This is a genomic window from Sphingopyxis lindanitolerans, assembly GCF_002993885.1.
GTDB lineage: Bacteria > Pseudomonadota > Alphaproteobacteria > Sphingomonadales > Sphingomonadaceae > Sphingopyxis > Sphingopyxis lindanitolerans.
Genome location: NZ_CM009578.1, coordinates 598140 through 711619, shown reverse-complemented (window position 1 = coordinate 711619; position 113480 = coordinate 598140). Strand labels below are relative to the sequence as shown.

Below are 113480 nucleotides of genomic sequence, written 5' to 3'. Positions count from 1 at the left end.
GGGGTCTGCCTCTATTTCGCGCGGCCGATCTTCGGCCTCCTTGTCCACCCGCTCGTTGCGGCGGGGCAGGGCAAGCTGATCTACACCCAGTTGTTCGAGGCTTTTTTCGTCGAAATCAAAGTTGCGCTGTTCGCCGCGATGATGATCGCTTTTCCGGTGATCGCGATCCAGCTTTGGAAATTCGTCGCGCCGGGCCTCTTTCGCCAGGAAAAGCGGGCATTGCTGCCCTTCCTTTTCGCGACCCCGGTGCTGTTCGCGATCGGCGCCTGCTTCGCCTATTTCATCACGATCCCGATCGCGCTCAAATTCCTGCTCGGTTATCAGGGTGAAATCGGCGGGGTGCAGCAGGAGGCGCTACCCTCCGTCGGCAATTATCTGAGCTTCATCATGCAGTTCATCATGGCGTTCGGTATCGCCTTCCTGCTGCCGATCCTGTTGATGCTGGTCGAGCGCGCCGGGCTCGTGACCCGCGCGCAGCTGATTTCGGCGCGGCGCTACATGATCGTCGCCGCTTTCGCGATCGCGGCGGTGTTCACGCCGCCCGATATACTGAGCCAACTCCTGCTCGCGATCCCGCTGGTCTTTCTTTACGAGATTTCGATCTTCGCGATCTGGTTCACGCAGCGCAAACGCAAAACAGGCGCCGAAGTGGCGCCTGTCGAGCCTCTCGAAGAGGCTTAGGGTAGCGGGCAACGCCCAATCAGTGGATGGCGTCGCTACCCGCCTGGCCGACCGATTCGATATCGCGGCCAGCCCCTTTCACCGTGTTGCAGGCAGCGACCAGAAAGCTGGCAAGCAAGGTGAGGAGGATTACACGGACACTCGTCATTTTATCACCTCTCAGGAAATCAGTGCAAAATGGCCCGGCACGCGTTCGAGGGGGGGGGAGGGAATGCGGGCCGGGCCAATATTGCTGAGCAGCGCTGCGGGGGGGCGATGCCGCTGCTCGGAAATGAAACGACCGGCGCGGTGGATAAGTTCCCGGAAAAAGGTGCGGCGCTGAAAATTTTTTTCGATTTGTTTGAATCACTTGGATTCCAGGGTCTTATTCACCCCATCGCGGTGAGGCCGCTCAGTACCGCGAGGCCGAGGAACGAGAAAAAGCCCATGATGTCGGTCAGCGTTGTCACGAAAACGGCCGACGAGACCGCAGGGTCGACGTCGAACCGATCGAGCGTCACCGGGACCAATATGCCGGCAAGCCCCGCGACCAGATTGTTGATCAGCATCGCCGATGCGATGACGGCGCCGAGCAGCGGATTGCCAAAGATCAACGACGTGCCGGTACCGATGAGCACGCCGAGCGACAGGCCGTTCACCGTCGCGATGCGGAATTCGCGGAAGATCATGCGCAACGTGTTCGACGCAGTCAGCTGATTGGTCGCGATCGCGCGCACGGTGACCGCGAGCGTCTGGGTTCCCGCATTGCCGCCCATGCCCGACACGATCGGCATCAGCACCGCCAGCAGCGCGAATTTGGCGATGGCGCCCTCGAAAAAGCCGACCACCGACGCCGCGAGCATCGCGGTACCCAGATTGACGACCAGCCAGCTCAGGCGGGTGCGGATCGTCATCGCGATCGGTTCGTTGATGTCGCCGTCGCCGGCGCCCGACAGGCGCAATATATCCTCGCCCGCCTCTTCCTGGATAATGTGGACGACGTCATCGACGGTGATCATGCCGACGAGGCGCCCGGCCTTGTCGACGACGGCGGCGGAGATCAGCGCATATTTCTGAAAGCGCAGCGCGACCTCTTCCTGGTCCATGTCGACCGGGATCAGCGTCTGTTCGCGCTTCATCGCGTCGCTGATCGCGACGCTGCGCGGCGCGCGCAATATCCAGCTGAGCTGGCAGGTGCCGACCGGGCGGTGCATCGGATCGACGATGAAGATTTCCCAGAAATCGGTCGCGAGGTCGATATCCTCGCGCAACCGATCGATGACGTCGCCGACCGTCACATGCTCCGGCACCGCCACATATTCGCGCTGCATCAAGCGCCCGGCGGTCTCTTCGGGATAGGATAGTGCGTCCTCGATCGCGGCGCGATCCTCGGGTTCCATCGCCTGGAGGACGGCCTGCTGCTCGTCCTCCTCCATATCCTCAATGATCGCAACCGCGTCGTCGGTGTCGAGTTCGGACGCGATTTCGGCGACCTGTTCGGGCGCGAGCAGGTCGATCAGCCGCTCGCGCACATGCTCGTTCATTTCCGCGAGCACGTCGGGCGACAGCATATCGCCGAGCACATGCGCGAGAAGCGGCCGATCCTCGTCGGATACCAGTTCGAAAAGGTCGGCGATATCGGCGGGATGGAGGCGGCCGACGCGCTCGCGCGCCGCCTCGACCTCGCCCGCCTCGGCAAGGTCGATCACGTCGCGGACGAAGGCGGGTTTCAGCCGGTCGTCCTCGTCAAGTTCCGTTTCGGCCTCTCGCTGCAAGGGAGCGCGGTCGATCTCGCGGTCGTCGGTGATAACCATGTCTTCGGGCGGCAGGGAATCTTCGCGTTTGTCCATCGCGCGGGTTCTCCCTGGAATATGCGGCGTCCGTGCCTCCCCCTAGTCCCGCCGCCCCCCGATGGCAACGCCGTGAGACGCTTTTGCGCAATTAGGGCGTGGCTTTGGCGCGCGGCGCGGCTATGGCGCTGGCAAATTCCAACGGCAGATTCCAAGCAAGGAGCCAATCATGTCCGACCAGACGCTTACCCTTTCGCTGTCGACCGGCGATGTCGTCATCCGCCTGCGCCCCGATCTGGCGCCGCTGCATGTCGAGCGCATCACCCAGCTTGCCGGCGAAGGCTTTTACGACGACGTCGTTTTCCACCGCGTAATCCCCGGTTTCATGGCGCAGGGCGGCGATCCCACGGGCACCGGCATGGGGGGCAGCAAGCTTCCTGACCTGCCGCAGGAGTTCAACGCCGAACCGCACGTCCGCGGCGTCTGCTCGATGGCGCGGTCGCAGAATCCGAACAGCGCGAACAGCCAGTTCTTCATCTGCTTCGACGATGCGCGCTTCCTCGACAACCAGTACACCGTCTGGGGCGAAGTGATCGAAGGCATGGACAATGTCGACGCGCTGCCCAAGGGCGAGCCGCCGCGCGAGCCCGGCAAAATCGTCAAGGCGACAGTGGCCTGAATCGACAGCGGCCCCCGCGAAAGCGGAGGCCGCGTCATTCGTCCCGGACGGGCCGATCAGTCCATTGCTTGCGATGCGCCCCGCCATTGATCGCGGGTGAGTTCCCAATAGAGTGACAGGCGCGTCGATCCGTCGGCCCTGACGCTTTGCCGCTCGCCCTTGGCGACGAAACCGGCCGCTTCGATCACGCGGGCGGATCGGACATTGTCCTGGGCGGCGGTGAGGCCGATCAGCCGCACCCCCAGATGGTCGAACATCCATCCAAAACTGCGCGCTGCGCCCGATTTCCCCCGGCCCTGGCCTTGCGTATCGGCGCGCTGCGCACCGGCAAGTTCGGCGGCCGAACGGTCGGGCCAGATGGTGAAATAGGAATAGCCCATCACCGTGCTCCGGTCATCGACCGTTACCGCCAATATCGCCTCGCCGCGCGCTTGCTTGTCCCGGGCATCCGAAATCCAGCCCGCGATCATGTCATGCGTAAACGGTCGGGGCAGGTCATAAATGGGGTCGGAGACCGCGGGGTCCCACAAAAGCGCGATCAGGCCCGCAATATGTTCGGGGCCGGCGAGACGATGCATCGGGCCGAGGAGCGAAAGGTCGGCGCCACGAACCGTGGCGCATATAGCCGCCGCCTCGCGCGGGGTCACATCGAGCCGTGTCGTGGGGGGTGCGCTCATCTTGTCGACACCTCATCTTCTCCTTGGCTATTTGTCCCCGTGGGCTGGCGTTCGATCTATCGCGATGGCGCGCGTTCGCGCAGCACCAGCGTCTGCGTCGCAACGCCGATCGGGCCGTGCGCGTCGTAGAGGCGCGTTAGCGCGGTGCCGACGCCGCCGCCATGCGCCTGGGTTTCAGCTAACAGCCCGATCCACTCGCCTTCGGCGGGACGGTGCAGGTGCAGGCTGAGATCGGCATTGGCGAAAAGATACTCTTCCGCCGACAGCACCCAGCTGACGCCGCTGCCGAAATCGGCGGCGGCGGCGGCGCGCATCGCGGGTGATGTGGGCTGGCCCGAAATCAGCGGGACCGCCAGCCGGAACCACACCGCCGCAGGCCCCGGCTGCGCGGCGTCGCCTTGCGCGATGCGATGCTCCATCGCGGTATAAAAAAAGGAATCGCTCCTCGGCATGCCGGGAATATGGAGGGGTTCGTTGCATTGCTCGGGCGGGGGCAACAGGCGGGAAGGCGACCAGCCGGGCAATTCGGGCGGCGGCGTAAAGGGCTGCCCGCGCACGAGCAGCGCATGCGCGCGCGCTACCAATAGCCCTCCTTCCGCGAACAGGTCGATCGTGATCCGCGTCGTCGAGCGTCCGGGATGGACGTCCTGGCGAACGGTGAGCGGCGAAACCGGAACCGGCTTGATCAATTCGACGCTGAGGCGCGACAACTGCCATTCGGTGTCGGACAGGGCGGCTTCGGCAAGATGCGCAAACAGGGCGGCGGGCGCGCCGCCATGCTGCGCGCCCGGATACCATGGACCGCGCGACAGGATCGTGGGGTGCCATTGGTCGTCCTGTTGGACAAACACCGCAGTCGGCAGGGTGGGTGTTTCGGACGGCGGATGGTGGGACATATCGGGTGGCCTCAATCGCCGACGAAGGCGTTCAGGCGTTCGCAGGCGGCGATCCAGTCTTCCTTGAAGGCTTGCACGACCTGCCCGGCCCCCATCGCTTCGTTCATCAGGCCGACCCCCTGGCCGACCCAATAGGTGGCGAGCGCCTTGGCACCTTCGTGGCCGCCTTCGGACAATTTGTCGATCTTGCGCAGCGCCGGCTCGCTGACCAGCGACTGGAGCGGCATCGGCAGCGGCCGGGGCGCGCCTTCGGCCTCCCATGCGTCGGTCCACGGCGAGCGGAGCTGGCGCGACGGCTTGCCGGTGCGGCTCTTCGATCGCACCGTGTCGCGCGCCGTGGCGGCGAGCATCTTTTCCTTCACGACCGGATTGGTCTCGGCCTCGGCGGTGGTCAGCCAGACCGACCCGGTCCACGCGCCGTGCGCGCCCATCGCCATCGCCGCCGCCATCTGCCGCCCGGTGACGATGCCGCCCGCGGCGAGGATCGGCGTGGTCGCGCCGACCGCCTCGACCGCCGCCGCGACCTCGGGCACCAGCACCATCGTCGCGACTTCGCCGCAATGACCGCCCGCTTCGCCGCCCGCGACGACGAGGATGTCGACTCCGGCGCGGACTTGCACTAGCGCATGGTCGCGGGTGCCGACGAGCGCGGCGACGGGCACATTGTGACGCTTGCCGAGTTCGAGCATCAGCGGCGGCGGCACGCCAAGCGCGTTGGCGATCAGCGCGATCGGGTGGCGGAACGCGACCTCGAGCAGCCGCGCCGCGCCGTCCTCGTGCATATTGTCGCCAAAGCTCTGGCGCGCCGCCATCGCGTCTTCGAGGCCCGCCGCATCGACGTCGAACTTGCCGAGCAAGTCGGCGGCGAAGCGGAGGTGCGATTCGGGGATTTTCGCGGCATTGGCCGTCGGCGCCTCGCCCTTGCCGGCGAAACTGTTGGGGACGATCAGGTCGACGCCATAGGGGCGCCCGCCGATATGCGCGTCGATCCACGCCAGCTCTTCCTCGAGCCGTTCGGGCGGCAGCGACGCGGCGCCGAACACGCCCATGCCGCCGGCTTTCGACACCGCGACGACGACGTCGCGGCAGTGCGAGAAGGCGAGCAGGGGAAATTCGATGCCGAGCATCGTGCAGATGGGGGATTGCATGAGGGCCTCTCCGAAGTTGGTTAAAGTGCCGCGTGGCGTATATGTCAGCGCCAGTTGACGTAAACGTCAAGTTGATTTGCGCGGCGCGGGCTTTATCGCGTTCGGCATGAGCGATTTTTCCCTTTCCGGTTTCGACCTCGACGCCTTTGTCCGCAGCACTTTGGCCGAGGATCTGGGGGCTGGCGGCGACATCACCTCGATGGCGACGATCCCCGCCGACGCGCGCTTCGACGGTGTCATGGACAGCCGCGACGCGATCACCGTCGCCGGATTGCCGATCGCCGAAGCTTTCTTTCGCGCGCTCGATCCTGTCATGGAGATCGAAATTCTGGTCGCCGAGGGCGCGCAGGTCGCGGCGGGAAGCGACCTGATGCGGCTGTCGGGCCGCGCGCGCGCGATGCTGACCGCCGAGCGATCGGCGCTGAACACGGTGCAACATCTGTCGGGAATCGCGACGATGACCCGCGAATATGTCGATGCGCTGGGCGAATCCGGGGGCGCCGGGCGCGCCACCTTGCTCGACACGCGCAAGACGATCCCCGGCCTGCGGGTGCTGGAGAAATATGCGACGCGGATGGGCGGCGCGACGAATCATCGCATGGGTTTGTGGGACGCGGCGATGATCAAGGACAATCATGTCGCGGTCGCCGGATCGGTCGAGGAAGCGGTGCGGCGCGCGGTCGCGGCGGGAATCGCGAACATCATCGTCGAGGTCGACCGCGTCGACCAGGTCGAGTCCGCGCTGAAGGCCGGGGCGACGCATCTGTTGCTCGACAATATGGCCCCCGACGATCTGCGCGCATCGGTAGCGATCGTTGGCGGCCGGGTGCCGACCGAGGCGTCGGGCGGCGTGCGGCTCGACACGATCGGCGCGATCGGCGCGACCGGCGTGACCTATGTGTCGGTCGGGCGGTTGACCCAGTCGGCGCCGGCGGCCGACATCGGGCTCGATTTTGCACTGGCTTAGGCGGCGATTGAGCATTTTGCTCGCGCTGCTGCTGACGCCATCAGCGGCGCACGCACAATCGCCCGCCTGCATTGCGCCCGATCGCGTCCCCGTGCCGCGCATCGAGCAGCCGCGACGCGGCGAGCCGGTGCGAAAGCCGCCGGTCGCGGGCTATCTGTTGAGCATGAGCTGGTCGCCGCAGCGCTGCGCGCAGGTTCGCAACCCGAAGGGCGCGCGCGACCGTTTCCAATGTTCGGGCGAGAGTGGCCGGTTCGGCTGGGTGCTCCATGGGCTGTGGCCCGAAGCTGCCGATCCGGGCTATCCGCAATGGTGCCGCCCCGCGAAGATCGTCCCGCAGCCGGTGCTGAAACAGCATATGTGCATGACGCCATCGGCGCAGTTGTTGCAGCATGAATGGGCGAAGCACGGCACCTGCATGAGCCCGCATCCCGCCGCCTATTTCCGCGCCGCCGCGATCCTGTTTCGCGCGGTGCGCTTTCCCGACATGGCGCGGCTGACGGCCGCGCCGCAGACCGCGGGCAGCATCCGGCGCGCCTTTGCGGTGGCCAATCCGGGGGTGAAGGAGACGATGATCGCGGTCGCCGCCGATCGCGACGGCTGGCTCGACGAAGTGCGCCTGTGCCTTGGCCCGCGGATGCGGCCGCAGCAATGTCGGCCGTTTCAAAAGGGGGTGGCCGATCGCCGCGGCGTGCGGGTGCGGCCGATGCCGCGCGATTAAACAAAATGTGGGTTTTCGTGCCGCGGCGGGACAGGCGCGGCGTTAACACTCTTTTAACCTTATCGACTCGTTAAGCGCGTCCTAGTTTCGGGTCATGGACTCGGACCGACAGATCGACATCCGCGAACGGCTGCGCGCGCACGCGGCGCGCCAATTGACCATCGCCCGGCTGAACGCGCCGGAGGATTGGCAGGGCGAGTTGGTGAGCGCGCTGCGGGCGCAGCGGGCGACTCCGTCGTTCTGGGCGCCGGGCAGCGACCTGCGGCTGTTCCTCGAAAGCTTTGCGATCTTCTTCGTCGCGACGATGATGTTCCTGATTTAACGCAAGGCCCTAATCGCAGGCCTTGTGGAGCTTCCACGCGAGGAAGGACGATATCAGGCACATCAGGGCGACCATCAGCAGCGTGTCGCCGATCGTCAGCCCGAGGCCGATCAGCACGCTGAGCAGCAGTGTTGCGGCGACCATGAAGCCCGAATTGACGATATTGTTCGCCGCGACGGTGCGCGCGGTCTGCGACTTGGCGACGGTGGTGGTCAGGAAGGCATAGAGCGGGACGACGAACATGCCGCCCGCGACCGCGATGCCGAACAGATCGATGATGATGCGATCGCCGGTGCTCAGCGACAGAAATTCGCGCCAGTCCATCAGCGTGCCATCGACATGCTGCCAACCGCTGACCGACCACCAGAGGTCGAGGACGAACAGCCCCATCACGATCACCGATCCGGGCGAGTAGCGCGCCGAGACATGGCCCTTGAGCAGCCGGTTGACGACGATCGACCCGATCGCGACGCCGATCGAGAAAATGGCGGTGAACATCGTCGCGACGGTGCTGTCGCCGCCGAGCGCGTTCTTGACCAGTGGCGGGAATTGCGCCGCCAATATGGCGCCGATCGCCCAGAAGAAGCTGATCGAGACGATCGCGAGAAACAGGCGCGGGATGTGCATCGTGCCGTTCACGATCTGCCACGACGACCGGAAAATATTATGGTCGATGACGAGCCCCTCGGCCTCCTTTTCCGGCGGTGCGGCGGGGACGAAGCTGGCGGCCAGGCGACCGATGACCGCCACCACGACGATTCCGGGGATCGCGATATGCGGCGGAGTCAGGCCGCCGACGATCGTGCCGCCGAGGATGGCGATATAGGTGCCCGCCTCGACCCAGCCGGTGCCGGCGAGGACTTCACCCTCCTCGAGATGCTGGGGCAGGATCGCATATTTGATTGGCCCGAAGAAGGTCGAGTGCATCCCCATCGAAAAGAGCGCGAGAAGCATCAGCGGGACATTGTGCAGCCAGATGCCCGAAGCGCCCACCATCATGATCAGGATTTCCGCGGTCTTGATGAGGCGGATCATCCGGGTCTTGTCGGTGCTGTCGGCGAGCTGCCCGGCGAGCGCCGAGAAGAGGAAGAAGGGCAGGATGAAAAGCCCGCCCGCGAGTGCGTTGAACCAGGCCTCTGTCTCCGGGTCCTTGTAGATGGTGAAGGTGACGAGGATTACCATCGCCATCTTGTAGAAATTGTCGTTGAAGGCGTTGAGAAATTGCGTTGCGAACAGGGGCAGGAACCGGCGTTGCTTCATCAGCGCAAAGGAACCGGTCATTGAAAATCCACTCTTGCAGCCCGACACCCGGACAACGCCCGCCCCGGATTATCCCCCCAAAGGCAATCTTGTTGTCGCCGGGGGGGCTTATCGGTTAGGGCTGGCACGGTCAAAGCCCATTTTGGAACGGACATCCGGACAGGGATCATGCTCAGCCTTCCCAACATCTTGACGTTGTCGCGCATATTGGCGGTTCCGATCCTGCTGTTCCTGCTGTGGCCGGGAGTGGTCGAGGGCGGGCATCAGCCGAAGCCGATCGATTATGGCTTTGCCTTCGGCCTTTATTGCCTGATGGGCCTGACCGATTATTTCGACGGCTATGTCGCCCGTTCGCGCGGGATCGTGTCGCGGCTGGGCGCCTTTCTCGACCCGATCGCCGACAAGATCATGATCGCGGCGGTCATCCTGCTCCTCGTCTTTACGCGCGATATCGAGGGCTATCACGTCGTCGCGGCGCTGATGATCCTGCTGCGCGAGATCATCGTGTCGGGCTTGCGCGAATTCCTGGCGACGTTGCAGGTGTCGATGCCGGTGACGCAGCTTGCGAAGTGGAAGACGACCTTTCAACTGATCGCCTTTGGCGCGCTGATCCTGGCGGGGGCCTTGCCCGAGATGGCGTGGATCAAGACCGTGGGGCTCGCGTCGCTGTGGGGCGCGGCGGTGCTGACGCTGATTACCGGCTGGGATTATCTGCGCGTCGGCCTCAAGCATATGGATTGAGTGGTGGGGCTGACCATCACCTATTTCGCCTGGGTGCGCGAACGGATGGGGACCGCCGAAGAAAAGGTCGATGTTCCGGTGGGCGTGACCGACGTCGGCGCGCTCGTCGCATGGCTGACCGCGCGCGACGCACGCGGGGCGCTGGCCTTTGCCGAGCCGCAGCGAATCCGGGTCGCGATCGACGGCGTGATGCTGGGGCTGGGCGCTCCGCTGGCGGGTGCGCGCGAAGTCGCGCTGTTCCCGCCAGTGACGGGCGGATGATCCGCGTTCTCGTCCAGCCGGACGTCCTCGACGTCGCCGCCGAGTTCGACTTGCACGACGCGGGCGGACCTGGCGCGAGCGCCAGCTTTATCGGACGGGTGCGCGGTGAGGGTGGGCTTGTCGAGTTGTTCCTCGAACATCATCCGGTGCTGACCGGGGCGGGGCTGGTCGATCTCGCTCATGCGGCGAGCGATCGGTGGGGGCTCGCCGCCGTGACGCTGATCCACCGCGTCGGCGCGATGGCGCCGGGCGAGACGATCGTGCTGGTGCTGGCGAGCAGCTCGCATCGCGGCGAGGCGCTGGCAGCGACCGAATATCTGATCGACCGGCTCAAGACTGATGTGATGTTGTGGAAGCGCGAGACCTTCGCCGACGGGCGGACCCAATGGGTCGAGCCGCGTGAGGGCGACGATGGCCGCGCGGAGCGGTGGGGGTAGGCTTCGTCATTGCGAGCGAAGCGAAGCAATCCCCAGCTATCAACCTTCCGCTATGCCGACAGCTGGAGATTGCTTCGTCGCTACGCTCCTCGCAATGACGAAGGTCTTCACTCCCCCTGATGCTTGCGAAAAATGTCGGCGAGCATCCTGAACTCCTCGGCGCGCGGGCTGCCCTTGCGCCAGACCAGCGCGATCGTGCGCCAGTCGTGATCCGAAGCGAGCGGGCGCGTGTCGATGTCGGTATGGTCGAGAATGCCCGCCGTGATCGCCATCTGCGGCAACATGGTGATGCCTAGGCCATTGTCGACCATCTGGACGAGCGTGTGGAGCGAAGTGCCCATCATCCGCGCGCCGGCGCGCAGTTCGGGGCGGTTGCACGCGGCGAGCGCATGGTCCTTCAGGCAATGCCCGTCCTCGAGCATCAGCATCTGCGCCGGGTCGAGCTGATCGGCGCTGACCATCGCCGGAAGTTCCTCCGCCCGGTCGCCGGGAAAGGCGACGAACAGCGCGTCATCGAACAAGGTTTCGCTCTCGACGTCGCCGCACGCATAGGGAAGCGCGAGGAGGACGCAGTCAACGGCGCCGTGATGGAGCGATTCGCACGCCTGCGCGCTCGGCTCTTCGCGAAGGAAAAGCTTGAGCGCCGGGCGCTCCTTGCGCAGCCGCGGGAGCAGGCTGGGGAGCAGGAAGGGCGCAATCGTCGGGATGACGCTCATGCGCAGGTCGCCGACCAGCGGCGCGGCGGCGGCGGCGGCCATGTCGGCCAGTTCCTCCGCCTCTCGCAGCACGCGGTGTGCCTTGGCGACGATCTTGTCGCCGAGCATGGTGAAGCGGACGACGCGGCGGGTGCGTTCGACCAGCGTCTGGCCGAGCAGCGTTTCAAGCTCGCGAATCCCCGCCGACAGCGTCGACTGGGTGACGTTGCAGGCATCGGCGGCGCGGCCGAAATGGCCGTGCTCGTGGAGCGCGACGAGATATTGCATCTGTTTGAGCGAGGGCAGGTAATTTTGCATTGATCGGATATAGCAATGATCTGGGCCATTTTGAACAAGCATATCGATCAATATTTACGGCCAATATGGCGGCGTTAGCTGTTGGCCATCGGCGGGCCATGATAGCAAGTCGGTTCGGCGGGAGGGGCTGATGACGGTTTCCAGATTCTTGATCGGCGGCGTGGCGAGCGCGCTTTTGCTCACCGGCGGGCTCTTCATGTGGAAGGGCTATAGCCAGATCGCCGACGAGGCGGTGCTGCCCGAACCGCCGCCGCGCTTGCCGGCAATCCCACAAGCGGGCGCCCAGGCGCCGAAGCGTGGGGCGCCGCCGCCCGCGCTCCCCGCCGCGAAGGAAGCGTCGCGCGAGGAGCGGCGCTTCAACCGTTTCGACCGCGACCGTAACGACCGGATCAGCCGCGTCGAACTGATGTCGTCGCGCACCGCGGCGTTCCGCAAGCTCGACAAGGACGGCAATAATCTGCTGACCTTCGAGGAATGGGCGGTGACGACGGGCGAACGCTTCGCCGGGGCCGACGGCGACCGATCGGGCGACCTGACGCGCACCGAATTTGCGACGACGGCGCCGAAACGGGCCGCGAAGCCGAAGTGTCGTTGCTGATAGCCAATCATCGTCGCCCCCGCGCAGGCGGGGGCGACGGTCAAATCGCCGCTTTCATCCACCCAGCCAGCGCCGTCCCGGCGCGCTGGGTATAGCCCAGTTTGCGGTCCTTTTTCCGCACCTCCTCGGCGAGTGGGGGGAAGAGGCCGAAATTGACGTTCATCGGCTGATAGCTCGCCGCATCGGCGCCGCCGGTGATGTGCCCGAGCAGCGCGCCGAGCGCGGTTTCGGGGGGCGGCGGGGGCAGGGTGCGGCCGCCGAGTTCGGCGGCGGCGAAGCGCGCGGCGATCAGGCCGATCGCGGCGCTTTCGACATAGCCTTCGCAGCCGGTGATCTGCCCCGCGAAGCGGATATGCGGCGCCGATTTGAGGCGAAGCTGGCCGTCGAGCAGTTCGGGCGAGCGGATGAAACTGTTGCGGTGAAGCCCGCCCAGCCGCGCGAATTCGGCCTTTTCCAGACCGGGGATGGTGCGGAACAGCTCGACCTGCGCGCCATGCTTGAGCTTGGTCTGGAAGCCGACCATGTTCCACAAAGTGCCGAGCGCATTGTCCTGGCGGAGCTGGACGACGGCATAGGGCCAGCGGCCGGTGCGCGGATTGTCGAGCCCGACGCCTTTCATCGGGCCAAAGCGCAATGTTTCGACCCCGCGTTCGGCCATCACCTCGATCGGCATGCAGCCTTCGAAATAGGGGGTGTCGGTCTCCCAATCCTTGAAATCGGTCTTGTCGCCGTCGATCAGCCCCTGGACGAAGGCGTGATATTGGTCCTTGTCCATCGGGCAGTTGATATAATCCTTGCCGTCGCCGATCGGCCCGACCTTGTCCCAGCGGCTCGCCATCCAGGCGACGTCCATGTCGATGCTGTCGCGGTAGACGATCGGCGCGATCGCATCGAAGAAAGCGAGCGCGTCCTTGCCGGTCGCGGCGCCGATGCTGGTCGCGAGGCCGGGCGCGGTGAGCGGGCCGGTCGCGACGATGGTCAGGCCGTCGTCGGGAAGCGTATCGACGCGCTCGCGGACGATGGCGATGTTGGGATGCGCCGACAGCGCGCGGGTGACGCCGCCCGAGAAGAGGTCGCGGTCGACCGCGAGCGCCGAGCCCGCGGGAACTTTCGTCGCATCGGCCTCGCGCATGATGATCGAGCCGAGACTGCGCATTTCGCGGTGGAGCAGACCGACGGCGTTGCTGTCGCCGTCGTCGCTGCGAAAGCTGTTCGAGCAGACCATCTCGGCGAGCGTGTCGCCCTGATGCGCCGGAGTCATGTCGCCGCCCCCGCGCATTTCGGACAGGCGCACGCGATAGCCCGCCTCGGCGAGTTGCCATGCCGCTTCGGAGCCCGCGAGGCCGCCGCCGATGATGTGAATGTCGTGGGTCATTTACCCTATCCGTTGACTTGCACTGGGTGCGCCGCGCACTAGTCCGGTTACGGACAAGATGCAAAGGGGCGGATGATGAACGAAGAGCAAGGTTGGGATCGCGCGCGCTGGCTGTGGCTCGCGGCGCTGGTCGGCGGGATCAGCTTTTTCGTCGCGGTTCATCAGCGCTGGGACGGCGCCGCCGTCGACCTGTGGAAGACATCGGGCGTCGCGTTGCTGGCGATCTGGGCCGCGGTCAACGCGCGGAACGCCGACGGACGGTTGATCGCCGCCGCGCTCGGTTTCGGGGCGCTCGGCGACTGGATGCTCGATGCGATCGGACTGCTGCAGGGTGCGGCCGCCTTTGCGATCGGACACGTGATCGCCATCACGCTTTATCTGCGCAATCGCCGACCTGTGCTGACGGGGTCGCAGCGCCTGCTCGTCCTTGCCGTCGTGCCGCTGGCGCTGGCGATCGCCTGGGCGCTGACCCGGCACGGCGAAGCCGGTCAGATGGGCGCGGCGGTCGGCTATACCGCGCTCGTCGCCGCCATGGCGGCGAGTGCCTGGGCGAGCCGCTTTCCGCGCTATCGCACCGGGATCGGCGCGATGTTGTTCCTCGCCAGCGACCTGTTCATTTTTGCGGGCGAGGGCGGCGCGCTGAGCAGGGACGTCACTTTGTGGTTCGTCTGGCCGCTCTATTTCGCGGGGCAGGCGCTGATCGCGTGGGGGGTGGTCGGCACGCTCGCCAAGGGAGCGCGCGACTGATCGAGCGGTTTTCGGTCGATAATTGACGCTTTGTGCCTCATAACCTCGTCATTCCCGCTTTCGCGGGAATGACGAAAAAGGGGGCGTCCGCCTCCACCTCAAAGCGATCGTCAGGCCTGACCCTCCCACGCCGCGATCGTCGTGCGGTGGAGCAGGCGGTCGTGGCCGTCGTAGCCGCCGGTCGCGCGGTGGAGCAGCGAGCGGTTGTCCCACATCACGAGCATGTCGGGCTCCCACGCATGGCTGTAGCGAAATTCCTCGCGCCCCTGCCATTGCAGCAGCTCGACGATCAGCGGCACGGCTTCGGCATCGTCCATCCCGTCGAAGCCGATGATATAGCCCGCGCAGCCGAACAGGCCTTGGCGCCCGGTTTCGGGGTGCGCGCGGATGAAGGGGTGACGCTGGGTCGCCAGCGCTTCGTCACCCGAGCGGATGTCCATGCTGCGGCCCTGGTCTTTGGCGCCGTACATGCCCGAGGGCGCATAACCGCCGCGGGCGCTGTGGATCGCCTGCAATCCCTCGACGCGCGCGCGAAGATCGGCGGGCATCGCGTCGAGCGCGGTGTGCTGGTTGGCAAATTCGGTGTTGCCGCCGACGGGCGGGATGGTGATGCCGAACAGGCAGGTTCCCGCGGGCGGATGCGCCTGAAAACTCCAGTCGCTGTGCCAATTTTCGGCGAACAAAGGCGCGGTTTCGTCGGCGCGGCGCTTGACCGCGATGACATGCTCGCGGCCGGGGATGGGCTTGATGAAGGGATCGTCGCCGAAGCCGCCGAACGCAGCGGTGAAGCGTTCGAGATCGTCGTCGCTCATCCGTTGATCGGGGAAGGCGAGGACATGATGGTCGAGCCACGCGGCGCGGATGTCGGCGATGGTGGCGGCATCGAGCGGCCGGGTCAGGTCGATGCCGGTGACGCGGGCGCCGCACGCCTGACCGCTGGGGGTGATGTGGAGCGTCATGGCGCGATGGTGCGACGATCGGGGCGGGAGGTCAATCGGGGTGGCCCGCGAGTAAGCTACAATGGAAATCCATCAGCTGGTCTTCATTCGTTTTCGAGCCGGTGCTAGGAAAGCCGACGGGGGATTCATGCGAATATTATTGCTTGGCGCTGGCGGATTTATTGGCCGTCATATTATGTCCGATTTGCTCGCTGCCGGACATGATGTTGTGGGGGTGATCCGGCCGAGGCAGGATTTGATCGTCGCGTTTCCGGCGGCCAGGTTTGCCGCGCTCGACCTCGCCCATATGCTTCGTGCCGAAGATTGGTCGGGCCATCTCGACGGAGTAGACGCTGTCGTCAACGCGGCAGGGGTGCTGCGTGGGCGGGACATGAATATGATCCATGTCGACATGCCGCAGGCGCTTTATGAAGCCGCCGCGAGGGCTGAAGTAAAGCGGGCCGTGCTGATCTCGGCCATCAGTGCGCGCCCGGATGTCGCGACGGATTATTCGCTGTCCAAACTTTCGGGCGAGGCGGTGCTTCGCTCCTCCGGCGTTGAGTGGGTCATTCTTCGGCCATCGCTCGTCTATGGCGATGGGAGTTACGGGGGAACATCGTTGATCCGAGGTATGGCGGGCCTGCCGCTGGCTGTGCCGTTGCCCGATTCGGGGGATTTCACATTTTCCCCGATCCACGTCCGGGATTTGGCCCGCGCGGTGCGGATCGCGTGCGAGGGCGGCATAGCGTCGTGCAAAACGCTCGAGCCGGCCGGGCCGGATACGATGAGCCTGAAGGATATACTTGCCCGGTATCGGGCGTGGCTGGGCTTTGGTTCTTCCCGCTTCGTGCATGTACCGATGCCGCTGATGCGATTGCTGGGATGGATCGGCGACAGGGCCGGCGACGGCCCCATCTCGACCAACAGCCTGGTTCAGATGGTGGCGGGCAATGCCGGAGATGGCGATGCCTTTGTAAAGGCCATCGGCTTTACACCGCGGAGCCTCGACGATGCGCTGCGCGACAGCCCGGCGCAGGTGCAGGATCGCTGGCACGCAAGGCTGTTCTTTCTCGTTCCCGTACTCAAGGCCGCGCTCCTTCTCATGTGGCTGATTTCGGCCTGGATGGGGCTGAGACATGGAGCGGAGCAGGCGAAGGCCTTTGCCGATGGCATCGGATTGTCTTCGGCTTGGGCGGATCCTCTACGGATCGGCAGCAGCCTGTTGGATATCGCGATCGCCGCGCATCTGCTGCTCGCGCGTTCGGCCATGCGGACAGCGCGCGTGCAATTGGCCGTAGTGCTTGGCTATACTGTCGTTATCGGCCTTGCGTTGCCGCTACAATGGCTTGATCCGCTGGGTTCGCTGATCAAAAACCTGCCGATCATGGTGGCCATCGCCATTTACGGCGTGATCGGGGACAAGCGTTGATGGACCCCTATCTGCTTTGGAAATGGCTGCACATCGTCAGCAGCACCGTATTATTCGGCTTCGGCGCAGGCACCGCCTGGTATTTCTGGAATGCCCATCTCACCGGCGACCCCGCGCTGATTTCGCGCGTCGGCAGGATGGTGGTCAGAGCAGATTGGATATTCACGGGAACAAGCGGAATCCTGCAGCCCGTCAGCGGGGTCGTATTAGTCCATCTTGCAGGCTTTTCTCTGTTCGAATCGTGGCTGGTGGCGGCTTATGCGCTCTATGCGATCGCATTTCTCTGCTGGGTGCCGGTGGTATGGCTCCAGATCAAGACGCAGCGCCTCGCGCAAACCGCCGCCGAAAACGGCACACTGCTCGACCAGGACTATCACCGCGCCATGCGGCTCTGGTTCGCGCTGGGCTGGCCCGCATTTCTGGGGCTGATGGCAGTGTTCTGGTTGATGGTGGCGAAACCCGTCCTCTGGTAACGTCTCTATGCCGCCAGCCGTCAATCCCGCTTTCGCAGTCCCACCACCGCGTGCATCGGCAGCTCGGCGTAGAGGTGGGGGAAGAGCGCGCCTTCGCGGGCTTCCTCCCACCGCACCGCGTCGCCGAACTGGGCGAGGTCGATTTCGGCGATCATCAGGTCGCCTTGTCCGGCGAAATGCTTTGCCAGCGTGGCTTCGAGCTGCTCGGCGGTCGACAGGTGGATATAGCCGTCGGCGATATCGACCGGGGCGCCGCGGAATACGCGCTCGCGCTCGAAATCGGCCCATTGCTGGTGCGTCAGCACCTTGAAGGCCGTCGCGGCGGTCATTCCGAAGGAGCCTCCGTCGCCGGGGTTTCGGCCGTGCCGTCGCCGTCTTCACCCTCTTCCTCGTCGCTGTCCTCGATCAGCGCCGCCGAGACGACATGCTCATTATTGGCGACGTCGAACAGGCGCACGCCCGCCGAGCCGCGGCCGATGACGCGCAAGCTGTCGAGGCCCATGCGGATGAGCTTCGCCTGGTCGGTGACCAGCATCAACTGGTGCGCCTGCGTCGCGGGGAAGCTGGCGACCACCAACCCGTTGCGGGCGATATTGTCGATGTTGGTGATCCCCTGGCCGCCGCGGCCGGTGCGGCGATATTCATAGGCCGACGACAGCTTGCCATAGCCGTTGGCGCAGACGGTCAGGATGAATTGTTCGCGGCCCGCAAGCTCGGCAAAGCGGTCGGCGTCCATCGCTGGCGTGCCTTCCTTTTCAGCCTTCCACGGGGCGAAGCGCAGATAATCCTCGCGCTCGTCCTGGTCGCGCATCCCGCCGCGATGGACGATCGACAGCGAAATCACTTCGTCGCCGCTGGCGAGCCGCATGCCGCGGACGCCGGTTGAATTGCGGCTCTGGAATTCGCGGACATCGTCGCCCGCAAAGCGGATCGCCTTGCCCTGGCGCGTCGCGAGCAGCACATCGTCGTTTTCGCCGAGCAGGGCGACGCCGATCAGCCGGTCGTCCTCATCCTCGCCTTCGAACTTCATGGCGATCTTGCCGTTCGAGGGCACGTTGGTGAAGGCGTCCATGCTGTTACGACGCACATGGCCCTTGGCGGTTGCGAACATGACGTGCAGCTTGCCCCATTCGCCCTCGTCCTCGGGCAGCGGCAGCACGGTCGAGATGGTTTCGCCCTGCGCCAGCGGCAGCAGGTTGATCATCGGACGGCCGCGCGTCGCGGGCCCGCCCTCGGGCAGGCGCCACACCTTCATGCGGTAGACCTTGCCCATAGTCGAGAAGAAGAGCACCGGCGTGTGGGTCGAGGTGACGAAGAGTTCGGTGACGACATCCTCGTCCTTCGTCGCCATGCCGGCGCGGCCCTTGCCGCCGCGGCGCTGGGCGCGGAAGGTGTCGAGCGGGGTGCGCTTGATATAGCCGTCGAGGGTGACGGTGACGACCATCTCCTCGCGCTCGATCAGATCCTCGTCGTCGATGCCGTCGGCGGCGGGCGCGAGCTGCGTCCGGCGCGGTTTGGCAAATTCGTCGCGGACCGCGATCAACTCTTCGCACATGACGGCAACGAGTTTGTCGCGGTTGGCGAGGATACTCAAAAGCTCCTCAATCTCGTCCGCCAGTTCTTTGAGTTCCTTGCCGATTTCGTCACGGCCGAGCGCGGTCAGACGATGCAGACGCAGGTCGAGGATCGCCTTCACCTGGACTTCGGACAGGCGATAGGTGGCGCTGTCGTCGACCTCTCCCTCGATCGCTTCGACGAGGCGGATATAGGGCGCGATGTCGCCGATCGGCCATTCGCGCGCCAGCAACGCATCGCGGGCCAGCGCGGGGCTGGCCGAACCGCGGATGATGCGGACGACTTCGTCGAGGTTGCTGACCGCGACGACGAGGCCGAGCAAGATGTGGGCGCGATCGCGCGCCTTTCCAAGCTCGAACTTGCAGCGGCGGGTGATCACCTCCTCGCGGAAGGTGATGAACGCCTCGAGGATCGTCTTCAGCCCCATCATTTCGGGGCGGCCGCCGCGGATCGCCAGCATGTTGGCGGGGAAGGAGGATTGCGCCGGGGTGTGGCGCCAGAGCTGGTTGAGAACCACTTCGGCCGTCGCATCGCGCTTTAGCTCGATGACGACGCGGACGCCCTCGCGGTTCGATTCGTCACGGATGTCGGCGACGCCTTCGATCCGCTTGTCGCGCGCAGCTTCGGCGATTTTTTCGACGAGACCCGATTTGCCGACCTGGAACGGGATCGCGGTGAGGACGATCGACTGGCGGTCGCCGCGGCTTTCCTCGATGACATAGGTCGACCGCATCATGATCGAGCCGCGGCCCGTGGCGTAGGCGAGGCGCGCGCCGCCCTGGCCCAGCATCATCGCACCGGTCGGGAAATCGGGCCCAGGAATGATCGCCATCAACTCGTCGAGCGTGATGGCGGGATTGTCGATCGTCGCGAGCGTCGCGTTGATCACTTCGCCGAGGTTATGCGGCGGGATGTTCGTCGCCATTCCGACCGCGATCCCGCCCGCGCCGTTGACGAGCAGATTGGGATAGCGCGCGGGGAGGACGGTCGGTTCGGACTCCGAGCCGTCGTAATTGGGCTGGAAATCGACGGTGTCCTTGTCGAGGTCGCCGAGCAACGTGTTCGCGACCTTGGCGAGGCGCGATTCGGTGTAGCGCATCGCCGCCGGCGGATCGGGGTCCATCGAGCCGAAATTGCCCTGGCCGTCGACGAGCGGGACGCTCATCGACCAGTCCTGCGTCATGCGGGCGAGCGCGTCATAGATCGAACTGTCGCCGTGCGGGTGATATTTACCCATTACGTCGCCGACGATGCGCGCCGACTTGCGATACGGCCGGCCGGCGACATAGCCGCTCTCGAACGCCGAATAGAGGATGCGGCGATGGACGGGTTTCAGGCCGTCGCGCACGTCGGGCAGCGCGCGGCTGACGATCACGCTCATCGCGTAATCGAGGTAGCTGGTCTTCATTTCATCGACGATGTTGATCGGCGAAACGCCGTCGGTGGGCGGCGGCAATTGCGGATTTTCTTCGGTCAAAGCCCGGCCTTTTTTCTGCTTATCGGGAGATGGGTTTTGCCTAGCCGATGGCGGGTCTAAAGGCCAGCGATTCGGGGCGTTTCGGGCAGAATTTTTGACGGAAGACGTCGGGTTGAGCCCCCGGCTCTCCGGGCTTCGTCACCCTGAACTTGTTTCAGGGTCCATGGCCCACTCTCGAAACCCGCGCGGCGCAGAAGGAGGGGCCGGGCCATGGATGCTGAAACGAGTTCAGCATGACGAACACGCAAGGGATGGAGCAGGCTGAAAGCCGGTGACTTTGCGTGCCTTTGCATGGCGTCATGACGCGCGACAAGCCGCTTGCCAATCGCGCCTCCGCCCGTAAAGCTGGCCGATGATGACCAACTGCCTGCCTGGGGGGCGCCGGTGGCCCTGATCGCGCTTGTCGGCGCGAGCGAAAACTTGCCCGACGGGTCGCTGCGCGCGCTCGTGTCGGTGGCGGGCGAGACGTTGATCGAGCGGCAGGCGGCGCGGCTCGCCGATGTCGGTGTGATCCATATCGCGGTCGCGGTCGCGGCGGTGCCCGCCGAACTGCTGAGCGTTTGCGACCGCATCCGCCGCCGCGGGCTGAAAGTGACGCCGGTGCGCGCCGCCGCCGACCTGGTCGCGCTGGTCGAGAGCGACGACCGCATCCTCCTCGTCGCCGATGGCCTGCGCGCCGGGGGCACGCATTATGCGGCGATCGCCAAGCCCGGATCGCCCGCGATCCTCGTCACCGGCGATACCGTGCTGACGCAAGGGTTCGAGCGGATCGACGCGACGCGGCGCTGGGGCGGGCTGGCGTCGATCTCGCAGCCGATGGCGGCCGAACTGGCGGCGATGCCCGGCGAATGGGACATGATGCTGACCTTGCTCCGCATGGCGGTGCAGGCGGGCGCGCGGCGGCTCTATTGCGAACCGGCGCTGTTCGAACAGGGCGAGATTGCGATCGTCGCCGACCGCAGGGCCGCGGCGCTGATCGAACAATCGAGCCTGCAACAGGTCGAATATGGCGGCATGGGGCTCGGCCGTTCGGCGATCATGATGCCGCTGGTGCGGCTGGTCGGACCCTTGCTCGTCCGCTCTCCCAAGACTGCGCGCTATCTTCCTTATATCACGGCGCTTTTGTGGGTCTGTGTGGCGCTTCTCGCCGCTGATGGCCTGGCCGCGGCGGGGGCGATCGTCGCGGTGTTTGGCGGTTTGGGGCTCGCCGCGATGCGCTTCCTTTCCGCCTTTCGTGCCGAAAGCGCGGCGCAGGACCGGACGCGCCACGTCATCCGCAGCTTCGGCTGGCTGCTGCTGGCGCTTTTTCCGTGGCTGCTGTCGCTCGGCGGGCCCGACCATCTGATGCCGCGCTTCTCCGAGGCCGCGCTCGCGCCCTGCCTGGCGGCGACGATCCTGCTTGCGCGCTGGCTTTATGAGGATTCGGGCGAAAAGCGCCGCTTCCACTGGCTGCTTCCCGACGCCGATCAGGCATGGATGATGCTGGTTCCGGCCTTGCTGTTCGACTTCGCGACGTTGATGTTCGCGGTGCTGCCGCTGCTGGCGCTGTTCCAGATCATGATCTGGCTCCGCCTCGCGCGGCGGCCGGAGGCTCGGTAGCTTTCCGGAAAGCGCTCCGAAACAAAGCGCTTCAAGGTTTAACGCCTATTAACGACAGGCTGCTATCGCGGGCGTGCATGGCCGAATCCCTTTCCTCGCCCGGCATCGAACTGCCGTCGCCGACGCTGTCGGCGCGCCTGCGCGAACTTGCCGGTTTCCTGGCGGCGCCGATGGCCGGCCGGCTGACCGAGGAGCAGCGCGCGCTGTCGCTGGGCATCGCGCGGCGGCTGGTCGCCGATGCCGCGCGCGCGCCGGGGGACGAGATCGACGTCGCATTGCTGTGGCACGACTGGCTCGACGGCGGACTGCCGACCGCGGCGCGGCTGGCGGCGGCCTGCTATGCGCGCGCCGAGGAGCATCGCTGGCGCGAGCATTCGGCGATGCGGACGATGCCGCCCGCGGCGGCGCCCGAGGAAGCCGCGGACCCCGAGGCGGTGGCGGCCACGGGCGACGTGCCGCCGAAGGTCGACCGCGCCTATCTGGCGCTCCAGATCGCCGACCGGCGGCGCTTCGACGCGCGCGGCCAGCCGCGCATCGCGCTTGCCGATGCCGATCGCGACCTGCTTCGCGCGCTGCTCGGCGACATCGCGGCGTGGCGCGTGGCTCAACCGGGGAAGGAAGGCGTGTCGGCCTTCGGTCCCGACGATTTCGTCCAGCGCGCGCTCGACCATCATCCGGCCACGCAGGGGATAGACCGCGCCGCGCTGGCCTATCATGCGTCGCTGGGCACCGCGTCGGAAGTCGCGGCAGCGGCGACGGCGGCGATCGCGGGGCATGACTGGCCCGCGCTGATCGCGCTCGCCGCGTGCGAACATCGGCGGCGCTATGCCGACATGGCGCTCGCGCTGCTCGGCGCCGCGCCGGCGGCCTTGCCGGCCCTGCTCGCGCCGCTGCGCCTCGACCGCGCGGCCCTGGCGCCGCTCGAAGCGTCGCTCGCCGCGCTTCCGGCGCGCGCCGACGGAGAGGGCAGCCCATGAGCGAGCGCGTCATTCGCGGACGGATTGACCGCGCCGGGGCACTGGTCAGCGCCGACGCCCCGCTGCTGCGCCTTCAGAAGCGCGCCGGCGCCGGGATCGGCAAGCCGCTCGCGCTGCCGCACCTTGCGCGGCTTGTCGCGCTGGCGCAGCGGCTGCAACGCGACATTTCGCGCCCGCTCTATACCGCCGACGATCATAGCGATATTCATGCGCTGGTCCGTGTCCTGCCCGATGGCGACGGCGCGAGCCTCGAAATCAGCGACTGGCGCGCCGGGGCGATGCCTATGCCGCAGGCGGCGACCGCCGATCCGGCCCCGTCGCCGCGCGGCTGGACGTGGGAGTGCGACCAGCAATTGCGGATGGTGGCGCTACGCGGCAGCGACGATGCGCCGCCGGTTCCCGACGATTGGGAAGGGCGATCGCTGTCCGAATTGTTCGAACTTCAGCCCGACGAGCAGGGGCGCTTTCCCGTGCTGCGCGCGCTGGCGAGCCAATCGCGCTTCGAAGGGCAGCGCGTGCGCGCCGACGGCCCCGCGGGACGAATCGCGATGGTGCTGGCCGCCGGGCCGATCTTCGATGCGACCGGGCGTTTCACCGGCTTTCGCGGCGAGGTCGAAGTCGAGCGCGAGGTCGCGGCAAGCGCCAGCGGCGCGACCGCCGCGCTCGCCGACCCCGCCTTCGGCTCGCTGCCGCTGTCGGACCCGCAATTCGGACGCCGGATCGACGGCGCGCTGCGCGGGCCGCTCAGCCGCATCATCGCGACCGCCGAGACGATCCACGGCCAGTTCGACGGGCCGATCCGCGCCGATTATGCGCGCTATGCCGGCGATATCGCGCACGCCGGGCGCCATCTGCTCGGGCTGGTCGACGATCTCGCCGATTTGCAGAATATCGAGCGTCCCGGGTTCAAGGCGGCGGCCGACGAAATCGACCTTGGCGACCTCGCGCGCCGCGCGGTCGGCCTGCTTGGCATGAAGGCCGAGGAAAAGACCATTCGCATCGACGCGCCGAAGGTCGATGACAAGATGCCCGCGACCGGCGAGTTCCGCCGCGTCTTGCAGGTGCTGCTCAATCTGCTCGGCAACGCGATCCGCTATTCGCCCGAAGAGTCGCAAATCTGGATTCGCGTCGATCGCGAGGGCGACCGCGCGATGCTCACCGTCGCCGACCAGGGGCAGGGACTTTCGGGCGAGCAGCAGGCGGTGGTATTCGAGAAATTCGAACGGCTCGGCCGCACCGACAGCGGCGGATCGGGGCTGGGCCTCTATATCGCGCGGCGGCTGGCGCGGGCGATGGACGGCGACCTGACGGTCGAAAGCGCGCCGGGGCAGGGCGCGCGGTTTACGCTGAGCCTGCCGGCGCGGGACGAGGCGTAGCCGTTTCTTTACGGTGGGTGCGGATGTCGCCCTACCTTGGATCCCGTCATCCCGGGCTTGACCCGGAATCCGCCCATTCCTTCAAGACAGGCGGGCCCCGGGTCAAGCCCGGGGTGACGATGATGGACAGGTCGCCTTCCGGTTGAAAACAGCAAAGAAAAAGGGGCCGCGGAACGGCCCCTTTCTCGTTTTCGATGCGATGTTTACCGCTGATCCACCGGCACGAACGGGCGGTGCGCCGGGCCGGTGTAGAGCTGGCGCGGACGGCCGATTTTCTGAGCGGGGTCGGAGATCATTTCGTTCCACTGCGCGACCCAGCCGACGGTGCGGGCGAGCGCGAACAGCACCGTGAACATCGTCGTCGGGAAACCGATCGCCGACAGGATGACGCCCGAATAGAAATCGACGTTCGGGAACAGCTTCTTCTCGATGAAATAGGGGTCGTTGAGCGCCATTTCCTCGAGCTGCAATGCGACTTCGAAGACCGGGTCGTTGACCTTGAGCGCGTCGAACACTTCGCGAACCGTTTTCTGCATCACGGTCGCGCGCGGGTCGTAGTTTTTATAGACGCGATGACCGAAGCCCATCAGGCGGAACGGATCGTCCTTGTCCTTGGCGCGGGCGAGATATTCGGGGATGCGTTCGGGGCGGCCGATTTCGCGCAGCATGTTGAGCGCCGCCTCGTTCGCGCCGCCGTGCGCCGGGCCCCACAGGCAGGCGATACCCGCCGCGATGCACGCAAAGGGATTCGCGCCCGACGAACCGGCCAGGCGGACGGTCGAGGTCGAGGCGTTCTGTTCGTGATCGGCGTGGAGGATGAAGATGCGATCGAGCGCCCGTTCGACGGCGGGAACGATTTCATATTCCTCGGCCGGGACGCCAAAGGTCATGCGCAGGAAATTGCCGGTGTAGGACAGGTCGTTGCGCGGATAGACGAAGGGCTGGCCGACCGAATATTTATACGCCATCGCCGCGATCGTCGGCATTTTCGCGATCAGCCGATGGCTCGCGATCATGCGCTGGTGCGGATCGTGAATCTCGGTCGAATCATGATAAAAGGCGCTGAGCGCGCCGACGATGCCGCACATCAGCGCCATCGGGTGCGCGTCGCGGCGGAAACCACGGAAAAAGGTCGATAATTGTTCGTGGACCATCGTGTGGCGGGTGATGGTGTGCGTGAACTTGCCCAGTTCGTCGCCGGTCGGCAGTTCGCCGTTGAGCAGCAGGTAGCAGGTTTCCATGAAGCTGGAATGTTCGGCGAGGTCGCCGATCGCATAGCCGCGATGGAGCAGTACGCCCTCGTCGCCGTCGATATAGGTGATCTGCGATTCACAGCTCGCGGTCGAGGTAAAGCCGGGATCGTAGGTGAAGGCGCCGGTCTGCGCATAGAATTTGCGGATATCGACGACATCGGGGCCGACCGTGCCCTTGAGCACCGGATTTTCGACGGTGGTGTCGCCCAGGGTGATTTTTGCGATATCGGTCATTTTTTTCCCCTGATGTTTAGGGCGGGAGGCGTTGCGGCTACGCCCCTGCCGGATAATTGTGCGCTGCGTCAAGTCGCGCCAGGCTCGCGTCGCGGCCGAGCAGCAGCAACACATCGAAAATTCCCGGCGATACCGTCCGTCCGGTCAGCGCGGCGCGCAGCGGCTGCGCGAGCTTGCCGAGCCCGATTCCGGCCGACTCGCTCGTCTCGCGAACCGCAGCCTCGATATCGCCCGCATTCCAGTCGTTCAGCCCGCGCAGCTTTTCGGTGATGCCGGCGAGCACTCCCTCCGGCGCGTCCTTTAGCACCTGTGCGGCCTTTTCGTCCACTGCCAGCGGCATGGCCGCGAAGAGGAACAGCGCGCCCTCGGCAATCTCGTCGAGCGTCTTGGCGCGCGGCTTGAGCGATTCCATCGCGCGGGCGAGGAGATCGCGGTCGGGAGCGTCCAGCGCACGGCCGACGCCCGTTTCGACGCGCGGCGCGACGAGATCGGCGAGGCGGGCGTTATCGGCTTCACGGATGTAATGGCCGTTGAGATTTTCGAGCTTCTTGAAATCGAAGCGCGACGGCGAGCGGCCGACATGGTCGAGGTCGAACCATATGACGGCCTGCTCGCGGCTGATGATTTCATCATCGCCATGCCCCCAGCCGAGGCGGAGAAGATAATTGTTCACCGCCTCGGGCAGATAGCCCATCTCGTCGCGATAGGCATCGACGCCGAGCGCGCCGTGACGCTTTGACAGCTTCGCACCGTCGGCGCCGTGGATCAGCGGGACATGCGCATAGACCGGCTCGCGCCAGTTCATCGACCGAAGGAGGGCAAGCTGGCGAAAGGCGTTGTTGAGATGATCGTCGCCGCGGATGACGTGGGTGACCCCCATGTCATTGTCGTCGACGACGACGCTGAGCATATAGGTCGGCGTGCCGTCGCTGCGCAGCAGGATGAAATCGTCGAGTTCGGCATTCTGGACCGTGACCTCGCCCTGGACGCGGTCGGAAATCGTGACTTCTCCTTCCTGCGGCGCGCGCAGGCGGATGACGTGGGGAAGCGCGGGATCGCCATCGTCGCGGTCGCGCCACGGGCTGCGGACGCGGAAGGGGACGCGCTTTTCCTGCGCCTCGGCGCGCATCGCGGCGAGTTCGTCCTGGGTCAGGTAGCAACGATAGGCCTCACCCCTTGCCAGGAGGTCGTGCGCGACCTCGGCATGGCGCGGCGCGCGGGCGAACTGGAACACCGTTTCGCCGTCCCAATCGAGGCCCAGCCATTTCATCCCGTCGAGAATGGCGTCGATCGCGGCGTCGGTGGAGCGGGCGCGGTCGGTATCCTCGATGCGGAGCAGGAATTGGCCGCCGTGATGGCGCGCGAACAGCCAGTTGAACAAGGCGGTGCGCGCGCCGCCGATGTGCAGATAGCCGGTCGGGGAGGGGGCGAAGCGCGTCACCACGGCTGTGCCGGTCGCTTCTGCCAATCTGGTCGGGTTTTCGGTTGCCACCATGGCCTCTTTCAAACAGGTTGCTGCCTTTGCAGAGGCAGGATCGGGGCAGCCCCTAGCATGGCGACAAGGCCGCTTCAAACGCCCATATGCGCGCGCGCCGCCAGCCGCCTGCGCCGGGTTTCGGAGCGGATCGAGGCATGGCTCGATGCCGAGCGCGAGCGGATCGGGCTCTGGCTTCCCGTCGCGCTCGGCGCGGGGATCGCCTTCTGGTTCGCCTTGCCGACGGTGATGCAGTGGATCGGGCTGCTTTTCCTGCTGGCCGCTGGGACGCTCGCGGGGGTGCTGGCCGGGTGGCAGCGACGGCTGGGCCGGATCGCGGCGATCGGCTGCGCGGCGATGGCGGCGGGGATCCTCCTGATCTGGATTCGCGCGCTGTGGCTTGCGGCGCCGGTGCTGGCGCAGCCCGCGGTGACGGCGTTTTCGGCGCAGATCGAAGCGGTCGAACCGCTGCCCGCACGCGGCCAGACGCGGCTGATCGCCCGTCCGTTGCGGCGATCCGATTTGCCGCCGCGGGTTCGGCTGACGATGCGCGATGGCGATAGCGGCGATATCGCGCCGGGCGATTTCGTCGGGCTGCGCGCCCGGCTGATGCCGCCGCCGACCGCGAGTCTGCCCGGCGGCTATGATTTCGCGCAGCGCGCCTGGTTCGACCGCATCGGCGCGGTCGGCACGGTGCTGGGCGACGTCGCCCGGCGGCCCGGCGCGAAGGGCGGCAGCCAGCCGCTGCGCGCGCGATTGAGCGCGCATATCCACGGCCAGGTGGCGGGGTCGCCGGGCGGGATCGCGGCGGCGCTGGTCACCGGCGACCGCGGCGCGATTTCGCCCGAGGATGACGAGGCGATGCGCCGCGCCGGGCTGGCGCACCTGCTGTCGATCAGCGGGCTGCACGTCACCGCGGTGATCGGCTTCGCGATGCTCGTCGCGATGCGGCTGTTCGCGCTCAGCCGGCGATTGGCGCTGGAAGGATATGTGCTGCCGATCGCGGCGGCGGCCGGGGCGCTCGCCGGGGCGGGCTATACCTGGCTGGCGGGGGCCGAGGTGCCGACGCTGCGGTCGTTGATCGCGGCGCTGCTCGTCCTCGTCGCTTTCCTGATGGGGCGCGAGGCGCTGACCTTGCGGCTGGTCGCGGCGGGGGCGCTGATCGTGTTGCTGTGGCGTCCCGAATCGCTCGCCGGGCCGAGCTTCCAGCTCAGTTTCGCGGCGGTGACCGCGATCGTTGCGCTGCACGAAAGCCCGACGATGCGGCGCTTCCTCGCGCGGCGCGACGAGGGTTTGCCGCGGCGATGGGGGCGGGGACTGGCCGGGCTGCTGATCACCGGGCTGGTCGTCGAGGTCGCGCTGGCGCCGATCGCGTTGTTCCATTTCCACAAGGCGGGGCTTTATGGCGCGCTTGCCAATGTCGTGGCGATCCCGCTCACGACCTTCGTCATCATGCCGATGGAAGCGGCGGGGCTGCTGTTCGACAGTATCGGCATTGGCGCGCCTTTCTGGTGGGTTGCCGACCATGCGCTGCGCCTGCTCATCGCGCTCGCGCATGCGGTGGCGGGCACGCCGGGGGCGGTCGCGACGCTGCCGATCTTTCCGCGCTGGGGCTTTGCGCTGACGGTCGGCGGCGGGCTGTGGATTCTCCTCTGGCGGACGCGCTGGCGCCGGGCCGGCGCGGTGCCGCTGGCGATCGGTATCGCGGCGCTGCTTGCGCAGCCGCGCCCCGACCTGCTGATCACCGGCGACGGGCGCAACATCGCGGCGGCGGCGCCCGGCGGCGGCTATGCGCTGCTGCGCGATCGCGCCGGCGATTTCGTGCGCGATACGATGCGCGAGGCGGCGGGGATCGACACCCCGCTCGGCGCGCTCGCCGATCTGGACCATGTCGAATGCAATGTGGATTTCTGCCGCTGGCGCCAGGGCGTTGACGGCGCGCAGCGCGTCATCCTGGCCTCGCGCGGCCGCGACCGGATCGAAGGGGCCGACATGGCGGCCGCCTGCGACGCCGCCGATGTCGTGATCAGCGACCGCTGGTTACCGCGCGAATGCGTCGGGCGCTGGCTGACGATCGGCCGCGACAGCCTGGCGGAAAGCGGCGGGCTGGCGATCTATCTGGCGGGCAGGCCGCGGGTCGTCGCCGTGCGCCGCGCGGGCGACGAGCATCCGTGGCGCCAGCCCGACCAGCTTAGTGGTAACGACGAAGCAGTCCCGACAAGCGCCCTTGCACCATGACGCGCGCGGCCTCGTAACGCTGCGGCTCATAGGCGCTGTTGGCCGGATCGAGCCGGATCATCTTGCCTTCACGGCGGAAATATTTGAGCGTCGCATCCTGCCCGTCGACCAGTGCGACGACGATATCGCCCTCGCGCGCGGTGTCGGCTTTCTGGATCAGCGCATAATCGCCGTCGAAGATGCCCGCCTCGACCATCGAATCGCCCGACACCTCGAGCGCATAATGTTCGCCCGCGCCGAGCAGCGCGGCGGGAACCGCGAGCTGGTTGTGATCCTCGAACGCTTCGATCGGCACGCCCGCGGCGATCTTGCCGTGCAGCGGCACCTCGATGATGTCGTTTGCGGCGATCGGGCGCAGCGCCGGGGCGGGCTTGCGCAGCGGGACGATATTGTCGCGATCGCCCGGCACCGGAGCCTTCACGCCCTCGGGCGTCTTCAGCACCTCAAGCGCGCGGGCGCGATTGGGGAGGCGGCGGAGAAAGCCCCTTTCTTCCAAGGCGCTTATCAGGCGATGAATGCCCGATTTCGACTTGAGGCCGAGCGCTTCCTTCATCTCCTCGAACGACGGCGAAATGCCGCTCGCGTCGAGGCGCTGCTGGATGAAGTGGAGCAGTTCATGCTGCTTCGCGGTCAACATCTGTCGTTCTCCATGATGTCAGTTCCGGACATAGGGAGAACGATAGTGGAACAAAGCGGAACTTGTCAAGCGATGTCGATATAGTCCGCGAGGTCGCCCGCGGCTTTGGCGGGCGCGCCGGTCTCGCGGAGCAGCAAGGCCTTCGCTTCGGCGAGCGGAACGGTGCGGCCGCTGTCCTGTTCGCCGAACGGCGCGAGGCAGCCGTCGTCGACCCGCGCGCGCAGATAATCGCGGCGGCTGCCGCCTGCGGCGAGCGGCGCAGCGAGCGGCGCGCGGCGGATGGCGGGCAGCGGGTCGCGCGCGCCCGCGAGATGGCGGACGAGCGGAAGCAGGAACAGGATCGCGGTGACGAAGGCGGAGGAGGGATTACCGGGCAGGCCGAGCAGGAGCGCGTCGCCGATCATTCCCGCGATCAGCGGCTTGCCCGGCTTCATCGCGACCTTCCAGAAATCGACGTGGCCGCCCGCATCTTCGAGCGCGCCGCGAACATGGTCGTGATCGCCGACCGAGGCGCCGCCGACGGTGACGATGACGTCGTGACGTCGCGCTAGATCCTTGAGAATACTGGAAATCATCGCCCGGTCGTCGCGCATGTGCAGCGGCAGGCCGACCTCCGCCGGTTCGCCCGCGAGCAGCGCCGCGAGCATCGGACCGTTGCTGTCGGGTATCTGTCCGGGGGCGAGCGCGCGGCCCGGCTGCACCAGTTCGTCGCCGGTGGTCATGACCGCGACGCGCGGCCGCCCGCCGACCGCAAGCTGCGCCGCGCCGCCCATGATCGCGGTCGCGATCGCGCCGGGCGTCAGCCGCGTTCCGGCGGCGAGCAGCCGGTCGCTCGCGGCGAAATCGCTCGCGCGGTCGCGGATGTTCGCGCCGCGCGCGGCGGGCGCGTCGCCGGTCAAGGCGAGGCTTGCCCCTTCGGCGGCGGTATTTTCCTGAATAAGCACCGTATCGGCGCCATCGGGGAGCAGCGCGCCGGTGAAGATGCGTACCGCTTCGCCCGGCGCGAGCGGCGCGGAGGGAACCGCGCCCGCCGCCACTTCGCCGCCGATCCGCCAGGGGCCGGGAAGATCGTCGAAGCGGATCGCATAGCCGTCCATCGCCGACAGCGGCGCGGCGGGCTGATCGCGCTGAGCGACGACATCTTGTGAAAGATAACGTCCAAGAGACTGCAAAAATGCTATATTCTCTGGCGGCAGCGGCGAGCGTAGTGCCAACAGACGCGCCTGGGCTTCCTCGACGCGAAGCAGGCCGTTCATGCCGCGCGCCAGTCGCCCGAGCGGCCGCCGCTTTTTTCGAGCAGGCGGATGTCGCCGAGGACCATCGCGCGGTCGAGCGCCTTTGCCATGTCGTAGAGGGTGAGCAGCGCGACCGAGGCGGCGGTCAGCGCCTCCATCTCGACTCCGGTCGGGCCGGTCGTTTCCGCCGCCGCGCGGACCGAAAGGCCGCCGGTTTCCCACGCGAACTCGACCGTGACGCTGGTGAGCGCGAGCGGGTGGCAGAGCGGGATCAGATCGGCGGTGCGCTTTGCGGCCATGATGCCAGCGATGCGCGCGGTCGACAATATGTCGCCCTTGGGGGCGTTGCCGGTGCGGATCGCATCGAGCGCCGCGGCCGACATGGCGATCCGTCCACCCGCGACGGCGCGGCGCCGGGTGGCGGGCTTGGCGCCGACATCGACCATATGGGCGGCGCCGCTGTCGTCGAGGTGAGTCGGTTTGCTGATCATCGGGCGAGCCAAGCAAGGCGGGGCGGCGAAGGCAAGGGGGATGATGGCGAATGACGGGGAGCGGCCGCTCTTCTCCCCTCCCGCTTGCGGGAGGGGTTGGGGGTGGGCAGCAACGTCGCAATGCCCCACCCCGCTGCGACTAACGAACAAAGTTCGTAAGTCTCGCTGCCCCTCCCGCACGCGGGAGGGGAAATCTGCGCCATCCTTCAATATCCGCTTCCCGCCCCAAAGCGGAAATGTCGCTTTACCCTAGCAGCAACGCTCGCGTCGCCGCCTCGACATCGGGCTGGCGCATCAGGCTTTCGCCGACGAGGAAGGCCTGGACGCCGCTCTGCGCCAGGCGTTGGCAGTCGCCGTGGGCGGCGATGCCGCTTTCGCCGACGAGGAGCGTGCCGGGCGGCACCAGCCTTGCCAGCCGCTCGGTGACGGCAAGGTCGGTCTCGAAGGTCTTGAGATCGCGGTTGTTGACCCCGATCAGGTGCGAGCGGAGCCGCGTCAGCGCGCGGTCGAGTTCGGGCTCGTCATGCACTTCGACGAGGACATCCATGCCGCGTTCGATCGCCGCATCCTCGATCTCGCGCATCGCGCCGTCGTCGAGCGCGGCGACGATGATCAGGATCGCGTCGGCGCCGATCGAGCGCGCCTCGGCGACCTGCCACGGGTCGATCATGAAATCCTTGCGGAGGACGGGAAGGTCGCACGCGGTGCGCGCCGCGATCAGAAATTCCTCATGCCCCTGAAAATAGGGCGCGTCGGTGAGCACCGAAAGGCACGCCGCGCCGCCCGCCGCATAGGCACGGGCGTGTTCGGCAGGATTAAAATCTTCTCTTATCAATCCTTTGGATGGCGATGCTTTCTTGATTTCTGCGATCAGGCCAAAGCCGCCCGCATCGATCTTTGTTTGGAGCGCCGCCTGAAAGCCGCGCGGCGCGCCGGCGTCGATGCGGTCGAGGTCGGCGATCGAATAGGCCTGGCGCCGCGCCGCGACTTCGGTCGCCTTGGTGGCGAGGATTTCGGTGAGCCTGTTCATTTATACGCGATCCAGCAGTTGAGCAGGGCGTTGGCGAGCCCCTTGTCGATCGCCTCGGCGGCGTTCTCGACGCCGTCGATCAGGGTTTCGGCGGCGCCTGCGACGACCAGCGCTTCGGCGGCATTATAGAGAACCGCGTCGCGATAGGCGCCATGGTCGCCCTGCAGCAGCGCACGGAGCGCCGCCGCGTTCGCGTGGGCGTCGCCGCCGCGGATGGCGGTGATCGGGTGGCTGGGGAGCCCGGCGTCGGCGGCGGTGCTGCGCTGCATCCGCACGCCCTCGCGGGTGATGACCGCGACCTCGTTGCCGCCCGCGAGCGACAGTTCGTCGAGCCCCTCGTCGCCCGAAATCACCCGCGAATGATCGGTGCCGAGCTGGTGCAGCGCTTCGGCATAGACGGCGACATAAGCGGGGCGCGCGATTCCGATCAACTGGCGCGAAACGCGCGCGGGATTGGCAAGCGGTCCCATCAGGTTGAAGATCGTGCGCTGGCCGATCTGCTTGCGGATCGGCTGGATACGCTTCATCGCGGGATGGTGATTGGCGGCAAAGAGAAAGCAGATGCCGAGGTCGGCGAGCTGCGCCTCGGCCATCGCCCCGGCACGCTCCATGTCGAGGCCGAGCGCTTCGAGCGTGTCGGCGGCGCCCGACTTCGACGAAGCCGCGCGATTTCCGTGCTTTGCGACTGGAACCTCGCACGCTGCGACAACGATGGCGACCGCGGTCGAGACGTTGAGCGTATGATGGCCGTCGCCGCCGGTGCCGCAGACGTCGATCGCGTTCGCGGGGGCGTTGATCGGGATCATCCGGTCGCGCATGGCCTGCGCCGCGGCGGCGATCTCGACCATCGTCTCGCCGCGATCCGACAGCGCGATCAGGAAGGCGGCGATATGGTCGTCGCTGGCGCCGCCGTCGAGGATCGCCTCGAACGCGGCGACCGCCTCGTCATGCCCCAGCAGCGTGGCGGGGTCGGGAAGCGCGCCGAAGCCGCTCATGCCGCGCGCCGCGCCGCGACCGGCAGCCCGGCCAGACGCAGGAAATTGGCGAGCATCGCGTGGCCGTGTTCGGTCGCGATGCTTTCGGGGTGGAACTGGACGCCGTGGATCGGCAACTCGACATGGCGGAACCCCATCACCGCGCCGTCGTCGCTGGTGGCGTTGATCGCGAGGGTCGGCGGAATATCGACGACCTCGAGGCTGTGATAGCGCGTCGCGGTGAGGGGCGAGGGCAGGTCCGCGAACAGGCCGGTGCCGTCATGGCAGACGGGCGACGTCTTGCCGTGCATCAGGTGGCCCCGCTGCACGATGCCGCCGAAATGCTGGCCGATCGCCTGGTGGCCGAGGCAGACGCCGAGCAGCGGCCGTTTCGCGTCGGCGCAGGCAGCGACGAGGTCGAGGCTGATTCCCGCCTCGTTCGGGGTGCAGGGTCCGGGTGAAATGAGGATCGCATCGGCGCCGCTCGCGAGCGCTTGCGATGCGGACAGCGCGTCGTTGCGTTCGACGCGCACTTCGGCCCCGAGCTCGATCAGATAATGAACGAGGTTGAAGGTGAAGCTGTCGTAATTGTCGATGACGAGGATCATGGCGGCGCCCTAACGGTTTTGCGACCGGCATGGAAGGGATAGAAGCGATAGGGCTGGCAAACCCAACGAAGGGAAGGGGCGCAAACGGCCTGGCTCTATTGCCCGTAACCCGGCGTTCCCGCGAGCCGCACCGCTTCGCGCGCCGCGGCGAACAGCGCGCCGGCCTTGGCTTCGCATTCGCGCTGTTCATAGGCGACCTGGCTGTCGGCGACGATGCCGGCGCCGGCCTGGACGTGCATTTCGCCGTCTTTGACGATCGCGGTGCGCAGCACGATGCAACTGTCCATATTGCCGTCGGGCGCGAAATAGCCGACGCCGCCCGCGTAGGGCCCGCGCGCGTCGGTTTCGAGTTCGGCGATGATCTGGCAGGCGCGAACCTTGGGCGCGCCGCTGACCGTGCCGGCCGGGAAGCCCGCGAACAGCGCATCGATCGCGTCCTTGCCGGGCGCGATGCGGCCGATGACGTTCGACACGATGTGCATGACATGGCTGTAGAATTCGACGGTGTAGCTGTCGGTGACGGCGACGGTGCCGCCGACCGCGGCGCGGCCGACGTCGTTGCGACCGAGGTCGAGCAGCATCAGATGTTCGGCGCGTTCCTTGGGATCGGCGAGTAAAGATTCGCGATTTTCGGCGTCCTCGGCGCCGGTGCGGCCGCGCGGGCGGGTGCCGGCGATGGGCCTGATCGTGATTTCGCCATCGCGCACGCGCACGAGGATTTCGGGCGACGAGCCGATGATCGCGAAGCCCGGCAGGTCGAGGAAATAGAGGAAGGGCGAGGGGTTGATCCGCCGCAGTGCGCGATAGAGATCGAAAGGCGGCAGGTCGAACGGGGTCGAAAAGCGCTGCGACAGCACGACCTGGAAGATGTCGCCCGCGGCGATATAGTCCTTCGCCGCCGCGACCATTTCGGCGAAGCGTTCGGGCGTCGTCGCCGCGTTCGCCGCGATATCGGCGGGGAGGGCTTCGGTGGCCGCGCGTTCGCCGTGCGCGCTGGCGGTCGACAGCCGCGCCGCGATGGCGTCGAGCCGGTCGTGCGCGGCGTCGATCATCCGATCGATCGGCGCGTCCGCATCGGGCCAGATCGGCGCGATCAGGAAGAGTTCGTCGGCGAGCCGGTCGAAGACGAGGATCGTCGTCGGGCGCACGAACACCATGTCGGGGAGGCCGAGCCCGGCGCCCGGCGCGCGCGCGATGCGTTCGACGAGGCCGATCGTTTCATAGGCGAAGAAGCCGACGAGCGTTGCCAGCGCCTTGGGCAGGCCGTCGGGCACGTCGAAGCGGCATTCGGCGACAAGGTCGCGCAGCGCCTGCAGCGCGCCGGTGGCGAGCGGCGCGAACGCTTCGCGGTCGCGGCGCCAGTCGCGGTTGATCCGCGCGGCGTTGCCGGTCACTTCGAATAGGAGGTCGGGATCGAGCCCGATCAGGCTGTAGCGCCCGCGCGTCTCGCCGCTTTCGACCGATTCGAGCACCCAGTCGCCGCGCCCCGGCTCGATCAGCTTGAGCGCGGCCGAGACCGGCGTCTCGATATCGGCGATCAGCCGCTGCCAGACGACCGCGCCGCGGCCGCCGGCCAGCGCCTCGAGCGCCGCCGCCCTGCCTTCTAGCGTCACTTATTCGCCGACCGGCGCGGTGCCGGTCAGTTCCTTGCGCAGCTTTTCGAGCAGATCCTTGTTGATCTTGACCCCGACGCGGCGCTTTGCCTCGGCGGCGAATTGTTCGACCAGTTCGTTGCCGAAAGCGGGGGCGAGCGGCTGGGCGATCGCATCGACGCGCGCGGGGTCGATCGCCTTGGGATCGGGGCGGTCGACCTGGGTCAGCGCGATCACCATCCAGCCGCGATTGCCGGGGATTTCGAGCGTCTTGACGCTGCCCTTCGCCATCGAGAAGAGCAGGGCGAGTTCGGGCGGCACCGGCTTGCCGTCCTGGCCGAGTTCGGCACGGCGACCGCCGATCGCCTGGACCCCGGCGTTGGGTCCGGCGGCCTTTGCCGCCTCGGCGAGACTCTTGCCGCCCTCGACCGCCTTGACGATCGCGCGCGCCTTGTCGCGGGCGATCTTCTGCCCCTCGGCAAAGCGCCATTCGCTGAGCAGGTTGCCGCGAATCTGCGCGAAGGGCGGCGGCGCCGCGGCGACGATCGACTTCACCGAATAGATGGCGAATTTTTCATTCTCGACCAGCGTCGCAAGTTCGGCCTCGCCTTCGCTGCTGTTTTGGAACGCGCCGCTGACCATCGGCGCGAATTCGGGCGCGAGCGCGAAGCCCGGCGTACCCGGCGCGCTGCCGTTGGGCAGAAGGGCGGGGGTTTCCTCGACCTTGAGCTTGCGGTCGGCGGCGATTTCTTCGACCGAGGCGCCGCCGTTCACGGCATCCTGGATCGCGTTGTAATAATCGACGATCGCTTCGTTCGCCTTGTTCTTGCCGAGTTCGGCGCGAATCTCCGGCGTCGCGGCGGCCAGGTCGCGGGCGGGCTTGAGCGTGATCGTCTCGACCCGCGCGACCACCCAGCCGAGGCCGGACTGCACCGGGCCGAGGAGGTCGCCGCGCTTGGCCGCGAACGCGGTCTTGGCGATCGCGTCGCTGGTCGTCGCGGTATAGGCCGACAGCGTCAGATCGCCGGTGGTCGAGGCCGAAAGGCCCGCCGCCTGCGCGGCGGCAGCGATCGAGGTGCCACCGCGAACCTTGGCCGCGATGCCGTTCGCGGTCGCCTGATCGGGGGCGATCACCTGTGCGAAGCGGCGCGTCTCGCTCGCCGCATATTGCGCGGCATTGTCCTTATAGGCCTTGGCGATTTCGGCATCGCTGACCGCCGGAACCGGCACCGCGCCGCGGTCGAACAGCGCATATTGCAGCACACGACGCTCGGGCACCGTAAATTTCGAGGCGTTCTGCTTGAGGAAGGTCTTGAGCGCGGCGTCGCCGGGATCGCCCGCCGGGGCAAAGGCGCTGGCCGGAATGAAGGTCGCCTGGCCCTGCCTTTGTTCGAGCAGCAGCGCCGCATAGGGGCGCGCGATGCCGGGCGACAGGCGCGGGATCGTGCCGATCGGCAGGCCGATCTGTTCGAGCAGCAACTGCTGCTTGAGTTCCTGGCGAAGCTGCGCCTCGGTCATGCCGTTCTGGCGCAGGAAATTCTCGAACGTCTTTTGGTCGAACTTGCCCGATACGCCCGAAAAGGCCGGGATGTCGGCGATGCGGCCATCGATCTGGCGCTTGCTGACGCTGAAACCGATCTTGGTCGCGAACTGGTCGAACGCCAGGCCATCGACAAGCTGGCCGAGCACCTGATCGAGCCCGCCGCCTTCGACAAAGCCCGCCATGGTCAGGCCCGGCTGCTGCTGGCGCGCCTGATTATATGACTGGCGCACCCGGTCGCGCAGCTCGCCGAGGCCGATTTCTTCGCTCCCGACCTTCGCGACATTGGCGCCGCCGAGCCCGCCGAACGAAGCGTTGCCGGTCACGTCGCCGAGCGCGAACAGGATGCCGATGAGGACGATGAAGGCGAGCGCAGTGAATTTGCCGATCGTCGAACTGAAGAGGTTGCGAAGGTTCGTGATCATGAAGCAGTCAGTCTTTCGGCAGGCGCGGACGTGCGCGGTCGCGCGCTGCTTTAGGCGGGACGGGAGAGCGCATCAAGGCGGGAAAATGCGAGCGTGTGTCACCGGCTTGCCTTCACGGCGCTCGCGCCGCTAGGGGAAGCGGATCGGATCGGCGAACGAGGAAATGGACAATGACGCGGCGCAAATATGTGGTCGGCAACTGGAAGATGAACGGGCTGACGGCCGCGCTGGATGAGGCGGGCGCGATCTTTGCCGCCGCCGAAGCGTATCCTTCGGTCGATGTCGCGCTCTGTCCGCCTTTCACGCTGGTGGGGGCGATGGCCGCCGCCGTGCCCGGCGCGGCGGTCGGCGGGCAGGATTGCCATGCCGCAGACTCAGGCGCCTTTACCGGATCGGTCGCGGCGCCGATGCTCGCCGACGCGGGCGCGACCCTTGTCATCGTCGGGCATAGCGAGCGGCGCGAGGGTTTCGGCGAAAGCGATGCCGACGTCCGCGCCAAGGCCGCGGCGGCGCTGGCGGCGGGATTGTCGGTGATCCTGTGTGTCGGCGAACCGCGCGCGGTGCGCGAATCGGGCGAGGCGATCGCTTATGTGTTGGCGCAGATTGCGGGATCGCTGCCCGATGATGCCGATCCGGCGCGGCTTGCGATCGCCTATGAACCGATCTGGGCGATCGGGACCGGGCTGGTGCCGACGGTCGCCGACGTCGCCGACATGCACGGCGCGATCCGCGCCAAGCTGGCCGAACAGGCGGGCGCGGCAGCGGCGCAGGCGATGCGCATCCTTTACGGCGGGTCGGTCAATGGCGACAATGCGGCCGAGTTGCTGGGCACGGGCGATGTCGACGGCGCGCTCGTCGGCGGCGCGAGCCTGACCGCAGGCAAATTCGGGCCGATCGTCGCGGCGGCGGGGGCTTTGTAATCCGTCGCCTGCGCGCGGGCGACGTGTCGGGTATAGCTTGAAGCGCGGCCGCTTCGTCTCTATGTGCGCCGCGGGCGTGGTCCGCATGGGGCCGCGCAAGGTCCGGGAAATATCGATGTCCAGTCTCTTCACCTTCCTGCTCGTCGTCCAGGCGCTGATCGCCGCGGTGATGATCGGCGTCATCCTGATGCAGAAGTCGGAAGGCGGCGGCCTGGGCATGGGCGGCAGCCCCGGCGGCCTGTTGTCGGCGCGCGGTGCGGCCGATTTCATGACCCGCGCGACGACGGTCCTGGCGACGTTGTTCGTCAGCCTGTCGATCGTCCTGGCGGCGCTCGCCTCTGTGGGTGGCGCCGGCGGCTCGACGATCGATACTTCGCTGTCGAAGACCGCGCAGCAGAGCGGCAGCGCGCCGACCCCGGCGCTGACCGGCGCGGCGCAGCAGGCCCCGGCCCAGAGCGCGCCCGCGTCGGACGATCCGCTGGCCGCGGCGGCGGCGGCGGCCAGCCAGAACGCGGCCCCGGCACTCGCCAAGAAATAAGACTCCAGACTATCCGGAGGGCCTTGGCTTTCCGGTTTCGCACCCGCGCGGCGGATTTATTTCCGCCGTTTGCGATTCGACGGCTTGCGCCGTCCCCCTCCTGCCCGGTAAGTCTTTCCTCCCATGGCGCGGTTCATTTTTATCACCGGCGGCGTGGTCTCCTCCCTTGGCAAAGGTTTGATGGCGGCTAGCCTCGCGGCTCTGTTGCAGGCGCGGGGTTACCGCGTTCGCATCCGGAAGTTCGATCCCTATCTGAATGTCGATCCGGGCACGATGTCGCCCTATCAGCATGGCGAGGTCTATGTGACCGACGACGGGGCCGAAACCGACCTCGACCTTGGCCATTACGAGCGCTTTACCGGCGTCGCGGCGCGGCAGAGCGACAATGTCACCTCGGGCCGTATCTATCAGCAGATCATCACCAAGGAACGCCGCGGCGACTATCTGGGTGCGACGGTGCAGGTGGTTCCGCACGTCACCGACGCGATCAAGGCCTTTGCGCGCGCCGAGACCGATGACCTTGATTTCGTGCTGTGCGAGATCGGCGGCACCGTCGGCGATATCGAATCGCTGCCCTTCATCGAGGCGATCCGTCAGCTTCGCAACGAAGAGGGGCGCGAGAACACGCTCTCGGTGCATGTCACTTTGGTGCCCTATATCGCCGCGGCGGGCGAGTTGAAGACCAAGCCGACCCAGCATAGCGTGCGCGAACTGGCCTCATTGGGTGTCCAGCCCGACGTCCTGCTTTGCCGCTGCGAAAAGCCGTTGCCCGACGGCGAGCGCGCGAAGATCGCGCAATTCTGCAACGTCCGCAAGGAAGCGGTGATCCCGGCGCTCGACGCCGATTCGATCTATTCGGTGCCGGTCCAATATCATGGCGAGGGGCTCGATTCGGAGGTGTTGCGCGCCTTTGGCATCCACGACGCGCCCGATCCCGACCTGACCGCCTGGTACGACATCATGGACCGCAAGCAGCACCCCGAGGGTGAGGTCACGATCGGCGTCGTCGGCAAATATGTCTCGCTGCCCGACGCCTATAAATCGCTCAACGAGGCGCTGGCGCATGGCGGCATGGCGAACCGGGTGAAGGTCAATGTCCGCTGGCTCGACGCCGAAATGTTCGAGGAAGGCGATCTGGCGGCCAAGCTGGAACCGATGCACGGCATCCTGGTTCCCGGCGGTTTCGGCGAACGCGGGTCCGAAGGCAAGATCGCCAGCGTCCGCTTTGCCCGCGAGCAGGGGGTGCCGTTCCTCGGCATCTGCCTCGGCATGCAGATGGCGTGCATCGAGGGGGCGCGGAACACGAGCGGGATCGAGAATGCGTCGAGCACCGAATTCGGCGCGACCGACGAGCCGGTCGTCGGCCTGATCACCGAATGGATGAGCGCCGAGGGCCTGCAACAGCGCGGCGCGAATACCGATCTGGGCGGCACGATGCGGCTGGGCGCCTATGACGCCAAGCTGTCGCCGAACAGCCATGTCGCGAGCATCTATGGCGCGACCGACATCAGCGAGCGTCACCGGCATCGTTACGAGGTTAACGGAGCGTATCGCGAAACGCTCGAAAAGGGCGGTCTGGTCTTTTCAGGCCTGTCGCCCGATGGCATGCTGCCCGAAATCGTCGAGCGGCCGGACCATCCGTGGTTCATCGGGGTGCAGTTTCACCCCGAGCTCAAATCCAAACCCTTTGATCCGCATCCGCTGTTCAAGGGATTCATCGAAGCCGCGGTGAAACAGAGCCGGCTCGTCTGACGAAGCGGGCGACCGGGCAAAAAGGGATGACAGGGGCATGGACCACGCGAAACTCGCCGCATTGCAAGGCCCCGACAGCATATTTTCCGGGCTGACCGTCGAGGATTGGGCCGAGATCGCCAGCCGGTCGGTGCAGGTCAGCTTTGCCAAGGGCAAGGAATTGCTCGTCCAGGGCGATCCCGGCGACATGATGCTGATCCTGACCGAAGGCACGGCGCGGGTGTCGATGCTGACCGCGGGCGGGCGCGAGATCGTCCTTGCCTATGCCGAGCCCGGCGCGGTGCTGGGCGAGATCGCGCTGCTCGATGGCGGTGAGCGCACCGCGTCGGTGACGGCGACCAGCGCGGGGAGCGCGCTTCAGCTTGGCCGCAACGCGCTGCGGGATTTCGCGGCGAGCCATCCCGAATTCACCTGGTCGCTGATGCAGCAGCTGGCGCGGCGGCTGCGCACCGCCGATCAGACGATCGAGAGCGACCGCGCCTATGCCTCCGGTCCGCGGCTCGCACGCTATCTCAAGCGACTGATCCGCAAGGACACGACCGAGACGACGCACCGCGTCGAGCTGAGCCAGACCGAACTCGGCAATTTCGCGGGGATGAGCCGCGAACATATCAACCGGCAATTGCGCAGCTGGGAGGAATCGGGGGTGATTTCGCTGGAACAGGGGCGGGTGAGGGTGCTCGATACCGCGCTGCTCGAGGATATCAGCGAAAGCGAAGGGTGAAATCTTCTCTCGTCATTGTTCCCGCTTTCGCGGGAACAATGACGAATGAGGCGCGCGCCGCAGCCGACGCTTCCGCCCGAATCACAACGCCCGGGCCTCGTTTCCGAAACCCGGGCGCCTGTGACGAACACTCGCCATCCCCCTTTGTTGCAGACCCGGCGAAAGGTCTGCACTCCCTGGAGCCGGGCCTTGGGGCCGCGTTGAACCAGAGAGTGTGCGCTAGGGCCAAGGGGGGGCTTTGTCACCCTCTGGCAAGCCATCGGCGCTCCTTTTGCGGCGCGGCTGTGGCGGATGGGCAACATATTATGCGAATCAGTCGCAACAGGCCGCGGCGTCGGCGACCATTGCCAGCACCGCCGCCGCTGCCTAAAGCGGGGCATGACCGCACCGCGTATCGCGCTTAAAAGGCCGCTCGCCCCATGATCCTGCGTGCGTATGAACGCGCCATCTTCAAACGCTATCTGCTCCCCCAGCGCGGCGAAGGTTTCATCTTCGTCGCCGCGGCGTTCAGCTTTACCGCGGTGATGCTCGGCGTTGCCGCGCTGGTGATCGTGATGAGCGTGATGAACGGCGTGCGGTCCGACCTGTTCGACAAGATCGTCGGGTTGAACGGCCATGCGGTGGTGCAGGGTTTCGGCGGCCGGATCGACGACTGGCAGGATGTGCTGAAACAGGCCAAGGCGACGCCGGGCGTGGTTTCGGCGACGCCGCTGATCGAACAGCCGCTGCTCGCCAGTTTCAGCGGGCGCGTCGAGGGCGTGCTGGTGCGCGGCATGACCGTTGCCGACATCCGCAAGAACGACGTGCTTGGCGGCAAGGTGTTGCAGGGCAGCCTCGATTCGCTGACGCCGGGTTCGGGCAATATCGCGCTCGGCAGCGAACTGGCGCGCAATCTGGGGGTCACCGCCGGGTCGATGGTGACGATCATCAACCCGCAGGGGCGCTCGACGCCCTTTGGCACGGTGCCGCGCGAAATCGCCTATCGCGTGTCGGCGATCTTCGAGATCGGCGTCTATGATTTCGACAAGGCCTATATCGTGATGCCAATGGAGGATGCGCAACTCCTGCTGCTCACCGGCGATCAGGTCGGAATGATCGAGGTCAAGGTGACCGACCCCGACAAGGTCGGCGCCATCTTGCAGCCGCTCGCCGAAAAGGTCGCGACGAAGGCCGTGATTTCCGACTGGCGATCGATGAACGCAAGCCTGTTCGAGGCGCTGTCGATCGAGCGCGTCGCGATGTTCATCATCCTGTCGCTGATCATCCTGGTCGCCGCGTTCAACATTATTTCGTCGCTGATCATGCTGGTGCGCGCCAAGACGCGCGACATGGCGATCCTGCGAACGATGGGGGCGTCGCGCGATTCGGTGATGCGCATCTTCATCGCGATCGGCCTGGCGATCGGCGTTTCGGGGACATTGGTGGGGATGGGGGTCGGGTTCGGGCTGCTCTTTTTCCGCCAGAATGTGCTGCGCGGGTTCGAGATTATTACCGGACAATCGCTGTGGGATCCGTCGATCCGCTTTCTGACCGAGCTGCCCTCGAAGCCCGACCCGTTCGAGATCATCGGGATTGCGGTGATGACGATCGTCTTCAGCTTTCTGGCGACGCTCTATCCCGCCTATAAGGCCGCGAATACCGATCCGGTGCAGGTGCTGCGCTATGAGTGACATCCTTCTCGAACTCGCCGGACTCCAGCGCAGCTTTACGCAGGGCGACGTGACCATCGACGTGCTGCGCGGCATCGACGCGCATCTGAAACGCGGCGAGATCGTCGCGCTGCTCGGCCCGTCGGGGTCGGGCAAGTCGACGATGCTGCAAGCCGTCGGTCTGCTCGAGGGCGGCTTTGGCGGCATCATCCGGATCGACGGCGAGGATGTGACCCGCTTCGATCAGGGCAAACGGACGAAGACGCGGCGCGAGAAGATCGGCTTCGTCTATCAGTTCCATCATCTGCTCCCCGATTTCACGGCGATCGAGAATGTCGTGCTGCCGCAGCTCATTCGCGGCGCGGGGCAGGCCGAGGCCGAGGAGCGCGCGGCTGACCTGCTTGGCCGGCTCGGGCTGGCCGAGCGGCTGCACCACAAGCCGAGCAAGCTGTCGGGCGGCGAGCAGCAGCGCGTCGCGGTGGCGCGCGCGCTCGCGAACCGGCCGCTGCTCGTACTGGCCGACGAGCCCACCGGCAACCTCGACGAAGCGACCGCCGACCGGGTGTTCGACCAGTTCGTCAAGCTGGTGCGCGACCATGGCTCGGCGGCACTGGTGGCGACGCACAACGAGCGGCTGGCGGCGAAGATGGACCGCGTGCTGCGCTTGCACGAAGGGCGGGTAGAGGCGTAGGTTATCCCTTGAAACCCCTCCCGCTTGCGGGAGGGGCAGCGAGACTTGGTCCGGCCCAGCCGGGCCTAGTCGCAGCGGGGTAGGCCAGCGACGGTTCGGTTCTGCCCACCCCGTTGCGAGTAGCGAGCAAGCTCGCAACTCTCACTGCCCCTCCCGCTTGCGGGAGGGGATGAAAAAAGGGGAAGCGCGACATGACACTTTACGATCTTTCGGCGAAGCTGCCCGGCGGCGGGGCGCAGCCGCTTGCCGATTATCGCGGCAAGGTGCTGCTGATCGTCAACACCGCGTCGAAATGCGGCTTCACCCCGCAATATGAAGGGCTGGAGGCGCTTCATCGCGACTATCAGGATCGCGGGTTCGAGGTGCTGGCGTTCCCGTGCAACCAGTTCGGGGCGCAGGAGCCGGGGGACGCCGCCGAAATCGCGAATTTCTGTTCGCTGACCTATGATGTGAGTTTTCCGGTGATGGCGAAGATCGACGTCAACGGGTCCGACGCCGACCCGATCTTCAAGCATCTGAAGGACGAGAAAACCGGCTTGCTGGGCAGCGGGATCAAGTGGAATTTCACGAAATTCCTGGTGGGCCGCGATGGCAAGGTGGTGTCGCGGCATGCGCCGACGACCAAGCCCGAGTTGCTCAGAAAAGAAATTGAGGAATTGCTGGGGTAGGTCGTCGCCCCCGCGAAGGCGGGGGCCGCAGCCCGCCTTGCGCTACGCCGCCAGCGACCCCGCCTTCGCGGCGGCGACGATTGTTAATCGGGCCTTCCCCGAATCGCGCCACCCGCCTAGCGTCGCTCGATGGCCTACAGCCCCTTTGTCCCCCTGCGCGTCTTTTCCAGCTACACCATGCTCGAAGGAGCGATCGAGCCCAAGGCGATTGCGAAAGCCGCGCGCGAGCGGGGGTTTCCGGCGATCGCGGTCGCCGATCGCAACGGGCTTTATGGCGTCATGGCGTTCGGCGAAGCGTGTCAGGCGGCGGGGGTGCAGCCGATCGTCGGCGCGCTGCTGAGCGTCGCGCGGCCGGGGCAGCGGCTCGCGAACGGCGCGCCGATGATCGACTGGCTCGCGCTCTATGCGCAGGACGATGCCGGCTATCATAATCTCTGTTCGCTCGTCTCGCACGCGCATCTGGGGCGGCCGGTCGAACAGGAGCCGCATGTCACGCTGGCCGACCTTGCGGGCAGGACCGATGGGCTGATCTGCCTGACCGGCGGCGGCGAAGGCGCGCTGGCGCGGCTGCTGGCGGGTGAGCAGAAGAGCGCGGCCGACGATTATGTCGAGCAACTCGAAGCGCTGTTCGGCGGGCGGCTTTATATCGAACTGTCGCGGCGCGGCGACGCGGCCGAAAAGGCGGCCGAGGCGGTGCTGATCGACCTGGCCTATGCGCGCGCGCTGCCGCTGGTGGCGACCAATCCCGCCAATTTCGTCGAGCCGCAATTCCACCCCGCGCACGATGCGATGCTGTGCATCGCGCAATCGGCCTATGTCGAAAGCGAGGACCGGCGGGTGTCGAGCCCCGAGGCTTGGCTGAAGCCCGCCGAGGCGATGGAAGATGCTTTCTCCGACCTGCCCGAGGCGATTCGCAACACGCTCGTCATCGCGCAGCGCTGCGCCTTCATGGCGCCGAAGCGCGCGCCGATCCTGCCCAGCCTTGCCGGCGACCGCGAAGGCGAAGCGGCGCAGCTTGCGCGCGACGCGCGCTCCGGGCTCGACGCGCGGCTGGCGATTTACCCCGAGCTGAGCGATGACGAGCGGCGGGCCTATGCCGAGCGGCTCGATTTCGAGGTCGGGGTCATCACCCAGATGGGCTTTCCCGGCTATTTCCTGATCGTTGCCGACTTCATCAAATGGGCGAAAGCGCACGATATTCCGGTCGGCCCGGGGCGCGGGTCGGGGGCAGGCAGCGTTGTTGCCTGGGCGCTGACGATCACCGATCTCGACCCGCTGAAATTGGGGCTGCTGTTCGAACGCTTCCTCAATCCCGAGCGCGTGTCGATGCCCGACTTCGACATCGATTTCTGCGAAACGCGGCGCGGCGAGGTGATCCGCTATGTGCAGGAAAAATACGGCCGCGATACCGTCGCGCAGATCATCACCTTCGGAAAGCTGAAGGCGCGCGCGGTCTTGAAGGATACCGGGCGCGTGCTCCAGATGAGTTACGGCCAGGTCGACCGGCTGGCGAAGCTGGTGCCGAACCACCCGACCGATCCGTGGACTCTCGAGCGCGCGTTGAACGGCGTGTCCGAACTGATGACCGAATATAAGCAGGACGACGGCGTGCGCCGCCTGTTCGACATGGCGCGGCAATTGGAAGGCCTGCCGCGGCATAGCTCGACCCACGCGGCGGGGGTGGTGATCGGCGACCGGCCGCTCGACCAGCTCGTCCCGCTCTATCGCGACCCGCGTTCGGACATGCCGGTGACGCAGTTCGACATGAAATATGTCGAGAGCGCGGGGCTGGTGAAATTCGACTTCCTTGGGCTCAAGACGCTGTCGGTGCTGAAGGAAGCGCGGCGCCTGCTCGCGCTGCGCGGGACCGACGTCGATCTCGATACCCTCGCGTGGGACGATCCGGCGGTTTACGAACTGCTCCAGCGCGGCGAGACGGTCGGGGTGTTCCAGCTCGAATCCGAAGGGATGCGGCGCACGCTGTCGGCGGTGAAGCCGACCAATTTCGGCGACATCATCGCGCTCGTCGCGCTCTATCGCCCAGGGCCGATGGACAATATCCCGCTGTTCGGCGCGCGCAAGAACGGGCGCGAGAAGATCGCCTATCCGCACCCGCTGCTCGAAGGCATTCTCGCCGAAACCTATGGCATCTTCGTCTATCAGGAACAGGTGATGCAGGCGGCGCAGATCCTGGCCGGCTACAGCCTCGGCGGCGCCGACCTGCTCCGCCGCGCGATGGGCAAGAAGGTCCAGGCCGAGATGGACGCGCAGCGCGACACCTTCGTCAAGGGGTGCGGCGAGCATAATGCGATCAACGCCAAGGCGGCGAACGAATTGTTCGACTTGATCGACAAGTTCGCGGGCTATGGCTTCAACAAGAGTCATGCTGCGGCCTATGCGCTGCTTTCCTATCAGACGGCGTGGCTGAAGGCGCATTATCCGCATGAATTTTTCGCGGCGTCGATGTCGTTCGACAGCCATCAGACCGACAAATTGTCGATCTTCATCGACGACATGCGCCGCCTCGACATCGCGGTCGCGCCGCCGTCGATCAACGAGAGCGAGGCCGATTTTTCGGTCGGGCGCATAGGGGGCGGACCGGGCGAGGACGGGCTGGCGGTGCGTTATGCGCTCGGCGCGCTGAAAGGTGTCGGCGAGAAAGCGATGGAAGCGCTGGTCGCCGAACGCCGCGCGAAAGGCGATTTCGCGAGCCTCGACGATTTCGCGAACCGCATCGACCCCAAGCAGCTCAACCGCCGCCAGATCGAGGCGCTCGCGGGGGGCGGCGCGTTCGACGGCGTCGAGCCCGACCGGCCGCGCGCCTTTGCCGGGGCCGAGGCGCTGCTCGCCTGCGCGAACAGTTCGGCGCATGAGCGCTCGACGGGGCAGGGCGGGCTGTTCGGGGGCGACGTGGCGATCGCGCCGGCGCTCCAGCTTCCCGCCGCCGAACCCTGGACGCTCGCCGAGCGGATGACGCGCGAAAAGGAAGCGTTCGGCTTTTATTTCTCGGCGCACCCGGTCGAGCAATATGAGGCGATCGTCGCGGCGCGCGGCGCGCGTTCCTACGGCGATATCTGTGAAAATGTCGAGATGACGCCGGGAACGCGTATCCCGATGGTGATGGCGGCGATGGTCGAAAGCGCGCGTGCGCGCGTGTCGCAGCGCGGCAACCGCTTCCTCAACCTGACGCTGTCCGATCGCAGCGGGCAGTTCCAGTCGAGCTGTTTCGACGAGGGGGCGGGGAAAATATTGGAAGCGCTGGCGGCCGAGGGCGGCTGTGCGATCCTGTCGGTCGAACTCGACCTGCTCGAAGGCGAGGAGACGCCGCGGGTGACGGTACGCGGTGCGCAGTCGCTCGTCGATATTGCCGCGACCGCCGCGCTGCAACTGACGTGCCGGGTCGAACGGGCCGACGCGGTGGCGGAGATCGCGCAATGGCTCGAGCGGCGTGACGATGCGCGCGGCAAGGTCGTCATCGTGACGCGCGATCCGCTGACCGACGAGGATATCCGCATCGAGGTCGGGCGGGGCTTCGCGCTCGGCCCCGACACCATCGCGCGCCTCGAAAGACTGGCGGGGGTCACCGAAGCCGCGCTCGCGCTGGTCGCGCCGCGCGATTTCAGGGTTCGTTCTTAAGTCTCTCTCGTTCCGGGGAGGGGGCAATTTGAGTTGCATCGCCGCCGCCATCGGCCCTATCCCTTGAGGGCAACGACAAGAGAGGGATGCCGGAAAAATGGGAATGCAGGGCCAGCCACTGCTCGTCACCAGCCTGATCGATCACGCCGCGCACGAACATGCCGCGCGCGAAATCGTCTCGCGCTGGGCCGACGGCAGCGTGACGCGAACGACATGGGGCGAGGTGGGCAAGGATGCGCGCCGCTTTGCCGCCGCGCTAGTCGGGCTGGGGATGACGAAGGGCGACCGCATCGCGACGCTGGCGATGAACCACGCCCACCATCTGGTGAGCTGGTACGGCAGCGCCGGGATGGGCGGGGTGCTTCACACGGTGAACCCGCGACTGTTCGACGAGCAACTCGTCTATATCATCAACCATGCCGAGGACCGCGTGCTGTTCTTTGACGCGGCTTTCCTGCCGATCGTCGAGCGGCTGCGCCCCGAACTCAAAAGCGTCGAGCATTTCATCCTGTTCGACGCCCCCGCGCAGGACGGCTATCTGTCCTATCGCGACCTGATCGCTGCCGAGGATGGCCGCTTCGCCTGGGTTCCGCTCGACGAGCGCGATCCGGTCGGGCTTTGCTATACCAGCGGCACGACGGGCAACCCCAAGGGCGTGATCTATGAGCATCGCTCGAACGTCCTCCACGCGATCACCGAGATTCAGCCCGACGCGTTCAATCTGGCGAACCGCAGCGTCGTCCTGCCGATCGTGCCGATGTTCCACGCGAACAGCTGGGGCGTCCCCTTCGCCACGGCGACGGTAGGCGCGAAGATGGTTTTTTCGGCGACCAATGACGCGCAGGTCCTGTGCGACCTGATGCGCGACGAGGGGGTGACGCACAGCGCAGGCGTGCCGACCGTGTGGCTCGCGATGTTCGCGCATATGGATGCGACGGGCATCGGCTATGGCGCGCTCCAGCACGTCACCATCGGCGGATCGGCGGCGCCGCGCGCGATGGTCGAACGCTTTCTGAAGGCGGGTGTCTATGTCGGCCATGCGTGGGGCATGACCGAAACCAGCCCGATCGGGACGATGGGCCGCCGCCCGTGGAACTGGGACGAACTGAGCTTCGACGAACAGGTCGACATCATCTGTCGTCAGGGCTGTCCGCCGTTCGGGGTCGAACTGCGCATCGTCGATGACGAGGACCGCGAATTGCCGCGCGACGGCGTGACGAGCGGGCGGCTGCAATGCCGCGGACCGTGGATCATCCAGCGCTATTTCAAGGCCGACGCCGACGCCACCGACGCCGACGGCTGGTTCGACACCGGCGACGTGTCGGTGATCCACCCCGACGGCGTCATGCAGATCACCGACCGCGCCAAGGATGTCATCAAGTCGGGCGGCGAGTGGATTTCGTCGATCGAGCTGGAAAATGCCGCGGTCGGCGCGCCGGGCGTGCAGGAAGCGGCGGCGGTCGGCGTCTTCCACCCGAAATGGGACGAAAGGCCGATCCTGCTGATCGTTCGCAAGCCGGGCGCCGATGTCAGCGAGGCGAGCATCCTCGACTATCTGCGCGACAAGGTCGCCAAATGGTGGCTGCCCGACGAGATCATCTTCGTCGACGAATTGCCGCACACCGCGACGGGCAAGATTTTGAAGCGCCAGATCAGGGATGATTACAAGGATTACCGGCTGCGGTCGCTGGTGGAGGCTTAACGTCATTGCGAGGAGTGTAGCGACGAAGCAATCTCCCGCTATCGTCCTGTATGAACGTGAGCTGGAGGTTGCTTCGCTTCGCTCGCAATGACGGCTTTGGTTCGGCGGCCAGTCAGAACAATTCCATCTGCCCGTCCCGCTCGGGCGGCCGGAACAGGTCGCAGCGGAGCGGGGGAAAGCGGCGGTCCATGCCGTGCGCGCGCGCGGCGCGCTGGACGCGCTGGCGGATGAGCTGCGGCCAGATGCCTTGTCCTTTCATCCGGGTGAAGAATCCGGGGTCGTTGTCCCGCCCGCCGCGAATGTCCTGCACCATGTGCATCACCTTGTCGGCGCGGTCGGGGTAATGCGTCGCCAGCCAGGCACGAAAGAGCGGCGCGACCTCGTGCGGCAGGCGCATCACGATATAGGAGGCGCGGACCGCGCCGGCTTCGGCGGCGGCGGCCATGATCGCCTCAATCTCGTGATCGGTGATCGCGGGGATGATCGGCGAGATATTGACCTGCGTCGGCACACCGGCATCGATGAGCCTGCGGATCGCGGCGAGACGGCGGCGCGGATGCGGCGCGCGGGGTTCGAGGGTGCGCGCGACCTGCGGGTCGAGTGTCGTCACCGAAATCGCGACCCCGACCAGATCGTCGCGCGCCATGGCGGCGAGCAGGTCGATGTCGCGGAGCAGGCGGTCGGACTTGGTGGTGATGAGCAGCGGATGCTTCGTTTCGGCGAGTATTTCGATGATCGCGCGGGTGATCCCCCATTCGCGCTCGATCGGCTGATAGCCGTCGGTGTTGGTGCCGATCGCGATCGGCGCGACCCTGTAATTGCGCTTGGCGAGTTCCTGTCGCAGCAGTTTCGCGGCGTCGGGCTTGGCGAATAATTTGCTCTCGAAATCGAGCCCCGGCGACAGGTCGTGATAGGCATGGGTCGGCCGCGCGAAGCAATAGATGCAGCCATGCTCGCAGCCGCGATAGGGGTTGATCGAGCGGTCGAAGCCGATGTCGGGCGAATTGTTGCGCGCGATGATGGTCTTTGGGTGCTCGACCGTGACCGTCGTCCGTAGCGGCGGCGGTGCGCCGTCGATATCCTCCACCGCGTCGAGCCAGTCGCCGTCGGGCGCGCGGTCGAGCGAGCCGGTGCGGGTCGGACGCAGGTTGGTCGGGGCGCCACGGCCCGATATCGGGGGGAGGGGTTTGGACGATTCCATCGGGCGAGGATATTCCGCCGATGAGAACAAATAAAGAACAAATAACCGTCGCCCCCGCCTGCGCGGGGGCGACGGTTATGCTATTCCGTCAGCCGGGGCATCAGTTCGACGAAGTTGCACGGCTTGTGGCGGCTGTCGAGCTGGGTGGCCAATATGCCCTCCCAGGCGTCGGTCACCGCGCCGGTCGAACCGGGGAGCGCGAAGATGTAGGTGCCGCGCGCGACCACGGCGCAGGCGCGCGACTGGATTGTCGACGTGCCGATCGTCTGATAGCTGAGCCAGCGGAACAGCTCGCCGAAGCCGGGGATGTCCTTGCCGTCGAGACGGCGCAGCGCCTCGGGCGTCACGTCGCGGCCGGTGACGCCGGTGCCGCCGGTGGTGATGATGACATCGACCTCGGGGTCGTCGATCCAATTGTGGAGGCGCGAGACGATCAGGTCGCTTTCGTCGCGGATGATCGCGCGCGTGGCGAGGATATGCCCGGCCTCGGTCAGCAGCGCCGTCAGCTTGTCGCCTGACCGGTCGTCCGCCGCGCCGCGGCTGTCGGAAATCGTCAGGACGGCGATGCGAACCGGTTTGAAAGCGAGGCTTTCGTCAATCGGCATTGGCGAGGCCGCCGGCCCAGCTCAGCCGGGTGCGATCCTTGCCGTCGGGAAAGCGCGGCCATTTGCCCTGCGCGAGCGCCGCGCGGCTGACCGACGGCTTGCCCTGCTGCGCTTCGTACATCCAATAGTTGCGAAGGACGATGCCGACATAGCCGCGCGTTTCCCAATAGGGGATCGATTCGATGTAGAGCAGCGGGTCGCCATTGTCGCGAACCTCGCTCGCCCAGCGCGCGATGGGCGCGGGGCCGGCGTTATAGGCGGCGATCACCTTGGGCAGCAGGCCGCCGGTCGAGCCGTCCTTGCTGAGATATTCGAGGTAGCGCTGGCCGAAATCCATGTTGACCGCGGGCGATTTGAGATCGCCCGGCGCGCGGGAGTCGCCGTCCCAGCGTGCCAGGTCCGACGCGGTGCCGGGACGCACCTGCATCAGCCCCATCGCGCCCGCCGGACTCACGACCGCACGCTGGAACCGCGATTCCTGAAGCGTGTGGGCAAAGACGAGCGCGGGGTCGACCCGCCAACCGCCATTGGGTTGCCACTTGGGCTGCGGATAACGCGCCGCGGTCGCAAGCTTGCGGCCCTGCGGCGTGTTGTGCGCGAGATAAAGCTGGGTTTCGGGCAGGCTGAGCGCCTGCGCCATGCCCGCGAGCTGGGCGTGCTGGTTCGGATTGCCGATGCGGGCCTGATGTTTCAGCAATTCGCCGGCATAGCCGTCCTCGTCGATCTCGGCGAAGGCCATCGCGGCACGGACGTTGGGCAGATCCTCGAGCGCGCGCCAGGCGCTGCGATCGGGGCGGACATTCTCGCGCTGGCTGCCGGTCTCGATGCCGAGCGTTTCGGCGGCGAGCAGGCCATAGAGGGTTTCCTCATTGGCGGCGGCGGCGCGCAGGCGCGGTTCTACCGACTGCGGCTGGCCCGACGCGATCGCGGCGCGCGACGCCCAATAATAGGCTGCGGCGCGAAGCTCGCTGTCGGGCGCGTCGCGCGCGACGCGGTCGAAGGCGGTGAGCGCGGTGGGATAATCGCGCAGGCGCCACGCGGCGAGGCCCTGCACCCAGGCGGCCTGCGTCGCCCAGCCGCCGCGGTCTTCGGTGCAGGCCCGCGACAGGCGCAGCGCGTTCGCGTCGTCATTTTCGATATAATAGGACCAGGCGATCTTTTGCCGCCATTCGTCGCGCGCCTCTGCCGTCAGCTTGTCGGCGACCGCCATATAGAGCGTTTCGGCGCCCGCCGGGTCGTCATTCTTGATCCGGTCGGGGATCGAGCGCGCGAGGCCCGCGGCAAAGGGGTCGCTGACGCTGTCGGCGCCGACGCGGCGCGGCGCGGTGCCCGACCAACTCAGGCGGTTCTGATCGGGGAGCGTCGGAATATCGGTCGCACCGCGTTTGGTGGCGAGGCGGCCGAGTTGCTCGGCCTGCGGCAGCTGCGGCGAGCGCGCCAGAATCGGCATGATGTCGGCGACCTCGGCGCGCGGGCTGTTCGCGGCGGTGAGCAGTTCGGCGCGCAGGAAATCGCCCAGCGGCCCATTGTCGTCGCCGAGCAGGGTTTTCGCTTCGGCCCAGCGCTGGCCGCGGATCGCGGCGAGCACCTGCGTATAGAGCTGCTTCTGCTTCGACGAGAGAATTTCGGGCACCGTCTGCGGCGCGGCGAGGAGGTCGGGCGTGCCGGTATCGGCGGCGAGCGCAGGCGACGCCGCCGCGGCGGCCAAGGCCAGAAGCGCGCCCGAAAGCAGGTTCGCGGTCATGTTTCTCATCTTAGTCAACGTCCCTGGCTGAACTTAGTCAACGTCCCTGGCTGAACAGTTTCAGGCTGTCCCAGGCGGCCGCCTTTTGCGCGGGCCGGGCAAGCAGCATCGCGGGGTGCGCGACTGCCACGGCCTCCATCTTGCCGCCATCTTGGTTAATATCGAGTAACCTTCCGCGCGCATCGGGCAGCGAGATATTCGCCGCCATCCGCACGATGTCGCCGCCGATCAAAAGCAGCCGCGCCGGTTTCGCGAGGCCGAGGTGATGCCAGAGCAGCCGGTCGAGTTCGCCCCTGTCCCGGTCGTCGCAGCGTCCCCCAGGCGGGCGCGTGACGGCAAGGCTGGCGAGGTAGCAATCGCCGCGCGTCATCCCGATCGCGCGCAGCATCGCATCGAGGAGCGGCCCCGCCGGACCGGCGAAGAGCGCCCCGTCGCGCTGGTCATCGACCTCGGGCCAGGCGGTGAGCAGCATCAGCGGCGCTTCGGTCTGTCCCTGGGGGAGCACGCGGCGCGCGTCCCACTGGCTGCCCGGAACCTCGGCGCTTTCGGCGAGCCATGCCTGGAAGGCGCTCCACTCGTCCGGAAACACCACCGGACCCTCGGCGTCGGCTTCGGCCGGGGCTTCGCGGCGCTGGAGAGCGGCGGGGAGCGAGGGTGTTTCGGGTTCGGCGACCGGCGCGGATTTCGGTTTTGCGGCGACGTCGTTGGCGACGGGCGCGTCGAGCCAGCCCGCCGGCGCTTCGCCGACGAGCGAGTCCACCCCGACCAGCGACCACCAGTCGCGATAGCTTTCGGCCAATAAAACAGAATTGCGCCCACCCATGTGATTTGTTGAAACAGCCTGTTGACGGACACGTCAATTGGCGGGCATCGCAATTCGTGACAGAATGAGCGCGGATCGCGATGAATGATCCCGCGCAGGGACGGCAGAAAGGTTATTGCGGTGAGCGAACGGGAATCGATGCCCTATGACGTCGTGATCGTCGGCGCGGGGCCTGCGGGGCTTTCGGCGGCGATCCGGCTGAAGCAGCGGGCGAACGAAGCAGGCAGCGAATTGTCGGTGTGCATCCTGGAAAAGGGGTCCGAGGTCGGCGCGCATATCCTGTCGGGGGCGGTGATCGACCCGAAATCGCTCGACGAACTGCTTCCCGACTGGCGGGACCAGGGCTGCCCGCTCGCCGAGGTGCCGGTGAACGACAACCAGCATTGGGTGCTGACCAAGACGAAGAAATTCGGTCTCCCCGAATTCATTTCGCCGGGGTTCATGCACAACAAGGGCACCTATACGGGCAGCCTCGGCAATCTTTGCCGCTGGCTCGCCGAACAGGCCGAGGGGCTGGGGGTCGAAATCTTCCCGGGCTTTGCGGCGGCGGAAATTCTCTTTAACGAGGATGGCTCGGTCAAGGGCGTCGCGACCGGCGACATGGGGGTCGCGCGCGACGGCAGCCACAAGCCCGATTATGCGCCGGGGCTCGAACTCCACGCGAAATATACTTTCTTTGCCGAGGGCGTGCGCGGGCATTTGACCAAGATGCTCAAGCCGCAATTCGCGCTCGACGCCGATTGCGAACCGCAGGTTTACGGCCTCGGCGTCAAGGAATTGTGGGACATCGATCCCGAAAGCCATGCGCCCGGCCGCGTCATCCACACGCAGGGCTGGCCGCTCGATGCGAACGCCAATGGCGGCGGCTTCCTCTATCATCAGGCGAACGGACAGGTCGCGCTCGGCTTCGTGACCTGGCTCAACTATCGCAACCCGCACATCTCTCCGTTCCAGGAGATGCAGAAGTGGAAGACGCATCCCGAGATCGCGAAGATATTGAAGGGCGGCAAGCGCGTCTCCTATGGCGCGCGCGCGATCAGCGACGGCGGCTGGCAGTCGGTGCCGAAGCTCGCCTTTCCGGGCGGGGCGCTGATCGGCGATACCGCGGGTTTCCTCAACGTGCCGCGCATCAAGGGCACCCATACCGCGATGAAGTCAGGCATGATGGCGGCCGAGGCGGCGTTCGCCGCGGTGACCGCGGGGCGCGAAGCTGACGTTCTCACCGCCTATCAGGACGCCTATGATGAAAGCTGGGTGAAGAAGGAACTTGGCGTCGTTCGCAACGTGCTGCCGCTGGTCGAGAAATTCGGCGACCTCGCCGGAACGATCCTGTCGGGCATGACGATGTGGCTCGAAACGATGGGTCTTCGCGTGCCTTTCACGATGAAGCATCATCCCGATAACACGACGCTTTACCGTGCCGACATGATGCCGAAGCCCGACTATCCGAAGGCCGACGGCGTGCTGACCTTTGACCGCCTGTCCTCGGTGTTCGTGTCGAACACCAACCATGAGGAGGATCAGCCGGTCCATCTGCAACTCAAGGATCCGTCGATCCCCATCGAATATAATCTGCCGATGTACGACGAACCCGCGCAGCGTTACTGCCCCGCGGGGGTGTATGAGGTCGTCGGGCAGGACGAGGGCAATCCGCGGTTCGTGATCAACGCGCAGAATTGCGTTCACTGCAAGACCTGCGACATCAAGGATCCGACCCAGAATATCAACTGGGTCACTCCCGAAGGCGGCGGAGGCCCCAATTACCCCAATATGTAAGTCCGTTCGCCTGATCCTGGCCGCCGGCGCGCTTGTCGCCGCCGGTCCCGCGCAGGCGGCCGTCGACGATGGCGCCACGCTGGCGGCGCTGGCGGATGCGCGGCTGGCCGAGGATGCGAGCGATCCGGCGGCGGCGCTGGCGGCCCTGACCCGCGTCGCGAGCGTAGCACCCGACTTGCCCGGCCTGCGCGGCCGGATGCTCGAACAGGCGATCCAGGCGGACGACCTGCCCGCCGCACGCAGCGCCGCGCTGCGGCTGTGGCAGGGCGGCAACCGGCGGCTCGACGCCCAACTCGTGCTCGTCGTCGATGCGATGCGGCGCTCCGACTGGAAAGGCGCGCGCGATTATCTGAACGGCCGATCCGACAAGGTCGACAGCAGCGCGATCGCCAAGCTGATCGTTCCGGCCTTCCATAGCTGGATCGACGTCGGCGCCCGCGAAAAGGCGCCCGAGCGGCATCTGCTCGCTTCGGCCGGGAAAGGACGCCCCGAACCCGCGCTGGCGCTGGAAGCGGCGCTGGTCGAGGCTGCGGCGAACCGCCCCGCCGATGCCGCCACTCTGGCCGCCGAAACCGTTCCGACCGACCGCATGAGCCAGCTCGTCGCGCTGCGCCTTGCCGCGACGCTTGCCGCGGCGGGCGACGCCGCGGCCGCCGATGCGCTGCGGGGGCGGATCGCGCTGGCCGCGGGCGGGCGCGAGGATCCGATGCTGCTGCTTCCCGAGCAGCCGGTATCGACGGCGCGCGGCGGGATGGCGCACTGGCTCGCGCTGCTCGGCGACAGCTTTGCGCGGGTGCCGGGAGGCAACGTCAAGCTGTCGCTGCTGTTCGGACGCGCCGCCTGGTGGCTCGACGACCGCGACTGGGCGGTGCGCTCGGCGCTCGCCGAATCGCTCGACCGCAACGGCCAGCAAGGCGATGCAGCGGCGCTGCTGACCAGCGGCCGCGCGGACATTCCGCCGGTCCTCCAGATGCGCCGCGCCGAATTGATGGCCGATGCGGGCGACCTTGCCGGCGCGACGGCGCTGGCCGAAGCCGCCGCAAAGGCGACCCCGGCGCGCTCCATGCTCGTCCGCTTCGCCGATATCGCGCGGCGCGCCGACGACCGCGAGGCGGCGGCGCGTGCCTATGCCGCCCTCGAGGCGACGCTCGGCGACGGGCCCGACGATCGCGCGCTTCGCGGCACATTGCTGATCGCCCGCGCCGAACTGCGCTTGCAGGCCGATGATTGGGACGGCGCATCGGCGCTGATCGAGCAGGCGGTCGCGCTGCGCCCCGATGATGCGGCGGTGCTCAATTTCGCGGGCTATTCGGCGATCGAGCGGCGCAAGAATGTCGACCAGGCGCTCGCCCGGATCGAGGCGGCGTGGCGGGCCGAGCCGCAGAATGCCGCGATCACCGATTCGCTCGGCTGGGCCTATTTCCTCACCGGCCGCACCGCCGACGCGGTGCCCTTGCTCGAAAAGGCGCAGGCGAGCGCGCCCGGAAACGCGGTGATCGTCGAACATCTGGGCGACGCCTATTGGCAGGCGGGGCGCAGGTTCCAGGCGCGTTATACGTGGCGTGCGGCGGCGCTGGTTGCCGATGCCGACATGGGCGCGCGCCTCGCGGCCAAGCTGCGCGACGGGCTGACCGCCGCGACGACGGCGCCGTGATGACGCCCCCCGATACGATGACGATGCGCGAAACAGGCTGGGCCAAGATTAACCTGGCGCTGCATATCCGCGCGCGGCGCGACGATGGCTATCATGAGATCGAGACGCTGTTCGCTTTCGTCGATGCGGGCGACGCGCTCGTCGCCGATGTGGCGGACGCCGACCGCCTGACCCTCGACGGCGAATTCGCCGCCGGGCTGTGCGATGGCGCCGACAATCTGGTACTGCGTGTGCTGACGCTGATGCGCGAACGCCATGGCGCCGACCGCGTGCCGCCGCTGGCGATCGGCCTGACCAAGAATTTGCCCGTGGCGGCGGGGATCGGCGGCGGGTCGGCCGATGCCGCGGCGATGGCGCGGCTGGTGCGGCGGCATTTCCTGCCCGAGATCGGCGACGCCGCGCTGCCGCGCCTCGTCGCCCCGCTCGGCGCCGATATCGCGGCCTGCGTGGCGAGCGCCACCTGCCTTGGCACCGGTGTCGGCACGCAATTAAGCGCGGTGCCCGAACTGGCGCTCGGCGGGACGCCGGTGCTGCTCGTCAACCCGCGCCAGCCGGTCGCGACCGGCCCGGTGTTCGCCGCGTGGGACGGCGTCGATCGCGGGCCTTTGTTCACCGGCGCGGATCTGCGCGCGCAGCTTTTCGCGTCGCGCAACGATCTGCAACGCCCGGCGATCGCCGGCTGCCCCGCGATCGTCGATGTGCTGACCGAGTTGGGTGCGCTGAAACCCTGGCTTGCGCGCATGTCGGGATCGGGGGCGACCTGCTTTGCGCTGTTCGACGCCGCCGGAGAGCGCGATGCGGCGGCGGCACGGCTGGCGGCGCGCCATCCGTATTGGTGGCAGCTCGCGGGGGCGTTGCGGTGAGCGAGGCGTGGCGGCAATTGGGGACGCCGCGGGCAGGCGGCCTTCTGTTGATCGGCGATCATGCGTCGGCGCAGGTGCCGGACGACATCGACCTCGGCATCGACCCGGCGCTGCTCGCCAACCATATCGCGATCGACCTCGGGGTCGCCGAGGTGGCGGCGCTGCTGGTCGAGGCGGGCGCGGTTGACGCCGCAATCCTCGGCGGTGTGTCGCGGCTGGTCGCCGATTGCAACCGCGACGAGGAGGCGCCGGGCGCGATCCCGATCGCCAGCGACGGCCACGCCATTCCGGGGAACGCGCTGGATCATGCCGGACGCGAAGCCCGGCTGGCGCGTTTTTTTCGTCCCTATCACGCCCATATCGCCGCGACGATCGCGCGCCATCCGCCGGCGATGATCCTGTCGCTGCACAGCTTCACCCCCGTGCTGGCGAGCGACCCCGAACAGGCACGGCCGTGGCACGTCGGGGTGCTCTATAATGAGGACGACCGGCTGGCGGGCGCCGCGATCGCGGCGTTGCGCGGCGAGGGGCTGACCGTCGGCGACCAGCTTCCCTATTCGGGCAAGTTGCTCAATGCGACGATGAATCGGCATGCCGAGGCGAACGGTGTGCCCTATGTGGGGATCGAGATGCGGCAGGATCTGGTCGGCAATGCGGCGGGGCAGGCGCTGTTCGCCGAGCGATTGGCGCGGATGTGCAAGAATGTGACATTGAATCTGCCCCGATAGGCGTATAGAGGCGCTTCCGTACGCTATTTCATGAAATAATATTATCAGGAACTCTCCCAATGCCTTCTTATCGTTCCCGCACCACCACCCACGGCCGCAACATGGCGGGCGCGCGCGGGCTTTGGCGCGCGACGGGGATGAAGGATGGCGATTTCGGCAAGCCGATCATCGCGGTCGTCAACAGCTTCACCCAGTTCGTTCCCGGCCACGTCCACCTGAAAGACCTCGGCCAGATGGTCGCGCGCGAGATCGAAGCATCGGGCGGGGTCGCCAAGGAATTCAACACGATCGCGGTCGATGACGGCATCGCGATGGGGCATGACGGCATGCTCTACAGCCTGCCGAGCCGCGACCTGATCGCCGATAGCGTCGAATATATGGTCAACGCGCACTGCGCCGACGCGATGGTGTGCATTTCCAACTGCGACAAGATCACGCCGGGCATGCTGATGGCGGCGCTGCGCATCAATATCCCGGTGGTGTTCGTGTCGGGCGGGCCGATGGAGGCGGGCAAGGTCGTGCTGAACGGCAAGGAAGTCGCGCTCGACCTGGTCGATGCGATGGTCGCCGCCGCCGACGAGACATACAGCGATGCGGACGTGACCGCGATCGAACAGGCGGCGTGCCCGACCTGCGGGAGTTGTTCGGGCATGTTCACCGCCAATTCGATGAACTGCCTGACCGAAGCGCTGGGACTGTCGCTGCCGGGCAATGGTTCGACGCTGGCGACCCACGCCGACCGCAAGGCGCTGTTCCTGCGCGCCGGACGGATCATCGTCGAAATGTGCAAGCGCCATTATGAGGAAGGCGACGACAGCGTGCTGCCGCGCAAGATCGCGACCTTTGAAGCGTTCGAAAATGCGATGAGCCTCGACATCGCGATGGGCGGATCGACGAACACGGTGCTTCATCTGCTTGCGGCCGCCTTTGAAGCGGGGGTCGATTTCACCATGGCCGACATCGACCGGCTGTCGCGGCGCGTGCCATGCCTGTCGAAGGTCGCTCCGGCGAAGAGCGACGTCCATATGGAGGACGTCCACCGCGCGGGCGGGATCATGGCGATTTTGGGCCAGCTCGAGCGCGCGGGGTTGCTCCACGCGCATCTGCCGACGGTGCACAGCGCGACGCTGGGCGATGCGCTGAACAAATGGGATATCTCGCGGACCAATGATCCCGAGGTGCAGAAATTCTTCATGGCGGCCCCTGGGGGCGTGCCGACGCAGGTCGCGTTCAGCCAGGACCGGCGTTGGGCCTCGCTCGACCTCGACCGCGAGGGCGGGGTGATCCGCTCCGCCGACCATGCGTTCAGCAAGGACGGCGGGCTCGCGGTGCTGTCGGGCAATATCGCGCTCGACGGCTGCATCGTGAAGACCGCCGGGGTCGATGAATCGATCCTGACGTTCGCTGGCCCCGCCAAAGTCTATGAAAGCCAGGACGCGGCGGTCGCCGGCATTTTGACCGGCCAGGTCGAGGCGGGCGACGTCGTCGTCATCCGCTACGAAGGACCAAAGGGCGGACCGGGGATGCAGGAAATGCTCTATCCGACCAGCTACCTCAAATCGAAGGGGCTGGGCGCCGCCTGCGCGCTGATCACCGACGGGCGTTTTTCGGGCGGCACATCGGGCCTGTCGATCGGTCATGTCTCGCCCGAAGCCGCCGAGGGCGGAATGATCGGTCTGGTCGAAAATGGCGATTTGATCGAGATCGATATTCCGGGGCGCGGCATCAAGCTGGTGCTGTCCGACGCCGAGCTGGCGGCGCGGCGCGCGGCGATGGAGGCAAAGGGCGCCGATGCGTGGCAACCCGCCAAGCCACGCCCGCGTAAGGTTTCGGTAGCCCTTCAGGCCTATGCTGCGATGACGACCAGCGCCGCGCGCGGTGCGGTGCGCGACCTGTCGCAGCTGAAGGGCAAGGGATGAAGAAACTGGGGGGCGTCGTAGCGGCCTTGCTCGTTGCGGGCTGCAACGGCAGCGGCGACAAGAGCGAAAGCGCTGGAGTCGACAGCGAGCGTATCGATTGCGCGCTCGAAGGCGCGAAGGCGTTCGACCGCGATTGCACGGTCAGCGAAATGCGCGGCGCCGATGGGACAACGCTTGTCGTCGGCAGGCCCGACGTCGGCTATCGCCGCCTCCAGATCACGACCGACGGGCGCGGGGTGGTGTCGGCCGACGGCGCCGAACCCGCGAACGTGACGATTGTCGGCGAGGGCATGATCGAGGTCGCGATCGGCGCCGACCGCTATCGCCTGCCTGCGAATACGGGCGGGGCGAAATAGTCAGTTCGTCATTGCGAGCGAAGCGAAGCAATCCGGAGGTGCGTAGGATTTTGCGGGTTCCTATTACACCGTCCCTTATAGTGCTCCCCCGCGAAGGCGGGGGTCCATCTTCTGCCGGCGGCATGTCGAACCGACCGGAGATGGGCCCCCGCCTTCGCGGGGGTACACGGCTATTTATGAAATCGAGGCGACCTACGCCGTGCGTTAAATCTGCATCGCCTCAAGTCCGTTCGTGTCGAGCCCTTCGACTGCCTTGGCAGGCGCTCAGGATAGGCTTCGGCCTTTGGCCGAAGTCGAGACACCCATCGGCGCAGCGCAAGGTCGATGGGTGTCTCGACTTCGCTCGACACGAACGGGAAGGTGGATCAGATATAAGGCTCGCTGCTCTAATTTGAATCCCAAGAGGCCCTGAACCGCTCTGGATTGCTTCGCTTCGCTCGCAATGACGATTCCCTTGCAGGGCATGATGTCCTAGAGCCGGTTCATGCCCATCCCCGCCGATGCCCCGATCCTGACCAGTGCGGCGATGCGCGTCGCCGAGGCGGCGTGCGCTGCGGCAGGAACGTCGCTGTCCGAGCTGATGGAGCGTGCGGGCGCGGCGGTTGCCGATACCGCGTGGCGGATGGCGGCGGGGGCGCCAATCCTGATTCTTTGCGGGCCGGGAAATAATGGCGGCGACGGTTATGTCGCGGCGCGGTTGCTCGGCGAGCGCGGCGCGGCGGTGCGGGTGGCGGCGCTCGCGCCGCCCGCGACCGATCTGGCCAAAGCGGCGCGCGCAGCATGGACTGGAGCGGTCGAGGCGATCGTCGACGGCTTGCCGCCCGCGCCGCTCATCGTCGACGCCTTGTTCGGCGTGGGATTGACGCGGCCGCTTGCTGACGATCTGGCACGGCGGCTGCGCGGCTTTGCCGACAAGCGGATCCTGGCCGTCGATGTGCCGAGCGGCGTCGATGCCGACGGCCAGCACGGTTGGGAACCGCCGCTTCCCGCCGATGTCACGCTCGCCCTGGGCGCACTCAAGCCCGCGCACGTCCTGCTTCCCACCGCAAGGCGCTGTGGCACCGTCCTGCTCGCACCGATCGGGATCGCCGCCGACCGGACGATGTGCAGCCTGCCGAGGCAGGCCGCTCGGTCGCCCGATGCGGGTTCGCACAAATATAATCGCGGGATGCTGCTGGTCCGTGCCGGGCCGATGGCGGGAGCGGCGGCGCTGGCGGCCGCGGCGGGGCTGCGCGCGGGGGCGGGCTATGCCGTGCTGAGCGGCGCGGACGAGGCCCCTTTCGCGGCGATCATCGCCGAGGATGGCGCGAGTTATGCGGCGCGCCTGGATGACAAGCGGCTCGGTGCGGTGGTGATCGGACCGGGCTATCCGGCGAGCGATGCGCTGGGCCGCGATGTCGCGGCGGCGATCGCTGCGGGCAAGCCGCTCGTGCTCGACGCGGCGGCGATCGACGTGGCGCTGCCACGACTGGACGGAACGCCCGCGATCCTGACCCCGCATGAAGGCGAGTTCGCGCGCGCCTTTTCCGATCTCGCCGGAAACAAGATCGAACGCGCGCGGGCGGCGGCCGAGCGTGTCGGGGCGGTTATGATCTACAAGGGCGCCGATACCATCATCGCCGCGCCCGATGGCCGCGTCGTCGCGGCCTGGCCGGGCAGTCCATGGCTGGCGACGGCGGGGACGGGCGATGTGCTGGCGGGGGCGTGCGGGGCGATGCTCGCGTCGGGCGGCGATGCCTTTGATGCGGCGGTCGCGGCGGTGGGCTGGCATATCGATGCGGCGCGCCGTATAGGCCCCGGCCTTGTAGCCGACGATCTGATAAGGGACTGACATGAGCGAAGCCGCGCTGATCGAGCGTATCGCCGCGCGCGGCGATGGCGTGACCGCCGACGGGCGCCACGTCGCGGGCGGCGTGCCGGGCGACCGCCTCGCCGCCGATGGGACGCTGGTGCCCGGCCCGAACCGCGCCGAGCCGCCGTGCCGCCATTTCGGCAAATGCGGCGGGTGCCAGTTGCAGCATGTCGCCGAGGGGGCATTGGCCGAGTTCGTGCAGGGTCGGGTCGTGGGGGCGCTGGAGGGTCAGCAGGTCGCGGCGGGCGAGGTGCTTCCCGCCTTGCTGTCGCCGCCGCAAAGTCGCCGCCGCGCGGCGCTCACCGCGCTGAGGACCGGCAAGCAGGTCGCGCTCGGCTTCAACGCCGCGCAGAGCAACCAGATCGTCGATATGCGGATGTGCCCGCTGCTGCTGCCCGAGCTGTTCGCGCTTATCGCGCCGATCCGCGGCCTGCTCGGCGCCATCGCGCCGCAGCGGCGGCCGGTGAAGGTCAAGCTCCAGATGCTCGACCAGGGCGCCGAGGTCGTGCTGGAGGGCGTACGCGCCGAAGGGCTCGACGCGGCGATGGCACTCCAGGATTTTGCGGGCGAGCATGCGCTCGCGCGGCTGGCGATCGATCAGGGGGAGGGCCTCGAGACTCTCTGGCAACCCGCACCGCCGACCGCGCGTTTCGGCGAGATCGCGGTCGAAGTGCCGCCCTTCGCTTTCCTCCAGGCGACGGCGACGGGGCAGGTGGCGCTCGTCGATGCGGTGCGCGATGCGATTGGCGACGCGGCGGCGGTCGCCGACCTGTTCGCGGGCGTCGGCACCTTTGCGCTGTCGGTGCAGGCGGGGCGCAAAGTCTATGCCGCCGAGGGTGCGCGCGACGCGGTCGCCGCGCTGACGGCGGCCGCGAACCGCGCGCGGGCGCTGGTCGCCACCGAGCATCGCGACCTGTTCCGCCGCCCGCTGATCCCGGCCGAACTCAATCGTTTCGGCGCGGTGATCCTCGATCCGCCGCGCGCCGGGGCCGAGGAGCAGGTGAAGCAGATCGCAGGGTCGAGCGTGCCTGCGGTCGCCTATGTCAGTTGCAACCCGGCAAGCTTCGCGCGCGATGCGAAGCTGCTGGTCGACGGTGGCTACCGGCTCGACTGGGTAAAGCCTGTCGGTCAGTTTCGCTGGTCGACCCATGTCGAACTGGCCGGGCGTTTCTCGCGATAGTGGTCGCCCCCGCCTTCGCGGGGGCGACGTTTTCTTAATGCAGCACGAAACCCATGAACGCGTGCAGGCACAGCGCGATCAGCGCGAGGCTGGCCAGCGCGAAGATCGCGAAGCGCCACATCACGCGGTTCACCGTCGCCTGGACGAGGCTGTGCACGATGCGCAAGGCCACATAGGCCCAGGCGATCTGCGCATTGAGCCCGCCGCCCATGCCGCCGATCGCGAGCGCCAGCGCGACGGCGTAAAACACCGTCGGCTGCTCCATCAGATGGTTGTAATTATGCGCTTTCCACTGGACTTCGGCGGGCAGGACGTCGTCGAGTCCGCGGCCCGTCGTGCCGACGAGATTCTTCGCATCGATCTTGGCGCGGCTCATTGCGGGGATGCGCGTCGCATACATCCACACCCACATGATCATCGACCAGAGCGCGAGCGTTGCGACCGGCCCCAATATGGCGTTCGTTTCCATCATTTTCTTCCCCTCCTCAACCCAATGTGGCGATCACCGCGAGCAGCGCCAGCGCGACCAGGCACAGGGTCGCGAGCATGAAAATCGTGAAGCGCACCGGGATGCGATTGACCGTCGCCTGCCACAGGCTGTGGACGATCCGCAGCACGACATAGGCCCAGGCGATCCATACGACATAGGCGGGATAGCCGCCGACCGCGTGCAGGATCAGGATCACCGCATAGAAAAGCGTCGGTTGCTCGACCAGATGCGTGTAATTGTGCGATTTCCAGTTGGTCAGCGGCGGCAGCACGCCTTCCAGGTCGGCGCCGCGGCCGCCGGGTGGAGCGGCTTTCAGGTCGATACCGGCCTTGGCGAAAGCGCGGAAGCGGCTGACCCCCGCCCAGATCAGCACGACGAGCGTCCAGAGAATAAGCACCGCACCGGGCGCCAGCAGATTTTGCGACATTGTCGATCCCCTTCTTATCCCGCCGCGATGCTAGGGAAGGATGCCGACATTGCAATGGCGATGAAGCGGCGGGTCAGGCGCGGCGGGCCAGTTCGGCGCGGATCGCCGCGCCGTCGGCGTCGATCCTGGGCGCATAGCCCAGGTCGCGCGGCGGCGCCGCGCCATATTTGACCGGCGGCTGCATTTCGAAGAAGCCGCCGACGTCGGGATGCTCGCGGCGGCGGAAAAAGCCGGTCGCGGCGAGATGCGGGTCGTTCCGGATATCATCGAGGTCGCGCACGTGCATCGCGGGAATATCGTTGGCGGCGAAGATTGCGAGCCATTCGGCGGTGGTCTTCGCGGGCGTCTGGCGCGCGATTTCGGCGTAGACCAGAGGCATATGCCGCCCCTTGGCTTTTGCTTCCTCATAGTCGGGCGATGTGAGCAGCGCCTCGCTGCCGAGCAATCGCATCAAACGCGCGGTCGATTCGGGGGTATAGGGAACGATCGCGACATGGCCGTCCAGGGTGGGAAAGGGCTGCCGCGTCGGATCGAGCTGGCGCGGATAACCCGCCGGTCCGATCGCGGGGTCGAGCGTCGCGTCGCGCAGATGTTCGGTCAGCATGAACGCCGTGAAGCATTCGAACATCGGCACTTCGACCTCTTGCCCCTCGCCAGTGCGGAATTTGTGGACGAGCGCGGCGAGGATCGCCTGGGCGCCGAAATGCCCCGCGACCTTGTCGGCGATCAGCGAAGGGAAATAGCGCGGGCTGGGGTTGCCGTCGGCGCGCGGGAGCAGGCTGGTCGTCCCGCTCGCCGCCTGGATGACATCGTCATAGGCCTGAAGATCGGCATAGGGGCCATCCTGCCCGAAACCGGTGCCGTGGACATAGATGATGTCGGGCTTGAGCGCCGCGCAGCCTTGATAGTCGAAGCCGAGCCGCGCGATCGCCTTGCCGCGGATATTGTGCAGGAAGACGTCGGCGGTCGCGATCAGATCGCGCAGCACCGCGGTATCGTCGGGATTCTTGAGATCGAGCACGATCGAGCGCTTGCCGCGGTTCACGGTGAGGTGGATCGACCCCATCGTCGGGTCGGGAACGCCGCTGCCCAGATAGCGTGACACGTCGCCAAGGCCGGGTGCTTCGACCTTGATCACCTCGGCGCCGAGGTCGGCGAGCATCTGCGTTGCATAGGGGCCGAAGATGACCGACGAAAGATCGACGATCCGGATTCCCTCGAGCATCGCCATCTTCGTCCCTTCCGAGTGACTCTGGACGGCGATGCCCGATCGCGGGGGCTTTGTCACCCCGCGCGGAAATCAGATTACGCCGAGCGACTGCATCGCTTCGGCGACCCGGGCGAAGCCCGCGATATTGGCGCCGAGGACATAATTGCCGGGAGCGCTATATTCGTCGGCGGTCGCGGCGCAATTGTCGTGGATGCCCCGCATGATCTGCGCCAGCCTGTCTTCGGTCTTTTCGAACGTCCAGCTATCGCGCGAGGCGTTCTGCTGCATTTCGAGCGCCGAGGTCGCGACGCCGCCGGCATTCGCGGCCTTGCCCGGCGCGAACATCACGCCATTCTGGTGGAACAGATCGACCGCGTCGGGAGTCGACGGCATGTTCGCACCCTCGCCGACGAGCTGAACGCCATTCTTGATCAGGGTCGTCGCATCCTTGCCGGTGAGTTCATTCTGCGTCGCGCAGGGGAGCGCGACGTCGCACGGCACATCCCAGATCGACCCGCCCTCGATATAATGGGCGGTCGCGCCCTTCATGCGGACATAGTCCGACAGGCGTTCGCGGCGGATTTCCTTGACCTCGCGCAACAGGTCGAGGTCGATCCCGGCTTCGTCGAGAACATAGCCGTTGGAATCGGAGCAGGCGAGAACCTTGCCGCCGAACTGCCGCACCTTGTCGATGGCATAGATGGCGACATTGCCCGAGCCCGAGACGACGACGCGCTTGCCGTCGAGCGCCGCGCCCTTGGTCGCCAGCATCTGCTGGACGAAATAGACGAGGCCGAAGCCGGTCGCTTCGGTGCGCGCGCGCGACCCGCCATAGACGAGGCCCTTGCCGGTCAGCACGCCCGCCTCATAGCGGTTGGTGAGCCGTTTATACTGGCCGAACATATAGCCGATCTCGCGCCCGCCGACACCGATGTCGCCGGCGGGGACGTCGGTATATTCGCCGAGATGGCGTTGCAGCTCGGTCATGAAGGCCTGGCAGAAGCGCATGATCTCGCCGTCCGATCGGCCACGCGGGTTGAAGTCCGACCCGCCCTTGCCGCCGCCGATCGGCATGCCGGTGAGGGCGTTTTTGAAGATCTGCTCGAACCCCAGGAATTTGATGATGCCGAGGTTGACCGACGGGTGAAAGCGGATCCCGCCCTTGTACGGGCCGAGCGCCGAGTTGAACTGGACGCGGAAACCGCGGTTGATCTGGACCTGGCCGGCATCGTCGACCCAGGGAACGCGAAAGATGATCTGCCGCTCCGGTTCGCAAATTCGTTCGATCAGTGCGTGGTTGGCGTAATCGGGATGTTTGGCGACAACGCGCCCGAGGCTTTCCAGCACTTCGTGAACCGCCTGGTGGAATTCGGCTTCCCCGGCGTTACGGCGTAATACTTCATCAAGAACCGGCTGCAACTTTTCATCAATCTTGCTCAAAACTTCCTCCTGACTGCATGAATCGAACGGGCGTGTGGACGATGCGGCGCAAGGTCGCAAGGCCGGAGGGCGCGAAATATGCCGGGATGGGAAAGCTTTGGCGATTATGGAGCTTGCAAACACACCCTCGCCACCCTCGTCATGCTGAACCCTTCGGCAGGCTCAGGACAGGCTTGTTTCAGCATCCATGGTCGGCTCTCGCGAGCAGAGCTGCGCCCAATTCGAGGGCAGGCCATGGACCCTGAAACACGTTCAGGGTGACGGAGAATGAATGAGATCGGTCGATAGTCGAAGTGTTTGCAAACGACATCGGCAAAGAAAAAGGCCGGTCCGCGCGGGGCGGACCGGCCTTTCGGCAACGGGTGTTCGACCGGCTCAGAAGAGTTTGGTCACGGTCGCGCTGCGGCGTTCCTGTTCGACTTCGCCGGTGTAGAGGCTTGCCATCGGTTCGTCGCTGACGACGTGGATTTCCTCGGCGCCGAAGCCGTTGAATTTGGTCCGCATCGCGCAGCCATAAGCGCCGAGCATCCCGATCTCGATGAAATCGCCCGCCTTGATGTCCGCCGGCAGGAAAAAGGGTCCCGCCATATGATCGAGGTCGTCGCAGGTCGGGCCATAGAAGCTGAACGCCGTCATCTCGGCCTCGCTCGCGGCTTCGCGCAGCAGCGTCACCGGGAAGCGCCAGCCGACATGCGCGGCGTCGAACAGCGCGCCGTACGCGCCGTCGTTGATATAGAGCTCGTCGCCGCGACGCTTTTCGACGCGGACGATCAGCGAGCTATATTCGGCCGACAGCGCGCGGCCGGGTTCGCACCACAGTTCAGCCGAATAGCTGATCGGCAGGCTTTCGAAGCTGCGGTGGATCGTGTCGAAATAGGCGTCGAGCGGCGGCGGCTCCATGCCCGGATAGGTCGAGGGAAAGCCGCCGCCGACATCGACGATATCGACGGTCACCGCCGCGCCGACGATCGCGGCGCGGACGCGCTCCATCGCCTGCGCATAGGCGTGCGGGGCCATCGCCTGGCTGCCGACATGGAAGCAGATGCCGAGCGCGTCGGCGGCCTGGCGGGTCGCCATCAGCAGATCGGCGACATCCTCGGGCTCGGCGCCGAATTTCGCGGCGAGGCTGAGCTTGCTATGGTCCGACGAGACGCGCAGGCGCACGAGCAGGTTGAGGTCGGCGGCGCCTTCGGTCGCGCGGACGATCTTTTGCAGCTCGTCCATCGTGTCGAGCGAGAAGGTGCGCACGCCGTGCTTCCAATAGGCTTCGGAAATCGCTTCCTCGGCCTTGACCGGGTGCATGAAGCAGAGCGTCGCGCGCGGCAGGGTGCGCGCAACCAGCCGCACCTCGGCGATCGAGGCGACGTCATAATGGGTGACGCCCGAATCCCAGAGGATGCGCAGCAGGTCGGGCGACGGATTCGCCTTGACCGCATACATGGTCGTGCCGGGAAATCGCTCGATGAAGAAACGCGCTGCGCGTGCCGCGGCGTGCGGGCGGACAAGCGTAACAGGTTCGACCGGCGAAAGTGCCTGAATCAGCCCGTGGGCGCTATGATGCTGGTGCAACTCAAGGGACCCCCAAAATTAAACGGTAAACGACAAGGCTGCCTTGCGGTTATTGGAAGTCCCCCTGGGGCAGCGGAGGGCGATATATGCAGGGGGGTCCCCCCTGTAAAGACCCTATCGCGCAATTTTCTAATAGCGCGGCTGTCGGCGCGCCGAAGCGGGGCAGCGCTGCGCCGAAGGGGGTAAGGCAATCGCTCCGCTTCGCGCGGGAGCGGAATGGCATGGCTTTGATTCGGCGCTTCGGCGAAGCGGTTCAGCTCAGCCGTGTCCTGAAATCCTCATAGCCAAATTCGCGGACCAGTTGCAGCGCGTCGGTCTCGCTGTCCCACAGCCAGATCGACGGCAGCGGCACGCCGTTGAAGCTGTTGGTCTTGACCATCGAATAATGCGCCTGGTCGAGGAAGGCGAAGCGCTGGCCGATGCGGGCGCCACCGGGCAGGCGATAGTCGCCGATCACGTCGCCCGCGAGGCACGAGGGGCCGCCGAGGCGCGTCGCCATCCCGTCGCTGCCTTCGTCCAGCATCGCGGGGCGATAGGGCGCCTCGATCACGTCGGGCATGTGGCAGGTCGCCGAAATGTCGGTGATGCCGACGGCCATCCCATTGTCGAACAGGTCGAGGATTTCACCGACGAGGATGCCGGCGTCGAGCGCGATCGCCTCGCCGGGTTCGATCATCACGTCGCAGTCGGTCGCGGCGCGCACCTGCTTCAGGAAGGCGATCAACTCGTCGATCTGATAATCGGCGCGAGTAACATGATGGCCGCCGCCGAAGTTGATCCATTTGAGCTGGCTGAAAAAGGGACGCAGCATCGGCTGGACCGCGTTCCAGGTGCGCTGAAGCGGCGGAAAATCCTGTTCGCACAGGCTGTGCATATGCACGCCGTCGACGCCCTCCATATGTTCGGGAAGCAATTGGGTGACGGGAAAGCCGAGGCGGCTGCACGGCGCGGCGGGATCGTATTTCGGGGTCTCGCCCTCGCTGTGCATCGGGTTGATGCGCAGGCCGATGTCGAAACGCTCGCCCTGCGCGCGCAGATCGTCGAGGAGCGGGCGAAAGCGCGCGATCTGCCCCGGCGAGTTGAAGATCAGATGGTCGGACAGCGCCGCGATCGCGGGCAGGTCGGCGTCCTTGTAGCCCGCGCAATAGGTCGCGACCTCGCTATGCTTGCCGGGCGCGGCATATTCCTCACGCCCGAGCTTCGCTTCGTAGAGGCCCGAGGCGCAGACGCCGTCGAGATAGTCGGCAACGGTGGGTCCGAGCGACCACATCGAAAAGGCCTTGAGCGCCGCGAGCACGCGCGCGCCCGACGCATCGCCGATCTGGCGCAGCACCGCCAGATTGGCGCGGACCTTCGCCGCATCGACGACGAAGGCGGGCGACGGGACGCGAGTCAGGTCGAAGCGGGCAAAGGCTCCGGGGTCGCCGGCGCGGGTTTCCATGACGTGGTTCCTGGTTCCTGTCAGGCCGGAAGCGGCCCCCTGAAGATGAAGAAGGCTCCCGCCGCGATCAGGCCGAAGCCGACGAGATGATTGACCGTCAATCGCTCGCCGAGCCAGAAGACCGCGAAGCCCGCGAAAACGAGCAAGGTAATCACTTCCTGCATCGTCTTCAATTCGGCGGTCGAATAGACGGCGTGGCCGATGCGGTTCGCGGGCACGGCAAGGCAATATTCGAAGAAGGCGATGCCCCACGCCATCAGGATCGCGAGCCACATCGGGCGCGAGAGATCGCCGAGATGGCCGTACCAGGCGAAGGTCATGAAGATGTTGGAGAGGACGAGCAGGCCGATGGGGGCGAGATAGGCGGTCATTTCTTGTCTTTCGTCAGCGGCAGCACATCGCGGAGCAGCGCGGCGAAGAAATGCCCCGGCTCCTCGACCATCGGCATATGCGCTGAATGTTCGAACCAGACGAGCTTCTTCGAAGGCGCCTTGACCTTGGCAAACCATGCGGCAGCGACCGGCGAAGGGACGGTATAGTCGTGGCGGCCGAGCAGGAAGACGAGCGGGACGTCGAGCTTGCGCACGGGTTTGAAACTGACGTTGGCGAGGCGCGGCCAGAGCGTCGTCACCGAAAATTCGCTCCCCTTGCCCCAGGCTTGGCGATCGGCCTCGCTATATTCGGGCGAGAGGCGTGGGGTTTGAAAATAATAAGTGAGGTCAGGTTTGTTGTATATCAGCGAGCCGTAGGGGATCGCATATTTGCGCCAGCCGTCTGCCTTGGCGATGGTGAAGTCGCCCTGCGGATAGGGCGCGAGCGCGTCGATTGCGGCGACAGCCTCGCTGTTGCCCGCCACGAGCGCCTTGGCGCGGGTCCACGCCATGCCGACTTTCTCGCCTTCGCGAAAATCGATGCCCTGACCGACGCCGACATAGGCGTAGAGCAGGTCGGGGCGCTTCATCGCGACCGACAGACCGACGATCGAACCCCAGCTATGACCGAGCAGCACGACTTTGCGCTTGGCGTAGCGTTTCTGGAGCAGTTCGATCAGTTCGATAGCGTCGTCGCGGTAGCGGTCGACCGTCATCGTCGGCGCGAGCGCCTTTGGATCGTTCAGCGGATAGCTGCGCCCGGCACCGCGCTGATCATACTGCACGACGGTGAAGACATCCTCCCACGGTCGCTGGAACGCCCAGGCGAAGGGCATTTCGACCGCGCCGGGGCCGCCGTGGACGAAGATCAGGATCGGATTGTCGCGATCGGCGCCGCGCACGTTGACGACCTGCCGCGCGCCGCCGAGGGTGACCTCGAAGGTCTCCTGCACCCCATTGGGGGTGACGATCTTGCCGATGTCGGCGACGATCGCGCGGGCGGGGGCGTAGGCGTCTTCGGGTTGCGCGGCGGCGGGGGTGGCGAGGCATAGGGTGAAGGCCGCGGCAACGCTCCACAACAATGTCCGCATCGCGTCAGAAATCCAGCGGTCCATCGAGTTCCTTCACCTGCCACGGCAGGCCGTGCCTGTTCAGCATGTCCATGAAGGGATCGGGGTCCATCTGCTCCATGTTGAACACGCCGTTACCCTTCCATGCACCCGTCACCATCATCGCGGCGCCGATCATCGCGGGGACGCCGGTGGTATAGCTGACGGCCTGGTTGCCGGTTTCGGCATAGGCGTCCTCATGGTCGCAGATATTATAGAGATAGAGCGTCTTTTCCTGGCCGTCCTGGCCGAGGCCGGTCGCGATGACGCCGATGTTGGTCTTGCCTTTCGTGGTCTCGCCCAGGCTCGACGGTTCGGGAAGCACCGCTTTCAGGAATTGCAGCGGGACGATCTCGCGCCCTTCGTAGATCACCGGATCGATCCGCGTCATGCCGACATTCTGGAGGACATTGAGGTGGGTGATATAGGCCTCGCCGAAGGTCATCCAGAAGCGGATGCGCTGGATTTCGGGCAGATGCGTCTTCAGGCTTTCGATTTCCTCATGATACATGAGATACATCGTCTTCGGCCCGACGGCCTCGAAATCGAACGGCTGTTTCACCGACATCGGCGGGGTTTCGACCCAGTCGCCATTTTCCCAGTGACGCGCGACCGCGGTCACCTCGCGGATGTTGATCTCCGGATTGAAGTTGGTCGCGAAATGCTGGCCGTGATCGCCGCCGTTGCAGTCGAGAATGTCGAGCGTGTCGATGCGCTCGAAATGATGCTTCTTGAGCCAGGTGGTGAAGACGCTGGTCACGCCGGGATCGAAACCCGAACCGAGCAGCGCCATCAGCCCGGCGTCCTTGAAGCGATCCTGATACGCCCATTGCCAATGATATTCGAACTTCGCCTCGTCGCGCGGTTCGTAATTGGCGGTGTCCATATAATGGGCGCCGGTCGACAGGCACGCCTCCATGATCGTCAGATCCTGATAGGGGAGCGCGAGGTTGACGACGTGCGTTGCGCCGATGTCGCGGATCAGCGCCGCGGTGGCGTCGATATGGTCGGCGTCGACCTCGGCTGTCCTGATCGTGACGCCGGTGCGTTCCTTCACCGATGCGGCGATCGCGTCGCATTTGAACTTGCGGCGACTGGCGAGCGTGATGTCGGAGAAGATGTCGGCGTTCATCGCCATCTTGTGCACCGCAACCGAACCGACGCCGCCCGCGCCGATCACCAGAACCTTGCTCATCGTGAAAATCTCCTGTCGCGAAGCTGCGCCGCTTGTGATCTATGAGCGGCCCTATAGGACGAAGCCATGACGGAACAAAGCCCCCAGGCCCTGCTCGACCCGGCGCGCGCGCCGACCCTTGCGGGTGTCGAACGCGCGGCGGCGAAAGTCGCTGCCATCCTGCCGCAAACCCCGCTGCTGCCGCTCGAGGTCGAGGGGCGGACGATCTGGTGCAAGGCCGAAAGCCTGCAGCCGGTCGGCGCCTTCAAGATTCGCGGCGCGTGGCACCGACTGACCGACCTGACGCCCGATCAGGCGGCGGCGGGGGTCGTCGGGGTGTCGAGCGGCAATCATGCGCAGGGCGTCGCCTGGGCGGCGAAGCGGCTGGGCATCAAGGCGACGATCGTGATGCCGAGCAACGCGCCCGCGATGAAGCTCGCTGCGACGCGCGCGCTCGGCGCCGAAGTGGTGCTGTACGACCGCGTCACCGAATCGCGCGACGCGGTCGCCGCGCGGCTGATCGAGGATCGCGGCGGGACGCTGGTCCACGCCTATGGCGACCCCTGGATCATCGAGGGGCAGGGGACGGCCGGGATCGAGGCGCGCGCGCAGATGGCGGCGCGCGGGCTGGGCGAGCCCGATCTGGTGGTCGCCTGCTGCGGCGGCGGGGGATTGTCGGCGGGGCTGGCGCTTGCATGCCCCGACGCCGCGATCGTCGCGGTCGAGCCCGAGGGCTGGGATGATGTGACGCGCAGCCTGGCGGCGGGTGAAACCCTGTCGGTCGAGAATCTGGCCTACCCGACCGAATGCGATGCGCTCCAGACCCCCGAGACCTGGCCGATCAATTTCGCGGTGCTGCGCGCGCGCGGCGTGCGCGGGGTCGTCGTCACCCGCGACGAGGTGCGCCATGCGATGCGCACCGCGTTCGCGCGGCTGCACCTTGTCGTCGAGCCCGGCGGCGCGGCGGCGCTGGCCGCGATCCTTGCGGGCAAGGTGACGCCGACCGACGCGACGCTCGTCACCCTGTCGGGGGGCAATGTCGATCCGCAGGCGTTCGCGGCGATCATCGACGAGCAGGAAACTTATCGGTAGCAAGGCGTTGGAAGAGGATAAGGAGAAGCAAGATGCAGAAGAGCATGATCCTGACGGGCGCCGCGGCGTTGGTCCTGCTGACCGGGTGCGGAAAGGCCGAAGCGCCGGCGCCGACCCAGACGACGACCACCGAGGTTCCGGTCGAAACCGTTCCCGACGAAACGATGCCCGACGATTCGGCGACCGCGCCGCATCGCTTTGCAAGCTGGGCGGGCAAATGGACCGGCGTCGAAGGCATGTATGTGACGATCACCACCGCCGAGCCCGGAAAATACAAGCTGGAGATGCAGTCGGACCTCGACACCAAGGGCAGCTATGACGGCGCGGACAGCGAGCATGGCATCATGTTCAAGCGCGGCGGCGAAGAATTGTCGCTCCACCGCGGCAGCGGCGACGAGACCGGCCTCAAATATCTGGCGGGGAAAACGGACTGCCTGATCGTCAAGCCCGGCGAGGGGTATTGCCGCGATTAAGCATAATTTGTCATTCCCGCGAAAGCGGGAACCCATGGTAAACTGAACCGCCCTGGGTTCCCGCTTTCGCGGGAATGGCAAATGGGGGAAGTCGATGGACGGAATAAAGCCCGCAAGCGCGATCGATCATCCGGCGCTGATCGAAACACTGGCGCGGGCGTTTCAGACCGATCCCGCGCTGTCATGGATATTGCCCGGCCCCGATCATCGCGCCCGCGCCTTGCAAAGCCTGTTCCGGGTGCTCGTCCCCGCCGATACGCGCGCCGGCGTCGCGCTGCGGTCGCCCGGCGACGAGGCGGGATCGCTGTGGCGCGCGCCGGGGCAGGCGCATAGCGGCACGATCGAATTTCTGCGCACCGTCGTCCCGCTGGTCGCGACCTTCGGCACCGCGCTGCCGCGCGGGCTGAAGGTGCAGGGCGGCATCGACGCGCACCGGCCCAAGGGGCGTTTCTGGTATCTCCATTATGTCGGGGTGCGGCCCGAGCATCAGGGCAAGGGGCATGGCGGACGGATCATCCGCGCCCAGACCGCGATCGCCGACAGCGAAGGCCTGTCGTGCTGGCTGGAGACCGCGACGCCTGCGAACGTGCCGCTTTATGAGCGGCTGGGGTTCGTCACGCAGGTCGAGTGGGATGTGCCGGGCGGCGGCCCGCACTTCTGGGGAATGATGCGGCCCTCGGGCTGAGCGTCATTCGGTGAACCCGACGAAGCGCACGGCATCCTCGACGGGCTTGCGGTTCGATACCACCGCATTCGCCGGAAAATCTTCGTCGGGCCAGCCCAGTGCGACGCAGATCATGATGACCTGGTCGTCAGGGATATGGGCCTGTTCGCGCACGACCGGACTTTGCATGATCCCCTGGCTGTTGATCACGCAGCCGAGCCCGCGCGACCAGGCGGCGTTGACCAGCGCGTTGGTCACCGCGCCGCAGTCGAAGGGTGCGATGTCGCCGCCGAGCAGGACGCGGTCATAGGTGACGACGATGCTGACCGGCGCGTCGAATTGACGAAAGCCGCGCAAGACCCAGTCCTGCCGCGCGTCCTTGTCGTCGCGGGCGATGCCCATCGCGCCGAACAATTGTTTCGCAATCTCGATCTGGCGGGCGCGATGGTCGTCGGCGATGCCGTCGAAGCGGCGAAATTCGCGGCTGTCGGGCCTGCCCGCCAATATGCCTTCGGTGTTCCCCTTGCGGATCGCTTCCAGCGGCGCGCCGGTGACGACCGAGAAATTCCAGCACTGGTTGTTGAAGGAGGAGGGCGCGCGCATCGCGACCCCGATCACTTCGGCGATCAGCGCTTTGGGAACGGGCTTGTCGAGGAAGCCGCGAGTCGAGCGGCGGCCCAGGACGACCTCGTCGTAACGCGGCCCTTCGCTCACGCCGCCTTCCGAAGCTCCAGTTCGAGGCGGTCCCAGATTTCGACGAGCGCTTCGGTCAATTCGCGCATCATCCTCTCGTCATGCGTCGGCCCGGGGGTGAAGCGCAGCCGTTCGGTGCCGCGCGGCACGGTCGGGAAATTGATCGGCTGCACATAGACGCCATATTCGGCGAGCAATATGTCGCTGATCTTCTTTGCCCGCACCGGATCGCCGATCATCAGCGGGACGATATGGGTCGTCGAGTCCATGACCGGCAGCCCAGCGTCGCGGAAGCTCTGCTTGAGATAGGCGGCCGCCGCCTGCTGCGCCTCGCGCTCGACGCTCGACGATTTCAGGTGCCGCACGCTCGCGAGCACGCCCGCGACGAGCACGGGCGACAGGCTGGTGGTGAAGATGAAACCGGGCGCATAGCTGCGGATCACGTCGATGATATTCTTGTCGGCGGCGATATAGCCGCCCATCACGCCGAACGCTTTGCCAAGCGTGCCCTCGATGATGTCGACGCGGTGCGCCGCTTCGTCGCGGTCGGTGATGCCGCCGCCGCGCGGGCCATACATGCCGACGGCATGGACTTCGTCGCAATAGGTCAGCGCATTATATTTCTCGGCAAGGTCGCAAACCGCGTGGATCGGCGAGACGTCGCCATCCATCGAATAGACGCTTTCGAACGCGATCAGCTTTGCCGCCTGCGGATCGTCGGCGGCAAGCAGTTCCTCGAGATGGGCGAGGTCGTTGTGGCGCCACACGCGCTTTTCGCAGCCCGAATTGCGGATGCCCGCGATCATCGAGGCGTGGTTGAGCTCGTCCGAATAGATGATGCAGCCGGGGAGCAACTTGCCGAGCGTGCCGAGCGTCGCTTCGTTCGAGATATAGCCCGAGGTGAAGAGCAGTGCGCCCTCCTTGCCGTGCAGGTCGGCGAGTTCGGCCTCGAGGTCGATATGATAATGGGTGTTGCCCGCGATGTTGCGCGTGCCGCCGGCCCCGGCGCCGACGTCGTGCAGCGCCTCTTCCATCGCGGCGACGACCTTGGGATGCTGGCCCATCGACAGATAGTCGTTCGAGCACCAGACGGTAATCGGCTTCGGCCCATTGTGGCCCGCGAAGCAGCGCGCGTTGGGATAGGACCCCTTGTTGCGCAGGATGTCGATGAAGACGCGATAGCGTCCCTCTTCGTGCAGCCGGTCGATCGCGCGTGCGAAAATATCGTTATAGTTCACGTCTCAGCCCCGCATGTCAGGTGCCAGTCCAGGCTTACGTCGCTCCCTCCGGCGACAGTAATCCGGGCGCAATACCGCCCCAAAGCCATGAAAGCCAGTGCGAACGATTCGCAGCAGCTAGGTCAAATTGTCTCAATGCGGTCGATGCCATAGGGCGCGAGCGCGGCGAGCGGCGGGGGCGGGCGTTCGTCGCTGCGCGTGAAGACCGCGACACCCGGCGCGGTCGCGGCGGGCCAGGGCTGGCCTTGGGCCAGGTGCGCGATACGCCGCGCAATGCCTGCCGCGCCGTCGATCAGGGCGACGTTCGGGCCTGTCGCTGCTTGCAATTCGTCGAGCAGCAGCGGGAAATGGGTGCAGGCGAGGACGATGACATCGAGGGCGTCGCCATGAGGTTGATCGCGCAGGCCCGCGACCGCGCGTTCGATCACCGCCGGATCGACCGCCGCGCCGCGCAGCTTTGCTTCGGCGGCGGTGACGAGGCCCGGGCTGCCGTGACGCAGCACGACCTTGTCGCTCGCGAAACGGGCGCTGAGGTCGTCGACATAGGGCTGGCGCACCGTCGCCTCGGTGCCGAGGACGCCGATGACGCCGGTCCTCGTCATCTCGGCGGCGGGCTTGATCGCGGGAACGGTGCCGACGATCGGCAGGTCGAGCGCGGCGCGGACGTGGGCGAGCGCGATCGTCGAGGCGGTGTTGCACGCGATGACCGCCAGCCGCGGCTGATAGCGTTCGACGAGGCGGCCGAGCAGCGCTGGAACGCGCGCCGCGAGTTCCTCGTCGCTCTTGGCGCCATAGGGCAGGCCGGCATAGTCGGCGGCATAGACGATCGGCGCGGTCGGCAGCAGCGCGCGCGTCGGGCCGAGCACGGTCAGGCCGCCGAGGCCGCTGTCGAAGAAGAGGATGGGGGCGTGCGCGGCAGGGATGGTCATCCGCGCCGGTTAGCAGGCGGGCGCGTGGGTCTCAATCAATGATGGACCTGTCATGCTTCGTCACCTTGAACTTGTTTCAGGATCCATGGCCTGTCGTTTCCTTCAGTGCAGCGCAGGGCGAGAGGGTAGGCCATGGATGCTGAAACAAGTTCAGCATGACGAAGAGGGGTTGGAGATTTGTCGCCATTCTGGCGGCCATTCTTCCCAAATGCGTTGATTGCATCGCCCAACATAGCCACACTGTCGCCGAACGAAGCAGGGGGTTTCATGACGATATTTTTGCTGATCGCGACGGGGTATCTGCTCGGGTCGATCCCGTTCGGCGTCATCCTGACCCGGCTGTTCGGCGCGGGCGATCTTCGCCAGATCGGGTCGGGCAATATCGGCGCGACCAATGTGCTGCGCACCGGGCGCAAGGGGCTTGCCGCCGCGACTTTGCTCCTCGACGGGGCGAAGGGTGCGGTCGCGGTGCTGCTCGCACGGCATGTCGCGCCCGAACTTGGTGCCGACGCCGCGATGATCGCGGGTGCGGCGGCGATGATCGGTCATTGCTACCCCGTCTGGCTGAAATTCCGCGGCGGCAAGGGGGTGGCGACGCTGCTGGGCCTGTCGCTCGCGCTTGCCTGGCCGATCGGGGTGATCTTTGCGCTCGTCTGGCTGGGCACCACGCTGCTCACCCGCATCTCGTCGCTCGGCGGGATGGCGGGGGCGGTCGCGGCGCCGATCGCCGCGCTGGCGCTAGGGCAGCGCAGCTATGCGGTCGGGCTGGCGGCGCTGGCGGTCGTGCTACTGTGGCGGCACCGCGAGAATATCGCGCGGCTGCGCGCCGGGACCGAGTCGCGGATCGGCGGAAAGACGGGCGCGTGACTCCCGCCGAGCGGATCGCGCGGCTGCGCCTGATCCGCACGCCGCATGTCGGGCCGGTGAGCTGGCGCCAGTTGATGGAGCGTTTCGGCTCGGGCGAAGCCGCGCTCGACGCGCTGCCCGACCTCGCCTTGCGCGGCGGCCGTGCGGCGCTGCGGATCGCTTCCGCCGAGATTGCCGAGCGCGAATTCGACCGCGTCGCCGCGCTTGGGGGGCGGCATATCTTCAGCGACGAGCCCGATTATTCGCCGCTGCTGCGCGCGGTCGAGGGCGCGCCGCCGGTGCTGATCGTGCGCGGCGATACCGCGATGCTCACCCGCCCGTGCGTCGCGATCGTCGGCGCGCGCAATGCCTCCGCCATCGCCTGCCGCTTCGCGCGTCAGCTTGCCGCCGATCTTGCGGCGCGCGGCGTGACCGTCGTCAGCGGGCTGGCGCGCGGTGTCGATACCGCGGCGCATGTCGGCGCGCTCGGCGGCGCGACGGTCGGCGTGATCGCGAGCGGTATCGACATCGCCTTTCCGCCCGAAAATGCCTCCCTGCAGGAAAAACTTGCCACCGATCATTTGCTGGTCGCCGAACAGCCGCCGGGAACCGAGCCGCTTGCGCGGCATTTTCCCGCGCGCAACCGCATCATCGCGGGGCTCGCACACGGCACGGTGGTGATCGAGGCGGCGCCGAAATCGGGATCGCTGATCACCGCGCGGCGTGCGGGCGACTATGGGCGCGAGGTGATGGCGGTGCCGGGCTCGCCGCTCGACCCGCGCGCGCAGGGCTGCAACCTGCTGATCCGCGAAGGCGCAACGCTGATCCAGACCATCGACGATGTGCTGGAGGCGGTCGGACCCATCGACCTGCGCATGGCGCGCGAACCACGGCGCGATTTCGTCGCGGCGGTGGCGGCCGAACCAATGGCCGGCCGCGACCGCGATGCCGTGACGAACCTGCTCGGCCCGACGCCGGTGGGGATCGACGAACTCGTCCGGCAATCGGGCCGGCCCGCCGCGGCGGTGCAGCTTATCCTGCTGGAACTGGAACTCGCGGGACGGCTCGAGCGGCACGCGGGCGCGCGAATTTCGCTCCTGTGACCGTCCGCATTTCCCGCCAGGCTCCGGTAGCATAGCTGTTCATCCCGGTTCAGCCACGGTTCAGCGGTACGCCGACAGGTTGATGATATTATATCTCATGCCGGGGAGATGGACGATGCGGAGCCGATTTTTGACGAGCGCGACGATGGTTGCGGTGCTGGCCTCGGCGCCCGCGCCGCTGCCGATGGCGATCGCGCAGGCGCGAACCGCCGATGGACAGCAGGGATTTTGCCGCAACGCCGAACCTTTGCCGAACCTCGCCCCCGAAGCCGTTCCGCGGCCGCGACAGGACGACGGGCGATATGATGTGGAAAGCGGCGAGCGAGTCCGCAGCGACGGACCGCCACCACCACCTCCTCCTCCTCCTCCTCCCGCCCCGCCTCCGCCTCCCGTCATGGCGCCCCCCGCGATGGCGGCGTCCGCCGAACCCGCTGCCGATATCGCGGTCAGCGGATCGGCGGTCGGCGCGAGCGAACGCTCGGTCGTGCGTCCCGGTCCCGGCGTGCCACTTCCGATGCCGCGCCCCTATCCGCGGCCGCAGCCGCAATCGGGCGTCCTTACCGCAGGCGAGCATGACGATCTGCTCAACCCCGAACTCTACGCCGCCTATGTGAACCGCAGCGGTGATCTGGGGCAGGAGGTGCGCGACCTGCCGCGCGTCGACACGATGCGGGTGGTGACGGTCAAGGTGAACGACCGCAGCGGTCAGCCGGTCCCCTTCGCCGACGTCGTCGTGACGTGCAGCGACGGCAACAGCCTCACCATGGCGACGCAGGCCGACGGCAGCGCGGTCTTCTTTCCTGGGCTCGACCGGCTGAGCGAGCGGATCATCGTTTCGGCGAAGCAGGCGGGGCGCGTCATCGCCGATGCGCGGCCGGTGCTCGTCGCCGACGCGCCGGGCGGGCAGACGGTCGGGCTGACGGCGAGCCGCGCGGCGGCGAAGGTGACCAAGCTCGACCTGATGCTCGTCGTCGATACCACCGGGAGCATGGGCGACGAGATTCGCTATCTCCAGTCGGAACTGCGGTCGATCATCGCCTCGATCACCGCGAGGCATCGCGACCTCGATATCCGCATCGGCTTCGTCTTCTACCGCGACCTTGGCGACGATTATGTCACGCGCACCGTCGCGTTCGACCGCGATATCGGCCGCGTGCAGGGCGCGCTCGCGCAGCAGGACGCGAACGGCGGCGGCGATTATCCCGAAGCGATGGATCAGGCGATGATCCGCGCGGTCGGGCAGGACTGGCGCGCCGATGCGGTCAAGTCGCTGCTGCTGGTCGCCGACGCGCCGCCGCATGACGATCTGTTCGGGCGGACATGGACGGCGGCCGAAGCGGCGCGCGCCAAGCGCATCCATATCACCCCGGTCGCCGCGTCGGGCGTCGCCGACAAGGCCGAATATGCGATGCGCGCGATGGCGGCGGCGACCCAGTCGCGCTATCTGTTCCTGACCGATGACAGCGGGGTCGGCAACCCGCACGCGGCGCCGGCGATCGACTGCTATCTGGTGACGCGCCTCGACGCGCTCGTCCGCCGGGTGATCGACAGCCAGATCAGCGGCCGCCGCATCGAACCGGGCGATCATGAGGTAATCCGCAGCGTCGGCAAATATGATGCGGGCAAATGCGTTCTGCCCGCCGATTTCCGGTGGCAGGATCAGTAGGGAATTGACTCGCCCCCGCATCTGACCGATGCGGGGGCGTGGGTTGCTTCGATTAACCCCCCTCTCCGGCTGATGGGTCGGCTGGCGGGGTGGGGGGTCGGAGGGGTTATCCATGAAAAAATTGCTGTCGGCCGCCGCCGCGCTGGCGCTGCTGGCCCAGCCTGCCGTCACCTTTGCCAAGGATCAGGAACCGGTCAAGATATCGGGTCCGGCCAATGCGAAGGGCGTCACCACTGTCGCCATCGGCGCTTTCAACGTCGGCTTCATCTTTGAATCGATCGACCAGACCAAGGCCTCGGGCGGACTGATGGGCGCGTTCGGCGGCACGACCAAGGCCAAGAGCGAACTGGTCGGCGTGACACCCGAGATGATGCAGGCGATCACCGACGCCGCCTATGCCGACTTCGTGTCGCAACTGACCGCAGGCGGTTACACGGTTCAGCCCGCCGCCGATCTGTTCGGCCATGCGATGCTGGCGAAGACCAAATCGCAGGAGGTGCCGCTCGATATCAACATCGCGCTCGAAAAGGGGAGCAAGGGCAAGGCGACCTATTTCAAGCCGACCGCGCTGCCCTTGCTGCTGATGGTGCCCGGCGACTTTCTCGGTTCGGGGATGAGCAGCATGGGGATCAACATGGCGGCGGGGCAAGCGGTCGGGGCGCTGAACAATTATGCGCGCGACAGCGGAGTCGGGGTAGTCGATGTCGTCTATCTGATCGACTTTTCGCAACAGAAACGCCCCGGCGCGTTCAGCTTTGGCGGGCTTCAGGTGAACAGCGCGCTGTCGGTCAGCGCCGACTATTCGCGCATGACGCTGATCGCGCCGAACGGCAAGCAGGCGGTGATCACGGTCAAGGCGCCGGTCGCGGTCGAAGGCGAGTTCATCGAAAAGAGCGACGCATCGAGCGGCGGCGACAAGGCATTGCAGTCGGGCGCGAACGTCGCGGGCGGCGTTGCGGCGGTGATGGGCTTTGGCGGGCTGCGCTTTGGCAAGACGCGCAAATTCGCCTTCACCGCCAAGCCCGGCAATTATGAAGAGGGCGCCGCGAAGGCCGCGAGCCTGGCGAGCCAGATGCTGCTCGGGCGGCTCGGCGCGCTGCGCTGAGGGAAATTGCGTCGACCCTCTTTCGCGGGGGCGACGCAACTTCCAAATCCCTCTTGACGAAGGGACAGCCCCCCCGCCACCCTCGCGCGTGTGTACGTAGAGCGTTTCGGGGAATGAATTTTCAATGCAATTGGTAATTGTGGAATCGCCTGCCAAGGCGAAGACGATCGAGAAATATCTGGGTCGCGATTTCAAGGTGCTGGCGTCTTACGGCCATGTCCGCGACCTGCCGCCCAAGGACGGCTCGGTCGATCCGGATGACAGCTTTGCGATGCAGTGGCAGCTGTATCCCGACAAGGCGAAGCGGATGAAGGACATCCAGGACGCGGCCAAGCAGGCCGATCGCCTGATCCTCGCGACCGACCCCGATCGCGAGGGCGAAGCGATCAGTTGGCATGTCCGCGAATTGCTGCGCAGCAAAAAGGCGCTGCCGCAGGTGGTCGACCGCGTCACCTTCAACGCGATTACCAAGCAGGCGGTGACCGACGCGATGGCGCATCCGCGCGCGCTCGACGACGATCTGATCGACGCCTATCGCGCCCGCCGCGCGCTCGATTATCTTGTCGGTTTCACGCTGTCGCCGGTGCTGTGGCGCAAGCTGCCCGGCGCCAAGTCGGCGGGGCGCGTCCAGTCGGTGACGCTGCGCATGATCGTCGAGCGCGAGCGCGAGATCGAGGCTTTTGTTGCGCAGCAATATTGGTCGGTGACCGGGCTGTTCGAGATGGGCGGCACGCCGTTCAAGGCGCGGCTCGCACGCTGGCGCGGCGACAAGATCGAGCGGCTGACGATCGGCACCGAAGCCGATGCGCGCGCCGCCGAGGCCGATGTGAAGGCGGGGCATTTCACCGTCGATGCGGTCGAGACCAAGCCGCTCACCCGCAACCCGCCGCCGCCGTTCACGACCTCGACCCTGCAACAGGAGGCGGCGCGCAAGCTCGGTTTCTCGGCCAGCCACACGATGCGCGTCGCGCAGGATCTCTATGAGGACGGCGCGATCACCTACATGCGAACCGACGGCGTCCAGATGGACGGCAGCGCGATCAGCGCCGCACGCAAGGCGATCGCGACGCGCTACGACGGCGGCTATGTCCCCGACCAGCCGCGCCAGTATCAGACCAAGGCGAAGAACGCGCAGGAAGCGCATGAAGCGATCCGACCGACCGATTTCGGCAAGGACAAGGTCGGCGGCGGTGATCATGCGCGCCTCTATGAGCTGATCTGGAAGCGCGCGATGGCGAGCCAGATGGCGTCGGCGCGGCTCGAACGCACCAGCATCGATCTCAGCGACGGCACCGGCAAGACGATCCTCCGCGCGACCGGGCAGGTGGTGAAATTCCCCGGCTTCCTCGCGCTCTACGATGAAGGCCGCGACGACGCCGAGGATGAGGATGCACGCCTGTTGCCAGCGATGGCAAAGGGCGATGCTCCCGCCAAGACCGGGGTCGAGGTCGAAAAGCACGAAACGCAGCCGCCGCCGCGCTATTCCGAAGCGAGCCTTGTCAAGAAGATGGAGGAACTCGGCATCGGGCGTCCGTCGACCTATGCGTCGATCCTCCAGGTGCTGAAGGACCGCGCCTATGTGCGGGTCGAGAAGAACCGCTTCATCCCGGAAGAAAGCGGGCGGCTGCTCACCGCCTTCCTCGAACGTTTTTTCGGCCGCTATGTCGAATATGATTTCACCGCCGGGCTTGAGGAAGAGCTTGATGACGTGTCGGGCGGCCGCGCCCAGTGGCAGGCGGTGCTCGAACGTTTCTGGCGCGACTTCAAGCCGCGCACCGGCGAGGTGATGGAGCAGAAGCCGTCGGAGATTACCGCGGCACTCGACGAATTCCTCGGCCCCTATCTCTTCCCCGACAAGGGCGACGGCAGCGACCCCCGCCTCTGCCCCAATTGCGGCACCGGTAAGCTGGCGCTGCGCGGCGGCAAGTTCGGGCCGTTCATTGCGTGCAGCAATTATCCCGACTGCAAGTTCACGCGGAAATTCGCGCAGCCCGGCGGCAGCGATGGCGCCGACACCGGCCCCGAAACGATGGGCACCGATCCCGACAGTGGCCTCGAAGTGACGAAGCGCAGCGGGCGCTTCGGCCCCTATATTCAACTTGGCGACGGCAAGGAGGCGAAACGCTCGTCGATCCCGAAGGATATTCCCGGCGAGGATTTCGATCTCGACTATGCGCTGCGCCTGCTCAGCCTGCCGCGCGAGGTCGGCGCGCATCCCGAAAGCGGCAACATGATCATGGCGGGGTTGGGGCGTTACGGTCCCTATCTGCTCCACGACGGCAAATATGCGAAGCTGACGGGGACCGCCGAAATCTTCGACATCGGGATGAACGCGGCGGTCGTCCGCATCGCCGAGGCGGCGAACGGCGGCGGTCGCGGCCGCGCCAAGGTCGAACCGCTCAAGATCTTTGGCCCGCATCCGACGAGCGGCGGCGAGATGAAGCTGATGGCGGGACGCTTCGGCCCCTATGTCACCGACGGCACCACCAACGCGACCTTGCCCAAGACGGTCGAGGCCGACACGCTGACCGAAGAAGAGGCCATCGCGCTGATCGACGCGCGCGCGGCGAAGGGACCGGCCAAGGGCAAGAAGAAGGCGGCGCCGAAGAAGGCGGCTGCGAAGAAGACCCCAGCCAAGAAGAAGGCTCCGGCGAAGAAGAACGCGCCGGCCGAAGAATAGAATCGCGGACAAATTATCGTCATCCCGGCGAAGGCCGGGATCTCGCCGTAGCGCCGTGCGGCGACGGTGAGATCCCGGCCTTCGCCGGGATGACGCATGGATTTGAACATGATAGCATGCGCGCATCGGGGAGACTGATCCATGCGCCACCTCTATGCCGCCGTTTTGCTTGCCATCCTGTCGTTCCTTGCGCTGCCCGCCGCGGCCCAGCCATCACGCTATCTGATCTCGGCCAGCCCGATGGCGGATGCACCGCCCGGAGTGCAGGCGTGGCGGGTGCAGTATTGGACGACGGGCGGAACCGGCCAGCGCTTGGCGGTCACCGGCATCGTTGCCGCACCGATGGAGGCGATCCCGCCGCGCCCGCGCCGGGTCATCGCCTGGACCCACGGCGCCTGGGGTGTCGCGGAACGATGCGCGCCGTCGCTCAGCCCCGATTTCTTCGCCAATAGCGCGGGGATGGATGCCGTTCGCCAGGGCTATGTCGTCGTCGCGCCCGATTATATCGGGCTCGCCAGCCCGACGATGCACCCGTTCCTCGTCGGCCCCGACACGGCGAATGCGGTTCTCGACGCCGTGCGCGCGGCGCGGGAGATTCCGGGCGCGGCCGCGGGCAGCGATTTTGCGGTATGGGGCGAATCGCAGGGCGGTCACGCCGCGCTGTGGACCGCCATCACCGCGCGGTCCTATGCCCCCGACCTGACGCTTGTCGGCACCGCCGCCGCCGCGCCGCCGACCGATCTCGCCGCGAACCTGCGCGACGGCAGCGACAAGAATGCGCGCGCGTTGCTCCTGTCCTTCGCGCTTCACAGCTGGTCGACGCTCTATGGCTTTTCGCTCGACGCGATTGCCAGCCGGGCGAACCAGGGCATCATCCACCGGCTCGCCGAAAACAACTGCATCAGCTTCAACCAGAAGCCCAAGCTCGGGACGATCCTCGGCATCCTCACCATCGCCCGCGCGACGAAGAACAAGGACATTGCCAGGATCGAGCCTTTCGGTTCCTTTGCGCGGACGAACAGCGTCGATCCGGCGCGCGTTCCGGGGCCGCTGCTGATCGCGCAGAGCAGCAAGGATACGATCGTCGCGCCCGCGGTTACGCGGAAATTCGCAAAAGCGGTCTGTCGGCGCGGCACGGGCGTGCGCTGGATCGACATGACCGGCGATCATGGAACGAGCGCCAAGGACAGTTCGGCCGAGACAATTGCGTGGATCGGCGCGCGCTTCGACGGGCAGCCGCCGCCGAACGATTGCCGCCGAATTTAGAGTTCGACCATCCGCCGCACGATCGCCCGGCGGAGCAGTCGGTCTTCGAGCGAATAATAAAGATGGATGTCGGGCGCCTTGTCGAGGCACGAGGCGGCAAAGGCGATGTCGATGCCCGCGCGGTGCTGTGGCGGCGGGGGCATGATCAGCGGTTCGATGCAGCGGTCGACGACGCGCGAATAATTTTCGTCGAATGCGATCCAGCCGATCCGCCAGCGCGCATCGGCGGTCGCGCCGTTATAGAACATCACCGAAGCCTCGCCAGCGCGCGCGAGGATCGGTCCCGTCGACAGGTGCCAGGTGTCCCACAGATTCTCGCGGACCGTGAAGGGATCGTCGGCCACGGTCCACGGGCCTTCGAGCTTGTCGGCCAGCGCCAGCCCGATGCGCGACGCGCTGTCCCGCGCATATTCATAGAACATCCGGTAACGCCCGTCGGCTCCCACCGCGACGGTCGCTTCCTTGATATTGCCCTCGCCTTCGGGCGCGGTGAGCAGCACCTTGTCCTTCGCCAAATGCTTGAGGTCGGCGCCCGTGGCGACGAGCAGCGAACCCTTTTCGCGCTTGCCGTCGACGCCGGTGTAAAAGATGATCACATGCGGTTCGTCGCCGATCACGACGGTCGGATCCTCGACCCCGCCAGCATCGACGAAGTCGGGGCCGGGCAGGATAGCGGGGGTCTTGTCCATCGTGAAATTCAGCCCGTCGCCGGACTGACCGGCGTAGATCACACCCGTCGGATCGGTCGCGCCAAGCGGATTTTTGAGCACGCGCGCGAGCAGTTTGATCCCGCCCTCGCCCTCCCACACATAGGGGCTCATCAGGTCGTGCCCTTCGAGCAGGCCGTCGGGGCGCTCGGCGATGTCGAACTTGACCACATCGATCGCCTCGACCGCGAAATCGAGGCCGCCCTTCTTCATGCGCCCATCGCCACGGTCAGCGACAGGCCGCCGTCGATCGTGAGCGTTGCGCCGGTGATATAATCGGCGGCGGGCGACAGCAGGAACATCACCGCTTGTGCTACGTCCTCCGCCGTTCCGGCGCGGCCCCAGGGGATCGCCGCTTCCTTGCAGGCGCGTTCGGCGGCATCGTCGAGCGCGGACTGGTTCATCGGGGTCAGGATCATGCCCGGCGACACCGCATTGACCGCAATTCGCCGCGGTGCGAGTTCCAGCGCCAGGGTCGTCGTCAGTTGCGCGAGCCCGCCCTTGGCACTGTCATAATCGACTCCGCCGGCGCGCGGCGCCCGTTCGTGGATCGACGAGATGTTGACGATCCGCCCGCCGTCCGCGCCGCCGGCGAGGCCGCGCGCGAAGCGGCGACAGGTGAGGAAGGGGCCGTAAAGATCGGTGCGGATGATGCGGTCGAATTGCGCCAGGGACATGGCTTCGATCGGGGTGCCGGTCATATTGAGCCCGGCGGAATTGACGAGGGCGCGAACGGGGCCGAAGCTGTCCTCGGCGGCGGCGAACAGTGCCTCGACCGCGCGTTCGTCGGTGACGTCGGCTTGGCGGGCCAGCGCGCGGCCACCCGCCGCCTCAATCTCTGACACGGCCGATGCCCCGGCGGCCTCGTCGGCAAAATAGGTCAGCGCAACGGCGTTTCCCGAACGGCCCAGCGCTACAGCGCAGGCCCGTCCGATACCCGATTCACCTCCGGTAACAATGGCACAAACCGACTCCACAGGGGTGGAATGCGCGGTTGGACATTATGGTTGCGCATCCGTCGGGATCGGCCGTCCAGCTTCGCGTTGGGGCGGACCCATCGCTATCCCGCGCAGGGCGGGTCGGCAGGGCGGAAGGCGTGCTGGCTGACATTGTCGTGGCGGACGAGGCGGATTTTCGACCCAGCATGGCAGGGCGTCCCGCGTGGCAGCACGACGACAGCTTCCTGCGCTTCGCCCAGACGGACGGTGGCGCGGGGCTGGCCGCCGGCCTGGTCGATGCGTTCGACCTCGCCGCTTACCAGATGATCCTTGTCTTCGCGCGCGACCAGATTGCGCTCGGTGAGAACGAGTAGCGCCGCCGCGATCGCGAGATACCATTTCCAATATTTCAGGATATTGCGCAGGCGGTCGGCGGGGGTGTCGAAGGGATCCTTTGCCATTGTGCCTCTCAATCGACCCAGTCGAGTCCCATGTCGCGATAGACGCTGCGATCCTCGTCCCAGTTCGCCTTGACCTTCACATGCAGGAACAGGTGGACGTTGCGACCGAGAAGTTCGCTCAGTTCGGCGCGGGCCTTGCTGCCGATTTCCTTGATCCGCTCGCCCTTGTGGCCAAGGATGATCGCGCGCTGATTGTCGCGGGCGACGAGGATCTGCTGATGGATTTCGGCGCTCCCGTCTTTGCGCGTCGTGAATTTCTCGGTCTCGACGGTCGACTGGTAGGGGAGTTCCTCGTGGAGCTGGCGGTAGAGCTGCTCGCGCGTGATCTCGGCGGCCAGCACGCGCTCGGGGGCATTGCTGACCTCATCCTCGGGGAAGTGCCACGGGCCCTCGGGCATCAGCGCCGCCAGCACCGCCTTGAGCTCGGCTACCCCGTCGCCGGTGCTGGCCGAAATGAAGAAGGTTTCGTCGAACTTGACCCGCTCGTTGAGCAGGGTCGCGATCGTCAGCAGCTTGTCCTTCTTGGTCAGGTCGACCTTGTTGAGGATAAGGAATTTCTTCTCTGGCCGCCCCTCGATCCCCTGCAACACGCGTTCGGCGCGCTCGCCGAGCTTGGCTGCGGCATCGATCATCACGAGGATCGCTTCGGCCTGGTCGAGGCTGTTCCACGCCGCCGCGACCATCGCGCGGTCGAGCCGCCGCGTCGGCGCGAAGATACCGGGCGTGTCGATCAGCACGATCTGCGCGTCGTCGGCCATCGCGACGCCCATCAACCGGGTGCGCGTCGTCTGCGCCTTGGGGCTGACGATCGCGACCTTCTGGCCGACGAGGGCGTTTACGAGCGTCGACTTGCCGGCATTCGGCGCGCCGACGACGGCCACGAAACCGCAGCGCTGGATCATTTCAATTCTTCCTGTGTCAATCGTTCGAGCAGCGCGGTGGCCGCGGCCTTTTCGGCCGCCTGTTTCGATGCGCCTTCGCCCTCGGCCTCGGCGAGCTTGCCGACCGCGACCGCGACGCGAAAGCGCGGCGCATGGTCGGGGCCTTCGCGGCGGACGAGGCGATATTCCGGCGGCTTGCGCCCCCGCGCCAGCGCCCATTCCTGAAGCGCCGCCTTTGGATGCTTGGGCGCGGCGACCTGGCCTTCGATCATGTCGCCCCATTTGGCGACGATGAAGGCGCGCGCGGCATCCTCGCCACGGTCGAGCCAGAGCGCGCCGAGCAGCGCCTCCAGAACATCGGCGGCGATATTGTCGCTGTGCCGCCCGCCGTCGCCGATCGCCTGGGTGCCGAAAAGGACATGCGCGTTGAGGTCGAGCCCCTGTGCGATCCGTGCGCAGGTTTCCCCCGACGCCAGAGCGTGGAGGCGCGATGAAAGCTCGCCTTCGGCCGCCTTCGGGAAACGGTGGAACAGCTCGGAGGCGATCACCAGTCCCAGCACCCGGTCGCCCAGGAACTCGAGTCGCTGATAATCGCCCGCGCCGCTGCTGCCGTGAGTGAGCGCCTGGTGATAGAGGGCAAGGTCGCGGGGTTCGGCGCCGGTCAGGGCTGCGATCGTCGCCGCGGACGGCCTTTCGCTCAAAAGCCTTCCCCGATACGGCTCCAGCGCGCCGCGGTGAACCAGCTGATCGGGTTGATCCAGCTTGCCGACCCGTCGGTCGAGAACATGCCGACGAGGGCGTGACCGACCAGATTCTTTTCGGGAACGAGCCCGATGCCACCATTTTCCTCTGCCGGGAAGCGGCTGTCGGCGCTGCGATCGCGGTTATCGCCCATCAGGAACAGATGATCGGCGGGTACGGTGACGAGCGGCGTATTGTCCTGCGCGATCGGGGTGATGTCGAGGATCGCATAGCTCTTGCCGTTCGGCAGCGTTTCGCGGAACTGCGGGTAGCGGCACTGGCGCTGGCCCGCCGCGGTCACTTCCTCGAACTGCGGGGCATAGCAGGGGAGGGTGCCGGTGGTGCGCGATGCGTCGATCATGTTCTGCGTCACCGGGATGACGAAATCGGCCATCGGTTCGCGCTTCACGGGCTTGCCGTTCAACCAGACGATGCCGTCGCGGACCTGGATCGTGTCGCCGGGAAGCCCGATCACGCGCTTGATATAATCATTGTCGTTGACCGGCGGCGCCTTGAACACGACGACGTCGCCGCGTTCGGGCGTGCGCGCGAAAAGGCGGCCGGGGATCAGCGGCACGCTGAACGGCAGGCTGAATTTCGAATAGCCATAGGCCATCTTGTTCACGAGCAGATAGTCGCCGATCAGAAGCCGCGGCTGCATCGATTCGGACGGGATGTTGAAAGGCGACAGGAAAAAGCTGCGGAAAATCAACACTGCGATCGCGAGCAGCGCGAGAAAGCGGACCGTGTCGATCGCTTCCTCCTTCGCCGAGAGGGGGGCGGGTTCGGGTTTGGCCGGGCTGGGGTCGGTCGCGGGCGAATTATCGGCGGTAAAGCTGGCATCGGTCATGCCGCGCATTGGCGACGAATAGGTCTGCACGTCAAGCAAATATCGGCGGATGGCGCTGGCGCGGGGGCGGCGGCGGGCCTAAGGAACAGGCGAACATCTCCATCCCCGTTCGCATCGGGCAACGTCGAGATGCCCATCGGCCGTTCAGGCCTTCGGGGTGTCTCGACGTCGCTCGACACGAACGGACGTCAAAGGGAAATCTGATGACCACCCCATCCGAAGCGTGGCAAGCGCTCGCCGACTGGCAACCGCGAAGCCTCTCCGATCTGATCGCCGCCGATCCCGATGCGCGGTTGCAGGTGCTGGTGCACAGCGTCGCCGATATCCGCGTCGACTTTGCCAAGACCCATCTCGACGGTGCGGCGCTTGCGATCCTTTCGGGCCTTGCCGCGGCGCAGGATTTCGTGGGCCGCCGCAAGGCGCTGTTCGCGGGCGGCATCGCCAACCCGACCGAAAATCGCGCCGCCGAGCATAGCGCCGAGCGTGGTGAGGGGGCGCCCGAATCGGTCCATGTCGCGCAGGCGCTGCACCAGCGGATGCGGATGATGGTCGATGCGATCGAGGCCGGCGCGTTCGGCGAGATCCGCCATCTGCTCCATATCGGCATCGGCGGTTCGGCGCTCGGCCCCGACCTGCTTGTCGATGCGCTTGGGCGCCACAGCGGGCGGTACGACGTCGCGGTCGTCTCGAACGTCGATGGCGCGGCGCTCGCGGAAGCGTTCGCGAAGTTCGATCCGGCCTATACGCTGGTTGCCGTCGCGTCGAAAACCTTCACCACGACCGAAACCCTGCTCAACGCCAATTCGGCGCTGCAATGGCTGGACGAAGCCGGCGTCGACGATCCGCTCGGCCGCTTCATCGCGCTGACCGCGAGCCCCGAGCGCGCGATGGAGTGGGGGATCGACGAGACCCGCATCCTGCCGTTCAGCGAAAGCGTCGGTGGACGCTATTCGCTCTGGTCGTCGATCGGCTTTCCCGCGGCATTGGCGCTCGGCTGGGACGCCTTTGCCGACTTGCTCGAAGGCGCGGCCGAGATGGATCGTCATTTTCGGCTGGCGGACGGCGCGGACAATATCTGCCTGCTCGCGGCCTTCGTCGACCAGCTTTATACGAACCGGCTCGGCTGCCAGACGCGCGCGGTCTTCGCCTATGACGAAAGGCTGCGGCTGCTTCCCGCCTATCTTCAGCAGCTCGAAATGGAATCGAACGGCAAATCGGTGACGCTGGACGGCGCCCCGCTGGGCCGCCAAAGCGCGGCGATCACCTGGGGCGGGGTCGGCACCGACGCGCAGCATGCGGTGTTCCAGCTCCTGCACCAGGGCACGCATCTGACCCCGGTCGAGTTCGTCGTCGCGCGCGAGCCCCACCATCTGCTCGACGACGCGCATCACGAAACCCTCGTCGCCAATTGCATCGCGCAGGGAGCGGCGCTGATGGCGGGACGCGCAAGCGACGATGGCGCGCGCGCCTATCCGGGCAACCGTCCCTCGACGACGATCCTGCTCGATCAGGTGACCCCGCGCAGCCTCGGCGCGCTGATTGCTTTCTATGAGCATCGCGTGTTCGCCAATGCGGTGCTGCTCGGCATCAATCCGTTCGATCAGTTCGGGGTCGAGTTGGGCAAGGAAATGGCGAAGGGGCTCGCGGAGGGGACGGTGGAGTTCGACCCCGCGACGCAGGCGCTGATGCAGGCGGCGCTGGGGGAATAGGCCATATCCGTCATTGCGAGGAGCCGGAGGCGTCGAAGCAATCTCCAGCCATCGACCTTGCGCAAGGTCGATGGCTGGAGATTGCTTCGCTGCGCTCGCAATGACGCCATGTTTTACGCTGACCGCAAAATTCGATTGGCAAGCCGCCGCCGCATAACCACATAGGCGCCAGCCAATCATTCCATTGCAGGGGCTCCTTCATGAGCGATTTCGACTATGATCTTTTCGTCATCGGCGCCGGGTCGGGCGGCGTGCGCGCGTCGCGCGTCGCGGCGTCGCACGGCGCGCGCGTCGCGGTGGCGGAGGAGCATCGGGTCGGCGGCACCTGCGTGATCCGCGGCTGCGTGCCCAAGAAATTGCTCGTTTACGGCGCCCATTTCGCCGAGGATATTCACGACGCGCGCAAGTTCGGCTGGGACGTTCCCGACTGCACATTCAACTGGGATGTGCTGCGCGACAATGTGCTCGCCGAGGTCGACCGGCTCGAAGGGCTCTACGGCCAGACGCTCGACAGCCACAAGGTCACGCTGTTCAAGACCCGCGCCACTGTCGTCGGCCCCCAGAAGGTGCGGTTGGCCGACGGCAAGGAACTGACCGCCGAGCGCATCCTGATCGCGACCGGCGGCTGGCCGCACGTCCCCGAATTTCCGGGCAGCGACCATGCGATCACGTCGAACGAGGTCTTTCACCTCGACGCGCTGCCAAAGCGGATCGTGATCGCGGGCGGCGGCTATATCGCCAACGAGTTCGCCGGTATCTTCAATGAATTCGGCAGCAAGGTGACGATCGTCAATCGCGGCGATACGATCCTGCGCGGCTATGACGAGCAGATTCGCGACCGGCTGCTCCAGATTTCGATGACCAAGGGCATCGATTTCAAGTTCAACGCGCCGTTCCAGTCGATCGAGAAGCAGGAAGACGGCACGCTGACCGTCCATCTCGAAAATTGCGAGCCGATCGAGGCCGAGGCGGTGCTGGTCGCGGCGGGCCGGGTTCCGAATACGAAAGGGCTGGGGCTCGAGGAGATCGGGGTCGCACTCGACGAAAAAGGGGCGGTTGTCGTCGATGCGACGAACCAGTCGTCGGTGCCGAGCCTCTATGCCGTCGGCGACGTCACCAACCGCATCCAACTCACGCCGGTGGCGATCCGCGAGGGGCAGGCGTTTGCCGACAGCGTCTTCGGCGGCAAGCCGACGCTCGTCGATTATGCGAATGTCCCGAGCGCGGTGTTCAGCCACCCGCCGATCGGCGCGGTCGGCATGACCGAGGCCGAGGCCCGCAACAGGCTCGGCTCGGTGCGCATCTATACCAGCGATTTTCGCGCGATGAAGAATGTCCTCGCGGGCCGCAACGAGCGCGCGCTCTACAAGATGGTGGTGAATGAGGCGACCGACCAGGTCGTCGGACTGCACATGATCGGCCCCGACGCGCCCGAGATATTGCAGGCCGCGGCGGTCGCGGTGAAGGCCGGGCTGACCAAGGCCGATTTCGACGCCACCGTCGCGCTGCACCCCAGCATGGCGGAAGAATTGGTGCTGATGAAATAAGGTTTCGGCCTGCAACCCTTATGCGCTATTCTCTCGTGGAAAAGCGAGGGGAGGGCATATGGTCGGCACGGCATTGGTTACCGGAGGCAGCGGCTATATTGCGGGCTTCCTGATCCGCCAACTCATCGACAATGGCTGGACCATCCACGCCACGGTCCGCAGCCTGACGCGCGAGCCCGAGGTGCGGGGTTGGCTGAACGTCGACAACGACCGGCTGAAAGTCTTTGCCGCCGATCTGGAGCATGACGCGGGCTGGGCCGAAAGCATCGCCGGCTGCACCCATGTCGCCCACGTCGCCTCGCCCTTTCCGCTCGGCGTGCCCAAGCATCCCGACGAGTTGATCGTTCCGGCGCGCGAGGGCGCGCTCCGCGCGCTGCGTTTCGCGCGGGCGGCGGGGATCAAGCGCTTCGTGATGACCTCGTCGATGGCGGCGATCGCTTATGGCCATGGCGACGGCGGCGGCATCTATGCCGAAGCCGACTGGACCAATCTCGATAACCCCGGCGTCATGGCCTATCCGCGCTCGAAGACGATCGCCGAGCGCGCCGCCCGCGACTGGATCGCGGCCGAGGGCGGCGGCATGGAATTCGCCTCGGTCAATCCCGCGGCGGTGTTCGGGCCGTTGCTCTCCGACGATCTGTCGACTTCGATCGAACTGGTGAAGCAATTGCTTGAGGGCAAGGTGCCGATGTGCCCCGACATCGGTTTTGGCATCATCGATGTGCGCGACGTTGCCGACCTCCATTATCGCGCGCTGACCGCGCCCGATATCCGTGACGAGCGCTATGTCTGTTCGGGGCCGTTCCTGAAGATGATCGACGTCGCAAACATGCTGACCGCGAACCTGGGCGAACAGGCGAAAAAGGTGCCGACGCGCAAGATGCCCGACTGGCTGCTCAAGATCTTCGCGCTGGTCCGCCCCGAACTCAAGCAACTCGTCGCCGAACTCGGTAATGTTCGCGGCGGCGACAGCCGTCACGCGATGGAAACGCTCGGCTGGACGATGCGGCCGCCCGAGGAAGCGATCCTGGCGACGGCGCACAGCCTGATCGAGCGAGGGATTGTGAAGGTGTAAATTCCCCCTCCCGCTTGCGGAGGGGAGCGGATCATCCAATCCGGTAAGGCACCACGCCCCGGCGGTCGGGGTCGACGAGGATCGGGCGGTCACTGGGCGGGAAGGCGCGCTGGTCGCAATCGTCGCGCGGGCAGATGCGGCACGACAGGCCGATCCGCGCGGCGCTTTGGGGGGCAGCGACATCGACCCCGTCGGCATAGACGAAATCGGCGGCATATTGCGCCTCGCACCCGAGTGCGACGGCGTAGCGGCGCGGGGATCGCGCATAGCTGCCCGACGGCTTCACCAGCCCCTTTGCCATCGACACATAGCGCAGACCATCGGGCGTCTCGGCGAGCTGGAACAGGATGCGGTCGGGGATCGCCGCCGCTTCGTGGACGACCCACAAGGGGCAGGCGCCGCCGAAGCGTGCGAATTGCAGCCGCGTCGCACTGTGGCGCTTGGTGATGTTGCCCGCCATATCGACGCGGCAGAAAAACATCGGGATACCGCGCGCACCGGGGCGTTGGAGGGTCGAGAGGCGGTGGCACGCCTGCTCGAAGCTGACGCCATAGTCCATGCGCAGCCGGTCGATGTCGTGCCGCACCGCGCGGGCGCTGGCGCGAAAGGGGGTGTAGGGCATCAGCACCGCGCCCGCGGCGTAATTGGCGAGGCCGACGTGCAGCAACTGGCGCGCCGCCGCGGTGCGCAGCGGCGACGCCTCGACCACCGCGGCGATCTCGCCCGCGAGCGCGAGTGCGGCGAGTTGGTGCGCGAGCTGGAAGCGGCGGCTTTCGGGCGGCTGCGACGGGTCGATGACGAGGTGGCGCATCGTCGCGTCATAGTCGCGCAGCGCCTGCGCCTGATGATAGACGATCGAGATGCCGAGCGCATCGCGCAACCGCCGCTCGATCGTCTCGATCGCGGGCGACGGGTCGCGCCCACGAAGCTGCCCCGCCAGCGCCTCGGCGGCGCGGTCGATACTGTCGACATAATTGCCCGCGTCGTGGAACCAGTCGCGCACCTCCTCCCACGGCAGGCGGCTGCCCTCGGCGGTGCCGCCGGTCAGGGCTTCGTCGATGATCTGGAGCCGCTGCCCGGCGCGGCGATAGGCGGCATGGAGCGCGACGAACTGGTCGGCGAGCTGCGGCTGTTGCAGCGCCGCGCGTTCGAGCTGATCGGGCGCGATCGGCGCGGGGGCGAACAGCGGGTCGGCGGCGGCTTCGCGCAGCGCCGCGGCGCGGCGGTCGCCGGTGTCGGCGGCGACCTCCTCCCATTCGAGCGGGAAGAGCTTTTGCAACCGGTCGAGCAGGACGGGGGTGAGCGGCCGGCCGTCATGCTCGATCTGGCTGAGATAGGAGGCCGAGATGCCGAGCCGCGCCGCGAAGTCGGCCTGGCGGAGGGCGCGGGCTTCCCGAAGTTGGCGAAGTTGCCGCCCAGCGTAGAGTCGTGACTGCACCATCGCGCGACAGGTTAGTTTGCAAATTGATACTTTGCAACTTTGCAAGTTCACATTTGCGTCGCTGCCGCCAAACGGGCAGGGGAAGCTGTCCAATGCCGTGGGCCAATTTCGTGGGAGAGCCGCATGTCCGCCAATATCACCGAAATGGAAGGCCGCCGTGCCGCCGCCGCTCTGGGCGGCGGGCAGAAGCGCATCGATGCGCAGCATGCCAAGGGCAAGCTGACCGCGCGCGAGCGGCTCGACGTGCTGCTCGATCATGGCTCGTTCGAGGAACTCGACACCTATGTCGAGCATGATTGCGTCGATTTCGGAATGCAGGACCAGAAAATTCCGGGCGACGGCGTCGTCACCGGATCGGGGACGATCAACGGCCGCCTCGTCTATGTCTTCAGCCAGGATTTCACGGTTTTCGGCGGCTCGCTGTCGAAACGCCACGCCGAAAAGATCTGCAAGGTCATGGAAAAGGCGATGCTCGTCGGGGCGCCGGTGATCGGCCTGAACGACAGCGGCGGCGCGCGCATTCAGGAAGGCGTGGCGTCGCTCGGCGGCTATGCCGACGTGTTCCAGAAGAATGTGCTCGCCAGCGGCGTCGTCCCGCAGATCAGCCTGATCATGGGGCCATGCGCGGGCGGCGCGGTTTACAGCCCGGCGATGACCGACTTCATTTTCATGGTGAAGGACAGCAGCTATATGTTCGTCACCGGCCCCGATGTTGTCAAAACCGTCACCAACGAGGTCGTCACGCAGGAAGAACTCGGCGGCGCGATCACCCACACGACGAAAAGCTCGGTCGCCGATCTGGCGTTCGAAAATGACATCGAGGCGCTGCTCGCGGCGCGCGATTTTTTTGACTATCTGCCCGAAAACAACCGCAGCGGCGTGCCGGTCCGTCCGACGAGCGATCCTTATGACCGCAAGGAAACCAGCCTCGACACGCTGATCCCGCCGAACGCGAACCAGCCCTATGACATGCACGAACTGATCCGCAAGACGATCGACGAAGGCGATTTCTTCGAGGTGCAGCCGGCGCACGCGGGCAACATCATCTGCGGCTTCGGCCGCATCGAGGGACGCACGATCGGCATCGTCGCGAACCAGCCGCTGGTGCTCGCGGGGGTGCTCGACATCAATTCGTCGAAGAAGGCGGCGCGCTTCGTCCGTTTCTGCGATGCGTTCGAGATTCCGATCGTCACCTTTGTTGATGTCCCCGGCTTCCTGCCCGGCACGGCGCAGGAATATGGCGGCATCATCAAGCATGGCGCGAAGCTGCTCTTCGCTTATGCCGAGGCGACGGTGCCCAAGATCACGGTGATCACGCGCAAGGCCTATGGCGGCGCTTATGACGTGATGGCGTCAAAGCATCTGCGCGGCGATCTGAACTATGCGTGGCCGACTGCCGAGATCGCGGTGATGGGCGCGAAGGGCGCAGTGGAAATCATCTTTCGCAGCGACATCGGCGATCCCGAAAAGATCGCTGAACGCACGAAGGAATATGAGGACCGCTTCGCCAATCCCTTCGTCGCGGCGCAGCGCGGTTACATCGACGAGGTGATCTATCCGCACTCGACGCGGCGGCGGATCGCGCTGGGGCTGCGGAAGCTGCGGAACAAGCAGTTGGAGAATCCGTGGAAGAAGCATGACAATATTCCGCTGTGATGGATGAGTTGAGAAGCCTCGCTATTTATATCGTGCCGTTGATGCTGATGATCGTCGCATTGCCGACAATGACAGTGATTTCGGCTCGGCGGACTGGCGAATTGAAAATTCCTCGTCGGGGCAGGCAGCAGTTTGTTCTTCGCCGATCGGAAGATACGGCGCGATTTGATGCCGAGCTTGGTTTTCTTCAGAAAGTGACAGTCGCAATAGGACTGTTTTTCATGGCAACATTAGTATGGATATTTTCTAGGTGAAACTGGGCCGTCTCAACCATATCGGCGTCGCGACGCCGTCGATCGCCGACAGCATCGTCATTGCGAGCGAAGCGAAGCAATCTCCAGCCTTCGATCTTGCGCAAGCTGGCGGGCTGGGGATTGCCGCGTCGCCTGCGGCTCCTCGCAATGACGGTGGGTGGGTGTCGTGGCGTAATTCCTTTCTCGCTCTTCTGATGGCTCCGGCCCTGTTGGCCGCGCCTGCGGCGTCGGCGTTCGATCCTGACACGCCGGTCGGGGTGGTCAAGGAGGCCTTCCCGGTCGTGCTCGGCAGCGACGAGGACATGACGATCGACGCCGCGTTCCGCGCAGCCTTCGCACTGCCGAAAGGCGCCAAGGTGGAGGCCGAGCGCGTGATCGACGATCGCAGCTATCAGTTCCGACCCGTCGCGATCCATCTGCTGGCGGACGATGTCGCTGTGCTGCTGAGCGTCGGCGGGCTCGACGAGGCGGGGCATGGCGATGGTGGGCTCAACGCGATCCACTATCTGAAATCGAGCCCGAACGGCTGGGTCAGGCAGGGCGAATGGATCGACCTGGGTGCGGTCGGCACGATCGGCAATGGCGCGACGAGTTGGGCCTTCACCAATCTGCTCGGCCGTAACCCCTATCTGGTCACCGCGGGCGGCGGCGTGTGGCAGGGCTGCGCGGTCAGTTCCGCGGTCGTCACCGAACTGACCCCCGACGGCCCCGTCGATCGCGGCGGCTTCACCGATTCGATGAGCTCGGGCGCCGGGATCGGCCAGACCGAGCAGGACTATGACGGGCGGATCGCCGCCGCGATTCCCGACAAGAGCTTTACCGTCGCCTACACCGGCACGCGGTCGTTCAAGCAGCAATATGTGCTGAACGATGGCAAATATGAACTGGTCGGCAAGGATCGGGTGCCGGGTTGCTGAGGAGAAGATTATGAAACTGGGCCGCCTCAACCATATCGGCGTCGCGACGCCCTCGATCGCCGACAGCATCGTCTTTTACCGCGACGTGATGGGCGCGACGACGATTCACGAGCCGTTCGACATCGCCGATCAGGGCGTGAAGGTCTGTTTCGTCGATACGCCCGGCGCCGATGGAGCGCTTACGGGCACGCAGATCGAACTGGTCGAGCCGCTGCCCGGCAACACCTCGATCGCGGGGTTCCTCGAGAAGAACCCGGCGGGGGGGCAGCATCATATGTGCTATGAAGTGCCCGACATTCATGCCGCCAAGGCCGCGTTCGAGGCGCTGGGCAAGCGGGTGCTGGGGGAGCCGCGGATCGGGGCGCACGGGACTTTGATCTTCTTCGTCCATCCGCGCGACATGGGCGGGGTGCTGACCGAGATTATGGAGACGCCGAAGGGCGGGCACTAAAGTCCTTCTCCCCTTGCGGGAGAAGGATACGAAGGCTTGCCGCTTCAGCGGCTAGCCGCAGTTGGATGAGGGGTTGCGAGCGACGCTCGCGCGGTCCTTTGGACCGCAACCCCTCACCCAGCTTCAACTAGGCGGCAAGCCGCCAAGTTTTCGCAACCCTCTCCCGCAAGGGGAGAGGGGAATGAGGTTGAGATACGATTATGACCGACAAGCCGACCATCGACCAATGGGCCGCCGCCGCCGACAAGGAAGTGAAGGGCCGCGATCTGACCTGGCACACGGCCGAGGGGATCGACGTCAAGCCGCTCTATACCGCCGAGGATGTGCAGGTTGATCCGGGCCTGCCCGGTTTCGCGCCCTTCACCCGCGGCGTGCGCGCGTCGATGTATGCGGGGCGGCCGTGGACGATCCGGCAATATGCGGGCTTTTCGACCGCCGAGGAATCGAACGCTTTCTATCGCCGCAACCTTGCGGCGGGGCAGAAGGGGCTGTCGGTCGCTTTCGACCTCGCGACGCACCGCGGCTATGACAGCGATCACCCGCGCGTCACCGGCGATGTCGGCAAGGCGGGGGTCGCGATCGATAGCGTCGAGGATATGAAGATCCTGTTCGACGGCATCCCGCTCGACCAGATGTCGGTTTCGATGACCATGAACGGCGCGGTGATCCCCATCCTCGCCTTCTTCATCGTCGCGGGCGAGGAGCAGGGGGTCGACCGCAAATTGCTCGACGGGACGATCCAGAACGACATCCTCAAGGAGTTCATGGTCCGCAACACCTATATCTACCCGCCCGAACCCTCGATGCGGATCATCTCGGACATCTTCGGCTACACCAGCCGCGAGATGCCGAAGTTCAACAGCATCTCGATCAGCGGCTATCATATGCAGGAAGCCGGGGCGACGCAGGTGCAGGAACTGGCCTTCACCATCGCCGACGGCGCCGAATATGTGCGCTATGGCGTCGCGAGCGGCCTCGACATCGACAAATTCGCGGGGCGTCTGTCCTTCTTCTTTGCGATCGGCATGAATTTTTTCATGGAGATCGCCAAGCTGCGCGCCGCGCGAGTGCTGTGGCACCGCGTGATGACCAACCTTGGCGCCAGGGACGAGCGGTCGAAGATGCTGCGGACGCATTGCCAGACCTCGGGTGTCTCGCTCACCGAGCAGGACCCCTATAACAATGTCATGCGCACGACGATCGAGGCGATGGCGGCGATGCTGGGCGGGACGCAGTCGCTGCACACCAACGCGCTCGACGAAGCGATCGCGCTGCCAACCGATTTTTCGGCGCGCATCGCGCGCAACACCCAGATCGTCATCCAGGAAGAAACCGGGATGACCAAGGTCGTCGATCCGCTCGGCGGCTCATACTATGTCGAGGCGCTGACCCAGGAGCTGGTCGACAAGGCGTGGGAGATCATCGAGCGCGTCGAAAAGGAAGGCGGCATGGCGAAGGCCGTCGCCGCAGGCTGGCCCAAGGCGATGATCGAAACCGCCGCCGCGGCGCGGCAGGCGCGCGTCGATCGCGGCGACGATGTGATCGTCGGGGTGAACAAATATCGCCTGAAGGATGAAGACCTGCTCGAAACGCTCGAGGTCGATAACGCCAAGGTGCGCGAAGGCCAGATCGCGCGGATCAACAAGACCAAGGCGAACCGCGACGAAAGTACGTGCCAGGCGGCGCTGAAGGCGCTGCGCGACGGCGCGGCGGGGCAGTCGAGCATCGAGAACAACCTGCTCGCGCTCGCGGTCGAGGCGGCGCGCGCGCGCGCGACGCTCGGCGAGATTTCGTCGGCGATGGAGGAAAGCTTCGAGCGTTATGGCACCCAGCCGACGCCGGTGAAGGGCGTCTATGCCGCGCCTTATGCGGGCGACCCGCGCTGGCAGGCGGTGATCGACGGCGTTGCCGCGGTCGAACGGCGCATGGGGCGCAAGCCGAAGCTGCTCGTCGCCAAGATGGGACAGGACGGGCATGATCGCGGCGCGAACGTCATCGCCTCGGCGTTCGGCGACATGGGGTTCGACGTCGTGTCGGGGCCGCTGTTCCAGACGCCCGAGGAGACGGTGGTGCTGGCGCTCGATTCGGGCGTCGATGTCGTCGGCGCGTCGAGCCTCGCGGCGGGGCACAAGACGCTGATCCCCGAACTGATCGCCAAGCTGCGCGAGGCCGGCCGCACCGACATCAAGGTCATCGCGGGCGGCGTCATCCCGCCGCAGGATTATGATTATCTGCGCGACGCCGGGGTGCAGGGCATCTATGGCCCCGGCTCGAACGTGGTCGAATGCGCCGCCGACGTGCTGCGCCTGCTCGGCCACAATATGCCGCCATTGGAGGATGCCGCATGAGCGACACCATCGACGAAGCCAAGGTAAGCGCCGCGCCGGGGGCAGACGATGCCGACACCTTCCTCTACGACTATTTCAAGCATCTGACGTCATTGTCGGTGCTGACCTTGGGCGGGGTATTGGCGATTTCGACCGGGACGGAAGCGGCGGGCGCGTCGCGCGCGTCGATGATCGCCGTGGTCGCGCTGGTCGGCGTCGCCGCATTGTTTGCGTTCAGCGGGACCAGCGAAATCGTCCGGCAAAAGGCGACCGGCAAGATCAAGAGCAAGTCGCTGACCTTCTATCGCGTTGGGGCGCCCATCGCCCTGTCGCTGGGCGTCGGTGCTTTCCTCTATCTTTTCCTGAAAGGTTTTCCGGCATGACACAGAAACCCGAAACGCTGGCGGTCCACGCCGGCACCGCGCCCGATCCGACGACCAAGGCGCGGATCACCCCGATCTATCAGACCGCCTCCTATGTGTTCGACGATGTCGATCACGCCGCGCGGCTGTTCAACCTTCAGGAATTCGGGAATATCTACACCCGGATCATGAACCCGACCAACGGCGCGCTGGAGGGCAAGATCGCGGCGCTGGAGGGCGGGCAGGCGGCGCTGGCGGTGGCGTCGGGCCATGCCGCGCAGTTCCTGGCCTTTCACACGCTGATGGAGCCCGGGTGCGAGATCGTCGCGGCGAAGAAACTCTATGGCGGCTCGCTCAACCAGATGGGGCAGAGCTTTCGCAAGATGGCGTGGACGACGCGCTTCGTCGATGCCGACGATGCGGGCAATGTCGCCGCCGCGATCAACGACAACACCCGCGCGGTGTTCATCGAAAGCCTCGCCAACCCCGGCGGCGTGGTGCAGGACATCGAGGCGATCGCGAAGGTCGCGCACGATGCCGGGGTGCCGCTGATCGTCGACAATACGATGGCGACGCCGATGTTGTGTCGCCCGATCGAGCATGGCGCCGACATCGTCGTCCATTCGACGACCAAATTTTTGAACGGCCACGGCAATGCGATCGGCGGGGTGATGATCGACGCGGGGTCGTTCGACTGGGCGAAGGGTGGCAAATATCCGACGTTGAGCGAGCCCAATGCGTCCTATCACGGCCTGAAATTCACCGAGGCGTTCGGTAATCTCGCCTTCATTCTCGCCGCGCGGACGCTCGGCCTGCGCGACCTCGGCCCGGCGCTCGCGCCGATGAACGCCTTCCTCGCGCTGACGGGCATGGAGACGCTGGCGCTGCGCATGGACCGGCATTGCAGCAACGCGATCGAGCTTGCCCAATGGCTGAAAGCGCATCCGAAGATCGACTGGGTCTCCTACGCCGGCCTGCCCGACAGCCCCTATCATGGCCTTGCCAATAAATATCTCGGCGGTCGCGGCGGGTCGGTGTTCACCTTTGGCCTCAAGGGCGGGTATGACGCGGGGGTCAAGCTCGTCTCGTCGGTCAGGATGTTCAGCCACCTGGCCAATTTGGGCGACACGCGCTCGCTGATCATCCACCCCGCCTCGACCACCCACAGCCAGCTTTCCGAAGCCGAGCTGGTCGAGGCCGGCGCCGGTCCCGACGTGGTGCGCGTGTCGGTCGGCATCGAGCATATCGACGACATCATCGCCGACCTGGCGCAAGCATTGGAGAGCATCGCATGAGCGAGACCCGCACCGACTGGACGCGCGAGGAAATCGCCGAACTGTTCGACCTGCCGTTCGACGAACTGATGTGGGAGGCGCAGGGCGTCCACCGCCGCCATCATGCGCGGGGGCAAGTGCAGCTCTGCACCTTGCTCAGCATCAAGACCGGCGGTTGCCAGGAAGACTGCGGCTATTGCTCGCAGTCGGCGCATGCCGACAGCGGGCTGAAAGCGACCAAGCTGATGGACGTCCGCGCCGTGCTGCAAGCGGCGGCCGAGGCGAAGGATGCGGGCTCGAAACGGTTCTGCATGGGCGCCGCATGGCGCAACCCCAAGGACCGCGACATGCCCGCGATCGTCGAGATGGTCGAGGGGGTGCGCCAGATGGGCATGGAAACCTGCATGACGCTGGGGATGCTCAGCAAGGAACAGGCGCAGACGCTCGCGGTCGCGGGGCTCGATTATTATAATCACAATATCGACACCAGTCCGGAGAATTACGGCAATATCATCTCGACACGGACGTTTCAGGACCGGCTCGACACGTTGGAAGAGGTTCGCAACGCCGGGATCAACGTCTGTTCGGGCGGGATCGTCGGGCTGGGCGAGACGCGCGCCGACCGCGTCGGCTTCGTCCACGCGCTCGCGACGCTCGAACGCCATCCCGAGAGCGTGCCGGTCAACGCGCTGATCCCGATCAAGGGCACCGTGCTCGGCGACATGCTCGCCGACACGCCGCTGGCGCAGATCGACGACATCGAATTCGTCCGCACCGTCGCCGTCGCGCGCATCACCATGCCCAAATCGATGGTCCGCCTGTCGGCAGGCCGCGAGAGCATGTCGGAGGCGACGCAGGCGCTCTGTTTCATGGCGGGCGCGAACAGCATCTTCACCGGCGACAAGCTGCTCACCACGGGGAACCGCGGCGACAGCGCTGACGCCGCGCTGTTCGCGAAGCTGGGGCTGCGGCCGATGGAGAGCGAGGAGCCGATGCGGATGGAGGCGGCGGAGTGAGTGGGTGGAGCCGATTGCTGTCGTGGTTGCGGTTGTGGGCTTGCTCCTGTGGCTGATGTTTGTGTCGGGCATGTTCATGCACGGCGATTGAGATGAGTGTCCCCCCTCCCGCTTGCGGGAGGGGTTAGGGGAGGGCCTGTTCCCTTCGAGAAAGTTTCGATTTTCGTTTGCGGACAGGCCCTCCCCCGGCCCCTCCCGCAAGCGGGAGGGGAGTATAGAGTGTTCAAGAAAATCCTGATCGCCAACCGCGGTGAAATCGCCTGCCGCGTTATCAAGACCGCGCGCCGCATGGGCATCGCGACCGTTGCCGTCTATTCGGACGCCGACGCGCGCGCGCCGTTCGTGGCGATGGCCGATGAGGCGGTGCATATCGGCGCGTCGCCCGCGTCCGAATCCTATCTGATCGCCGACAAGATCATCGCGGCGTGCAAGGAAACCGGGGCCGATGCGGTGCATCCGGGCTATGGCTTCCTGTCCGAACGCACCAGCTTTGCCGAGGCGCTGGCCAAGGAAGGCATCGCCTTCGTCGGCCCGCCGGTGAACGCGATCGCGGCGATGGGCGACAAGATCGAATCGAAAAAACTCGCGCTGGCGGCGGGGGTCAATGTCGTCCCCGGCTTCGTCGGTGAGATCGACGATACCGAACATGCGGTGCGTATCTCGAACGAGATCGGCTATCCGGTGATGATGAAGGCGTCGGCGGGCGGCGGCGGCAAGGGGATGCGGCTGGCTTATGATGAGAAGGACGTCCGCGAAGGCTTTGAGGCGACCAAGCGCGAAGGCCTCAACAGCTTCGGCGACGACCGTGTGTTCATCGAGAAGTTCATCCTCAATCCGCGCCACATCGAGATCCAGATTCTCGGCGACCAGCATGGCAACATCCTCTACCTCAACGAGCGCGAATGCTCGATCCAGCGGCGGCACCAGAAGGTGGTCGAGGAAGCGCCGTCGCCCTTCGTCACCCCCGCGATGCGGAAAGCGATGGGCGAACAATGCGTCGCGCTGTCGCGCGCGGTCGGCTATTATAGCGCGGGCACGGTCGAACTGATCGTCAGCGGCGCCGACCCGACGGGCGAGAGCTTCTATTTCCTCGAAATGAACACGCGGCTCCAGGTCGAGCATCCGGTGACCGAGGCGATCACCGGCATCGACCTGGTCGAACAGATGATCCGCGTCGCGGCGGGCGAAACGCTGGCGATGACGCAGGACGACATCAAGATCGACGGCTGGGCGATCGAGAACCGCGTCTATGCCGAGGACCCCTATCGCGGCTTCCTGCCCTCGACCGGGCGGCTGACGCGCTATCACCCGCCGGTGAAGGGCTGGACCGACGACGGCGCGGAGAATGGCCGCCGCGGCGTCGACGGCGTGCGCGTCGATGACGGCGTGTTCGACGGCGGCGAGGTGTCGATCTTTTACGACCCGATGATCGCCAAGCTGATCACCTGGGGCCAGACGCGCGACGAGGCGGCCGATTTGCAGGTCGCGGCGCTCGACCGCTTCGAACTCGAAGGGCTCGGCCACAATATCGATTTCGTCTCGGCGATCATGCAGCATCCGCGCTTCCGCTCGGGCGAGTTGACGACGGGCTTTATCGCCGAGGAATATCCCGAGGGTTTCCACGGCGCGCCGACCGACGACGCGGTGACGCGCGCGCTAGCGGCGATCGCGGGCTTCATGGCGAGCGCCGAGGCCGACCGCGCGCGGCGCACCGACGGTCAGCTCGGCGACCGGCTCGACCCGCCCGCCAAATGGCAGGTGACGATCGGCGGCGCGAGCCACAAGGTCAAGCTGGGTCACAAGCATATCAAGGTTGACGGCGAAAAGGTCGACATCGCGCTCGAATATACGCCGGGCGACCGGCTGGTCATCGCCGAGATCGACGGCAGCGAACTGGCGGTGAAGGTCGCCAAGACACGCAGCGGCTGGCGGATGACGACGCGCGGGGCCATTCACGAGGTGCGCGTGCTGCCCTGGCATGTCGCCCCGCTCGCGACGCACATGATCGAGAAAGTGCCGCCCGACCTGTCGAGATTCCTCATCTGCCCGATGCCCGGCCTGCTCGTCGCGCTGCACGTGGGTGAGGGCGACGCGGTCGAGGCCGGGCAGCCGCTCGCGACGGTCGAGGCGATGAAGATGGAGAATATCCTGCGCGCCGAAAAGACGGGTGTCGTGAAGACGGTGAACGCGGCGCAGGGCGACAGCCTGGCGGTCGACGCGGTGATATTGGAGATGGAATAAACCTCCTGAAATCGAGGACAGCTACGCGCGAGCGGTGAGGGGCGCCCTGACCCTCACCGTGCTTGTGCCCGTCGATCCTGTCGTGCTGTGCCTGGGGTCGCGAAATTTTCTCACCAAAGGCATTCGATGCCTTTGTGGCATCGCGCGAACTCGCCGATCATCGCACATCTGCCGATTTGTTCGCGGCTCCCGTCCCTGGCGCCCGCTTGTCCCGTTCGACCGATCGCGCGAAGAATGACCGCGTCGCGCGTGGATGGAACGCATTCAGATAAATAGCGTTTTTGATCGGAGACGCCCGCCTGCCAGACAGCCGCGGCTATCGGGCCCTCACAGACCTTTCATGTGGGAGAGCTGCGATGTCGAAATCCAAGAACTCGTCCGGCCAGAAAAATTCTTTACGCGACCATCCGCCGGGATCCGGTCAGGTGCCGACCGAAGCGGTCCTTGGCGCGGGCGGGGAGCTTCACCAGAATGTTTCGGCCAAGATCGCCGATGATGATGGGGCTGCCTTTCTGACCGACAATTTCGGCCACCGCATTTCCGACAACCAGAACAGCCTCAAGGCAGGCGAGCGCGGCCCGACCCTGCTCGAGGACTTCGTCCTTCGCGAGAAAATCTTTCATTTCGACCATGAGCGTATTCCCGAACGCATCGTCCATGCGCGCGGATCGGGCGCGCATGGCGTGTTCGAATGCACCAAGGCCATTCCCGGTCTGACCAAGGCGTCGATCTTTCAGAAGGCGGGCGGCACCTGCCCGGTCTTTGTGCGTTTTTCGACCGTCGCGGGCGGCGCCGGGTCGATCGATACGCCGCGCGACGTTCGCGGTTTCGCGGTCAAGCTCTATACCGACACCGGCAACTGGGACCTTGTCGGCAACAACATCCCGGTCTTCTTCATCCAGGACGCCATCAAGTTCCCCGACCTCGTCCACAGCGTGAAGATGGAGGCCGATCGCGGCTATCCGCAAGCGGCGAGCGCGCACGACACGTTCTGGGATTTCATCGGCCTGATGCCCGAGTCCATGCACACGATCATGTGGGCGATGTCCGACCGCGCGATCCCGCGGTCGCTGAGGATGATGGAGGGTTTCGGTGTCCACACCTTCCGCTTCGTCAATGAAAAGGGCGAGGGCAAGTTCGTCAAATTCCACTGGAAGCCGGTGCTTGGCATCCAGTCGACGATATGGGACGAGGCGGTCAAGATCGCGGGTGCCGATCCCGATTTCCATCGCCGCGACCTGTTCGAGGCGATCGACGCCGGCGATTTCCCGGCGTGGGATCTCGGCGTGCAGCTGTTCGACGAGGCTTTTGCGGCAAAGCAGCCCTATGACGTGCTCGACGCGACCAAGCTGATCCCCGAGGAAGATCTTCCGGTCGAGATCATCGGGCGCATGACGCTCAATCGCAACGTCGACAATTTCTTTGCCGAGACCGAGCAGGCCGCATTCCTGCCGACCAACATCATTCCCGGCATCGATTTCACCAACGATCCGCTGCTCCAGGGGCGGCTCTTCTCCTACCTCGACACGCAGAAATCGCGGCTGGGGACGACCAATTTCCACCAGATCCCGATCAATGCGCCCAAATGCCCGTTCCATAATTTCCAGCGCGACGGGATGATGCAGACGCTGGTTCCTACCGGCCGCGCCAATTACGAGCCCAACAGCCTGGTCGAAGCCGGGGAGGATGGCGGCCCGCGCGCCAGCCCCGAAACGGGATTCACGACCTTCACCGCCAACGACGAGCGCAACGATCCCGGACAGAAGCTGCGCATCCGCGCCGAGTTGTTCGCGGACCATTATAGCCAGCCGCGTCTTTTCTACCGTTCGCAGACGGACAATGAGCAGGCGCATATCGCCTCGGCGCTGGTGTTCGAGCTGTCGAAGGTGACGCTCGATCATGTTCGTGCGCGGGTCGTATCGCGGCTGCGCAACATCGACGAAGGCCTGGCCAAGCGCGTCGCGGAAGGGCTGGCCATCGACCTGCCCGAAAAGGCCAAGGCGGCGAGAGCGCCGATCGACATGGCGCCTTCCGACGCGCTGTCCATCCAGAAGCGCGCGAAGGACATGCTCAAGGGCCGCAAGGTCGGCATATTGTTCGCGGACGGATCGGACAAGGCGGCCATCGACGCGCTCAAAGCTGCGATCGAAAAAGCCGGTGGCACGGCTTTCCTCGTCGCGCCGAAGGTCGGCGGCATCAAGGTCAAGGGCGGCACGCTCAAGGCCGACGGGCAACTCGCCGGATCGCCCTCGGTGCTGTTCGATGCGGTCGCTTCGATCCTGATGCCCGACGCGGCCGCAAAGCTGGCGAAGGATGGCGCGGCGGTGCAGTGGTTCATGGATGCCTATGGCCATTGCAAGACCATCGGCCATTGTAGCGGATCGCAGATCCTGATCGACAAGGCGAATGTCCAACCCGACGAGGGCGTCGTCCCCGTCGAGGATTTCATGAAGACGGGGGTAAAACGCCATTGGGCGCGCGAACCCCATGTGCGTGATCTGGCGTGAAGGAGAGGATGAGATGAAAACCCGGACCATCGAAGACGGCAAGGCCAAGCGCAAGCCGGCCGCCCAGGCCAAGGCGGATGCGGTCGCCAAGGCGAAGGCCGCCGCACCCGATCTGGCCGCGCGGATCGGCAGCGCGCCGAAGACGAAATTCAGGGGCGATCCCGATATCTTCGGGCGGCTGGTCGAGGATCACGACCGCCACCGCGCCCTGCTCGCGATGATCGAGGAAACGACGGGCAAATCGCCTGACCGTGAGGCGGTGTTCCAGGAATTGGTGAAGGAGCTCAAGGCCCATGCCGCGGCGGAGGAGCAGGCGCTCTGGTCGACCGTGATGCGCGATCCCGCGACGACCGACGATGCCCGCCATGCCGTCGCCGAGCATAAGGAGATCGAGGACATGCTCGCCGATCTGGCCGCGCGCGACATGGCCTCGCCCGGCTGGCTCCGGCGCTTCGCCGGCCTCAAGGACGAATATCTCCATCATATCGGCGAAGAGGAGCAGAAGCAGTTCGTGGCCGCCGAGAAGCATCTGCAATCGGCCGATGTCCGCTATATGCGCGGCGTCTTCAACCGCCGCAAAAAGGAAGAAAAAGCCGCGGCGAAGGTCGAGAAGAAGATCAAGCTCAAGGATTGAGTCTCAATGACGGCGACAGGCGCGATGCCCCCGACGCTGGGGCTGCTGCGCCTGTCGCGGTTTACAGACGGGCCATCCCTCGGCCATTGGACGCGCTGGATTTCCGCCTTCGCGGGAATGACGGAGATGATCGATGCACTTGAGTCACGCCGCCGACGCCCCCGCCGCCGAGGCCATTTCCTTCGACGATTTCCTGCGCGTCGATATCCGCGTCGGCACGATCGTCGAGGCCGAGCCCTTTCCCGAGGCGCGTAAGCCGGCCTTCAAGCTGAAGATCGACTTCGGCCCGGCGGTCGGGGTGAAGAAAAGCAGCGCGCAGATTGTGTCGCGCTATGGGCTTGACGAATTGCCGGGGCGGCAGGTCGCGGCGGTGGTCAATTTCCCGCCACGCCAGATCGGGAAATATATGTCCGAGGTGCTGACGCTGGGCTTCGCCGACGAAGCGGGCGAGGTCATCCTCTTCGCCCCCGATCGCGCGGTGCCGAATGGGTCGCGGCTGTTCTAACGCTCGTCAGGTGCCCCGCCCATCAACCGCTTCGCGAGGAACAGCTTGAACAGGATGAACGCTACCAGTCCGACCGTGGCGGTGCCGACGTGGAACAGCCAGAAGCTGGTCGTCGGCATCGACGAATACCAGCCGCCGACCGTGCCGACGATGTAATTGGCGGCAAAGAAGGCGAGGTAATAGATGCCGATGATCGTCGCGTTGAACCGCGCGGGCGCGAGTTTGGTGAACAGCGCGAGGCTGACGGGCAAGATGTGCGCGAAACCGATGCTGTTGAGCAGGTGGAACATCACCGGCCAGAACAGGCCGATCTTGCCGTCGCCCTGTGTTGCCGCCGCGAAGACCAGGCAGAGCCCGCCCGCGATGGTGAAGACGCTGCCGATGATCATCTTGCCGAGTTCGTCGGGTTCGCGGTGGCGTTTGCCATACCAGACATAGAAGGCGGCGACCGCCGCGAGCATCGAGAAACTCGCCGCCGCGTCGATCGTGATCATCCAGCTTGTCGGCAGCGTCGTTCCAAAGAAACTCAACTGGAAATGCTGATCGGCCCAGACGAGATAGGCGTTGAAGATTTCCTGGTTGGTGAGCAGCGCGACCGCGAGGACGGGGACGAGCGTCAGCACCGCCGAGATGCGCAGCCAATCCTGCCGGGTCATCGGCTCGGCGGGTTTCGCATCGGCATTTTTGGAAGGCCGATTGTCAGGGGGCAGCCATGGTCCGGCCATGATATAGAGGATCAGGCCGAGCACCATCACGACCCCGGCGGTGGCGAACCCCCAGTGCCAGCCGACCTTCTCGCCCAGCGTGCCCGAGATCAGCGGCGCCGCGATCACGCTGACGTTGATCGCGATATAGAAGATCTGGAACGCCATCGCGCGGCGCAGGTCGTTCGGGCCGTAAAGCTCGCCGACCTGGCTGGCGATATTGCCCTTGAACAGCCCGACCCCGACGATCAGCGCGAGCAGTGCGAAGAGGAAAGCGCCCTCGAACGCCATCAGGAAATGCCCCACCGCCATGACCAGGCCGCCGAGGATGAGCGTCGTCCGCCGCCCCAGCCAGCGGTCGGCGATCAGCCCGCCGAGGATCGGCGTCAGATAGACGAGCGAAGTGTAATCGCCGAAAATCTTTGACGCGAAGGGCTGACCGTCGATCCCG

Annotated in this window: 104 protein-coding genes (2 of these 104 cut by a window edge); 57 read left to right on the top strand and 47 right to left on the bottom strand. The window is 66.1% G+C overall.

The window, feature by feature from the left end:
- A protein-coding gene (tatC, locus tag CVO77_RS03360) for a twin-arginine translocase subunit TatC (RefSeq protein WP_105997887.1) crosses the window boundary here: on the top strand, nt 1–681 show its 3' portion. It extends 126 nt beyond the left edge of the window; only the last 681 of its 807 coding nucleotides appear in the window; its start codon lies off the left edge, out of view; the stop codon is at nt 679–681.
- Between the two features lie 19 nt (nt 682–700).
- On the opposite strand, the gene CVO77_RS03355 is transcribed toward tatC, so the two are convergent.
- Both CVO77_RS03355 and mgtE read right to left on the bottom strand, forming a co-directional pair.
- Nucleotides 701–829: an entericidin A/B family lipoprotein gene (locus CVO77_RS03355; RefSeq protein ID WP_105997886.1), complete on the bottom strand. Its 129-nt coding sequence runs from the start codon at nt 827–829 to the stop codon at nt 701–703.
- Nucleotides 830–1049: 220 nt separating this feature from the next.
- The gene (gene mgtE / locus CVO77_RS03350) at nt 1050–2474 is read right to left on the bottom strand and encodes a magnesium transporter (protein WP_106000608.1); all 1425 of its coding nucleotides are present in this window, start codon (nt 2472–2474) and stop codon (nt 1050–1052) included.
- Between the two features lie 205 nt (nt 2475–2679).
- On the opposite strand from mgtE, the gene CVO77_RS03345 reads away from it, so the two are divergent.
- Nucleotides 2680–3129 (top strand): peptidylprolyl isomerase, encoded by a 450-nt coding sequence (locus CVO77_RS03345; protein ID WP_105997885.1) that lies wholly within the window; start codon nt 2680–2682, stop codon nt 3127–3129.
- A 56-nt stretch (nt 3130–3185) separates the two neighbouring features.
- Here CVO77_RS03345 and CVO77_RS03340 read toward each other — a convergent pair whose 3' ends face one another.
- The 3 genes from CVO77_RS03340 to CVO77_RS03330 are packed head-to-tail and all read right to left on the bottom strand — an operon-like array spanning nt 3186 to nt 5850.
- A complete protein-coding gene (locus tag CVO77_RS03340; RefSeq protein WP_105997884.1) occupies nt 3186–3806 on the bottom strand; it encodes a GNAT family N-acetyltransferase in 621 nt (206 codons plus the stop codon).
- 56 nt (nt 3807–3862) lie between these two features.
- The gene (locus CVO77_RS03335) at nt 3863–4702 is read right to left on the bottom strand and encodes a thioesterase family protein (RefSeq protein ID WP_105997883.1); all 840 of its coding nucleotides are present in this window, start codon (nt 4700–4702) and stop codon (nt 3863–3865) included.
- A gap of 11 nt (nt 4703–4713) precedes the next feature.
- Entirely contained in the window at nt 4714–5850 is a 1137-nt protein-coding gene (locus CVO77_RS03330; RefSeq protein ID WP_105997882.1) for an NAD(P)H-dependent flavin oxidoreductase, read from the bottom strand.
- A 106-nt stretch (nt 5851–5956) separates the two neighbouring features.
- Here CVO77_RS03330 and nadC point away from each other — a divergent pair, with 106 nt between their 5' ends.
- From nadC to CVO77_RS03315, 3 genes are all read left to right on the top strand, one after another.
- Complete coding sequence (gene nadC, locus CVO77_RS03325; RefSeq protein WP_106000607.1) at nt 5957–6817, top strand: carboxylating nicotinate-nucleotide diphosphorylase; 861 nt, start codon at nt 5957–5959, stop codon at nt 6815–6817.
- A 7-nt stretch (nt 6818–6824) separates the two neighbouring features.
- Nucleotides 6825–7535, top strand: coding sequence for a ribonuclease T2 family protein (locus CVO77_RS03320; RefSeq protein ID WP_242446085.1), 711 nt, complete (start codon nt 6825–6827; stop codon nt 7533–7535).
- Between the two features lie 94 nt (nt 7536–7629).
- Nucleotides 7630–7857, top strand: a complete 228-nt coding sequence (locus tag CVO77_RS03315) for a hypothetical protein (protein WP_105997881.1) — start codon at nt 7630–7632, stop codon at nt 7855–7857.
- Between the two features lie 9 nt (nt 7858–7866).
- On the opposite strand, the gene CVO77_RS03310 is transcribed toward CVO77_RS03315, so the two are convergent.
- A complete protein-coding gene (locus tag CVO77_RS03310) occupies nt 7867–9138 on the bottom strand; it encodes an MFS transporter (protein ID WP_105997880.1) in 1272 nt (423 codons plus the stop codon).
- A 147-nt stretch (nt 9139–9285) separates the two neighbouring features.
- Here CVO77_RS03310 and pgsA point away from each other — a divergent pair, with 147 nt between their 5' ends.
- The 3 genes from pgsA to CVO77_RS03295 are packed head-to-tail and all read left to right on the top strand — an operon-like array spanning nt 9286 to nt 10556.
- A complete protein-coding gene (gene pgsA, locus CVO77_RS03305) occupies nt 9286–9858 on the top strand; it encodes a CDP-diacylglycerol--glycerol-3-phosphate 3-phosphatidyltransferase (RefSeq protein ID WP_105997879.1) in 573 nt (190 codons plus the stop codon).
- 3 nt (nt 9859–9861) lie between these two features.
- Nucleotides 9862–10119: a molybdopterin converting factor subunit 1 gene (moaD, locus tag CVO77_RS03300; RefSeq protein WP_106000605.1), complete on the top strand. Its 258-nt coding sequence runs from the start codon at nt 9862–9864 to the stop codon at nt 10117–10119.
- On the top strand, nt 10116–10556 hold the full coding sequence (locus CVO77_RS03295; protein ID WP_105997878.1) for a molybdenum cofactor biosynthesis protein MoaE: 441 nt from the start codon (nt 10116–10118) through the stop codon (nt 10554–10556). The genes moaD and CVO77_RS03295 overlap by 4 nt, the downstream gene beginning before the upstream one ends.
- 107 nt (nt 10557–10663) lie before the next feature.
- Here CVO77_RS03295 and CVO77_RS03290 read toward each other — a convergent pair whose 3' ends face one another.
- Entirely contained in the window at nt 10664–11569 is a 906-nt protein-coding gene (locus CVO77_RS03290; RefSeq protein ID WP_105997877.1) for a hydrogen peroxide-inducible genes activator, read from the bottom strand.
- Between the two features lie 130 nt (nt 11570–11699).
- On the opposite strand from CVO77_RS03290, the gene CVO77_RS03285 reads away from it, so the two are divergent.
- Nucleotides 11700–12167 (top strand): EF-hand domain-containing protein, encoded by a 468-nt coding sequence (locus CVO77_RS03285; RefSeq protein ID WP_105997876.1) that lies wholly within the window; start codon nt 11700–11702, stop codon nt 12165–12167.
- Between the two features lie 40 nt (nt 12168–12207).
- Here CVO77_RS03285 and trmFO read toward each other — a convergent pair whose 3' ends face one another.
- Entirely contained in the window at nt 12208–13542 is a 1335-nt protein-coding gene (gene trmFO / locus CVO77_RS03280; protein WP_105997875.1) for a methylenetetrahydrofolate--tRNA-(uracil(54)-C(5))-methyltransferase (FADH(2)-oxidizing) TrmFO, read from the bottom strand.
- A gap of 75 nt (nt 13543–13617) precedes the next feature.
- Here trmFO and CVO77_RS03275 point away from each other — a divergent pair, with 75 nt between their 5' ends.
- Complete coding sequence (locus CVO77_RS03275) at nt 13618–14289, top strand: lysoplasmalogenase (protein WP_106000604.1); 672 nt, start codon at nt 13618–13620, stop codon at nt 14287–14289.
- A gap of 110 nt (nt 14290–14399) precedes the next feature.
- On the opposite strand, the gene CVO77_RS03270 is transcribed toward CVO77_RS03275, so the two are convergent.
- Complete coding sequence (locus CVO77_RS03270; protein ID WP_105997874.1) at nt 14400–15248, bottom strand: TauD/TfdA dioxygenase family protein; 849 nt, start codon at nt 15246–15248, stop codon at nt 14400–14402.
- Between the two features lie 61 nt (nt 15249–15309).
- Between CVO77_RS03270 and CVO77_RS03265 the strand changes: the two genes are divergently transcribed.
- Together CVO77_RS03265 and CVO77_RS03260 are read left to right on the top strand one after the other, a co-directional pair.
- Nucleotides 15310–16656 carry an SDR family oxidoreductase gene (locus tag CVO77_RS03265; protein ID WP_105997873.1) on the top strand — a complete coding sequence of 449 codons (1347 nt, stop codon included), beginning with the start codon at nt 15310–15312 and terminating at the stop codon, nt 16654–16656.
- Nucleotides 16656–17129, top strand: a complete 474-nt coding sequence (locus CVO77_RS03260; protein ID WP_192878860.1) for a DUF2269 family protein — start codon at nt 16656–16658, stop codon at nt 17127–17129. Before CVO77_RS03265 ends, CVO77_RS03260 begins: the two co-directional genes overlap by 1 nt.
- Nucleotides 17130–17149: 20 nt before the next feature.
- Here the strand turns inward: CVO77_RS03260 and CVO77_RS03255 are convergent, their stop codons facing one another.
- Nucleotides 17150–17458 carry a DUF952 domain-containing protein gene (locus CVO77_RS03255; RefSeq protein WP_105997871.1) on the bottom strand — a complete coding sequence of 103 codons (309 nt, stop codon included), beginning with the start codon at nt 17456–17458 and terminating at the stop codon, nt 17150–17152.
- Complete coding sequence (gene gyrA, locus CVO77_RS03250; protein ID WP_105997870.1) at nt 17455–20181, bottom strand: DNA gyrase subunit A; 2727 nt, start codon at nt 20179–20181, stop codon at nt 17455–17457. The genes CVO77_RS03255 and gyrA overlap by 4 nt, the downstream gene beginning before the upstream one ends.
- Before the next feature lie 384 nt (nt 20182–20565).
- Here gyrA and CVO77_RS03245 point away from each other — a divergent pair, with 384 nt between their 5' ends.
- The 3 genes from CVO77_RS03245 to CVO77_RS03235 all read left to right on the top strand — a co-directional run bounded on the left by CVO77_RS03245 (nt 20566) and on the right by CVO77_RS03235 (nt 24133).
- Nucleotides 20566–21780: a hypothetical protein gene (locus CVO77_RS03245; RefSeq protein ID WP_106000603.1), complete on the top strand. Its 1215-nt coding sequence runs from the start codon at nt 20566–20568 to the stop codon at nt 21778–21780.
- 77 nt (nt 21781–21857) lie between these two features.
- Nucleotides 21858–22757 carry a hypothetical protein gene (locus CVO77_RS03240; RefSeq protein ID WP_105997869.1) on the top strand — a complete coding sequence of 300 codons (900 nt, stop codon included), beginning with the start codon at nt 21858–21860 and terminating at the stop codon, nt 22755–22757.
- On the top strand, nt 22754–24133 hold the full coding sequence (locus CVO77_RS03235; protein ID WP_105997868.1) for a sensor histidine kinase: 1380 nt from the start codon (nt 22754–22756) through the stop codon (nt 24131–24133). Before CVO77_RS03240 ends, CVO77_RS03235 begins: the two co-directional genes overlap by 4 nt.
- Before the next feature lie 203 nt (nt 24134–24336).
- On the opposite strand, the gene CVO77_RS03230 is transcribed toward CVO77_RS03235, so the two are convergent.
- Nucleotides 24337–25620: a citrate synthase gene (locus CVO77_RS03230; RefSeq protein ID WP_105997867.1), complete on the bottom strand. Its 1284-nt coding sequence runs from the start codon at nt 25618–25620 to the stop codon at nt 24337–24339.
- A gap of 37 nt (nt 25621–25657) precedes the next feature.
- Entirely contained in the window at nt 25658–27115 is a 1458-nt protein-coding gene (gltX, locus tag CVO77_RS03225; RefSeq protein WP_105997866.1) for a glutamate--tRNA ligase, read from the bottom strand.
- A gap of 57 nt (nt 27116–27172) precedes the next feature.
- Between gltX and CVO77_RS03220 the strand changes: the two genes are divergently transcribed.
- Nucleotides 27173–29332, top strand: a complete 2160-nt coding sequence (locus tag CVO77_RS03220) for a ComEC/Rec2 family competence protein (RefSeq protein WP_105997865.1) — start codon at nt 27173–27175, stop codon at nt 29330–29332.
- Here the strand turns inward: CVO77_RS03220 and lexA are convergent.
- From lexA to CVO77_RS03180, 8 genes are all read right to left on the bottom strand, one after another.
- On the bottom strand, nt 29286–29969 hold the full coding sequence (lexA, locus tag CVO77_RS03215; protein ID WP_105997864.1) for a transcriptional repressor LexA: 684 nt from the start codon (nt 29967–29969) through the stop codon (nt 29286–29288). The genes CVO77_RS03220 and lexA overlap by 47 nt on opposite strands.
- Nucleotides 29970–30034: 65 nt before the next feature.
- Nucleotides 30035–31225 (bottom strand): molybdopterin molybdotransferase MoeA, encoded by a 1191-nt coding sequence (locus CVO77_RS03210; RefSeq protein WP_105997863.1) that lies wholly within the window; start codon nt 31223–31225, stop codon nt 30035–30037.
- Nucleotides 31222–31692, bottom strand: a complete 471-nt coding sequence (gene moaC / locus CVO77_RS03205) for a cyclic pyranopterin monophosphate synthase MoaC (protein ID WP_106000602.1) — start codon at nt 31690–31692, stop codon at nt 31222–31224. The genes CVO77_RS03210 and moaC overlap by 4 nt, the downstream gene beginning before the upstream one ends.
- Before the next feature lie 247 nt (nt 31693–31939).
- On the bottom strand, nt 31940–32725 hold the full coding sequence (gene trpC / locus CVO77_RS03200) for an indole-3-glycerol phosphate synthase TrpC (protein WP_105997862.1): 786 nt from the start codon (nt 32723–32725) through the stop codon (nt 31940–31942).
- Nucleotides 32722–33720, bottom strand: coding sequence for an anthranilate phosphoribosyltransferase (trpD, locus tag CVO77_RS03195; protein ID WP_105997861.1), 999 nt, complete (start codon nt 33718–33720; stop codon nt 32722–32724). The genes trpC and trpD overlap by 4 nt, the downstream gene beginning before the upstream one ends.
- Nucleotides 33717–34307, bottom strand: a complete 591-nt coding sequence (locus CVO77_RS03190) for an anthranilate synthase component II (RefSeq protein ID WP_105997860.1) — start codon at nt 34305–34307, stop codon at nt 33717–33719. The genes trpD and CVO77_RS03190 overlap by 4 nt, the downstream gene beginning before the upstream one ends.
- A 95-nt stretch (nt 34308–34402) precedes the next feature.
- Entirely contained in the window at nt 34403–35920 is a 1518-nt protein-coding gene (locus CVO77_RS03185) for an anthranilate synthase component I family protein (RefSeq protein WP_105997859.1), read from the bottom strand.
- A complete protein-coding gene (locus tag CVO77_RS03180; protein ID WP_105997858.1) occupies nt 35921–37864 on the bottom strand; it encodes a peptidylprolyl isomerase in 1944 nt (647 codons plus the stop codon). It abuts the gene before it with no gap.
- A gap of 170 nt (nt 37865–38034) precedes the next feature.
- Between CVO77_RS03180 and tpiA the strand changes: the two genes are divergently transcribed.
- The 9 genes from tpiA (at nt 38035) to CVO77_RS03135 (ending at nt 50144) form a co-directional block, all read left to right on the top strand.
- Nucleotides 38035–38784: a triose-phosphate isomerase gene (gene tpiA / locus CVO77_RS03175; RefSeq protein ID WP_105997857.1), complete on the top strand. Its 750-nt coding sequence runs from the start codon at nt 38035–38037 to the stop codon at nt 38782–38784.
- A gap of 115 nt (nt 38785–38899) precedes the next feature.
- Nucleotides 38900–39322, top strand: coding sequence for a preprotein translocase subunit SecG (secG, locus tag CVO77_RS03170; RefSeq protein ID WP_106000601.1), 423 nt, complete (start codon nt 38900–38902; stop codon nt 39320–39322).
- A 123-nt stretch (nt 39323–39445) separates the two neighbouring features.
- A complete protein-coding gene (locus tag CVO77_RS03165; protein ID WP_105997856.1) occupies nt 39446–41074 on the top strand; it encodes a CTP synthase in 1629 nt (542 codons plus the stop codon).
- 37 nt (nt 41075–41111) lie between these two features.
- Complete coding sequence (locus CVO77_RS03160; protein ID WP_105997855.1) at nt 41112–41798, top strand: Crp/Fnr family transcriptional regulator; 687 nt, start codon at nt 41112–41114, stop codon at nt 41796–41798.
- Between the two features lie 419 nt (nt 41799–42217).
- Nucleotides 42218–43468 carry a lipoprotein-releasing ABC transporter permease subunit gene (locus tag CVO77_RS03155; protein WP_105997854.1) on the top strand — a complete coding sequence of 417 codons (1251 nt, stop codon included), beginning with the start codon at nt 42218–42220 and terminating at the stop codon, nt 43466–43468.
- The gene (locus CVO77_RS03150) at nt 43461–44138 is read left to right on the top strand and encodes an ABC transporter ATP-binding protein (RefSeq protein ID WP_105997853.1); all 678 of its coding nucleotides are present in this window, start codon (nt 43461–43463) and stop codon (nt 44136–44138) included. Before CVO77_RS03155 ends, CVO77_RS03150 begins: the two co-directional genes overlap by 8 nt.
- A gap of 191 nt (nt 44139–44329) precedes the next feature.
- Nucleotides 44330–44806, top strand: coding sequence for a glutathione peroxidase (locus CVO77_RS03145; protein ID WP_105997852.1), 477 nt, complete (start codon nt 44330–44332; stop codon nt 44804–44806).
- A 129-nt stretch (nt 44807–44935) separates the two neighbouring features.
- Nucleotides 44936–48442 (top strand): DNA polymerase III subunit alpha, encoded by a 3507-nt coding sequence (gene dnaE / locus CVO77_RS03140; protein ID WP_105997851.1) that lies wholly within the window; start codon nt 44936–44938, stop codon nt 48440–48442.
- A gap of 97 nt (nt 48443–48539) precedes the next feature.
- Nucleotides 48540–50144, top strand: coding sequence for a long-chain fatty acid--CoA ligase (locus tag CVO77_RS03135; RefSeq protein WP_105997850.1), 1605 nt, complete (start codon nt 48540–48542; stop codon nt 50142–50144).
- Nucleotides 50145–50256: 112 nt separating this feature from the next.
- On the opposite strand, the gene CVO77_RS03130 is transcribed toward CVO77_RS03135, so the two are convergent.
- The 4 genes from CVO77_RS03130 to CVO77_RS03115 form a co-directional block, all read right to left on the bottom strand.
- Nucleotides 50257–51345: a PA0069 family radical SAM protein gene (locus tag CVO77_RS03130; protein WP_105997849.1), complete on the bottom strand. Its 1089-nt coding sequence runs from the start codon at nt 51343–51345 to the stop codon at nt 50257–50259.
- 80 nt (nt 51346–51425) lie between these two features.
- Entirely contained in the window at nt 51426–51950 is a 525-nt protein-coding gene (moaB, locus tag CVO77_RS03125) for a molybdenum cofactor biosynthesis protein B (protein ID WP_105997848.1), read from the bottom strand.
- Entirely contained in the window at nt 51940–53694 is a 1755-nt protein-coding gene (locus CVO77_RS03120) for a lytic transglycosylase domain-containing protein (protein ID WP_242446084.1), read from the bottom strand. Before CVO77_RS03120 ends, moaB begins: the two co-directional genes overlap by 11 nt.
- 37 nt (nt 53695–53731) lie before the next feature.
- Nucleotides 53732–54493: a uracil-DNA glycosylase family protein gene (locus tag CVO77_RS03115; RefSeq protein ID WP_242446083.1), complete on the bottom strand. Its 762-nt coding sequence runs from the start codon at nt 54491–54493 to the stop codon at nt 53732–53734.
- A gap of 144 nt (nt 54494–54637) precedes the next feature.
- Here CVO77_RS03115 and CVO77_RS03110 point away from each other — a divergent pair, with 144 nt between their 5' ends.
- The 8 genes from CVO77_RS03110 (at nt 54638) to CVO77_RS03075 (ending at nt 64845) form a co-directional block, all read left to right on the top strand.
- A complete protein-coding gene (locus CVO77_RS03110) occupies nt 54638–56293 on the top strand; it encodes an electron transfer flavoprotein-ubiquinone oxidoreductase (protein ID WP_106000600.1) in 1656 nt (551 codons plus the stop codon).
- A gap of 175 nt (nt 56294–56468) precedes the next feature.
- On the top strand, nt 56469–57947 hold the full coding sequence (locus CVO77_RS03105) for a tetratricopeptide repeat protein (RefSeq protein ID WP_242446082.1): 1479 nt from the start codon (nt 56469–56471) through the stop codon (nt 57945–57947).
- Nucleotides 57948–57964: 17 nt separating this feature from the next.
- Nucleotides 57965–58810: a 4-(cytidine 5'-diphospho)-2-C-methyl-D-erythritol kinase gene (locus CVO77_RS03100; RefSeq protein WP_106000598.1), complete on the top strand. Its 846-nt coding sequence runs from the start codon at nt 57965–57967 to the stop codon at nt 58808–58810.
- On the top strand, nt 58807–59538 hold the full coding sequence (locus CVO77_RS03095; protein WP_105997845.1) for an N-formylglutamate amidohydrolase: 732 nt from the start codon (nt 58807–58809) through the stop codon (nt 59536–59538). The genes CVO77_RS03100 and CVO77_RS03095 overlap by 4 nt, the downstream gene beginning before the upstream one ends.
- A 59-nt stretch (nt 59539–59597) precedes the next feature.
- The gene (ilvD, locus tag CVO77_RS03090; protein WP_105997844.1) at nt 59598–61457 is read left to right on the top strand and encodes a dihydroxy-acid dehydratase; all 1860 of its coding nucleotides are present in this window, start codon (nt 59598–59600) and stop codon (nt 61455–61457) included.
- Nucleotides 61454–61813 carry a hypothetical protein gene (locus tag CVO77_RS03085; RefSeq protein WP_105997843.1) on the top strand — a complete coding sequence of 120 codons (360 nt, stop codon included), beginning with the start codon at nt 61454–61456 and terminating at the stop codon, nt 61811–61813. Before ilvD ends, CVO77_RS03085 begins: the two co-directional genes overlap by 4 nt.
- Nucleotides 61814–62297: 484 nt before the next feature.
- Nucleotides 62298–63644: an NAD(P)H-hydrate epimerase gene (locus CVO77_RS03080; RefSeq protein WP_105997842.1), complete on the top strand. Its 1347-nt coding sequence runs from the start codon at nt 62298–62300 to the stop codon at nt 63642–63644.
- Nucleotide 63645: 1 nt separating this feature from the next.
- Nucleotides 63646–64845 carry a class I SAM-dependent RNA methyltransferase gene (locus CVO77_RS03075; RefSeq protein ID WP_105997841.1) on the top strand — a complete coding sequence of 400 codons (1200 nt, stop codon included), beginning with the start codon at nt 63646–63648 and terminating at the stop codon, nt 64843–64845.
- 34 nt (nt 64846–64879) lie between these two features.
- Here CVO77_RS03075 and CVO77_RS03070 read toward each other — a convergent pair whose 3' ends face one another.
- The 9 genes from CVO77_RS03070 to CVO77_RS03030 form a co-directional block, all read right to left on the bottom strand.
- A complete protein-coding gene (locus tag CVO77_RS03070) occupies nt 64880–65314 on the bottom strand; it encodes an MAPEG family protein (RefSeq protein ID WP_105997840.1) in 435 nt (144 codons plus the stop codon).
- A gap of 16 nt (nt 65315–65330) precedes the next feature.
- Complete coding sequence (locus tag CVO77_RS03065) at nt 65331–65762, bottom strand: MAPEG family protein (RefSeq protein WP_105997839.1); 432 nt, start codon at nt 65760–65762, stop codon at nt 65331–65333.
- A gap of 73 nt (nt 65763–65835) precedes the next feature.
- Entirely contained in the window at nt 65836–67050 is a 1215-nt protein-coding gene (locus tag CVO77_RS03060; protein WP_242446081.1) for a CaiB/BaiF CoA transferase family protein, read from the bottom strand.
- 12 nt (nt 67051–67062) lie between these two features.
- On the bottom strand, nt 67063–68412 hold the full coding sequence (gene gdhA, locus CVO77_RS03055; RefSeq protein WP_105997837.1) for an NADP-specific glutamate dehydrogenase: 1350 nt from the start codon (nt 68410–68412) through the stop codon (nt 67063–67065).
- Nucleotides 68413–68787: 375 nt separating this feature from the next.
- On the bottom strand, nt 68788–69981 hold the full coding sequence (locus CVO77_RS03050) for a type III PLP-dependent enzyme (protein ID WP_105997836.1): 1194 nt from the start codon (nt 69979–69981) through the stop codon (nt 68788–68790).
- Between the two features lie 253 nt (nt 69982–70234).
- A complete protein-coding gene (locus tag CVO77_RS03045; protein ID WP_105997835.1) occupies nt 70235–71422 on the bottom strand; it encodes a carboxynorspermidine decarboxylase in 1188 nt (395 codons plus the stop codon).
- A 20-nt stretch (nt 71423–71442) separates the two neighbouring features.
- Entirely contained in the window at nt 71443–71793 is a 351-nt protein-coding gene (locus CVO77_RS03040) for a DMT family protein (protein ID WP_105997834.1), read from the bottom strand.
- Nucleotides 71790–72908: an alpha/beta fold hydrolase gene (locus CVO77_RS03035; RefSeq protein WP_242446080.1), complete on the bottom strand. Its 1119-nt coding sequence runs from the start codon at nt 72906–72908 to the stop codon at nt 71790–71792. The genes CVO77_RS03040 and CVO77_RS03035 overlap by 4 nt, the downstream gene beginning before the upstream one ends.
- Nucleotides 72889–74097, bottom strand: coding sequence for a saccharopine dehydrogenase family protein (locus CVO77_RS03030; protein ID WP_105997833.1), 1209 nt, complete (start codon nt 74095–74097; stop codon nt 72889–72891). The genes CVO77_RS03035 and CVO77_RS03030 overlap by 20 nt, the downstream gene beginning before the upstream one ends.
- A gap of 66 nt (nt 74098–74163) precedes the next feature.
- Between CVO77_RS03030 and CVO77_RS03025 the strand changes: the two genes are divergently transcribed.
- The 3 genes from CVO77_RS03025 to CVO77_RS03015 all read left to right on the top strand — a co-directional run bounded on the left by CVO77_RS03025 (nt 74164) and on the right by CVO77_RS03015 (nt 76326).
- On the top strand, nt 74164–75168 hold the full coding sequence (locus CVO77_RS03025; RefSeq protein WP_105997832.1) for a threonine ammonia-lyase: 1005 nt from the start codon (nt 74164–74166) through the stop codon (nt 75166–75168).
- Between the two features lie 32 nt (nt 75169–75200).
- Complete coding sequence (locus CVO77_RS03020) at nt 75201–75641, top strand: hypothetical protein (RefSeq protein ID WP_105997831.1); 441 nt, start codon at nt 75201–75203, stop codon at nt 75639–75641.
- A 94-nt stretch (nt 75642–75735) separates the two neighbouring features.
- The gene (locus CVO77_RS03015) at nt 75736–76326 is read left to right on the top strand and encodes a GNAT family N-acetyltransferase (protein WP_105997830.1); all 591 of its coding nucleotides are present in this window, start codon (nt 75736–75738) and stop codon (nt 76324–76326) included.
- Nucleotides 76327–76329: 3 nt separating this feature from the next.
- Here CVO77_RS03015 and CVO77_RS03010 read toward each other — a convergent pair whose 3' ends face one another.
- From CVO77_RS03010 to CVO77_RS20960, 4 genes are all read right to left on the bottom strand, one after another.
- Nucleotides 76330–77019, bottom strand: a complete 690-nt coding sequence (locus tag CVO77_RS03010) for a nitroreductase (RefSeq protein WP_105997829.1) — start codon at nt 77017–77019, stop codon at nt 76330–76332.
- Entirely contained in the window at nt 77016–78236 is a 1221-nt protein-coding gene (hemA, locus tag CVO77_RS03005) for a 5-aminolevulinate synthase (protein ID WP_105997828.1), read from the bottom strand. Before hemA ends, CVO77_RS03010 begins: the two co-directional genes overlap by 4 nt.
- Nucleotides 78237–78358: 122 nt before the next feature.
- Nucleotides 78359–79165: a glutamate racemase gene (murI, locus tag CVO77_RS03000; RefSeq protein WP_105997827.1), complete on the bottom strand. Its 807-nt coding sequence runs from the start codon at nt 79163–79165 to the stop codon at nt 78359–78361.
- Between the two features lie 50 nt (nt 79166–79215).
- Nucleotides 79216–79434 carry a hypothetical protein gene (locus tag CVO77_RS20960; protein ID WP_146130812.1) on the bottom strand — a complete coding sequence of 73 codons (219 nt, stop codon included), beginning with the start codon at nt 79432–79434 and terminating at the stop codon, nt 79216–79218.
- Between CVO77_RS20960 and plsY the strand changes: the two genes are divergently transcribed.
- The gene (plsY, locus tag CVO77_RS02995; protein WP_105997826.1) at nt 79433–80032 is read left to right on the top strand and encodes a glycerol-3-phosphate 1-O-acyltransferase PlsY; all 600 of its coding nucleotides are present in this window, start codon (nt 79433–79435) and stop codon (nt 80030–80032) included. The two genes, CVO77_RS20960 and plsY, sit on opposite strands and share 2 nt — an antisense overlap.
- Nucleotides 80029–81114, top strand: a complete 1086-nt coding sequence (dprA, locus tag CVO77_RS02990) for a DNA-processing protein DprA (RefSeq protein ID WP_192878859.1) — start codon at nt 80029–80031, stop codon at nt 81112–81114. The genes plsY and dprA overlap by 4 nt, the downstream gene beginning before the upstream one ends.
- A gap of 60 nt (nt 81115–81174) precedes the next feature.
- On the opposite strand, the gene CVO77_RS21560 is transcribed toward dprA, so the two are convergent.
- A complete protein-coding gene (locus CVO77_RS21560; protein ID WP_242446079.1) occupies nt 81175–81351 on the bottom strand; it encodes a hypothetical protein in 177 nt (58 codons plus the stop codon).
- A gap of 157 nt (nt 81352–81508) precedes the next feature.
- Here CVO77_RS21560 and CVO77_RS02985 point away from each other — a divergent pair, with 157 nt between their 5' ends.
- The 4 genes from CVO77_RS02985 (at nt 81509) to CVO77_RS02970 (ending at nt 87831) form a co-directional block, all read left to right on the top strand.
- Nucleotides 81509–82780, top strand: coding sequence for a vWA domain-containing protein (locus tag CVO77_RS02985; RefSeq protein WP_242446078.1), 1272 nt, complete (start codon nt 81509–81511; stop codon nt 82778–82780).
- A gap of 112 nt (nt 82781–82892) precedes the next feature.
- Nucleotides 82893–83885: a hypothetical protein gene (locus tag CVO77_RS02980; RefSeq protein ID WP_105997825.1), complete on the top strand. Its 993-nt coding sequence runs from the start codon at nt 82893–82895 to the stop codon at nt 83883–83885.
- Between the two features lie 124 nt (nt 83886–84009).
- Nucleotides 84010–86565: a type I DNA topoisomerase gene (topA, locus tag CVO77_RS02975; protein ID WP_105997824.1), complete on the top strand. Its 2556-nt coding sequence runs from the start codon at nt 84010–84012 to the stop codon at nt 86563–86565.
- Between the two features lie 141 nt (nt 86566–86706).
- Nucleotides 86707–87831 carry a lipase family protein gene (locus CVO77_RS02970; RefSeq protein WP_105997823.1) on the top strand — a complete coding sequence of 375 codons (1125 nt, stop codon included), beginning with the start codon at nt 86707–86709 and terminating at the stop codon, nt 87829–87831.
- On the opposite strand, the gene CVO77_RS02965 is transcribed toward CVO77_RS02970, so the two are convergent.
- The 6 genes from CVO77_RS02965 to lepB form a co-directional block, all read right to left on the bottom strand.
- A complete protein-coding gene (locus CVO77_RS02965) occupies nt 87828–88751 on the bottom strand; it encodes a glycoside hydrolase family protein (RefSeq protein ID WP_105997822.1) in 924 nt (307 codons plus the stop codon). The two genes, CVO77_RS02970 and CVO77_RS02965, sit on opposite strands and share 4 nt — an antisense overlap.
- Entirely contained in the window at nt 88748–89515 is a 768-nt protein-coding gene (locus CVO77_RS02960; RefSeq protein ID WP_242446077.1) for an SDR family NAD(P)-dependent oxidoreductase, read from the bottom strand. Before CVO77_RS02960 ends, CVO77_RS02965 begins: the two co-directional genes overlap by 4 nt.
- Nucleotides 89516–89598: 83 nt before the next feature.
- Nucleotides 89599–89937, bottom strand: coding sequence for a hypothetical protein (locus tag CVO77_RS02955; protein WP_105997821.1), 339 nt, complete (start codon nt 89935–89937; stop codon nt 89599–89601).
- Between the two features lie 8 nt (nt 89938–89945).
- Nucleotides 89946–90839: a GTPase Era gene (gene era / locus CVO77_RS02950; RefSeq protein WP_105997820.1), complete on the bottom strand. Its 894-nt coding sequence runs from the start codon at nt 90837–90839 to the stop codon at nt 89946–89948.
- Entirely contained in the window at nt 90836–91519 is a 684-nt protein-coding gene (rnc, locus tag CVO77_RS02945; protein ID WP_192878858.1) for a ribonuclease III, read from the bottom strand. Before rnc ends, era begins: the two co-directional genes overlap by 4 nt.
- The gene (gene lepB / locus CVO77_RS02940; RefSeq protein ID WP_106000593.1) at nt 91516–92409 is read right to left on the bottom strand and encodes a signal peptidase I; all 894 of its coding nucleotides are present in this window, start codon (nt 92407–92409) and stop codon (nt 91516–91518) included. The genes rnc and lepB overlap by 4 nt, the downstream gene beginning before the upstream one ends.
- Nucleotides 92410–92612: 203 nt before the next feature.
- Here lepB and pgi point away from each other — a divergent pair, with 203 nt between their 5' ends.
- From pgi to CVO77_RS02925, 3 genes are all read left to right on the top strand, one after another.
- Nucleotides 92613–94118, top strand: coding sequence for a glucose-6-phosphate isomerase (gene pgi / locus CVO77_RS02935; protein WP_105997818.1), 1506 nt, complete (start codon nt 92613–92615; stop codon nt 94116–94118).
- A gap of 200 nt (nt 94119–94318) precedes the next feature.
- Nucleotides 94319–95665: a glutathione-disulfide reductase gene (gene gor, locus CVO77_RS02930; protein ID WP_105997817.1), complete on the top strand. Its 1347-nt coding sequence runs from the start codon at nt 94319–94321 to the stop codon at nt 95663–95665.
- Nucleotides 95666–95723: 58 nt separating this feature from the next.
- Complete coding sequence (locus tag CVO77_RS02925) at nt 95724–96740, top strand: SDR family oxidoreductase (RefSeq protein ID WP_105997816.1); 1017 nt, start codon at nt 95724–95726, stop codon at nt 96738–96740.
- A 31-nt stretch (nt 96741–96771) separates the two neighbouring features.
- Here the strand turns inward: CVO77_RS02925 and CVO77_RS02920 are convergent, their stop codons facing one another.
- Complete coding sequence (locus CVO77_RS02920; RefSeq protein WP_105997815.1) at nt 96772–98181, bottom strand: helix-turn-helix domain-containing protein; 1410 nt, start codon at nt 98179–98181, stop codon at nt 96772–96774.
- A gap of 123 nt (nt 98182–98304) precedes the next feature.
- Here CVO77_RS02920 and CVO77_RS02915 point away from each other — a divergent pair, with 123 nt between their 5' ends.
- The 12 genes from CVO77_RS02915 to CVO77_RS02860 all read left to right on the top strand — a co-directional run bounded on the left by CVO77_RS02915 (nt 98305) and on the right by CVO77_RS02860 (nt 112325).
- On the top strand, nt 98305–99837 hold the full coding sequence (locus CVO77_RS02915) for an acyl-CoA carboxylase subunit beta (protein ID WP_105997814.1): 1533 nt from the start codon (nt 98305–98307) through the stop codon (nt 99835–99837).
- On the top strand, nt 99837–100091 hold the full coding sequence (locus CVO77_RS02910; protein ID WP_105997813.1) for a hypothetical protein: 255 nt from the start codon (nt 99837–99839) through the stop codon (nt 100089–100091). Before CVO77_RS02915 ends, CVO77_RS02910 begins: the two co-directional genes overlap by 1 nt.
- A complete protein-coding gene (locus tag CVO77_RS02905; RefSeq protein WP_105997812.1) occupies nt 100088–101008 on the top strand; it encodes a hypothetical protein in 921 nt (306 codons plus the stop codon). Before CVO77_RS02910 ends, CVO77_RS02905 begins: the two co-directional genes overlap by 4 nt.
- 10 nt (nt 101009–101018) lie before the next feature.
- Nucleotides 101019–101459 (top strand): methylmalonyl-CoA epimerase, encoded by a 441-nt coding sequence (mce, locus tag CVO77_RS02900; protein WP_105997811.1) that lies wholly within the window; start codon nt 101019–101021, stop codon nt 101457–101459.
- A gap of 200 nt (nt 101460–101659) precedes the next feature.
- A complete protein-coding gene (scpA, locus tag CVO77_RS02895; protein ID WP_105997810.1) occupies nt 101660–103807 on the top strand; it encodes a methylmalonyl-CoA mutase in 2148 nt (715 codons plus the stop codon).
- Nucleotides 103804–104169, top strand: coding sequence for a hypothetical protein (locus tag CVO77_RS02890; RefSeq protein WP_105997809.1), 366 nt, complete (start codon nt 103804–103806; stop codon nt 104167–104169). The genes scpA and CVO77_RS02890 overlap by 4 nt, the downstream gene beginning before the upstream one ends.
- Nucleotides 104166–105443, top strand: coding sequence for an O-acetylhomoserine aminocarboxypropyltransferase (locus tag CVO77_RS02885; RefSeq protein ID WP_105997808.1), 1278 nt, complete (start codon nt 104166–104168; stop codon nt 105441–105443). Before CVO77_RS02890 ends, CVO77_RS02885 begins: the two co-directional genes overlap by 4 nt.
- On the top strand, nt 105440–106438 hold the full coding sequence (gene bioB, locus CVO77_RS02880; protein WP_105997807.1) for a biotin synthase BioB: 999 nt from the start codon (nt 105440–105442) through the stop codon (nt 106436–106438). Before CVO77_RS02885 ends, bioB begins: the two co-directional genes overlap by 4 nt.
- Nucleotides 106439–106657: 219 nt before the next feature.
- Nucleotides 106658–108679 (top strand): acetyl-CoA carboxylase biotin carboxylase subunit, encoded by a 2022-nt coding sequence (locus tag CVO77_RS02875; protein WP_105997806.1) that lies wholly within the window; start codon nt 106658–106660, stop codon nt 108677–108679.
- 356 nt (nt 108680–109035) lie between these two features.
- A complete protein-coding gene (locus tag CVO77_RS02870; RefSeq protein WP_105997805.1) occupies nt 109036–111186 on the top strand; it encodes a catalase in 2151 nt (716 codons plus the stop codon).
- A gap of 13 nt (nt 111187–111199) precedes the next feature.
- Nucleotides 111200–111820 carry a hemerythrin domain-containing protein gene (locus tag CVO77_RS02865; RefSeq protein WP_105997804.1) on the top strand — a complete coding sequence of 207 codons (621 nt, stop codon included), beginning with the start codon at nt 111200–111202 and terminating at the stop codon, nt 111818–111820.
- A 133-nt stretch (nt 111821–111953) separates the two neighbouring features.
- Nucleotides 111954–112325, top strand: a complete 372-nt coding sequence (locus CVO77_RS02860; protein WP_105997803.1) for a tRNA-binding protein — start codon at nt 111954–111956, stop codon at nt 112323–112325.
- Here CVO77_RS02860 and CVO77_RS02855 read toward each other — a convergent pair.
- On the bottom strand, nt 112322–113480 hold the 3' portion of the coding sequence (locus tag CVO77_RS02855) for a peptide MFS transporter (protein ID WP_105997802.1). It continues 224 nt past the right edge of the window; the window shows 1159 of its 1383 coding nt (coding positions 225–1383); its start codon lies beyond the right edge, outside the window; the stop codon is at nt 112322–112324. The genes CVO77_RS02860 and CVO77_RS02855 overlap by 4 nt on opposite strands.

What these genes read in the sequence shown, in the direction of transcription:
- CVO77_RS02965 (WP_105997822.1), bottom strand. Translation starts at nt 88,751, where the DNA reads ATGAAGAAGGGCGGCCTCGATTTCGCGGTCGAGGCGATCGATGTGGTC.
- mgtE (WP_106000608.1), bottom strand. Translation starts at nt 2,474, where the DNA reads ATGGTTATCACCGACGACCGCGAGATCGACCGCGCTCCCTTGCAGCGA.
- CVO77_RS03080 (WP_105997842.1), top strand. Translation starts at nt 62,298, where the DNA reads ATGCCCATCCCCGCCGATGCCCCGATCCTGACCAGTGCGGCGATGCGC.
- CVO77_RS03290 (WP_105997877.1), bottom strand. Translation starts at nt 11,569, where the DNA reads ATGCAAAATTACCTGCCCTCGCTCAAACAGATGCAATATCTCGTCGCG.
- pgsA (WP_105997879.1), top strand. Translation starts at nt 9,286, where the DNA reads ATGCTCAGCCTTCCCAACATCTTGACGTTGTCGCGCATATTGGCGGTT.
- CVO77_RS03150 (WP_105997853.1), top strand. Translation starts at nt 43,461, where the DNA reads ATGAGTGACATCCTTCTCGAACTCGCCGGACTCCAGCGCAGCTTTACG.
- CVO77_RS03190 (WP_105997860.1), bottom strand. Translation starts at nt 34,307, where the DNA reads ATGATCCTCGTCATCGACAATTACGACAGCTTCACCTTCAACCTCGTT.
- tpiA (WP_105997857.1), top strand. Translation starts at nt 38,035, where the DNA reads ATGACGCGGCGCAAATATGTGGTCGGCAACTGGAAGATGAACGGGCTG.
- murI (WP_105997827.1), bottom strand. Translation starts at nt 79,165, where the DNA reads ATGACCATCCCTGCCGCGCACGCCCCCATCCTCTTCTTCGACAGCGGC.
- CVO77_RS03235 (WP_105997868.1), top strand. Translation starts at nt 22,754, where the DNA reads ATGAGCGAGCGCGTCATTCGCGGACGGATTGACCGCGCCGGGGCACTG.
- CVO77_RS03035 (WP_242446080.1), bottom strand. Translation starts at nt 72,908, where the DNA reads ATGGACCGCTGGATTTCTGACGCGATGCGGACATTGTTGTGGAGCGTT.
- CVO77_RS03065 (WP_105997839.1), bottom strand. Translation starts at nt 65,762, where the DNA reads ATGTCGCAAAATCTGCTGGCGCCCGGTGCGGTGCTTATTCTCTGGACG.
- CVO77_RS02980 (WP_105997825.1), top strand. Translation starts at nt 82,893, where the DNA reads ATGAAAAAATTGCTGTCGGCCGCCGCCGCGCTGGCGCTGCTGGCCCAG.
- trpD (WP_105997861.1), bottom strand. Translation starts at nt 33,720, where the DNA reads ATGAGCGGCTTCGGCGCGCTTCCCGACCCCGCCACGCTGCTGGGGCAT.
- CVO77_RS03020 (WP_105997831.1), top strand. Translation starts at nt 75,201, where the DNA reads ATGCAGAAGAGCATGATCCTGACGGGCGCCGCGGCGTTGGTCCTGCTG.
- CVO77_RS03230 (WP_105997867.1), bottom strand. Translation starts at nt 25,620, where the DNA reads ATGACCGATATCGCAAAAATCACCCTGGGCGACACCACCGTCGAAAAT.
- trmFO (WP_105997875.1), bottom strand. Translation starts at nt 13,542, where the DNA reads ATGACCCACGACATTCACATCATCGGCGGCGGCCTCGCGGGCTCCGAA.
- CVO77_RS03145 (WP_105997852.1), top strand. Translation starts at nt 44,330, where the DNA reads ATGACACTTTACGATCTTTCGGCGAAGCTGCCCGGCGGCGGGGCGCAG.
- CVO77_RS03180 (WP_105997858.1), bottom strand. Translation starts at nt 37,864, where the DNA reads ATGATCACGAACCTTCGCAACCTCTTCAGTTCGACGATCGGCAAATTC.
- CVO77_RS03030 (WP_105997833.1), bottom strand. Translation starts at nt 74,097, where the DNA reads ATGAGCAAGGTTCTGGTGATCGGCGCGGGCGGCGTCGGTTCGGTTGCG.
- moaB (WP_105997848.1), bottom strand. Translation starts at nt 51,950, where the DNA reads ATGCCGATTGACGAAAGCCTCGCTTTCAAACCGGTTCGCATCGCCGTC.
- CVO77_RS03220 (WP_105997865.1), top strand. Translation starts at nt 27,173, where the DNA reads ATGGCGACAAGGCCGCTTCAAACGCCCATATGCGCGCGCGCCGCCAGC.
- CVO77_RS03265 (WP_105997873.1), top strand. Translation starts at nt 15,310, where the DNA reads ATGGAAATCCATCAGCTGGTCTTCATTCGTTTTCGAGCCGGTGCTAGG.
- CVO77_RS02915 (WP_105997814.1), top strand. Translation starts at nt 98,305, where the DNA reads ATGTCCGCCAATATCACCGAAATGGAAGGCCGCCGTGCCGCCGCCGCT.
- CVO77_RS03315 (WP_105997881.1), top strand. Translation starts at nt 7,630, where the DNA reads ATGGACTCGGACCGACAGATCGACATCCGCGAACGGCTGCGCGCGCAC.
- CVO77_RS03210 (WP_105997863.1), bottom strand. Translation starts at nt 31,225, where the DNA reads ATGAACGGCCTGCTTCGCGTCGAGGAAGCCCAGGCGCGTCTGTTGGCA.
- gltX (WP_105997866.1), bottom strand. Translation starts at nt 27,115, where the DNA reads ATGGTGGCAACCGAAAACCCGACCAGATTGGCAGAAGCGACCGGCACA.
- era (WP_105997820.1), bottom strand. Translation starts at nt 90,839, where the DNA reads ATGATCCAGCGCTGCGGTTTCGTGGCCGTCGTCGGCGCGCCGAATGCC.
- CVO77_RS03045 (WP_105997835.1), bottom strand. Translation starts at nt 71,422, where the DNA reads ATGGAAACCCGCGCCGGCGACCCCGGAGCCTTTGCCCGCTTCGACCTG.
- pgi (WP_105997818.1), top strand. Translation starts at nt 92,613, where the DNA reads ATGACCACCCCATCCGAAGCGTGGCAAGCGCTCGCCGACTGGCAACCG.
- dnaE (WP_105997851.1), top strand. Translation starts at nt 44,936, where the DNA reads ATGGCCTACAGCCCCTTTGTCCCCCTGCGCGTCTTTTCCAGCTACACC.
- plsY (WP_105997826.1), top strand. Translation starts at nt 79,433, where the DNA reads ATGACGATATTTTTGCTGATCGCGACGGGGTATCTGCTCGGGTCGATC.
- CVO77_RS03130 (WP_105997849.1), bottom strand. Translation starts at nt 51,345, where the DNA reads ATGGAATCGTCCAAACCCCTCCCCCCGATATCGGGCCGTGGCGCCCCG.
- CVO77_RS03120 (WP_242446084.1), bottom strand. Translation starts at nt 53,694, where the DNA reads ATGACCGCGAACCTGCTTTCGGGCGCGCTTCTGGCCTTGGCCGCCGCG.
- CVO77_RS03340 (WP_105997884.1), bottom strand. Translation starts at nt 3,806, where the DNA reads ATGAGCGCACCCCCCACGACACGGCTCGATGTGACCCCGCGCGAGGCG.
- secG (WP_106000601.1), top strand. Translation starts at nt 38,900, where the DNA reads ATGTCCAGTCTCTTCACCTTCCTGCTCGTCGTCCAGGCGCTGATCGCC.
- CVO77_RS03355 (WP_105997886.1), bottom strand. Translation starts at nt 829, where the DNA reads ATGACGAGTGTCCGTGTAATCCTCCTCACCTTGCTTGCCAGCTTTCTG.
- CVO77_RS03100 (WP_106000598.1), top strand. Translation starts at nt 57,965, where the DNA reads ATGACGATGCGCGAAACAGGCTGGGCCAAGATTAACCTGGCGCTGCAT.
- CVO77_RS03310 (WP_105997880.1), bottom strand. Translation starts at nt 9,138, where the DNA reads ATGACCGGTTCCTTTGCGCTGATGAAGCAACGCCGGTTCCTGCCCCTG.
- CVO77_RS03155 (WP_105997854.1), top strand. Translation starts at nt 42,218, where the DNA reads ATGATCCTGCGTGCGTATGAACGCGCCATCTTCAAACGCTATCTGCTC.
- CVO77_RS02985 (WP_242446078.1), top strand. Translation starts at nt 81,509, where the DNA reads ATGGCGCCCCCCGCGATGGCGGCGTCCGCCGAACCCGCTGCCGATATC.
- CVO77_RS03295 (WP_105997878.1), top strand. Translation starts at nt 10,116, where the DNA reads ATGATCCGCGTTCTCGTCCAGCCGGACGTCCTCGACGTCGCCGCCGAG.
- bioB (WP_105997807.1), top strand. Translation starts at nt 105,440, where the DNA reads ATGAGCGAGACCCGCACCGACTGGACGCGCGAGGAAATCGCCGAACTG.
- CVO77_RS02970 (WP_105997823.1), top strand. Translation starts at nt 86,707, where the DNA reads ATGCGCCACCTCTATGCCGCCGTTTTGCTTGCCATCCTGTCGTTCCTT.
- gor (WP_105997817.1), top strand. Translation starts at nt 94,319, where the DNA reads ATGAGCGATTTCGACTATGATCTTTTCGTCATCGGCGCCGGGTCGGGC.
- CVO77_RS03335 (WP_105997883.1), bottom strand. Translation starts at nt 4,702, where the DNA reads ATGTCCCACCATCCGCCGTCCGAAACACCCACCCTGCCGACTGCGGTG.
- CVO77_RS03160 (WP_105997855.1), top strand. Translation starts at nt 41,112, where the DNA reads ATGGACCACGCGAAACTCGCCGCATTGCAAGGCCCCGACAGCATATTT.
- mce (WP_105997811.1), top strand. Translation starts at nt 101,019, where the DNA reads ATGAAACTGGGCCGCCTCAACCATATCGGCGTCGCGACGCCCTCGATC.
- CVO77_RS03330 (WP_105997882.1), bottom strand. Translation starts at nt 5,850, where the DNA reads ATGCAATCCCCCATCTGCACGATGCTCGGCATCGAATTTCCCCTGCTC.
- CVO77_RS02910 (WP_105997813.1), top strand. Translation starts at nt 99,837, where the DNA reads ATGGATGAGTTGAGAAGCCTCGCTATTTATATCGTGCCGTTGATGCTG.
- CVO77_RS03025 (WP_105997832.1), top strand. Translation starts at nt 74,164, where the DNA reads ATGACGGAACAAAGCCCCCAGGCCCTGCTCGACCCGGCGCGCGCGCCG.
- CVO77_RS02885 (WP_105997808.1), top strand. Translation starts at nt 104,166, where the DNA reads ATGACACAGAAACCCGAAACGCTGGCGGTCCACGCCGGCACCGCGCCC.
- trpC (WP_105997862.1), bottom strand. Translation starts at nt 32,725, where the DNA reads ATGAACAGGCTCACCGAAATCCTCGCCACCAAGGCGACCGAAGTCGCG.
- CVO77_RS02860 (WP_105997803.1), top strand. Translation starts at nt 111,954, where the DNA reads ATGCACTTGAGTCACGCCGCCGACGCCCCCGCCGCCGAGGCCATTTCC.
- CVO77_RS03070 (WP_105997840.1), bottom strand. Translation starts at nt 65,314, where the DNA reads ATGGAAACGAACGCCATATTGGGGCCGGTCGCAACGCTCGCGCTCTGG.
- CVO77_RS03040 (WP_105997834.1), bottom strand. Translation starts at nt 71,793, where the DNA reads ATGACCGCCTATCTCGCCCCCATCGGCCTGCTCGTCCTCTCCAACATC.
- CVO77_RS02925 (WP_105997816.1), top strand. Translation starts at nt 95,724, where the DNA reads ATGGTCGGCACGGCATTGGTTACCGGAGGCAGCGGCTATATTGCGGGC.
- CVO77_RS02920 (WP_105997815.1), bottom strand. Translation starts at nt 98,181, where the DNA reads ATGGTGCAGTCACGACTCTACGCTGGGCGGCAACTTCGCCAACTTCGG.
- CVO77_RS02955 (WP_105997821.1), bottom strand. Translation starts at nt 89,937, where the DNA reads ATGGCAAAGGATCCCTTCGACACCCCCGCCGACCGCCTGCGCAATATC.
- CVO77_RS03345 (WP_105997885.1), top strand. Translation starts at nt 2,680, where the DNA reads ATGTCCGACCAGACGCTTACCCTTTCGCTGTCGACCGGCGATGTCGTC.
- nadC (WP_106000607.1), top strand. Translation starts at nt 5,957, where the DNA reads ATGAGCGATTTTTCCCTTTCCGGTTTCGACCTCGACGCCTTTGTCCGC.
- scpA (WP_105997810.1), top strand. Translation starts at nt 101,660, where the DNA reads ATGACCGACAAGCCGACCATCGACCAATGGGCCGCCGCCGCCGACAAG.
- CVO77_RS03085 (WP_105997843.1), top strand. Translation starts at nt 61,454, where the DNA reads ATGAAGAAACTGGGGGGCGTCGTAGCGGCCTTGCTCGTTGCGGGCTGC.
- CVO77_RS03270 (WP_105997874.1), bottom strand. Translation starts at nt 15,248, where the DNA reads ATGACGCTCCACATCACCCCCAGCGGTCAGGCGTGCGGCGCCCGCGTC.
- CVO77_RS03255 (WP_105997871.1), bottom strand. Translation starts at nt 17,458, where the DNA reads ATGACCGCCGCGACGGCCTTCAAGGTGCTGACGCACCAGCAATGGGCC.
- CVO77_RS03015 (WP_105997830.1), top strand. Translation starts at nt 75,736, where the DNA reads ATGGACGGAATAAAGCCCGCAAGCGCGATCGATCATCCGGCGCTGATC.
- CVO77_RS02870 (WP_105997805.1), top strand. Translation starts at nt 109,036, where the DNA reads ATGTCGAAATCCAAGAACTCGTCCGGCCAGAAAAATTCTTTACGCGAC.
- CVO77_RS03135 (WP_105997850.1), top strand. Translation starts at nt 48,540, where the DNA reads ATGGGAATGCAGGGCCAGCCACTGCTCGTCACCAGCCTGATCGATCAC.
- CVO77_RS03165 (WP_105997856.1), top strand. Translation starts at nt 39,446, where the DNA reads ATGGCGCGGTTCATTTTTATCACCGGCGGCGTGGTCTCCTCCCTTGGC.
- CVO77_RS03240 (WP_105997869.1), top strand. Translation starts at nt 21,858, where the DNA reads ATGGCCGAATCCCTTTCCTCGCCCGGCATCGAACTGCCGTCGCCGACG.
- lexA (WP_105997864.1), bottom strand. Translation starts at nt 29,969, where the DNA reads ATGTTGACCGCGAAGCAGCATGAACTGCTCCACTTCATCCAGCAGCGC.
- CVO77_RS03260 (WP_192878860.1), top strand. Translation starts at nt 16,656, where the DNA reads ATGGACCCCTATCTGCTTTGGAAATGGCTGCACATCGTCAGCAGCACC.
- CVO77_RS03275 (WP_106000604.1), top strand. Translation starts at nt 13,618, where the DNA reads ATGAACGAAGAGCAAGGTTGGGATCGCGCGCGCTGGCTGTGGCTCGCG.
- CVO77_RS03285 (WP_105997876.1), top strand. Translation starts at nt 11,700, where the DNA reads ATGACGGTTTCCAGATTCTTGATCGGCGGCGTGGCGAGCGCGCTTTTG.
- CVO77_RS03075 (WP_105997841.1), top strand. Translation starts at nt 63,646, where the DNA reads ATGAGCGAAGCCGCGCTGATCGAGCGTATCGCCGCGCGCGGCGATGGC.
- CVO77_RS02865 (WP_105997804.1), top strand. Translation starts at nt 111,200, where the DNA reads ATGAAAACCCGGACCATCGAAGACGGCAAGGCCAAGCGCAAGCCGGCC.
- lepB (WP_106000593.1), bottom strand. Translation starts at nt 92,409, where the DNA reads ATGACCGATGCCAGCTTTACCGCCGATAATTCGCCCGCGACCGACCCC.
- CVO77_RS02890 (WP_105997809.1), top strand. Translation starts at nt 103,804, where the DNA reads ATGAGCGACACCATCGACGAAGCCAAGGTAAGCGCCGCGCCGGGGGCA.
- ilvD (WP_105997844.1), top strand. Translation starts at nt 59,598, where the DNA reads ATGCCTTCTTATCGTTCCCGCACCACCACCCACGGCCGCAACATGGCG.
- CVO77_RS20960 (WP_146130812.1), bottom strand. Translation starts at nt 79,434, where the DNA reads ATGAAACCCCCTGCTTCGTTCGGCGACAGTGTGGCTATGTTGGGCGAT.
- topA (WP_105997824.1), top strand. Translation starts at nt 84,010, where the DNA reads ATGCAATTGGTAATTGTGGAATCGCCTGCCAAGGCGAAGACGATCGAG.